Below are 115,343 nucleotides of genomic sequence, written 5' to 3'. Positions count from 1 at the left end.
ACATCCACCACGCCATGAATCGGCTGTTTCATCCCAGGCAAGGCATTATTGACAAAACTGTTAATAAAACCGAGTGCACCCTGCTTGGCAAAATAAGGCCCAGCTTTTTGAATATCCAGCACAAAGCTGCCAGGCTCCATCAGAAGTCCCTGTTCAATAATTTCAATACGATGGGTATTCTGCTCAGGGGTAACCGCATCTGCCCCTTCAATCATCAATGCAGCGGTATCAATACACCGCTGGATCGGACTTGAAATACAGTGATGAATCACACGATCAGTTTGATCAGCCAGATAAGCACCCCATTCCTGCGCCAGATCCCGCCCCTGATTGGTCAGTTGCAGATCATAGCCTGCCAAACCTTGACCCGGAACCTCTTCACGAATCGAATGCCGTGTAAATAAGGTGACAGGCGTCTGTACATCGGGCAATAAATCAATTGCACTCAACATACTCGGTGGAAGCAGTTTCAGGGACACGTTACAGCCAACTCTGGATTTGGTAATAGGTTAAGCACCACTATAACACGCTCAGAATTTTGCTCAATGCTCGGCCTGCATGTCAGAAACCGCCTGCAATGCAATAATTTTCATATCATTATTCTTATAAGCAATGAATCCGCCATTCAGCAAAGTATCCCGATGATTATAAATAAATGGGCGACCTTCTAAATCGACCAAGCCACCCCCAATCCGTTCGAGCATACATTGACCAGCGCTGGTATCCCATTCCGAGGTCGGATGAAAACGTGGATAGATATCCACCTGATCTTCCAGCATCATGCAAAATTTATAAGCGCTGCCCGCTTTAAATTCAGTGTAGTCCGTGAGCTTGGCCAAACTTTGTAAATATTCGAGATATTTCGGTTTCTGCTGGCTACTTTGGCTCAACCCTACAGCAATCATTTTAGATGTCGAAGACATTGCATAAGCAAACCATGTTCTAGTTTGAATATCATATTTATAAGGCAAGCCCTGCTCAGGACAGAAATAAATCAGTTGCTGCTCTGGAACCGCCAATATGGCAAAAGTGGTCAAACTGCCTCTGACCAGACTCAAATTAATGGTAAATTCGGGGCGCTGGTGCAAAAACTCTTTAGTGCCATCTAACGGATCCAGTAACCAGAATTCTGACCATGAGCGGCGTTCATGTTCCTGTCCTTCTTCAGACAGTAAAGGCAAGCTGGAAATCTCTGCCAAAGCTTGGGTCAGATAAGTATTAACCCGAAAATCTGCCTGAGTCACCGGAGAATTATCATTTTTTTTGATGACATCAAAAGCTGCACCAGAACAATAACGCTGATATTCTTCTCGCAAAATTTCACAGGCTTGTGTCAAAATGGGCACAAACTGCAAAATCATTGGATCTTGTGGTGCTGCTGTTGCTTTAAACATAGAAAACCTAAATATGTCAAAATGCTCTGAAAAACCTACCATAATTTTCGATATGGATGGCACTTTACTTGATCTTGCCTACGATGATTTCATCTGGAACGAGTTATTGCCTGTGCGTTATGCTGCCACACATGGCTGTAGCCTGGAACACAGCCAGGCGACACTCTATGCATTCTATCAGGAACATAATCATACCTTAAACTGGTACTCTTCACGCTTCTGGACGGCTAAAGTCGAAGTCGATGTTCTGGCGATGCAAATTGAACATAAAGATAAAGTGGCCTTACGCCCGCATTGTCTCGAATTGCTCGATTATCTTAAAAATAATGGCTATCCCATCTGGCTGGCCACCAATGCTGACTGTGCGGGTCTAGCATTTAAACTGGATCATTTGAATTTAAGAGATTATTTCGATGTGATTGTCAGTTCAGAAACGATCGGACATGCCAAAGAATTTATCGAGTTCTGGCAAGGCCTGAATGCGTTGCATCCATTTGACCCTGCACATGCTTATTTTATTGATGATACTGAAAAAGTCCTGAATGGGGCTCAAGCCTATGGCATTCAGAACCTGTTCAGCATCCAGCAGCCCTCTTCAGCCAAAGTAGCACGTCAGACTTGTAATTACCCGATGCTGCACCAATTAACAGATTTAATCACTCATTTAAATCAGGCTGAGGTAGAAAAAAAATATGCGTAAATCGTCTTTACCCGAAGATGCGGTAGGCATGCGTATAGACAAATGGCTGTGGGCAGCACGGTTTTTTAAAACCCGCTCGATTGCCAAACATGCGATTGAAGGTGGCAAAGTCCATCACAATGGTGAACGTGTCAAGGTATCGCGCGAAGTCCGTGTTGGTATGGAACTGACGATTCAGCAAGGCATCGACAAAAAAACCGTGCTGGTTAAGGAACTTTCTGATGTTCGTGGACCTGCACCCGTGGCACAAAAACTGTATGAAGAAACCGAAGTCAGTATTGCACGCCGGGAATTGATTACATCACAAAGAAAGTTGCATAATCTAGCTCGTCCCGACCATCGTCCAAGCAAGAAGGATCGTCGTGATATCAGTAGATTTAAAAATGAAAATAGTCAGAATTTCGATCAGTCATGGTCCTATAATGACGATTAAATTTAAGCGTCAGAATATGTCGTACATGCGCTGACTTTTATAGAACACTAGGGAAAATTCTGTCACTATACACCTGTGGAACAAAGCTCTAATTTAAGACATCCACTTGAGTACTAACTTAGTGACATCGTATTGAGGTTGTAAGATGGATGAGAATAAAAACAAGGCGCTCAACGCTGCCTTAAGCCAGATTGAAAAACAGTTTGGTAAAAATACAGTTATGCGTCTTGGTGACAATACCGTTCAGGCAGTTGAAGCTGTGTCTACAGGCTCTTTAACGCTGGATATTGCACTCGGTATTGGTGGTTTACCTAAAGGTCGTATCGTCGAGATCTATGGTCCTGAATCTTCAGGTAAAACCACAATGACCCTGCAAGCAATTGCAGAGTGTCAGAAAGCAGGCGGTACGTGTGCATTCATCGATGCGGAACATGCACTTGATCCTCAATATGCGCGCAAACTGGGCGTAGATATTGACAACCTGCTGGTATCGCAACCGGATCACGGTGAACAGGCACTTGAAATCGCAGACATGCTGGTACGCTCTGGCGCGATCGACATGATCGTTGTCGACTCTGTTGCTGCATTGACTCCGCGCGCTGAAATTGAAGGCGAAATGGGTGACTCGCATATGGGTCTGCAAGCCCGTTTAATGAGCCAGGCACTGCGTAAAATTACTGGTAATGCCAAGCGTTCCAACTGTATGGTGATCTTCATTAACCAGATTCGTATGAAGATTGGTGTCATGTTTGGTAGCCCTGAAACCACAACTGGTGGTAACGCACTGAAATTCTATGCCTCTGTTCGCTTGGACATCCGTCGTATCGGCCAAGTGAAAGAAGGTGACGAGATTGTTGGTTCTGAAACCAAAGTCAAAGTCGTGAAAAACAAAATGGCGCCTCCGTTTAAAGAAGCTTTATTCCAGATTCTTTATGGCAAAGGTGTTAACCATCTAGGTGAATTGATCGACCTTGCTGTACAGCAAGAAATCGTGCAGAAAGCTGGTGCGTGGTATTCTTATCAAGGCGACAAAATTGGCCAGGGTAAGAACAACACCATCCGTTATCTGGAAGAGCATAAAGAAATGGCTCAGACGATTGAAAAACTGATTCGTGACCAGCTTCTGACTAAAGCAGTGGTTGTTGAAGAAGACGATAGCAAGGAAGAACCTGACTTTTTAGATGCATGATCTTATTAGATGCATCATCTTTAAACGTCAATACACAGCGCCCTCCGGGGCGTTTTGTTATTATATAGGGAATCTAAAATCCGAGAGAATCATGTCAGACGCGAAATTCAGCAAACTGCTCGATTATGAAACTTTAAAACAGCAATTTGGTGATACTGAAGATCAAGCTCAACCTGCAAAAAGTGCGATCCAAGACGCTCCTGAATTTGATCCTGAAGAACGTTTGTTTTCCTCTACCCCAACTCAGGATGAGAAGAAACCGGGACTGACAGGCTCACGCTTACGTTCTTATGCCTTTGCCGTACTGACGCGCAAGGAATATTCCAAAGCCGAACTGATAGAGAAACTAGCCCTCTATGCAGAGCATCGTGATGAAGTTATTAACCTGGTTGAAGAACTGTCCCGTGAGAACTATCAAAGTGATCAGCGTGTGGCGGAAACCATGTTGTCGAGTCAAAAGCGTAAAGGCAAAGGTCCCAATCAAATTAAAATGAAACTCAAGAGCAAAAAGATTGATACTGCTCTGATTTCAGAAGAACTCAAAGAAACCGACTGGGTTCAACAAGCCTATGAACTAAAAGTCAAAAAATATGGCACCGAAGTTCCTAAAGACCCCAAGCTCAAAGCCAAACAGATCCGTTTTTTAATGTATCGTGGTTTTGAAATGGATGCGATTATCAAGGCCATTAACCGTAAAGCAGAAGACTAAGTCTTATATTCTTTGAAAGTCTTAATGAATTAAAAGGATTGGATATTTAATCTAATATTAGTTGGAAAATAAAATAAAGCACGGCAAAAGATAATGATGATTTAATCATTAAAACAATAAGATAATGCTGTTTGACGATATTGAAAAAAAATGATATTTGAGAATAGAAAACTGCGAATTCGCATTGTTATTATAATAAGAATATGGTGGCAACCCTACCAGCAAAGCTCCGGCACATCATAGTTCTATTACCGTTGCTACCTTCCGGTCCTGGCGGGGTTCATAGAGTACAATTGCGAAGTAACCAGCAGGGCTACCATTACAAAAACAGAGTATAGAGATTTTTAATCAAGTTGCAAGCCTTGTTCCGCAAAATAATCCCTTAAGCTATCCGTTTGATTATTTTAAAAACAATATTGATATTTCTGCTGATTTTTAAGGGATCTTCACAATCAATCCATCAACACTCAGATTCACATGATCTTTGTAAAACCTTGTTGCATTTTCTAAAAATGCCGTTTTTAATGTGTGCAATGTATATGAATGATCTACTTTGAAAAGATGAGCAGCGGATCCGCATCTCACAAAGAATTATGGAAATTTTATGATGTTTAAAAAGACCGTATTGTGTGCAGTGACAGCACTCTTTACCACGCCTCTATTTGCCAATATTCCGATTGAATCGCGCGGCTTGAGCCAAGCTACGAATCAAACCGCAGTAAATACCCCAGCGGCAATTGCGGCTGGTGCAACTCCAGCAGTTCAAACCAATACCAGCTGGCAAATCATGCAAAAGAACCAGCAGCTCGAAAATGACTTGCGGATTTTGCGCGGTAAAATGGAAGAACAGGAAAATGAGATTGAACGGCTCAAAAATGAACTGACCAATCGTTATGCCGATCTCGATCAGCGTCTCGAACTATTGCAGCAAAAAATTGAACCTGCTGAAGACAATCCAACGGAGGAAAACCCACAGGATACTGCACCCAGCCTAAACACAAATAAGGTCAATACAGCAAGCAGCGGAAAGCAACCTGCTGAGCTAGAAAAGGCAGCTTATACCGTGGCTTTAGATGCTTATAAAAATGGCGGTGCAGCCAAAGCCATTGCACCGATGCAAAACTTTATTAAAAACAATCCGAATAGCGTTTATATCAGCAATGCCTATTTCTGGTTAGCGGAATTCAATCTGGCGATTGACCCGCCAAAATTTACTGAAGCGAAACGTAATTATCTGATTGTCGTTGACCGTTACCCAAATTCTGCAAAAGCCTCCACTGCCCTGTATCAGCTTTATAACATCAGCAAAGATGTTGAAAAGAATACTACGCTTGCATCGCAATACAAAACAAAGCTATTGAAGAATTATCCGAAAGCTGAGGAAATTAAATTTCTTAAGTAAAATAGAAATTCCCAAAATAAAAAAGACACCTTCAGGTGTCTTTTTTATTACCTCAAACATTTAGCGCACAATGCCGCGCTTCGACTGTTCAAGAGAGTCAATTAGACGTTGTACTTCAGCCACTTCCGGCAAAATTCCTGTACGGATCTGCTCGATTGCTTCCTGAGTCGTTAAACCTGATTTATAAATCAGTTTAAAGGCATCACGTAAACCGCTGATTACGGTCTTCGACCAGCCTTTACGACGCATGCCTTCAATATTCATGGCAAATGCATGCGCAGGATTACCTGAAACCATCACATAAGCCGGCACATCTTTCAAAATCAGTGATGCACCACCAATCATGCTATAAGAATCAATCTTACAGAACTGATGAATGCCCGAGTTTCCGCCAATGACGACGTAGTCCCCGACATGGACATGTCCAGCCACACCGACGTTATTGGCAAAGATATTATAATCTCCAACCATACAGTCATGTGCAATATGAGTATTGACCATGAGCAGGTTATGACTACCGATCTTGGTCAGGCTCTGGTCCTGAACCGTACCACGATGCAGACTGCAATGCTCACGAATCTTGTTGTGATCGCCAATCTCAAGCCAGGTTTCTTCACCAGCATACTTAAGATCCTGACACACCTCGCCTACACTGGCGAACTGGAAAATTTCATTATATTCACCTATACGCGTATAGCCACCCACCACCACGTGTGAATGAAGTTTGCTACCCGCACCAATAGTGACATTTGGCCCGATAATACAATATGGGCCAATTTCTACATCAGCAGCAATGACTGCTGACGGGTCAATAATGGCAGTTGGATGAATAAGGGGATTATTGCTCATGCCTGCTCGACTTTTTGATGCGAAACCATAATTTCCGCGGTTGTTGCGACGACGCCATCTACAGTGGCAATACAATTATATTTGTAAATGCCCCGCTTTTGCATCACTAATTCAGATTTTAAAACCAATTGGTCACCTGCAACCACCTGTTTTTTAAATCTAACTTTTTCCGCACCGGCAAACAGGAACAAAGAACCTTCACTTGGTACTTCGTTATTCATCACAAAACCCAGAATTCCAGAGATTTGTGCCAGTGCCTCAACAATCAGTACACCTGGCATAATTGGATAATTCGGAAAATGGCCTTGTAAAAACTCTTCATTAATTGAGACGTTTTTATAACCAACAATGCCATTATCGGTAATTTCGACGACGCGATCAACCAATAAAAATGGATAGCGATGGGGCAAATATTCACGAATCTTTTGAATATTCATTGGCAATTCAGGCTTCGTGAATGTAGGCAAATTCGACTCTGTCATCATAATTATTTACGCAACTTAAATGTTGATTCAATGGACTCAATCTGAGATTGCATATGATCTAGTCGTTTGATCACCTGGGTCAATGGCACATCTGCTAATTGTCTGAGGCGAACCACGGTACGTTTCCATTTCTGATTTTCAAACAGACCAATCCCGGATGAATATTTTCCAGCTTCAGAAATATTATTTGTCACCATTGACATTCCGGTCAACGTCACATTATCAGCAATATTCAAGTGTCCAGAAATCGCAGAGGCACCACCAATGATACAGTTTTTGCCAATTGAAACACTTCCTGCAACGGCAGTTTTTGCAGCAATCGCGGTATGTGCACCAATTTTAACGTTATGTGCGATTTGCACAAGATTATCAATGATCACACCCTGTTGCAAAATCGTATCATCCAGTGCACCACGGTCTACGCTACAATTTGACCCAATACGCACATCATCCTCAATGCATACAGAACCTAATTGCGCAATACGGTGCCATTTACCCTGATAAGGTGCAAAACCAAACCCTTCGCTACCAATCACGCTATTGGCATGAATGCGCACCCGATTACCAATTTTTGCTGCGCCGGTGAGGGTCACATGTGAGTCAATAAAACAGTCCTGACCGATCTCGACATCATCATCGATCTGCACATGCGCCTGAACAATCGTATTCGCACCCACGACACAATGCTCACCAATCACCACGTAATGACCAATATAAGCATCGTCCGCAATCACTGCCGACGGGTGAATTTGAGCAGTACTCTCAATGCCACGCTGGCGATGTTTTTTCTCAAAGACATGCGTCAGAATCGCAAAAGCCAGATAGGGATTTGCCACAACAATAAAGTTTTGATGTGAAGTTATCTGTTGTTTTAGTTCAGCCGTGACAATTAAAGCACCTGCCTGACTTTGATTGGCCTGCTCTACATATTTATCGGCATTCACAAATGCCAGATCGTGTGAAGTTGCCTGTTCAAGACTGGCCAAAGCGCTCAAACGTAAATCTGTCTGACCTATGCACTCGCCCTGAACCAGGCGAGCGAGATCAGCTAACTGAAGCTGTTGATGATTCATTGATTATTTAATTGCATTAACCTTTTGAATCATTTTATCAGTTAAATCATATTTAGCATCATAAGCAAGCGCTGAATTTTTATTTAAAACCACATCCAGGTTGTTTTCTCTACGCAATTGTTCAGCAATTTGCTTTACCCGTGCATCAAATACAATTCGGATCTGCTGAATCGAGCTTTGGACATTCGTCTGTACAGATTGCTGTAACTGATTCAATTCTTGCAACTTAGCCTGATATTGCACAGACATTTTCTGTTTTTCAGTCTCACTGAGCTTGGTATTGGATTGAGCACGTTGCTGCAAAGTTTCCAGCTCTTTGCTGAGTTGCTCAATCTTAGTGGTTTGTGGCTGAATTTTTTGCTGGAATATCGTGTTTTGTTGTTTCAGATAAGTACTACCTTCAACCACACGCTCCAAGTCAATTACCCCCATACTAGCCGCTTGAGTCAAAGGAGCAACACTTGCCAAAGCCAGGCTCATTGCCATAATCATTTTTTTCATATTATTACTCATTCAAAAAAATTTGCTCACAAAACCTGCAGGCTTTATGAGCAAAATTTAGTTTCTAGGTCAAAACGATTTTAGAAAGTACGTCCAATTTCGAACTGGATGTTTTTAGTATCATCACCGTCTTTTTTATTCAACGGATAAGCATAGCTAAGTGATAATGGTCCAATCATAGTGATCCAGGTGAAACCTGCACCCACGCTATAGCGCATATTATCTGCATCGAAACCGAAGTTATCTTTACAGTACTGCTTTCCATTTACTGAAGTGCCATTAACGAAAATATTTTCATTTGATACATCACATTGGATATCAAACACTTGTGCACCTTCAGCAAAGATGACTGGACGAACCTGACGTGCCCAATCCCCTTTAAATGGTACTGGAAGCACTAATTCGGTACCAAATTGAATTAGTGCATTACCACCTACTTCCTCAGGAGAAGGATCCGTTTGACCTGTATCAGAGAAATATACACCTGGATATTTAGGACCTAATGTACTATTTTCATAACCACGAACCGAACCAAAACCACCTGCATAGAAATTCTTGTAGAATGGCAAGTCATTACCATAACCCAACTTACCATAACCGCGCAGGACAAAATCTTTGCCTAATGGGAAAAATGCCTGAGCGTCATAAGTGACTTTTTGATACTCGACATCACTACCTGGCAAGGCAATTTCAGCATTGACACGATGTGACATACCCGTTGTCGGGAACATCGGTCTATTTAAGGTATTATAAGACCAACCTAAATTAAGGTTATAAGTCAAAAAATCACCCTGGAATTCTTGACCATATGGAACTGGATTAGGGCAAGGCTGGTAACCAGTAACATTCCCAGCAGAATCTTTAATTGGAACTAATGCTTGAGGACAATACTCACCACTTTTTGTTTCTTTTCCGCCATTACGTTCCAAATAATCAGCAACATAAGTCGACACATATGGACCAGTGGTCACATCGGTCTGATCAATGTTCAGGCCTAGGCTAACACTCTGGTTTTCATCAATTGGATAACCAAAGTTAATCCCACCACCGAAACTGTCTGTCACATAGTTATTGACGTTATAATCATCATCCAGCTTGGTTTTACGGTAATACATGTTATAGCCGCGACGCACACCATCAATGGTGAAGTACGGGTCCATCACGCTCAAGTTATAATAATCTTGGGTTTCAGAACGCGACAAATCGATTGAAACACTATTACCTGTACCCAGGAAGTTGGTCTGACTTAAACCTGCCTGGAAAGTTACACCACCGCTTTGTGAGAAACCAACTGCAAGAGTACTGGTCCCTGAATGCTGCTCTTCAACGGCAACATTCAAGTCCACCTGATCTGGTGCACCCGGAATACGTGCAGGTTTGATATCGACAGTTTTAAAGAACCCGGTACGCTCCAGACGGACCTTAGACAGGTCAATCCTTTCATTACTAGCAAGTGCACCTTCCATTTGGCGCATTTCACGACGTAGTACTTCATCTGCAGTTTTCGTATTACCAGTGAAATTAATACGTCGCACCGTGACTTGCTGACCCGGATTAATATAATAATTTAGATCAACCAGTTTGGTTTCGTTGTTAATTTGAGGAACAATATTGACTTCTGCATAGTAATAACCTGCATTACCATACTTACGCTGCAATAACTGCTTAACCGCGTTGACTTTTTCCTGCGAATAAATTTCGCCTTCTTTGAAAATTTGTAAAGCCTGTAATTCTTCAGTCTTATAAAGTGCATCACCTAAATATTTGGTTTGACCAAATTTAAATTGTTCGCCTTCATCCACAGAAACTTCGATGAAAACATTCTTTTTATCTTCACTCAAGTTCAGACTGGAATTGGTAATATTAAAATTGATATAACCGCGATTCAGATACATGGCACGCAAAGCTTCTAGGCTCGCCGCCATCTTTTCACGTGCATAACGGTCATTACGCGAAATGACCGAACTCCAGCCACTTTCTTTTACGGCAAAGGCCTGCTTGATATCAGACTCTTTAAATACGGTATTCCCGATAATATTGATATCGAAAACTTTAGCCGCTTTACCTTCAATAAAATCAATCAGCAATTCAACACGGTTATTTGGTCGAGGCGTCGTGGTGACCGTAATATCGGCATCATAACGACCTTGCTGCATGTATTGCTGTTCAAGTTCAGTTTCAATGGTTTGCAGTGCTGATTTTTTCAGCACTTCGCCTTCAGCCAGACCCATTTTTTTCAGGCCTTCTTCAAGTGCTTCCTTAGGAATCAGCTTATTGCCTTTCAATTCGATTTTCGAAATGACCGGGCGTTCAACAACTTGGAAAACCAAGGTATTGCCCTGCTGAACGGCTTTAATGTCATCAAACAGGCCTGATGCATACATGCTACGAATTGCATTGGCAATGACTGGATCATTGACCCGATCACCACTGTTAATCGGCACTAGGCCATACACATTGTCAGGAGTTAAACGTACTAATCCATCAAATTTTATATCTTGTACAATGAATTCATCTGCTGCATATACTTGTTGTGCTACTGCCATTGCACTAACGAGTGCCAGAGGCATAAATAAATGTGTGTGCTGCATGCCAGTCTTTTCCGCTGTTAATTTATTCCATTTACGTTGTTATAAACGCATAAAATCATTAAATAATGCCAGAAGCATCATACTGCCGAGCAGTACCATACCAATTTTTAGTCCAACCAATTGTATTTGTTCGGAAACAGGTTTACCACGAATTAATTCAACAAAATAGTAAACCAGATGTCCGCCATCAAGCATTGGAATGGGTAGTAGATTTAATATTCCTAAACTTACACTCATTAGCGCCATAAAGGAAATAAAAGTTTCCCAGCCCATTTCTGCGCTTTGTCCTGCCACTTTGGCGATGGTAATTGGACCTGATAAATTATCCAGGCCAATCAGGCCACGTACCATTTTGACAATCGAGTTCAGAATCATCGAAGATAAATGTGCTGTTTTATCAAACGCCATTACCAGTGCTTCGCCTGGCGAGTAATGAATGGTCTGTTTATATTCTGCAGGAATATTCAGTTTACCCGGATCGCTTTGTACGCCCAGCATACCGGTCACATTGCCCATATTGTCACGTTTGCCTTGCGGCATGACTTCTAGCTGAACCACCTGATTTTCGCGTAGAACATCCATTTTGAGTAATTTTTCTGGAGATGCCTGTACCACCTGCACCACATCAAACCAGTCTTTCATCTGAACGCCGTCAATAGCCAGGATCTTGTCGCCTTCTTTCAAACCTTGACGGATGGCTGCACCATCTTCACTCAGCTTGCTGATCACTGCCGGAATTTCTGGCCGATAAGGCAAGAACCCCAGGCTTTCTTGCGGCGATTGACTTTGATCTTTTAAATAGTTTTGAATCGGCAACTGAAACAGTTTGTTTTCACCAGCGCGATCTGCCTGAATAGAAACTACGCCAGTTTCACCAACACGATCTACCAAGGCATAACTGAGTTTTTCCCAAGTTTCCACCTGAGTACCATCCACAGCTACAATTTTGTCGCCCGGCTGCATTTGTACGGTTGCAGCAGGCGTATTTGGTAAAATTTTGCCTACACGGGTATTGAGCTGTTCTTGTGCCGGTAAAAATAACACCCAGAATAGAAGAACTGCAAAAATCAGGTTGATTAATGGTCCCGCTGCCACGATGGCGATTCTTTTCCACGGATGCTGACGATTAAAAGCTTTGGGTAAGTCTTCTTCAGCGACATTACCTTCACGTTCATCCAGCATCTTGACATAGCCACCCAAAGGCAAGGCAGACAATTGATACTGAATTCCGGATTTTTTCGAGGTCCATTTTAATAATGTTGGCCCAAATCCAATCGAATAGACCAATACTTTAACGCCCAGTTTACGCGCCACAATATAGTGACCGAACTCGTGAATCGCAATTAAGGGACCGAGTAAGAGAATTGCTGCGGCAATCATAAACAAGGCATTCATATCTTAACTTCCTTTACTCACAACGTATTGCTGTGATACACCTCGTGCCATTTGATCTGCTTGCAAGATAGCGTCCAGATCATGTGCAGGTTGATTGTCCATCTGATTTAGGACATGCTCAACTACCTGAGGAATTTGGGTAAATCTGATCTGTTGATTTAAAAATGCAGCAACTGCAATTTCATTGGCCGCATTTAAAATCGTAGGTGCAATTCCGCCACTCTGCATGGCCTGACGGGCCAGTTTTAATGCAGGGAAACGGAGCATATCCGGTTCTTGAAAATTAAGTTGTGAATGCATAAACAGATCCAGTGGCGCCACATGCGTACTAATACGCTCAGGCCATGCCAAAGCATGTGCAATAGGCGTGCCCATATCTGGATTACCCATTTGTGCCAAAGTCGAACCATCAACGTATTGAACCATGGAGTGAATAATACTCTGTGGATGCACAACAACTGTAACAAATTGTTCTTGAACTGCAAACAAATGGCAGGCTTCGATCAATTCTAAACCTTTATTCATCAAGGTAGCAGAATCGACTGAAATTTTTTGACCCATGGACCAGTTAGGATGCTTGCAAGCTTGGGCAGGTGTGACCTCTTCAAGTTGCTGCATGCTATGGTTCAGAAACGGCCCACCCGACGCGGTCAGCAGAATCTGGGATACACCCAGTTTGGGCTTGCCATGACGCTCTGCCTCAAAATAATGCTGTGGCAGACATTGGAAAATCGCGTTATGTTCAGAGTCAACGGGAAGCAGTAATGCCCCATGATCGCGCGCTGCCTGCATCATGATGTCACCCGACATCACCAAAGCTTCTTTATTGGCCAACAGTACGCGTTTACCCGCTTTCACAGCAGCCAATGTCGGCAATAATCCTGCAGCCCCAACGATTGCTGCCATCACAATATCAACATCAGCGTGTTCAGCCACAGCAATTAAACCGGCTTCATCTTGCAGAATTTCAATATTAGCCAAATGATGTTGCTGGAGTCGTTTTGAGAGTTCATCTACTTTTTCAGCCGGCACCACCGCCACTTTAGGACGGTATTGCCGGCAAATTTCAACCAGCTCCTCGATACGACTTTGCGCGGTCACAGCAAAAACCGAGTATGCTTCAGGATGTCGCTGCAAGATTTTTAAAGTACTTTGACCAATGGAACCTGTAGCACCCAGTATACAAACTGCTTGTGACATTTATAAATCTACACCAATAAGTTTTAAAACAGCCATACCTGCTGCAAAGATTGGAGCTGCAGCAAGCAAAGAATCAATACGATCCAGTACTCCGCCATGTCCTGGCAAAATTCGACCTGAATCCTTAATACCGGCACGACGTTTGATCATGGATTCAAACAGGTCACCCAGTACCGAACTAAATACTGTAACCACAGAGAGAATCAGGAATAAAATCAGTTCTGGCCAGGTCATATCCAGATAAAGTAAGGCAACTGCCGTTACAATCAGCATTGAAGTAACAATACCACCATACAGCCCTTCCACAGATTTATTAGGACTAACATTCGGCGCCAACTTTTTCTTGCCAAATTTACGACCCACAAAATACGCACCACTATCTGCGCCCCATACCAGTAAAAACAGGTACATCAGCCACCACGGTGAACTTTGCCAGACAGAGAAAATTGCAGTAACCGCAGCAGAGATCAGAACTACGCCGATTCCGTGCAGGCTGGCGTTGTACCAGCCATCATATTCAGGATAGGTTTTAACCCAGTAAATGCTGAGCAACCAAGTAATTATAGAAGCCACCCATAACAATAAGGCAACTTCGGCAAAATACAATGCCAAAGCTGAAAGTGCTGCAGTGAGCACTCCATATCCCCAAGCAACAGGTTTGATGACATATTTAAATTTTCGCGGCATGAGTTTGAACCACTCATAACCGGCCACCCCAGCAGCAAGAACCATCAATACAAACATTGGATAATGTGATTCAGTAGCAAACATACAGCTCAGTACAACTGCTACCAACACCAATGCGGTTATAATCCGCTCAAACATGTATTAATTCTCAAGTTTTTCCTGATGAATCTGTTCTGATGTTTTACCAAAACGACGTTCACGCCCGCCAAATACGGCAAGTGCATCATCAAGTTCTTCAACGGTAAATTCTGGCCATAGCGTCTCAGTGAAATACAGCTCTGCATAGGCTGCCTGCCACAACAGGAAATTCGACAGACGGAAGTCCCCACCCGTACGAATCAGCAGATCAACTGCAGGTAAATCACCAAGGCTGACATATTGACCAAATACATCAGTATTAATTGCATCAAGATCTAATTTATTTGTTAAAACATCGCTGGCAATTCGCTGTGCAGCTTGTGCCATATCCCACATACCACCATAACTGATTGCAATAGTGAGTGTCATACTATTGAAATTAGCAGTCCTTTCTTCGGCATGCAACATAAGCCCCTGTAATTCTGGGGACAAACGGCTGCGATCACCGATAAAGCGTAAGGCAATATTGAATTTTTCCATGCGGGGTAATTGTTCATGAATGGTGTCAACCAGCAATTTCATGAGCAATTCAACTTCAAACTGTGGACGATTCCAGTTTTCACTGGAAAAGGCAAATACAGTTAAAGCCTGGATATTTCTTTTTTTACAGTGTTCAACAATCGGATCCAGAACCGTTTTTCCTTCACGGTGTCCATCACCTTTCTGCATCTGATTTTTTTTGGCAAAACGATTGTTGCCATCCATGATGATGGCAACATGTTTCGGAAGACGGGGATTTTCTTCAGCAACGGTCATCGATGAATTAGACCTTCATCAATTCAGCTTCTTTCGCAGCCAAGCGCTTGTCAACTTCAGCAACAAATTTGTCAGTAATTTTCTGGATTTCGTCAGCAGCACGACGCTCTTCGTCTTCAGAAATTTCTTTTTCTTTCAACAAAGCCTTGATATCGCCCAATACATCACGACGGATGTTACGGATCGCTACTTTGGCATTTTCTGCTTCATTACGCGCAACTTTTTGCATGTCACGACGCGTTTCTTCAGTCAACGCCGCCATCGGTACACGAATCGCATCTGCTGTAATTGGGTTCAGACCCAAGTCAGATTCACGAATCGCTTTATCAATTGCAGAAACCATTGAACGTTCGAAAGGCTGGATTAACAAAGTACGTGAATCTTCAACACCTACGTTTGCCACCTGGTTCAATGGAACGTCTGAACCATAGTAAGAAACCATCACGTTATTTAAAATTGATGGATGCGCACGACCGGTACGAACTTTTGCAAAACCATGCTCTAGAGATTCTAGAGTTTTGTTCATACGGTCTTCGCTGTCTTTTTTAAGATCGTTAATCATATGATCTTCCTTACTTAATTCTTGAAAAGAGGTTATTACTAAATTAGCGTGTAGTATAAAGTGCTTTGGTGCTCACGTCATTAATTGGTAACGTGAGTCCCTTCTTTTTCACCCATCACAACGGAAAGCAATGCGCCAGATTTATTCATATCGAATACTTGTAGCGGCACGTTGTGATCACGACATAAACAGATTGCAGTTAAGTCCATTACACCCAGCTTTTCGTCCAGAACCTGGTCAAAAGTCAATGTGTCATATTTAACCGCATCATCATATTTGCTTGGATCTTTGTTATATACGCCATCAACTTTGGTCGCTTTCAAAATCAAGTCTGATTCGATTTCGATACCACGTAAACAAGCAGCAGTATCTGTCGTAAAGAACGGATTACCTGTACCTGCCACGAATACACACACTTCACCCTGAGTCAGGTAACGGATCGCATCACGGCTTGAGTAAGACTCAACTACAGCACCAATCGGCAATGCAGACATTAAACGGGTTTTAATATTACGGCGCACCAAAGCGTCGCGAAGTGCCAAACCGTTCATGACTGTTGCCAGCATACCCATCTGGTCGCCAGTTACACGGCCAACCAGACCATCTTTTTGTAGCTGGCTACCGCGATACAGGTTACCACCACCCACAACAATACCTACTTGTACGCCTAAACCCACGAGGTGCGCAATAGAAAGTGACATCTGATCGAGCACTTGTGCATCGATCCCCATGTCTTTATTGCCTGCCAGCGCCTCACCAGAAAGCTTTAACAGGATGCGACCAAAGCGTGGCTTTTTAGAATCCAACATCATCAAACTCCAAAGTATTCAATTTAAATTTTTTTAATTCAAAATCTTAAGCAGACTTGACTGAAATGAGTTTTGCATACAGATCGTATTCATCTGCATCAGTAATTTCGACTTCAAGTAAATCCCCCGCCTTGATGACGCTTTTATCGATATCTTCAACAAAAACATTACCATCAATTTCAGGTGCATCTGCATAAGAACGCGCAACCGCTACCGGGAATTCATCTTCCAGGTCATCTACCAGCACAGTCATGGTCTGACCGATACGTTTTTGGAGTTTGGCTGCCGAGATTTCTTGCTGAACCTGCATGAAACGCTCATAACGCTCTTGTTTAATTTCTTCAGGAACGTGATCTGGCAAATCATTTGCTGTCGCACCTTCAACTGGCGAATAGGTAAAACATCCCACACGATCCAGCTGGGCTTCTTTCAGCCAGTCCAGTAACATCTGGAAGTCTTCTTCAGTTTCACCCGGGAAGCCCACCACAAATGTTGAACGCAACACCAGATCAGGACATTTCTCGCGCCAGATTTTCAAACGCTCCAGTGTATTTTCACTGTGCGCAGGGCGTTTCATCAGTTTGAGAATTTTTGGACTCGCGTGCTGGAATGGAATATCCAGATAAGGCAGGATTTTACCTTGTGCCATCAGGTCAATCACAGCATCCACATGCGGATACGGGTAAACATAGTGCAAACGCACCCAGATTCCCAACTGACCTAATGCTTCACACATGTCATAGAATTTGGTTTTAACCGGCTGGCCATTCCAGAAATCCAGCTTGTATTTCGTGTCCAGGCCATAAGCAGAAGTATCCTGGGAGATGACGAGTACTTCTTTTACACCGGCACGTTTCAGCGCTGCAGCTTCATCAAGCACAGAACCGACTGGACGTGAAACCAGATCGCCACGCATGCTTGGAATAATACAGAAGGTACAACGATGGTTGCAGCCTTCAGATATTTTCAGATAAGCATAGTGTTTTGGCGTCAGGCGGATGCCTTGCTCTGGAACCAGATCAATAAATGGATTGTGTTTTGGCGGCTCAGGTACGTATTGATGAACCGCATCCATAACTTCTTTATATGCCGCTGCACCTGTCACTTTCAGGACATTGGGATGCATTTGGCGAATCTTGTCTTCGTCTTTACCTAGACAACCTGTTACGATCACGCGACCATTCGCGCTCATCGCCTCACCAATCGCATCTAGCGATTCTTGCACTGCGGATTCAATGAAACCACAGGTATTTACTACAACTAAATCAGCACCGTCATAATCCGAAGCGACGTCATAACCTTCAGTCTTTAACTGGGTTAAAATACGTTCAGAATCTACCAATGCCTTAGGACAACCTAAAGATACAAAACCGACTTTGGGGGACTTCATGAATTTTCGCTCTACTAGAATGCGCGTATTGTATGTCTTTTCGCATCATAAAAATAGTTGAAAACCTGACTCTTTGCATCATGCACTAAAATATTGCCATAAAATATTCAACATACCCACTCATGCACCAAAATGAATCATTTTAGATTTACAGCTTCAATTTAATCCGCTATATCTAAGATGAATTGTGTTGCTCTGTCACATTTCTGCATTTCATCGCAATAAATAATCTCTCGTCATAAAAGTTGGCGTGCATCTTGCATCAAATCAGAACTTAAAATTGATTAAATTGCTTTATGAAGATGCCATTGCGCCATTTTAATACAGGAACAAACCCGCGAATGGATCAAATTATTCCGATCGACTATCGTGCTTTAGTGGACAATATGACCACGTGTATCTTATTGATAGACCGCGATCTTAATATTTATTATCTGAATTCTGCCTGTGAAGCCTTATTTGATGTGAGCTTATTCCGCGCGAGCGGCACATCTGTGCTCAATATTTTGCAAAACCCGACAGATGAGTTCAATACCGAAGAAGCCCTGAATAATACTTTAACTACGGGACAACCTTATACACGCCGCGAAGCCACTATTCTGGTCAACTTTAAAGACATTCATGTCGACTACACTGTTTCTCAGCTAAATCTGGGTAAACCTTATCATCCGCTACTGCTCATCGAACTCAATCCTCGCGATCGCATGTTAAAAATTTCACGCGAAGAAAATCTGCTGCAACAGCATCAGGTAGCGCGTCAGCTGATTCGCGGTGTCGCGCATGAAATCAAAAATCCACTCGGTGGCATTCGTGGCGCGACTCAATTACTGGCACGTAGTTTGAATGATCCACAATACAAAGAATTTACCGACATTATCATTAGCGAAGTGGATCGACTGAGAAATCTGGCCGATACCATGCTCGGCTCACGCCAGCTTCCGAGCTATGAACTGGTCAATGTCCATGAACCCTTGGAACGTGTACGTTCACTGATTGCCAACCAGACCAAAAAGAAAATCAAGATTATCCGGGATTACGACTTGTCCTTACCGGAAGTTCTGGCAGACCGTGACCAATTGATTCAGGTCATTTTGAATATTTGCGCCAATGCCGTACAGGCCATGACCGAAAACAAGGAATTCTTTGTCGAACATCAACCGGAACTGATTTTAAGAACCCGGATCCAGCGTCTTTTTACTATTAACGGGGTGATTCACCGCTCTGTGGTACGGATTGATATTGAAGACAATGGCCCAGGTGTGCCGGAAGAGATTATCGAATCGGTGTTTTATCCGCTGGTCACCAGCCGTGCCAAAGGGACCGGACTGGGCCTCAGTATTGCTCAAAATATTATTCATCAGCACAACGGCATGATCGAGTGTCAGTCGGTAGCTGGAAAAACCGTCTTTAGCTTATATTTACCTTGGGAGTCAAATCATGTCGCGAAATAAAATATGGGTGATTGATGACGATCGCGCCATGCGCTGGGTACTGGAAAAGACGTTTAAAGAGGAAGGTCTGGACGTTACCAGTTTTGAAGAAGCACAATCTGCACTGGATCAACTGAGTCTGGAAGCACCCGATGTGATTTTGACCGATATCCGTATGCCAGGAATTGATGGTCTTACCTTCCTGGGCAAGGTTAAACACAATTATCCTGACTTGCCTGTGATTATTATGACGGCGCATTCAGACTTAGAGTCGGCTGTATCCAGTTATCAAACCGGTGCTTTTGAATATTTACCTAAGCCTTTTGATATTGATGAAGCACTGGCGCTGGTAAATCGTGCGATTTTACATATCACCAAGCTACAGCAACAAGAATCAGCAAAAGCCGCCCCACCAATTCAATCTACCGAGATTATTGGTGAATCGCCTGCCATGCAGGAAGTGTTTCGTGCCATTGGCCGTTTATCACAATCGCATATTACCGTGTTGATTAATGGTGAGTCTGGTACAGGTAAAGAACTGGTAGCTCATGCCCTGCATCGTCATTCACCACGCAGTTCAAAACCTTTTATTGCCCTCAATATGGCGGCGATTCCAAAAGACCTGATCGAAACTGAACTGTTCGGCCATGAGAAAGGTGCATTTACCGGTGCTAACACCCAACGTCAGGGTCGTTTTGAACAGGCCAATGGCGGCACGCTGTTTTTAGATGAAATTGGCGATATGCCATTTGAGACCCAGACCCGTTTACTGCGTGTCCTAGCTGATGGAGAGTTTTATCGTGTTGGCGGTCATATTCCGGTTAAGGTCGATGTGCGTATCGTGGCAGCGACACATCAGGATCTGGAAAAACTGGTCCATGATGGTCGTTTCCGGGAAGACTTGTATCACCGCCTGAATGTAATTCGTATTCATATTCCAAAACTGGCACATCGCAGTGAAGATATTCCGATGTTGGCGCAGCATTTTCTGGCACGTGCCGGGAAGGAACTTGGGGTCAATCCAAAGATTCTGCGTCCTGAAACCCAGGAATATATGCAGAAATTGCCGTGGCAAGGTAACGTGCGTCAACTTGAGAACACCTGTCGCTGGCTGACTGTCATGATCACAGGTCGTGAAGTCTATCCTGAAGACTTGCCACCTGAGCTGAAACAGATTCCAATTCATCAGCAGGATCCGGGCGCGCCAATTCCAACGCTGAACCAGATCGCACCGCATCACTGGGATGAATTGCTGGGTCAATGGGCGATGCAGAAACTCAAAAACGGCGAGATGAAACTTCTGGATGTTGCAACGCCGATGTTTGAACGCACCTTGATTAATGCAGCCTTGCAACAAACCCGTGGCCGTAAACGTCATGCCGCAGAACTTTTAGGTTGGGGTCGCAATACTTTAACGCGCAAGCTTAAAGAACTGGGCATGGATACCACGGATGATGAAATCGAAGAAGAAATAGAAAGTTAATTTTTCCATATAAAAAAGCGCCGATTGGCGCTTTTTTATTAATGATAATTTATGCAGTAAAACCCACATAGCGGAAATACCCATCTATGCCCAGATCAGACTTATAGATCAGATAATCTGGATAAGTCGCCTGGGTGATTTCATCCAGCATATTCACCTGATCATCATTGGCATGCAGATCATCTACAGAACGCGGCATGCTGTGCTCGAATTCATCGGTCATATATTCAAAGCCGATATCCATGGCAATAAACAGGGTATGCTCACAAGGTTGCACATATTGCTCTTCTGCCCAATCAATCACGTTGTGCTGACAATGTGGACAGGCAATATTATCAGTGGCCTGAATCGAGAGTGGAATAAGTTGATAAGCCATATAAAAATCAATCTGTTTGCTATTCGTATATTTTAGCAAATTTTATGGACTGACTTTATTCAATTAAAAGTCTCGACGATAAAAAAGGGAATTTTCAGATTCCCTTTTTGTCTTGATAGATCTCAATGATTAATTACTTATGAGCAGCCTTATAACGTGATAGTGCAGTGACGGCTACTGCCGATACGACCACTGCTGGTAAACTTGCCACAAGAATACCTGTGGTGCCCAAACCTAATGCCAGAATTTTTCCAGTTAATAATGGTCCAGTCATCGCCCCTAAACGCCCTAAAGAGATCGCACTGCCCACGCCTGTCACTTTGCCTGCGCCTGAGTAAAAAATCGGTGAGATCCCATATAGAATAGATTGACCACCCGTAGAGAAAATGCCACCCATGACTCCCGCCAAAATTAATAACGGAATAGAAGTTGTGGTGAATAACAATACCAAGGCAACAAACAAGCCACTATAAATGATGGTCGCCATTTGCCAAAGCTTTAAACGATCCAGTAAATAACCTAGGCTCAGGGTTCCAATAACCGCGCCCACCTGGAACACCAACATCACCAGAAATGCCTGTTGTTTCTGCAAACCTTGTTCCATAAGCAAGTTAGGTAACCAGCTGATCAAAATATAATTGATCATCAAGGTAAAAAAGAAACCAACCCAAAGAGGCACTGTATTTTTATACTGTTGCTGCTTGAACAACACCTCAGCCATTCCCGGCACAGCTTCGCCAGAAACCGGTACTTCCCGCATTCACTTTAGGCTTATCTTTAAGAATAAATGCCATCAATGGAATCAGTGCTAAAGGCGTTAATCCCCCAATCAGGAACAAGGTTTGCCATTGAATCTCCGGAAGCAACATGGCCAGACCGGCAACAAAGATCGCCCCTACCGGCAAACCACAATACATCAGACTATTTAGCTTGCCACGGTTGGCTTCCGTTGCTTCATCACCGACGACTGAAATCATGGTTGGCATTGCCGCACCTAAACCCAAACCAGTAAAGAAACGCGCTGCATATAAAACTTCGATGCTTGGCGCAATTGCAGTCAACGACATGAACAGACCAAAAATAGTCACAGAAAGCATTAGGACTTTCTTTTGTCCTAGATAATCTGCAATACGTCCGCCAAAGAATGCGCCAAACAGCATTCCAAAGACACCCAGACTAAATACATAGCCCATTTGGATTTGATCTAAACCAAAGCTTGCTGCAATTCCTTTCGCCGCAATCCCGGGAGCTTGAAGGTCAAAACCTTCAAAAAATGCGACCCAGAAACATAAGAATATCGTTAATATTTTTTGGGCTTTTTCGCTGTATGACTGTGCCATGACTGATCTCCATCAATAATTCACAAACCGTTTGATAGTCTGACGATCCGTTGCATTATTCTTAACCTAATCTTGATAGAGAAATAGCACGACAATAGTCGGGTTTAAGCACATCAGCATGTGTAAATATCATCTAAATTAGACCTAAAAGATTGTATTTATAGACTTAATACATCTTAACAATATTTATTATATATATTTATCAATAACTTAATTTAATAGTAGTTATTTTTAATTCAACGATAGTCAAAACTTATACAAAACTACAAGCCGATAAAAAGCCCGCTTAATGCGGGCTTTTTTAGCGCAAAATCTTAAGCAGATTTCTTTGCTTGTGCATTCTTACGAATTGTAATCATCACCAGTTGAACTGCTGCAGGGGTTACACCTGGAATACGACTGGCTTGCGCCAATGTTTCAGGACGAACATCTTTCAGTTTCAGGGTAATTTCACGGGACAGACCTGACACGATGTCATAATCGAAATCCGCAGGAATACGGGTTTCTTCAAGACGTTTCATTTGTGCGACATCTTCATGCTGACGATTAATATAACCCGCATATTTCACTGCAATTTCAATTTGCTCACCGACAAATGGTGATACTTCAGAATTGGTTAACTCTGCAATTTGAGCAAATGAAATGTTTGGACGTTTCAACAAATCGATCGCCGAACATTCTTTAGACAGGTCTGCACCGGTCATCTCAACGAATTTCTTGCCCATTGGATTGTTTGGTGCAGCCCACAGGTGTTGTAAACGACCCGTTTCTTTTTCTACTGCTTCCATTTTCTCACAGTACACTGCCCAACGTGCATCATCCACTAGACCCATTTCACGACCAATTGCTGTTAAACGCTGATCTGCGTTATCTTCACGCAGCATCAAACGGTATTCGGCACGTGAGGTAAACATGCGGTACGGTTCTTTGGTACCGAGTGTGATCAGGTCATCAACCAGTACGCCCATGTACGCTTCATCACGTTTTGGCGTCCATTGCTCCTGATCCCAAGCACGGCGTGCAGCGTTCAAGCCTGCAAGCAAACCCTGCGCACCCGCTTCTTCATAACCGGTTGTGCCGTTGATTTGACCGGCGAAATACAAGTTATTAATTGCTTTGGTTTCAAGGGTAAATTTCAACGCTTGTGGGTTGAAATAATCGTATTCAATGGCATAGCCCGGACGGAGAATGTGCGCATTTTCCATACCACGGATCGAGCGAACCAGTTCAAACTGAACGTCGAACGGTAAAGAAGTCGAAATACCATTTGGATAAAGCTCATGTGTATCCAGGCCTTCAGGCTCCAGAAAGACTTGGTGAGAATCTTTATCGGCAAAACGGTGAATTTTATCTTCAATCGATGGGCAGTAACGTGGACCCACACCTTCGATCACACCAGTGTACATTGGTGAACGGTCTAAACCGCCACGAATGATTTCATGTGTGCGTTCATTAGTATGCGTGATATAGCAATTTACCTGCTCAGGATGCATTGATGCATCGCCCATGAATGACATGGTTGGAGACGGGAAATCACCCGGCTGTGGCGTCATCACAGAGAAATCGACTGAACGTGCATCAATACGCGGTGGTGTACCTGTTTTTAAACGACCCACTGGAAGTTGAAGTTCACGCAAACGATGTGCCAAGGAAATTGACGGCGGATCACCCGCACGACCACCGCTAGATTTCTCCAGACCGACGTGGATGACACCACCGAGGAAAGTACCTGCTGTCAGCACCACAGTTTTAGCATCAAAATGGATACCCATTTGGGTAACCACACCTTTTACAGTATCGCCTTCAACAATCAGGTCATCTGCGGCTTGCTGAAAAATATCAAGGTTTGCTTGGTTTTCTAATGTTTCGCGAATAGCCGCTTTATAACGTACACGGTCCGCCTGCGCACGTGTTGCACGTACTGCAGCACCTTTACGCGAGTTCAAAATACGGAATTGAATACCGCCTTTATCGGCAGCCAGTGCCATCGCACCGCCCAAGGCATCAATTTCACGCACCAAATGCGATTTACCAATACCACCGATGGCCGGGTTACAACTCATCTGCCCTAAAGTCTCAATGTTATGAGTTAAGAGTAAAGTCTGTCGACCCATACGCGCTGCAGCCAGAGCCGCTTCCGTACCGGCGTGACCGCCACCGATAACAATGACATCGTATACTTTAGGATAATGCATAGTGGTAATTGAGAGATAAAAAAGAATAGCTGAGCATTATAGCAAATTTCACTCTAAAGTAGACAAATTCAGTTGAATTTATCCTGAGATAAATCGCACTTAACTCGCATAACAATAAAGCACTGTAATTTAACTTTGCAGAGGAACTATATAAATTAAACATATAAGCTGAGAAATTTACTCGATTTGCATTGTTTAATCTCGCGCATTTTTTAATCTATATGTTGGTTACATTACAAACAAAGGTATAAAAGATGAATAAGAATATTTTCCTCTCAACCGTTCTATGTGGTTTATGTTTTGCGCCATTTGCTGCATCAGCGAATGATAAGGTCGAAACCATTTATAATGCACAAAAGTACCAACAGGTTTGTAAAGGCAAATCCCAAGGTGCACAAGTCAGTTTTGCCTATCGTGGCATTATCTGGAATGGTACCTGTGAGCCGCAGTTTTTCGCTTCATCCAAAAATGCTTCAATCAAAGGCGATGAAGCCGAACTCATGAGTACCTGTAGCGGCAACAGTGGTGCGACTACTGCCACCATCAATGGTGCCGAAGTCAAAGGTAAATGTGCATTAGGCTTTATGCCACCACGCCCTCAGGGACAATCTCAGATGCAAAGCCAACCGATGCAGCCACATATGCAAAACCAGCCTATGCAGCATCAGATGAACCAGCCAGCACAGCCTGATTCACCAATGCAAGGCCAGCCAGGTATGTAGCCGATATATATCTAAATAGTTTAGATTTCAAGTAAAAGCTTTGACGGGCAAAGTGATTGCATTTTGCCCGTTTTTTATTGCTTATTTATTCATCTAGGCTAAACTGGAAATATACCTATAAATGCATAATAAAAAGGCAAATTCATGGATTCGGGGTTTTTTAGCGTTTTTTTGCCAATTACATTGGCAATTATGATGATGGGGCTGGGGCTAGAACTCACTATCAAAGATTTCCTGCGCTTAAGTCGCTATCCTAAAGTCATTTTTATTACTTTATTTGCGCAGTTAGTCCTATTACCCAGCGTTGCTTTTTTTATTTGTCTGATTTTGGACTTGCCCGCTTTGCTTGCTGTAGGTCTGATGTTGCTAGCCGCCTCACCTGGTGGCCCAACCGCGAACCTATTTAGCTACATATATAAAGGTGATGTGGCACTGAATATTACTCTAACCGCCATTAATACCATCATCTCTATTTTTACCCTGCCCTTTATTATCAATCTGTCCTTACACTACTTTATGAGTCATGACTCAAACGTGACTTTTCCAGTTGAAAAGATTATGCAGGTCTTTTTAATTACCTTGATTCCCGTGATCATGGGTATGCTGCTTCGGGCCAAATTTCCAAACCTGTCAATTACTGTCAGCAGGCCCATGCGCTTACTCTCTATCGGTTTTCTAACCATCCTATTGATATTCGCCATTTTCAGAGAACGTTCGAATTTGGTCGAATACTTTGCCAATATTGGTGCAGCAACTGCGATTTTATGTTTTTCCAGCCTGTTTATTGGCTATTGCATTCCTTTACTCATGGGTATCCCAGAGAAAATGGCACGCGCCTGTACCTTTGAAATTGGCATTCATAACACTGCCATTGCGCTGACGATTGCGATATCGGTCTTAAATAATGTCACGATGGCTATTCCTGCAGGCATTTATACAATTTTCATGTACAGTTTCGCCACTATTTTCGGTGTGCTGATTAGTCGCCAGCAAGTGGTGTATAGCAATAAAAGTCGTTTATCAGATTTGTAATTTATTTGGCTGATTCTGCTATAAGGCTGTATGCTTTTCTAAAGAAAATCAGAAGTATTAAAACAATTTTCGACAAGGAGCATACAGATGGATTCTGGCCTTATAACGATATTACTGCCGCTGGCACTTGCAATCATCATGATGGGACTGGGCCTTGAACTGACGCCTCGGGACTTTAGCCGTGTCACTCGTCACCCCAAAGCCGTATTTATAGCATTGTTCTGCCAACTGGTTATTCTGGTTGGCATTGCCTTTTTACTCTGCAAGCTATTCGCTTTAACCCCATTACTCTCAGTCGGGTTGATGCTCTTGGCGGCTTCGCCCGGGGGTGCAACAGCCAACCTGTTTAGCTATCTGTTTAAAGGTGACTTAGCCCTCAATATCACTTTGACTGCTATCAACTCAGTCATCGCAGCGATTACCTTACCTTTAATTATTAATTTTTCGATCATGCATTTTATGCAGGATAGCCAGCAAGTTGGCCTGCAATTCGGCAAGATTCTGCAAGTCTTTGCGATCATCCTGATTCCGGTGGGAATTGGCATGTTGATTCGGCGCTATGCACCAGGCGTGACAGCAAAACTGAATCGGCCGCTGCGGATTTTTTCGATTGGCTTTTTGGTGCTGATTATTATTGCCACACTCATCAAAGAGCGCAGCAATATCGGTGAATACTTGACCCAGGTGGGTCTGGCGACTGCCTTGTTCTGCATCCTGAGCCTGAGTATTGGTTATCTGATTCCGCGACTACTGAATATTAATAGCGCTCAAGCCCGTGCCAGTGCATTTGAAATTGGCATTCATAACAGCACCCTCGCCATGACCATTGCCCTGACCGTGATTGGCAGTGCTGCTGTGGCGATCCCAGCCGCGGTTTATTCTATCTTTATGTATATCTTTGCTGCAATTTTTGGCAGTCTATTGAATCGGCTTGCACCACTCCCGGCGCAAACACCTTTAACGAATCTGGATTAGATAAGCTCTGGAACTGTTCAAAGGATGCCTCAGGCATCCTTTTTATTTTGGGAATGGATCAAGAAGATAGCAGCGTTGAGTCTGAACTTCCGTTACAATAGCTTTTTGAAAAATGTATAAAGGTTATTTCTGTGAAGTGGTTACAAATTCATATTACGGTTGAACAGGCTCAGGTTGATTTTACTGAGACATTACTCAGCTCGCTAGGCGCAGTGAGTGTGACTCTGGATGATGCTGAAAACCAGGATTTGCTGGAACCACTTCCAGGTGAAACACCACTCTGGAATAAAGTGATTGTGACCGGTATTTATGCGCAGGAAGAAGGCGAAGAAATCGATGTTGCCGCACTAGAAACCTTTATTCGTGCACAAATGCCAGATGCTCCGATCCGTCATGAACTGATTGAAGATCAGGCTTGGGAACGCACCTGGATGGATGCCTATGAGCCAATTCAGATTGCTGATAAATACTGGATCGTACCGGAGTGGATGGAAGCACCTGATGCCGATGCGGTAAATATCAAGCTTGATCCAGGTCTGGCTTTCGGAACAGGCAACCACGCTTCAACTTTCCTGTGCTTACAATGGCTGGGCAAGATTGATGTGAAAGATAAAATTGTTATCGATTATGGCTGTGGTTCAGGCATTCTCGCGGTAGCTGCACTGCTATTAGGTGCGAAAAAAGCATATGCCACTGATATCGATCCACAAGCTGTACTGGCGACTCAGCAAAATGCTGAACTGAATGGCGTACTGGACAAACTCTATGTCGGATTGCCAGAAGAATTTAGAGATGAGCTCGGTAATACCAAAGCTGACGTATTTGTTGCCAATATTCTGGCAGCACCACTGATGATGCTGGCTCCTGAGTTCGCAACTTTAATTAAATCTGAGGGACAGTTCGCACTTGCTGGAGTTATCGAAGAGCAAGTTGCTGATGTTACTAGCATTTACTCAAATTATTTTGATATATTAGAGGTAGAAAAACGAGATGAGCACTGGTGCCGTATCTCGGGTAAACGCCATAAGAACGAATGAGCCTATAAATAATCCATGAGTGACAAAAGAACCCATTGCCCTACCTGTTCCACCACCTATAAGGTCACAGTTGCTCAACTCACCGTTGCGCAGGGTATGGTTTGCTGTCCCAAATGTACCACCTCATTTAATGCCTTATCGCATTTGGTGACCGAAACCCGGAATTCGGTCACCGTCTCAATGTCTCAGGCTCAGTCGAACTCCAGCGAATTCATCAAAACTGATGCTCAAAATAACTCAGGTGTTTATCACACGGATCAGCAGCATCGTCATAGCCTGCTACAGATTTTTGACCAAAAAGTTGAACATTCCAATATTGATCTGGAAACCTATTTAAATAACCTGAATTATTTCAGTACCGAGCCGATTTCAGTTCTGCCGAGCATGAACTGGGAAGATCAGGCAGAAAAGCAGACTAAACGCGGGCCAATGTACTATCTAGGCTGGAGTTTACTCAATCTGTCACTATTCAGCCTGCTGCTATTTCAATTTTTCTGGTTCAATCCGCAATACATCAAAAACAGTCACGTCATGAGTCTGGCTTTTAACAGTGCCTGTGAAGTGTTTAATTGTTCCAATCTGGAAAAATACTACACACTAATTCAGGCCAATAAAGTCAAAATCAAGGCAACCGGTAATAATGAAGCTGAGTTTAGCGGTGAGCTGATCAATTTTCATGACCGTAGCCTGGCCTTACCGATTTTAAGAATCAATCTGGAACATCGCGGTGAAGTGATTGCAACTTATAACCTGTCCTCCGAAGAGTACCTGATTGAAAGTCTGGTCAATATTCAGCGCATCCCAAAAAACAGCCCGTTTAAATTCAAATTTAAGCTTCCAGTCGATCGTAAAAGCTTTGATCGCTATACTTTGGAAATAATTCGCCCCTAATCTGCTGAGAAAGCATTAAAAAATTAAAAAAAGTTAAAAAAAATGCAGTTTTCTTGCTCACTTTTGCTTAGACAATGGTATGATACGCGCCACGAAAGCTATGTGCTGCAACTCCTCGCGACTTTTTCACAACAAATACAGTCTTGCCTAATGCGCTATAAAATTTATTGCGTATCGTGCAGATTTTTTTGTTTTGATTTTGGTCAGTAACAAAACTTTAACTATTGTTACGCTTATTTTTCGACCAAATCGCAGAGATGTGTCAAGCTACAGGCTCAATGTAATGACTAAGTTTTAGAACTTCCGTTTTAGGATCTAAAATGGAGTTCATTTCAATTTCTAGACCACTTTTATATATCACTTTACCCAAGTGATATTTGTTTTTCGGATTAATTCGCATGAATAGCAAATCTCCTATTTTTACTGCACAATCTGATGTTGCTTTACGTATCCACGTAGATCGCGCAGTTCGCCACTATTTTGCACAACTGCAGGGCGAGCAACCATCTCAGGTATACGACATGGTGCTAGCAGAAATGGAGAAACCTCTTCTATCTGTAGTTCTAGAATATACACGTGGTAACCAAACACGTGCTGCCGAGATTCTCGGACTCAACCGTGGTACTTTACGTAAAAAGTTAAAAGCTCACGGTTTAATGAGTGAATAAATGATAAAATGCTTGCGGCTTCCGCAGGCATTTTTTTTAACCTGTAAATTGCTGATTTTGTTTTATTCTGTTCCTTGAAAACTGTGACGAAGATCATGACTATTAAACGCGCTTTAATCTCTGTGTCTGACAAGACTGGTATTGTTGAATTTGCACAAGAACTTGCTGCTCTAGGGGTAGAAATTTTATCTACAGGTGGTACCTACAAATTGTTGAAAGACAATAATGTGGCTGTAGTTGAAGTTTCGGAGCATACAGGTTTTCCAGAGATGATGGACGGCCGTGTAAAAACACTACATCCGAAAATTCATGGGGGTATCCTGGCTCGTCGTGGTCTAGACGAAGCTGTGATGGCTGAACACAACATTGATGCTATTGATTTAGTCGTTGTAAACCTTTATCCATTTGCTGCAACAGTAGCAAAACCAAACTGTTCACTTGCTGATGCCATCGAAAACATCGACATCGGTGGTCCTACCATGGTTCGTGCTGCGGCAAAAAACCATGCATCTGTAGGTATCATCGTAAATGCATCTGACTATGCAACCGTTGTAGCTGAGCTTAAAGCTGAGGGTGCTTTATCTCATGCAACTCGTTTTGACCTAGCGGTGAAAGCCTTTGAACATACTGCACAATATGACGGCATGATCGCATCTTACTTAGGCGCTCGCGTAGGTAAAGAAGAAGGTCAGGCAGACAAGTTTGCACGTACTTTCAATACTCAATTGAACAAAGTTCAAGACCTTCGTTACGGTGAAAACCCGCATCAAGCTGCTGCATTCTATGTAGAAGACACAGCGACTGAAGCTTCTGTTTCAACAGCGAAACAGCTTCAAGGTAAAGAACTCTCTTATAACAACATTGCGGACACTGATGCAGCACTTGAATGTGTGAAATCATTTACGAAGCCTGCTTGTGTGATCGTTAAACACGCCAACCCATGTGGCGTTGCAGTGTCTCTAGACGGTATTCAAGCAGCTTATGATCTTGCGTATGCAACAGATCCTGAATCTGCTTTCGGTGGCATCATTGCATTCAACCGTGAATTAGACGTTGCAACTGCACAAGCGATTGTCGACCGTCAATTTGTTGAAGTAATCATTGCACCGAGCATTGCTGAAGGTGTTCTTGAAGTAACAGGCGCGAAGAAAAACGTACGTGTACTTGTATGTGGCGAACTTCCAGCAATCGATGCGCGTCAATCGCAACTTGACTACAAACGCGTAAACGGTGGTTTACTGGTTCAAGACCAAGACTTGGGCATGATCACGAAAGATGATCTTAAAGTAGTCACCAAACGTGCGCCGACTGAACAAGAAATTGACGACATGATCTTCGCTTGGAAAGTGGCGAAATACGTGAAGTCTAACGCGATTGTTTATGCCAAAAACCGTCAAACCATTGGTGTAGGCGCTGGCCAAATGAGCCGTGTAAACTCAGCTCGTATTGCTGCAATCAAAGCTGAACATGCTGGTTTAGTAGTTGAAGGTGCGGTAATGGCATCTGACGCATTCTTCCCATTCCGTGATGGTATTGATAACGCTGCGAAAGCGGGTATCAAATGCATTATCCAACCGGGTGGTTCTATGCGTGATGAAGAAACGATTGCTGCGGCTGACGAAGCTGGTATTGCAATGGTGTTCACTGGTATGCGTCACTTCCGTCACTAATTAATTTTAAATCCTCCCTAGCCCTCCTTAATAAAGGAGGGTTTTCTATATCATAGTAGAGCGAAGGGAGTCCCCCTTTTATCAAAGGGGGATTTAGGGGGATTCTATTTCAGAAGGATTTTTTTTAATGAATATTTTAGTTTTGGGTAATGGTGGTCGTGAACATGCACTTGCATGGAAAATCGCGCAAGATGATAAAGTCGCAAAAGTATTTGTAGCACCGGGTAATGCAGGTACTGCAACAGAAAATAAATGCGAAAATGTTGCCTTAAATATTTTAGACAATGCTGCGATTATCGACTTTGCAAAAAGCAATGCAGTTGAACTTGTCATTGTCGGCCCTGAAGCACCACTTGTGAATGGTGTGGTTGATGCTTGCCGTGCAGCTGGTGTAAAAATTTGGGGTCCAACGCAGTTTGCTGCACAGCTTGAAGGCTCTAAAGCTTTTGCCAAGCACTTCTTAAAACGTCACAACATTCCAACTGCTTTCTATGACGTGTTTACTGAAGTAGATGCCGCTAAAGCATTTATAGAGAAAAATGGCGCGCCAATCGTGATCAAAGCCGATGGTCTTGCTGCAGGTAAAGGCGTAATCGTTGCCATGACCAATCAAGAAGCATTTGCAGCAATTGATGACATGCTTGCAGGTAACAAGTTTGGCGATGCAGGTTCTCGCGTTGTGATCGAAGAATTCCTTGCGGGTGAAGAAGCATCTTTCATTTGTATGATTGATGGCGACAACATCTTGCCGATGGCAACTTCTCAAGACCATAAACGTATTTTTGAAGGCGACCAAGGTCCGAACACTGGCGGTATGGGTGCTTACTCTCCTGCTCCTGTTGTGACGGCTGACGTATTTGAAAAAACCATGAAAGAAGTGATGCGTCCGACTGTTGACGGCATGAAAGCAGATGGTCATGTTTACACAGGTTTCTTATACGCAGGCTTGATGATTGATGAACAAGGTCAACCTAAAGTGATCGAGTTTAACTGCCGTTTTGGTGACCCTGAAACTCAACCAATCATGATGCGTTTAAAATCATCTTTAGTTGATTTGGTTGAAGCTGGTATTGCTGGTAACTTACCTGCGGAAGCTGAATGGGATGAGCGCAAGACTGTCGGTATCGTACTTGCGTCACGTGGCTATCCTGAAACGTCTAGCAATGGTGATGTGATTTCAGGTTTAGACACTGAAATGGCAGATGCGAAAGTGTTCCATGCAGGTACTAAAGCCAATGAAAATGGTGAGATCGTGACTGCTGGTGGTCGTGTACTTTGCGTGACTGCACTGGGTAATACCATTGGTGAAGCACAAGCAAAAGCTTTAGAACTTTGCAAAAAAGTGACATTCGACGGCGTTCAATACCGTAAAGACATTGGTTACCGTGCGATTGCGCGTGAAAATGCTTAATCTAAATTTTGGTTAAGTAAAAACCCCGCTAAGTGCGGGGTTTTTAATTAGTAATTTTTATTTCATTTGAGCTACTAATTCTTTCCATTCATCAAAATTAGTATCTTGTGGATTACTCCAGTTTAATTCTTTCCCGACTTTTATTTTTCTAAGACCTATATTTCTTCTACAAGTAGCTAGCTCAAGCAACTCGGATAATATTCCCCACAATTCAAAAATTACTTCATATTCTGGACGTCTTCCACTATGCACTAGTTTATTTCGAGATTTTCGAGCACTCTCTAATATCTTATAATTTTGTCTTGAGATAATTTTGGCTAACCTTAAAAGTTTATGCTTAGTTGCTATATTTTTTAAAAACTTAGCTTCTTCCCATGTTGTATGTAAACATCTTACTTGTCTTGGATAGCTATCCTTACATTTAATATAAATTTTCTTCCATAAAATTTCTGTAATTTGCTCAACTACAATCCACAAATTATTAAGCGCATCATTATTGTTTTGATTAATTAAAGATGTATAACCATTTAATAGAAAGAATGGTGTAAAAGATGGAATTGACTTAATTATTTCCTGCCCAGCATTATAAGCGAGTCTTAGATCATTAAAATGTAAAACTCTAGGATGCATCAACGGTAGATATCGTTCAGATATAGATGCCCAATTGCACCTTAATTGATTATGAAGCGATGGCAAATTAGAAAATAAACTTCGCTTTTCATATAATAGACCTCTTGCGAAAGTAAAAACCACCTCAATATAGATTTCATGAGATATCAGAAATTAAACCGTTTTTCAGATTCTGAATTTAAACGCCTGGTTGGCGTACCTCGACCAGTTTTTACCGAAATGGTAGATGTTTTAGAAAAAGCAGAATCACTCAAAAAGAAATCAGGTCGTCCTCATACTTTAGATTTAGAGGATCAGTTGTTATTAACGCTCAATTACTTACGGAACTACAGCACTCAACTGGAATTGGCGGCAAATTACCATATCGCTGAAAGCAATGTGAATCGAACCATTAAAAAAGTTGAAGATGCATTAATGAAATCAAGACGTTTTACTCTGCCAAAACGAAGCATTACCACAGCAGACGAACACTTTAACTGGGTCATTATTGATGCCACAGAATGTTCAATAGAACGCCCGAAAAAAAAATCAGAGTAAGTTCTACAGTGGTAAAAAGAAGAAACATACGCTAAAAGTACAAGTGATCTATCATCCGAAGAGCAAACAAATCATAGGGCTAGATATATCGAATGGCAGTCAGCATGACATTAAACTGGCAAGAAAAACGGTTAAGAAATTCAAACATTGTGAATATGTTATGACCGATTTAGGTTACTATGGATTAGAGAAAGATGGCTTTAAATTATTGATGCCAATAAAGAAAAAGAAGAATTTACCCTTATTTGATGTTGAGAAAAAGTACAATAAAATGATTGGAAAAATACGAGTTGTGATCGAACACATCAATAGTCAATTGAAAACATTTAGAATATTAAGTGAACGCTATCGAAATAGACGGAAAAGATTTGGTTTACGCGTCAACTTAATAGCTGCATTGGTAAACCGGATAAATTTTCAATAATGACTTTCGCAAGAGATCTAATGTACCTACATCTAACTCATGAGGATGCAAGACCTCTGCATGGATCCCACCTAATAACAGGCAACACAAAATCTCATTTAATTTAGTAATACCATCAATGCGTGTTGGAAAATTTTCGCTTTGAGGGATTGCAATTGCTCCGTTATAACTAATTAAAGCACCTAAACTATCATCACTTTCTAAAGAAAGAATTCCGATTACTTTTGATAGTTGCATTCCCTCATAATCATTGTTATTGATCTGATCTAATGAAAAATTAATCCTAGGTTGTTGTTCACTAATGATTGCTGAAAAAGGTTTTAGATGAACCATCCAAGCAGGATTACTACAAACTTGCGTTTCTTGATTCTGAATCTGTTGATCATCCAACATAATTTCATCCATGTTATATTAAATTTTGATGATTAATAGATAACATCTTATATCTTGGTCTAAGTATATGTCATCAGCTTCAATTACCACCCCTCGCCTGATCCTGCGCCAATGGCAAGAATCCGACACTACCCCATTTATCCAAATGTGTGCAGATGATGAGGTCATGCGCTACTTCCCTAAAAAACTCGATGCGACTGAGGCAACCGCTTTTCTTGAACGTATTCGTACTGCTATTAAAACGCGTGGATGGGGACTCTTTGCCGTAGAACTCAAAGCGACAGGCGAATTCATCGGATTTATTGGCTTACACGTACATCCACCTGAATTTGAAATTGCCGATGCACCTGAAATTGGCTGGCGCTTGCTACCGCAATACTGGAATCAAGGCTATGCCACTGAAGGAGCCAAAGCGGTACTGAAATATGCTTTTAGAACTCTACGACTCGAGAAAGTCATTTCTTTTACTGCATGCGTTAACACGCCATCAGAACGTGTCATGCAAAACATTGGCTTAGAAAAAGTGGGAGAGTTTGATCATCCGCTTGTACCTGCCGATCATATCTTGTGTAGACACGTACTCTATGAAAAACAGCGTTCGGATTATCTCTATATTCCCTTTTGTTAAAACAAGCTTGCAGTATCATGACCTGAGGAAACCAAGATCAGATACTGACTCGCTTAGTTAATATAAAGGAAAGATTTATCTCGTTAATGATCGAATTTTCTTCATTTCCCAAAAAATCAGATATTTTTTTATATTTATCTATATGCATTTTTTATATTTCTATCTTACAAAATCTTATAAAGATCACTATTTAAACACATCCATTAAAACTATATTTTCAATATAAATAATATATTGTTTTAATTAATATTTTCTTTAAAAGATCTTTTTTTTATATTCGACTAAAGAGATAAGCAAGGCTTTTTTATCCAGTATATCGAATATAGATTTATTGCTATGATATCCGCAACTTCAGAGCACATAAACCTTGGCATGTACTTATAAAATATCTATTTTCTCTCTCCAAAATAGATCAAGTACATCAGATTTGGGCTGCCTCTGACTTGATCAAGTTCACCAGAACTGTTGCTGCACGCTTGCATCTTCCGATCTCAAGCCCTCCTCAGCAATGATCAAGCCACCTACTTAGATCGTAATAAAACTCTTATTTAACACGATTTAAAAATGCTTATACTTTAGGCAAGAATAGAATTAGGACAATTTCATGAAAAAGTTACTTGGCGTTATCTTGAGTGCCTCTGTATTGACTTTAACTGGGTGTGGTAAACAAGAAGCGCCTGCCACTGATGCAGCGCAAAGCAAAGATGCTAATGGTCTTCAAACTGTAACTATGGCTTCGACCGGTTCAGATGCAGACGTATGGCGTTATATCGCGACCCTGCCTGAAACCAAAGCAGCCGGTATCAAACTTGATGTGAAAAATTTTACTGACTATGTGTCAATGAACACGGCAGTAGCCAACAAAGAAATTGATGTGAATGCATTCCAGTCTTATGCCTATATGGTGGCTTACAACGATGCCAACACAGCCAAAATTGTACCTCTATCTACCACTTATTTAGAGCCAATGGGTATTTACTCAAGCAAAGTGAAATCTTTAAACGAGTTTAAAACTGGTGCAACCATTGCTATTCCTAACGACGGCGCAAACGAATCACGTGCATTATTACTTTTACAATCAGCAGGCCTGGTTAAATTAAAAGCTGGTTTCGACAATGTCAAAGGCACAACGTCTGATGTGACCGAAAATGCAAAACAAATCGTGATTAAGCCCATTCAAATGGCGACTGCAGTACGCGTAAAAGACGAAGTTGATGCGATTGTGCTGGGCAATACCTTGGCAATGGAAGGTGGTTTAAACGTATTGAAAGATGCGATTTACTATGAGCCGATTGATCAAAGCACAAAAATGAACGTCAACGTATTAGCGGTTGCAGCAGATCGTCAAAATGATCCAGTCCTGCAAAAAGTGGGTGCGTTGTATCATACGCCAGCAGTAAAAGCATATGTTGATGAGCATTTTGGTGGTACTAAAGTTGCGGTAAACAAACCTGTGACGTATTTAACTGAATCAAAATAGTACTATAATAGACTTTTAGAACAGGCAAGGACGATTTCTTGCCTGTTTTTTTATCCGTGATGCAGTTTTTGACACTATGATTGAATTTAAAGATATTTCAAAACAGTATGAGCTTAAGGGTCAAACCTTGCATGCCTTGAATCAGATTAATCTTCAGATTCCAACCGGCAGTATTTTTGGCATCATCGGTTATAGTGGTGCCGGTAAAAGCACCCTCATCCGTCTGATCAACCTGCTTGAGCGCCCAAGCTCAGGCCGGATTATCATTAACGGAACAGATTTTACCGCACTGGATGCCAAAGCATTGCGTCAAGAACGTGCCAGCATCGGCATGATTTTCCAGCATTTCAATTTAATGCAAACCAAAACCGTGGCAGCCAATATCGAAATGCCCATGAAACTCCTCGGCTGGAGCAAGGCAGAACGGGAAAAGCGCCTCGAAGAATTATTAGACTTTATTGACCTGAAACATAAACGTCATGCTTTTCCAGATGAATTGTCTGGCGGTCAAAAGCAGCGTGTTGGTATTGCCCGTGCCCTTGCCAATCATCCAAAAATTTTACTCTGTGATGAAGCGACTTCTGCACTTGATCCACAAACCACCAAATCTGTTCTACAGCTACTTAAAAAAATTAATGAAGAACAAGGCATCACCATTGTTATGGTTACCCATGAAATGGATGTAATTGAAACCGTGTGTGATTATGTCGCCGTGATGGAAAAAGGTGATGTGATTGAAACCGGCAGTACCTTACAAATATTCAGTCAGCCCCAGCACCCGACGACCAAGAATTTTATTCAGACCGTATTACAGCAGCATTTACCAGTCAATATTCTGAATAATCTGGAAAACCAGAATCACAACAGTATTTATTGCCTGAAATTCCTTGGTAGCTCGGCACAGGAAACCGTGATTCAAGCGGTGATTAAACAGTTTGATATCAGTTTAAATATTCTGTTTGCCAATATGACCGAAATTAATGGCACGGTGATTGGCCAGATGTTTATTCAGCTACTGGGTGATGCACAAGAAATTCAAGCAGCAATAAAATTCCTTGAACAACACGGCGTACAAGTCGATCAGGCGGGAGTACAGGCATGAGAGATTTAATTGTACAGTGGCTGACAACGATCACTGCGCCGTTCTGGAAAAGCTCCCTGTCGATAGATCAGTTTGTGACAGCGCTGCAAGAAACCTTTCATATGGTGTTCTTCGCGATGCTGTTTGGCTGTATCTGGGGCTTCATTCAGGCGATTACTCTACTGGTGACCCGTCCGAATGGGATTCTGCCGAATCGTGTGATTTATCACGGTCTCAATCCGATTGTGAATGCGCTACGTTCATTGCCATTTATTATCTTGCTGATTGCGGTGATTCCACTGACCAAGTTAATTGTCGGCACATCGATTGGGACCTGGGCAGCGATTGTTCCATTGACCATTTATGTCGGCCCATACATTGGTCGCCTGATTGAAACCTCTTTACTCGAAGTGAATGAAGGTATTATCGAATCTGCCCAAGCGATGGGCGCGACGCCAATCCAAATTATCTTTAAGTTTATTCTGCCGGAAGCGCGTAGCTCACTGATTCTAAACTTGACTACTGCTACCATCAGTTTGATTGGTGCAACGGCAATGGCCGGTGCTGTCGGTGCGGGTGGTATTGGTGACTTAGCGATTTCTTATGGTTATCAGCGTTTTGATACCTCTGTAGTCATCATGACGGTGATTGTATTACTGATTCTAGTGCAGATTGTACAAAGCCTCGGTGACTGGTTATCCCGACTTCGTTAAGCTAGTTTTTATGTATAAATAAAGCCCTTTAAAAAGAGGGTTTTATTGTTTTTAATACTTACGAACCCTTTCTCATTATTTCAAAGTAAAGTCCTGCAACTATTTGATACGTGCCACCGCGACAGGAAGTCGCCCGTTGGTCTGTGGCACATGGAAGTGCCATCAGATCAACAAAGAGGTTTTGTTACTTTTGCCCCGTTAAAAGTAAAAGAAAATATCTTCTAACAACTAACTAAATAATCAGCTTAAAAAATCAAATTCAAACTTGACCTAAAAGTTAGCCATTTCCCCTCAATTTCAAACTGAAACAATAAATCCCATGTTAAACTATTCAATGGTTTTAGCAGGGACTCATCTATGCACTTTGTTCATCTTGGTATTCATACAGAATTTTCGATTACTGAATCCATCGTACGGATACCTGACTTGGTCAAAGCTGCCGAAGAAGAACAGATGCCTGCCCTTGCGCTCACGGATCTTTCTAACCTGCATGCTGCCGTCAAGTTCTATGGCAAATGTCTGAGCAAACGCATCAAGCCGATTCTGGGTTCTGAAATTCGCCTGAATGATGCCGAACATCGCATGACCTTATTGGCCATGACCAATACCGGCTGGCGTAATTTGACTGAATTAGTATCTGAAGGCTTTATCAGTGGCCAGCAACTGGATATTCCCTGCGTTCAAAAACAATGGATTTTAAATCAGCCTGAGGACATGATTGCCCTGCTCGGCATGCATTCCGATGTCGGCAAAATGCTGATGAGTTCAAATCCGCAAAAAGCGGAACCGCTGCTAGAAGAATGGGTCGAAAAATTTGGTAATCGTGTTTATCTTGCCCTGACCCGTACCAATCGTCCGGATGAAGATAACTTTATTCTGGAAGCCGTTAAGCTGGCAAAAAAATACAATATCGGTGTGGTCGCACATAATGATGTGCATTTCATGACCCGTGAAGATTATGAAGCGCATGAAGCACGGGTATGTATTGCAGATGGTTATGTGCTTGGTGACAACCGCCGCCCTAAAACCTATTCACCTGAACAATATTTCAAATCTGCTGAAGAAATGACAGCGCTGTTCTCGGATATTCCATCTGCGATTGAGAACACCTATCACATTGCCAAACGCTGTAATGTGACGCTGCAACTGGGCAAATACTTCCTGCCTGATTATCCGATTCCTGAAGGTCATACCATTGATACCTTCTTTGCACACTTGTCCAAAGAAGGTCTGGAAGAACGCCTGAATTTCCTGTATCCGCCTGAACAACGTGATGAAGACTGGCCAGAAATCCGCAAGCCTTATGATGAGCGTATCGAATACGAGATTAACATCATTAACTCGATGGGATTCCCGGGCTACTTCCTGATCGTGATGGACTTCATTCAGTGGTCGAAAAGTAACGGCGTTCCGGTCGGTCCGGGCCGTGGTTCGGGTGCAGGTTCACTGGTCGCCTATAGCTTAAAAATTACCGATCTTGACCCGCTGCGTTATGAACTGCTGTTCGAACGTTTCCTGAACCCGGAACGTGTTTCGATGCCCGACTTCGACGTCGATTTCTGTATCGCAGGCCGTGACCGCGTGATTGACTATGTAGCACGTACCTATGGCCGTGATGCGGTCTCCCAGATTGCAACATTCGGCACTATGGCGGCCAAAGGTGCGATTCGTGATGTTGCGCGCGTTTTGGGTAAATCTTATGGCTTGGCGGATCGTATCTCGAAAATGATTCCGACCAAGCCTTTAGGTCTAAGCCTGCTTGAGTCACTAGAAGCTGAACCCCAGCTTAAAGATATCGTCACCAATCCATCCAATCCAGACCATGACGATGCAGCCGAAATCTGGGAAATGGCACTGAAACTGGAAGGTATTACCCGAAACACCGGTAAACACGCCGGTGGTGTGGTGATCTCGCCAACCAAAATTACCGATTTCTCTGCGGTCATGTGTGATGCCGATGGTACCGGACGCGTGGCACAGTTCGATAAAGACGATGTCGAATCTGCAGGTCTGGTGAAGTTTGACTTCTTGGGTTTGCGTAACCTGACGGTGATTGAAGATGCGGTTAAAAATATCAATAAACGCATCAAAGCGGATAAACCTTTAGATATTGCTTATATCCCGCTTGAAGATAAAGACGCATATCTGGTCTTTGCCAATGCCAACACCACCGCGGTATTCCAGTTTGAATCCGTGGGCATGAAGAAGATGCTGAAAGAGGCACGCCCGAGCAAGTTTGAAGAAATTATTGCCTTCGTATCGCTGTACCGTCCAGGCCCGATGGATCTGATTCCTGACTTTATCCACCGGATGCATGGTGGCGATTTTGAATATCTGCATCCATTGCTTGAAGGCGTGCTAGAACCCACCTACGGGATTATGGTGTATCAGGAACAGGTAATGCAGGCTGCACAGTACTGTGCCGGCTATACCCTTGGTGGCGCGGACTTGTTACGTCGTGCCATGGGTAAGAAAAAACCGGAAGAAATGGTCAAACAGCGCCAGATCTTTATTGAAGGTGCATCGAAAAAAGACATTGATGAAGCCACGGCCAACCATATCTTCGACTATATGGAAAAGTTCGCCGGCTATGGTTTTAACAAATCGCATGCGGCTGCCTATGCCCTAGTTGCTTACCAAACTGCATGGCTAAAAGCGCATTATCCGGCGGAATTCCTGTCTGCGGTATTGACCTCGGAGATGCAGAACACCGACAACGTGGTATTTCTGATTGATGACTGTCGCAAGAATAATCTGGAAGTTTTGCCGCCGTCAGTGAATATGTCGCTGTATCAATTCCATGCCACTGATGAGCAAACTATTGTCTATGGTCTGGGGGCAATCAAAGGCGTCGGTGAAGCGGCGATGCAATCGGTGATTGACTCACGTGCGCAAGAAGGTCCATTCCGTGACTTATTTGATTTCTGTCATCGTATTGACCTGAAAAAAATCAATAAGCGCACCCTGGAAGCACTGATTCGCTCAGGTGCACTGGATTGCTTAGGCATTGATCGTGCCGACCTGATGGCGCAACTGCCTGAAGCGGTTCAAGCTGCGGAACAGGCACGTTCCAACCGTGAAACCGGCATCATGGACTTGTTTGGCGAAGTGGAAGAAGTTCAGCGCAAGCCATCTAAACCCGTCAAACCTTGGGCGGATGAAGTTCGCCTGAAAGGTGAGAAAGACACACTTGGTCTGTATCTGACCGGCCACCCGATTGATGTGTATCGCAATGAGCTGAAAGCCTTTGTGCCTAGTCAGATCAATGAGCTAACGCCGACCCGCCGTGGTGTAACCACCGTGTTTGCAGGACTGGTGGTAGATATTGCCAACTTCCCGAACCGGATGATGATGACCCTAGATGATGGTACGGCACGGATTGAGATTTCAGCCAATCACGAACGCTTCAACCGCTTTAAAGAGATTATCCAGCTCGATAAAGTGGTGGTGATTGAAGGCGAAATCTATGAGCGTGAAGGCTTTGACCGTCCGATGGGACGCCTCACCAAGGCATTTAGCCTGAATGAAATTCGCCAGAAACGTGCCAATAGCATCAAGATCACCCTCACAGCCGAGCATTTCAGTAAGAGCTTGAGCCGTGACCTGCAGCAAATTCTGACTCCTTATTGCAATGTCGATATGTCCGCACATATTCCGGTGATTCTATATCTGGACTATCCGTATGCCACGACTGAACTGCATCTGGGTCTCAACTGGAAAGTCGCCCCACTGGATGAGCTCCTAGCCAAATTGCGTGATTATTTTGGTAAAGAAGCCTTGCATATTGAATATCAGGTCAAGTCCAAAGCTGCCAAAGCCGTGTCCTATGAACAGGCCAAGCCAGTGGATGTTCCTCCGCCGCCTGTGGGCATGAGCATGGATGATGCACTGGAACTGTATCAGGCTGAATCCCAGCCGCAATATTCATAAATCCTGATCTTTAAAACACCTTAAAATTGGAATCCTCATGAGTCAAATTGACAATGCTGCTGTTTCAGCACATCTCTCCCATGTGCGTATTGTCATGGTCAATACCACTTTACCTGCCAATATCGGCAGTGCCTTACGTGCCATGAAAACCATGGGCTTGTCCAAGCTGGTTCTGGTGGCACCGAAAACCTATCCGCATCCGGATATTGACGCGCTGGCCGCGGGTGCAACTGACCTGATCGAGCAGATCGAGATTGTCGAAACCCTTGAAGATGCCATTAAAGACTGCCAGATTGTATTCGGCACCAGCGCACGCAGCCGTACTATTCCCTGGCCGCTGTTAGATGTGCGCCCTGCCGCTGAAAAAGCCATGACCGCCGTGGTACAAGATCAGCAGGAAGTCGCGATTCTATTTGGCCGCGAAGACCGTGGTCTGACCAATGAAGAACTGGCGATGGCCAATTATCATCTGACTATTCCTGTGAATACGGACTACGGCGTACTGAATGTAGCTCAGGCGATTCAGGTGATCTGCTATGAGATGCGGATGGCAACGATGAGTCAAATTGAACAACCACGTGATGCTAAAGCGACCATGCAAGTCATTGATGGCATTGAAATGGAATGGGATGAACCCTTGGTCAATCATGCGCAGATGGAACAGTTCTATCCACACTTGGAAAAAATGCTGGCAGAAATTGAGTTTATGGATCCAAAAAATCCAAGATTATTGCCTTTACGCTTGCGTCGTCTCTTCGGACGTATACAATTAGATCGTATGGAATATCACTTACTTCGTGGTATTTTCAGCCGTGTTCAGGCATTGAACAACGGTACCTGGAAAAAATCTTCACACACATCATCACAGGACGAGGATCAAATCTAATGCTAAAACAGCTCAAAGAAGATATAAAAGCTGTCTTTGCGCGCGATCCTGCAGCACGCAATACCTTAGAAGTCTTAACCACTTATCCTGGCATTCATGCGCTGATCATGCATCGCATGGCACATGAGCTATGGAATAAAGACTGTAAAGGAACTGCACGTGCGTTGTCTTCGTTTAGCCGCTTTGCCACGGGCATTGAAATCCATCCGGGTGCAAAAATTGGCCGCCGTTTCTTTATCGATCACGGTATGGGTGTCGTAATTGGTGAAACCGCTGAAATTGGCGATGACGTCACCCTTTATCACGGCGTGACTTTGGGTGGAACCACCTGGAATAAAGGCAAACGTCATCCGACCCTAGAAGATGGCGTGGTAGTCGGTGCTGGTGCCAAGATTCTTGGGCCATTCACCGTAGGTAAAAATGCCAAAGTCGGTTCTAATGCGGTCGTTACCAAAGCAGTTCCTGAGAACGCCACAGCTGTGGGTAACCCGGCACGTTTTATCACCAAAGACAAACCTAAAGATGATGCTGAAGCGCGTCGTCGTGACTATGCAGAAAGTATCGGTTTCCAGCCCTATGCCGCAACTGAAGACCAGTCTGATCCGATTCTTGAAGGCATGCGGATTTTGCTGGATCGCATTCAGCAAAATGAAAAACGCATGAACAACTTGTGCAATCGTCTTTCTTTGTTAGATCCGACCTTTAACAAGCAGCAACAGGATGGCCAGCCTTTGAGCAAAAAAGAGTTGGAGATTCTGGAAGAAGCGCGCCGTGAATGTGAAGCGCAAACCAGCCAATCCAAGGCCTGAATATCACACTTCACTCTGTAACACGGGTTTACTTGCATGATGGTTATAGTTTTCATAGACTGACGATCATGCAATTTTTGAATAGATGTTTTAAAAAATAACAGAATGGATGACTATTATGACCTTTAAGCCCTTGGCACTTGCTTGCTTAGCATTCACAATTACTGCGTGTTCGATCACTCCTCAGAAATCTGCTGAGAAACCTGTAGATCAAGTGGTTTTTGTAGAGCCTGAACTGTCCCCACCATTTTATGCTTTAAATCCATTCAATTATAATGAACCACCTGAATTTGAAGTGCATTTGAAAAAAGCTGCAGCGCAGCCTGTAACCAAGATGGTGGTGACGGATCCTAATGATCCATCCAAGCAATTGACCCTGGATGTGAATAAACTGATTATTCCAGTGGTAGATAGCAATACCCGTGCAATGCGTTATGCAGCACTTGCCAATTCAAATGAAATCGATATCACCGAAATTGACGATTTCCTGCAAATGGTCGAAGGTAAGGCACGTCATTATCCACCACGTTTCAGCGATCGTCAGGAACGCCGTGGCTTTGAAGCCAAACTACGTGAAGTCACCCGACAACTGGATACTTTAGCGGCCCGTTCAAATGCCTCTTTTGATGTGTTGATGCGTGCTTTTAAAGCCAGCGTGATGGCACGTAACCTGGATCTGGGTTCAGTTTATACCACCAATTCCCTGACCTATGCCCAGCGTATTCTCAAAATTAATCCAGATGATCCTGAGGTCAACTTCTGGTTTGGTTTTGGTCTGTCTGAAGGCGGTGGTCAACGTGAAGCCATCGCTTATCTGGACAAAGCCATGAAAGCCGGGGTTCAGGAGGCTTATCTTTCTGCAGCCAATAACTATATTGCGCTGGAACAGAAGAAAAATGCCACTCAAACCTTGGCGAACTATAAGGTGAAATATCCGCAAGAAGCTGAAGTGGCGGACCGCCTGATTCAGGAAATTGAGAAAAACGGCCGCTGGAATGTTTGGCAAATTCTGCAAAGCTCAACACTTGCTCCGGTTGCAGAGCCAGCAACAGCACCTGTAACGCCATAACAAGATTCGCTTCAATTTGATTACAAATAGACTGCTACGGCGGTCTATTTTTATGGAAAAAAATTAGTAAAATACAAAACATTATCCCGCTTTATAACTTGAATTCAGTGAAAAGTTTTATGCACGAAAAAATAAATAAAAGATTAATGCTGTGCACTTTACTCATCACCAGCGTACTCAGCGGCTGTCAGGTGGTCAGTGTTAAGGAACAGGCCATTAATGTCACGCTGAACAATGAGCGTGACAGTATCTTGACCCGCGACAAGCTCAGTGAAGCCAGTTTGAATGTGTTGTCCATGACAGGTCGTGAAGCCCAGATCTGTATTGATCAGCCCGAAGAATGTGTGGAAGATCTGAAAAGTATTCCCCAGATTTTAGATGAACAATTGCTTTCTACAGCAAGTGAATTATATCTAGCCAACTCCTTACAAAATGCCAAGTCTGCTGAATGTAACACCGGAATTTTAAACAAAACCCGATCACCGGAAAAACAGCAACAACACAAGCAGAACATCCAGAAATGTCTGGATCAGCAGCTCACTATGCTGGATAAAAGCATTCGTTATAGCTATGCCTATCTATTTAAAACCGAGCGTGCGCCGCAAGAGCGTATTTTTGATAACCGCCAGGTCCAGATTCGTGACTTTTATAACCTGGCGATTGCTCATCTGATTCAACGCTATGCTGAACGTTATGAAGCCAAACAGTCCGGCCAGCGCATTCAGGTCGGTGACAGTGTATACACCATTGATCTGGAAAATTTTCCGCAGCTGAAAAACCAGACCATTGAACAGCTGATGTCCACCTATAACATGAACTTTTCCGGCCTGCGTTCTATCACCCGCCGTGATGGTTTTGGTTCAGAATTTTTAGTGGTCTTACCTGAAGCACAGCAAACCGAGCAAGATAAAAAATATATTGTCGATCCGCTCAAGCACAATTATCCAAATGGTATCAATCCAAATATTCATTCAGCCCGCTATCTGGCGACCACCATTACCGCTGTACCCAAATCCGCGAATTCGACCGAACAGATTCTCTCTAGCTCTGAGTTTCACCTGAAACTCTATGATCCTTATAAACATGAAAAGATCAAAGTGGCTTCGAAAGAATATGCGCTGGCCGCCAACTTTTCCGCACCTTACGGCTTATGGCTGGCCGAGAACAATCTGGGGCGTTTAGCCTATCTAACCCTGATTAATCGCGAAGACAGTCTGAGCATGCCGCATCTGTACATGCTGGAACCTTATAATCCGGACAAGAAAGTGCTGGTATTGATTCATGGCTTGGCCAGTAGTCCTGAAGCCTGGATTCGTCTGACCAACGACATTATGGGTGATCCGGTATTAAGAAAAAATTTCCAGGTCTGGCAGGTATTTTATTCTACTAATATGCCGATTCTGGAAAGCCGTTTTCAAATTAATGCAGTGGTTCAGCAAGGCTTTGCCCAGGTCGCGAACAATGCGCCAGCCAAAAAAGATGCGGTACTGGTCGGACACAGTATGGGAGGAGTGATTGCCCGTTTAATGGTCAGTCAGGCCGATATTACCCAAGATGCATTTAAGCTGGTACAAAATACCCGCATTGCCCAGTTTAAAGATAATCCGTTATTTAAAGCACGCCTGCAAATGCGGCCTATTCCAAATTTCACTCGGGCCATTTTCTTAGCGACACCACATCGTGGGACAGAATATGCCGACCGCTGGCATACCAAACTGGCCCGTAAAATTATCCGTATACCGGGTGCATTTTTGGGTGCCTTTGCCGATACCCTGCAAGGCCAGATCGGGTTAAACGAGTTTGTCAAAGAACTGGGGCATGACCTGATTCAAAATGGCCCAAGCGATCTGAGTGAAAATTCAAAATTCACGGCGTTGACCCAGGATATTCAGCCTTCTAAAAATATCAAATTTCATTCTATTATCGGCAATACCGTAGATACGCAAGATACCAAGCTCATGAGCGATGATATTGTTTCATATGAAAGTGCTTACCTAAGTGGTGCTGTATCTAGCAAAGTCATTAAGGGTGGCCACTCGATTCAGGAAACGCCTGAAGCCGTACTAGAATTGCGCCGGATTCTCAGATTACATCTCTCAGACCTCGGTCTTTATGATCCAGAATAAATTATCCTTTTGACTTATCTTAACCACCGTATGTTCGCATCCGGTGGTTTGTTTTTTTTTAAAATTGCAAATAGTGCTGAATAAGAAGCCATAGCGGCAGATCTGAGCGTTGACTTAAAGATTCATCTAGAATTTCATTTCTTTCTAAAAATTAAATTTGATAGACTTGCTGCAATACAGCTTTAAAGCTGAATTGAATCAGCAGATTCATTTCACATTTTCGGTCTCCTGTGCTCAATCATGTAGGGTTCGCCAGATTGAAAATGTGCTTTAAATTTTCCTGCATAGCCTATTGAGCAGTATTTGCATTTATCTCTTGTTGAAAGGATTTATTTTTAATGACCAGTTCAGAAATTATGGCTGATCTTTCTACCTTAACACCTATGATGCAGCAATACATGTCAGTGAAAATGCAGCATCCGCATTCATTGATGTTTTATCGTATGGGTGATTTTTATGAACTGTTCTTTGAAGATGCACACAAGGCAGCCAAGATTTTAGGCATTACCCTGACCCATCGCGGTAAAGCCAATGGTCAGCCGATTCCTATGGCGGGCGTGCCTTATCATGCAGCCGAAGGTTATCTGGCACGTCTGGTCAAAAAAGGCGAAACCGTGGTGATCTGCGAGCAGATCGGCGAAGTTACTGGGAAAGGACCGGTTGAGCGTGGTGTAGTTCGGATTATTACGCCGGGCACCCTGACCGATGATGCCATGCTCGGTGCACATCAAAGCTCGAATCTGGTGGCTTTATGTATTCAGCAGAGTCAGATTGGCATTGCACTTCTCGATCTCAGCGCTGGCTTATTTAAAGTACAGCAGCAGGATTATGATCTTAACCAGCTCATGATTGAACTGGCACGTTTGATGCCAAGCGAAATTCTGCTGGATGAAAATATCGCTGATCCGACATTGACCGAACAACTCAAACAGCAACTGGATATCTCGGTCACCAAACGTCCAAATGTTGATTTCAACCTGAATAATGCACAAAAAACCTTATGTGACCAGTTTGCCGTCAGCACGCTTTCAGGTTTCGGAATTGATCATTTACCTTTGGCTAAAGCAGCCGCAGCGGCACTGATTCACTACGCCAAAGAAACCCAGAAAACTGCGTTACCGCATATCCGCACGATTCAGCTAGAACAGAGTTCAGATTTTATTGCTTTGGATCCGGTGACACGCCGTAATCTTGAACTGATTGAGCCTTTATTTGAACATGGGACATCCTTATTTCAGCTGATCAATGATTGCCAGACTGCCATGGGGGGGCGCTTGCTCAGTCGCACCCTGATGCAACCTTTACGCGATACCGCCTTGCTGGATGAGCGCCTGGATGCCATTCAAGCCCTGCTGCAAGGTTTCCACGAAGTACCTGTACGTTTGGTACTAAAAGAAATTAGCGATATTGAACGCGTGCTGAGCCGTATTGCGCTTGGCAGTGCCCGTCCACGTGATCTGGTGCAATTGCGACAGGCCTGCGCGCAAATTCCATTTTTACGCCATGCCCTGCAACCGATTGTCAGTCAGCAACAGTCCAAACTTTTAGTACAACTCAATGAAGAACTCGGCGACTTCCATGATCTACATCAACGTCTGATGTCCGCCATTGTGGAAAATCCACCCGTCCTGCTTCGTGATGGTAATGTCATTGCAGAAGGTTTTGACAGTGAACTCGATGAACTACGTCAGATTCGTGATCATGCCAGCCAGTTCCTGATTGATCTGGAAATTAAAGAGCGTGAACAAAGCGGCATTCCGGGACTGAAAATTGGCTACAACCGCGTCAGTGGCTATTATATTGAACTGACCCGCGCACAGGCTGAACAGGCACCCGAGCACTATATTCGTAGGCAAACCCTGAAAAATGCCGAACGCTACATCACACCTGAACTGAAAGCATTTGAAGACAAAGTCTTATCAAGCGAATCGCGTGCCTTGGCCCGTGAAAAAATGCTGTTTGAAATGCTGCTGGATGAACTGCGTCAGGATATCGGCAGTTTACAGATGATGAGCAGCGCCATTGCCCAGATTGATCTGATTGCTAATTTTGCCCATCAGGCGCGTTTACGCAACTGGTCGCGTCCAAAATTTAGCCCTGAAATCGGTGTAAGTATCACTGCTGGACGACATCCAGTGGTAGAAGCCCTCAGTAAATCGGCCTTTACTCCGAACGATACGCGACTGGATTTTTCCCATCGCATGGCCATCATTACCGGCCCCAACATGGGTGGTAAATCCACCTTTATGCGCCAGACTGCATTGATCGTGTTGCTGGCTTATTGTGGTGCCTATGTTCCAGCGCAAGCTGCAACTTTAGGTCCGGTTGACCGTGTCTTTACCCGTATTGGTTCTGCCGATGATTTATCGACCGGCAAATCAACCTTTATGGTGGAAATGACCGAAACCTCGCAAATCCTGCATCATGCCACCAGCCAGTCTTTGGTACTCATGGATGAAGTTGGCCGTGGAACCAGTACCTATGATGGCTTGTCTTTGGCTTGGGCCTGTGTGCTGGATCTGACCAAACGCATTCAATGTTTATGTCTATTTGCTACCCATTATTTCGAACTGACTGAACTGGATAAGGAAAGTGGCATTAATAACTACCATGTCACGGCCAAAGAGCTGAATGGTAATCTGATTTTATTGCATAAGGTGCAACATGGCCCGGCCAGTCAAAGTCATGGCTTGCAAGTCGCGAAATTGGCAGGCATTCCGGCTGCGGTGATTAAAGAAGCGCAAAACCGCTTAAAGATTCTGGAAAAACAGCATCAGGCCAAGCCACTGAGCCCGCAGCATGATCTGTTTGCAATGCCTGAATTTTTAGAGCCTGTAGAACGTATCATCGAAATTGAGAAAGAATCGCCTGCACTGGACTTACTCGAAGATATTGATGTAGATAGTTTAACTCCGCGTGAAGCCTTGCAGCAGTTATATGCGCTCAAAGACCTGATCAAACAGCCAAGTTAATTCTCGGTCCTAGACCTCATCTGGCATAGGGTCGATGTCCTGAACATACCGATGAATGCTGTAATTCATCGGTATGCGACCTTTTTTCAAATTTAACAGCCCTATATATAACAAATATCAATAAAAGGAATTGTTAGTTCCCCCTGTTTTTGCCTAAAATACAGCATTCGTAATTAGAACCATATTTTTTAGGTAGCTGTCGCCATGACCTTCGTTGTCACTGAAAATTGTATTAAATGTAAATATCAAGACTGTGTTGAAGTTTGCCCTGTAGACTGTTTCTATGAAGGTCCTAACTTCCTTGTGATTAACCCGGACGAATGTATCGACTGTGCGTTATGCGAACCTGAATGCCCGGCAAATGCAATTTTCTCTGAAGACGAATTACCAGAAGGTCAGGAAGTCTTTATTGAACTGAATGCTGACCTGTCACAAAAATGGCCAAATATCACACAAATTGGTGACCAGCCAGCAGACCGTGAAGAATGGAATGGCAAAGCAGACAAATTACAATACCTTGAAAAGTAATTAGTTTAAACTTTAAAAGATCAGCAAATGCTGATCTTTTTTATACTCAACGCACACATTTCATTGCAATATTCTCCAAATTTCTCCCTATATTTAGTCTAAAATAGCGCTATTTTGTAAATATCTGATTTCTATAAATGAAGAACTTGTTAAAGGGATTATTGAGTCTTTGTATAATTCCTCTTGTTTTTGTGGGCTGTACCACGACCACAAAACAACCTGGACAGGCCACCACACCTGCTGGAAAACGGATTTACATTCCACAAGAACGTGTTCAATACGATCGTAAAGCCCACCCAAAAACTGTGCCTTATGTGTATACCCACTGGGTATCGGCACTGGATAATTTGTCACGCGTGCGTGAATATGAGGTTTTTCTGGAACGTCATGGGGTTGGCAATATCATTCCGAGTTTCGAATTGATGCGTACTGCACGTGATTGGGCCAAGTGTGGCCGTTCCCAATACATGATTCCAAGCCGTGAATTATGGGCCAATCAGATCCCAACTTTAAAAGTCTTTAAATATCTGGTTGCAGCCAATGTACTGACTGATTTTGAAGTCACGTCAGTCTATCGTGACCTGCCTTTAAACCAGTGTGCCGGTGGTGCCAACTCTTCACGCCATCTGTACAACTCTGCCATCGATTTCCGGATTGGGCCTGAATATCCCCAAGCACAAGATTATAGTTATATTGAAAATACCAAGTTTAAATTGTGCCAGTTCTGGGTGCAGCATGGTCAAAGCCTGAATATGGGACTCGGCATGTATGCTTCTGGCCAGATCCACATCGATACCCAAGGTTATCGTACTTGGGGACCGAGTTTAGGCCGTAATTCCTCAATGTGTAATTACTAAGTCATGACAAATGTTCTACAAAGTTCATGCAGGACTTTGTAGCGCCTAAAAAATCAGCACCTATAGAACAATAAATTGCGCTCTGCCGCGAAAAGTTTAAAATGCACGCATCGCAATCGAGGTGCTAAGACTATGCAACAAATGTGGACAGACATTGATCACTATATTGATTCACATTTAATTCCTGAAGACCCTATTCTGAATCAAACTCTTGAGAATACCGCAGCGCACGGTTTTCCTGATCACCTGGCTGTAGCACCGAACCAAGGCATGTTGTTGCAGATGCTGATCCAGATGAACCAATGTAAACGTGTACTGGAACTCGGCACATTTGCAGCATATAGCACCATGTGGCTGGCGCGTGCCTTGCCGGATGATGGCTATATCCTGACGATTGAAGGACGCGATACCCATGCGGCAATGGGACAGGAAAATATTGATCGCGCGCAGCTTAAACAGACCGTTGAGCTGAAATGCGGCCGTGCAGCAGATGTGCTTAAAGCCCTGCCTGAAGATACTGAAGCTTTCGATTTCATCTTTATTGATGCAGATAAACAGAGTTATCCGGAATATCTGGAACTCAGTTTAAACCTGTCGCACTCAGGTACGCTTATTTTTCTGGACAATGTGATTCGTGCGGGTGAAATCATTAATCCGGACAATAATAAACCAAGCATTGAAGGCATTCGTGACATGTTTAAAGCCCTACAAAATCATCCACGTATCTTGTCATGCACTGCTTTACAAACAATTGGCAGCAAAGGACATGATGGTTTTGCACTCGCGATTGTGAAATAAAACAAGAAGAACAAAAATCACCCAATGACATATTTATTATAAATAACATTAACTTATAAATATTAACCACAGAGTTATCCACAATATATGAGGATAACTCTGGTCATTTTTAAATCAAGCTGTAACAATTTACGATTAGACTTCGCGCTTGGCTATTTTATGCAATCCTTACTTCGCAACCAGTAAAGGCACTTTGGAATTCCGGAAAATCGTGGTCGCAATGCTGCCTAAAAAGAACTGGTGAATTTTACTGTGACTAAATGCACCCAACACGATCAGCTGAATCCCCAGTTCCTGCTGATAGCTCAAAATATTTTCTGCGACATCGCCATAGCGGTATTGTGGCACCACATCTAAACCAGCCTGATTTAAATATTGCAAAGGCTCATTCAGAATTTCAGCATGATCCCCAATATATAGCAGATGACATTGCAATAAGCGCAGCAGATCACTTTCCGCAATCCGTTTCATCATCTTGATACAGGTCGGTGAATACTCATAGGCGAAAATAAATCGTGTCGGCGGCTTAAACTGTTCTCCGACTGTCATCACGGTACAGTTTGCCCCACGAATAAAATTTTCCACATTGGTGCCGATCGGTTTGTTTTTTTCAGCGGAGCGTTCACCGAGCAAGCCAATCACTGCGATATCATCAGGCTGCAGGATCTGGAAACTTTGTTCCAGAAAATCACCCTTTTCCTGAATATGTGTGGTTTGAATGCCATGTTCTGCCAGAATCCGCTCGGAAATATGTTGCAGCAGGTTATTGCTATAATCCAGCGCAATTTCACTTTGTTTTTGTTCAAGCTCGGCCAGTTCTTTGAGTAACATGGCATTACTTTCAAAGCCAATAACCCCGCTGATTTCTCCCAGATGATAACTGGCTGGGTAATAATCCAAAACCTGTAACAGAACCAGTTCACGGCCAGTCTGTTTGGCAATCCATGCCGCCGCGTCTGCCAGCGCGTTTATACAGGGTGATGAGTCGATGCAGGCGATGACACGTTTCATGTTTAGCCTCTCTTCTATTTATGATAAAAATTTCTTAGTTATTTTTAACTTAGCATAAGCATTCAAAAATGTGCAGCGAAATCTGTAAGGCTTGACTTGAAATATGTTAACTTTTATGTGAACAAATATAGATCAATATATCGAACTCTCTGCTGAGTCAGTCGGTTGTATCAAGCAATTGACTTCCAAAAGCTTATTCACGATAGCGAATGAATTGAGCCGGATTACCGGCGACAATCGTGCGTTCCTCAACATTCTTGGTCACCATACTGTTCATTCCCACCACGGCCTGATCTGCGATTTTAATTCCGTCCTTGATACCGACGTGCGCACCCAGCCACACATCCCGCCCGATCTCAATGCCTTGTGAACGTACCGGCTGCTGATAAATCGGCTGCTCCAGATCCATGCCGTGATCAAAGGCATAAAGATGACAATAAGCGGCGATACGTACCTGATCATGCAGTTTAATCCCCACCCGACCGCCATCCAGAATACAGTGATGATTAATCGCCACTTCATTCCCAATGTCGAGTGGACCATGCAAGGTGCAATCTGCAGCGATAAAGGTATTATCACCAATAATGATTTTACGTCCCGGCTCCGCAAAAATATGTGCCAGTGGTGAAATAAAACAGTTTTCACCAATCTCAATGGTTTCCATTTCCATCAAGTAAGCCTGATAGTCCTTTTGCCACGCTTCTGCCCAGCTACGATTTTTAGGCTTTAAAGACCAGTACAGCCAAGGCATATAATTCAGGCGATGTTTGTGCTGTTCACGATATTTCAGTAATGGATCTACGTCAGTCATCTGTCGCTTCTTCTATGATTTTGAGCTGTTCGCGGCCGCGGGTCACATCTTGAATTTTTAAGGCAAAAGATTGAATTTGATGTAACTGAAATAAGGCACTGACCTGCACCCCTTCGGCTGTATATTCTTCCTGATAATCGATTTGTTGCTGATTCAATTCATATTGAAAGATGGCCCATTCATTGAATTGACAGGAAAATTGCACCTTTTTCTTTTCAATCAGTTCAATTTTTTCTGCCAACAACAAACATTGCCCAGCACAACCGCCATAGGCACGCACCAAGCCCCCTGTTCCCAGCTTGATCCCGCCATACCAGCGATTGACCAATACCAGCACATTGGTCAGCTCATTGCCTTCAATAGTCGCCAGAATCGGGCGTCCCGCTGTTCCTGAAGGTTCACCATCATCATTAAAGCGTACCTGATGGCCAATTTTCCAGGCCCAGCATTGATGGGTGGTGCTTGGATCGCGATAAGCTTCTAGAAAATCTTTCACGTCCTGCTCATTTTCAACAGGGGTGGCAAAGGCCTGAAAGCGGCTTTTTTTAATGTCTTCCTCGAAACTGACCAGGCTGGCAATGGTAAATGGCATAACTTCAGACTTTAAACTCTCACTGCTGCAGTATACCTGCTTTGCACAGACAAATAAAAAGCCTCTCCACGGAGAGGCCTGATTTTAATCGATTGTTTTACTTATTTGCTTGGCAAATATTATCGTTCACGCAAGGCTTCTTTGGCTTTGTTAAACGGCTTAATCAGATAATCCATCACGGTTTTTGAACCTGTACGAATATCTGCGGTAGCCACCATCCCTGGAGTAATATTGAACTCCTGCCCGGCATTATTGCTGAGCTTGTCGCTGTCGGTACGAATATACACCCGATAATAAAATTGATCCTGCTTGACTTCATCGCGCAAGGTATCCGGTGAAATCATGGTCACTTTACCCTTTAGCCCGCCATAAATTGAATAATCATAGGCGCTAATTTTGACCAGCGCTTCCTGATCAGGACGAATAAAGGCAATATCACGTGGCGAAATTCGTGCTTCAACCAGTAATTTTTCATCCAGTGGCACGATGGTCATCAACTTGCCATTTTGTGGAATCACGCCGCCCAGCGTCATCACATCAATCTCTTTGACGACACCGCGAACCGGTGATTTAAAAACAGTTCGGCTCAAAGTATCCGACTTGCCACGTACCACCTGTTGCTGGGTTTCTACATCAGTATTGGCTTTGGACAATTCTTCCCGCGCATTCACATAATATTGATTACGGATATCATTCATCTGATTACGCAGGTCATTGGCTTCACGTTTTAGACGCAACACTTCAACTTCACTGGCTGCCCCTTTGGCGACCAAGGGAGCGGTCATTTCCAGTTCTTGCTGCACCAGTAACAAAGCCTGTTCCAGGCCTGCAACAGATTCTTGCAAATTGGCTCGACGCGACTGATACAGGGCCGTTTCTTCTTTAACCAATTTGGGGTATTTCAACACTTCTTCAGGAAAGACCAACGGTGCGCCGGTGACTTCCGCACGTAAACGGGCTGAAGTGGCACGTGATGACACCAGCAAGGATTCTGATTCACCGACGTTGGATTCAAAGCGGGTCGGATCAAGCTGGGCCAATACTTGCCCACGCTCGACAATCTCACCTTCTTTGACATTAAGTTTAGTCAAAATACCGCCATCCAGAGACTGAATCACCTGCTCTTTGGATGATGGAATTATTTTTCCAGTACCAGTAGATACTTCTTCCAATTTGAATAACCAGGCCCAGGTCAGTAATACCAGTAGGCCAATGCCGATAATCCAGATGATGACACTTGATTTGGGTAATGGCGGTTCCTGAAAGCTGACCTTGCTGGAACGTTTTAGTTGCTGTAGTTCACTCATGCACTTGCTCCCACAACCCGCTTATTACCACCCTGCGACTGATTCAGGATCTGATCCCGTGGTCCATCCATCACAATCTTGCCATCATTGACCACCAGAATACGATCCACCAGTTCCAATACCGCACGGCGATGAGTGGCGACGATCATCGTACGATGGGTTAAATACCCTTTAAGATGATCAATCAACTGTTTTTCTGACACATCATCAATGGCAGCGGTCGGTTCATCCAGTAGCAAAATCTTTGGTTGACGAATCAACAACCGCGCCAATAACAAGGCTTGGCGCTGTCCACCAGAAAAGCCGACACCACCCTCTAAAATGATATGATCCAGCCCTTCTTTTTTCTCCTGTACAAATCCCAGTGCACCGATAATTTGTAAGGCTTCCAGAATTTGCTGATCGGTGGCCAAAGGTGCACCCAAAGTCAGGTTTTCACGAATTGAACCATAAAATAACTGCGAGTTCTGATTTAGCAAACTCATATCACGCCGCACATCTGACGGATCAATCAGGGTCAGATCAATCCCATCCAGCTTGACCTTGCCCTGTAACGGCGTCTGCATACCAGACAAGAGCTGCAACAAGGTTGATTTCCCGGCACCGTTACGGCCCAGAATCGCAATCTTTTCACCCGGTTTGATCTCAAGCTTTGGAATCATCAGGCTTGGTTTTGGATCATCTTCGCCATATTTGAATACCACACCACTGAGTTCATAATGGCCATCCAGAGCTGGGCGATGAATCAGGTGCGAATAATCCGGCTGATCCACTGGTTTTTTCATGAGTTCATCTAGACCGGATTTCGCGACTTTAGCCTGTTGCAAGCGCCCCAGTACACCCGTAATTTGTGAAATTGGTGCCAGCATGCGTGAAGAGAGAATCGAACAGGCCACCAATGCACCCGTAGTCATATCACCCTCCATGACCGCAAAAGCCCCGACTAAAACCACAATCGCGAAGGTCAGTCCCTGAATTTTTTGGGTCCAGGCAGTCATCAAGCCGACAATTTTACGTTGCTGCATGCTGACATCGGCTGACACTTCATTCATATGATTCCACTGATTCTGGAAACGCGTTTCAGCTCTTAACAGCTTGATGTCTTCAATTCCTTGTACAGCTTCTACCAGCAAAGCATTGCGGATGGCAGATTCGCGCATCCCCAACTGGGCCAGTTGTGCCAGTTTTTTCTGCGCCAGAATTCCCGGGAGAATCATTAAAGGAACAACGAGTAACATGACCCAGAACAGATTTCCCCCAATGACCCAGAATATCCCTAAGAACAGGAAGAAAAATGGCAGATCGGCAATGGCCGTAACTGTGGTTGAAGTCACCAGTTCGCGAACGCCTTCCAGCTCGCGAATTTGTGAAATGAAAGTTCCTGTCGATTTGGAATGTTCACTGTTTTTGATACGTAATGAATGACCAAAAACCCGGTCAGAAATTTTTAAATCCGCGCGTTTACCAATGATGTCTGACAGATAGATCCGCGAGACACGTAATACAAATTCAAAAATCGCAGCGATCAGCACGCCACCGGCCAACACCCATAACGTCGGAATAGATTGCGATGGAATGACACGGTCATAGACATTCATCGAGAAAACTATCGTGGCCAGTGCCAGAATATTGGCAATTAAAGACGCAAACATCACATCGATATAGCGCTTCCAGTCCTTCAGGACAATCGACCAGAACCAGTTTTTCTCAAAGGGTTTGATATATTCATCCACCCGCGCATCTGGAACTGAAGATTCAGGACGCAGCACATAAAGATGCTTTATGCCAACCTCTAACTGTTCAATCGTGAAACTTTGAGATAAACCTTCATCACCACTGAGCTGGATGCTGACATTGCCCTGTGTGTCGATGCGTTCAATCACCCCCACATCACCACTATCGAATTCAACCAGTAAAGGTAAACACCATGGATTCAGCAGGCTGCGCTCAAATTTATTTTTACGGACATTTAAACCCATCTGACGACTGACTATCTTGAGCATGTCATCGATGTCATGATGCTGGTTCCAGTCCAGTTGCAGGCGTATCCGCTCCTCAGAAGGCTCGATCCGGTAATGCCGGGCAATATTTAAAACTGCCTGAAGCCAAGGTTGATAATTTATTATTGTAGTACTCATGGCTGAACTTCAAACCCCTGAATAGAAATGCTGTTAAGCGCGTAAATATCCCGTGTACGGCCCGTGACCTGAATGTACTGTACGATCGCCGAGTAAATGTCATAGCGTGCCGATTCAATTTCCTGCGCGGTACTATGAATGACTTGCTCTGCATTCAGCAAATCCACTACGGTTCGGGTACCCAATTTATATTGTTCTTGATACAGCTCTTTGGTGCGTACCGTGGTTGCGCGGCGCTGGGATAAACCCCCCATTTGTTTTTGTTTATTTTCAATCTGCTCGCGGATCAAGCGCACCTGATCCAGCACATCCAGATAGACCGTATTGACCTGTGCGCGTGCAGCTTCTTCGGCATAACTGGCGGCACGGGTCTGTGAACGTATTGCACCACCCTGATACAAATTACTGCTGGCTTCAATCATGACTGAATTATAAAAGCCATCATCTTCATTATTATTTGGATTCCGCCCATTCATCGCCTGACTTAGACTGCCTTTAATACTAATAGTCGGATAAGGACTTAATCGCGCCTGATCTTTTTGCAAACGGGCAACATTGACCCCGGCATGGGCCAGAATCATGTTCGGAATCTGGGTAAATTCCGGATCCTGATAAAGATCGGCCTGTGCCACAATACGCTCAGGAATCTCCCATTCAATTGCAGATACATCAAATCCTAGCAAGGTACGCAAGCGTTGTTGATATTGTCTGAGCTGGGTCTGCTGAACAATCAGATTCGATTGTGCTGCTTCCAGATTGGACTGGGCCTGAATCGGGTCAGCCTGACTGCTGATCCCGGCGCGGGCACGCAAATTGGCAATTTCTGCAATCCGTCCAATGCCCTGAATCTGCTGCTGGGCAATCTGGGTAATTTGCTGATAGCGTTTGATATTCACTATTGCATCTGCTACTTCAAATGCGATCTGATCCAGACTAACCAGCACCCTTGCCTGTTCTTCTGCCAAGCGGGCTTCTTCCACACTGATATTGGTTTTAATTTTGCCAAAGTCATACAGCATCTGGGTGGCATTCAAAGAAACGATTTGTCGTCCACGTTCACCGGAAGTGAGGTCACCTGTCCCGATACCCCCGGATAACTGCGGATAATAACCCGCTCTCGCCACATCAATATTCGCGGCCTGCGCAGATAATGTCGAAATACTCTGGGTGATTTCAGGACGTCGTTGCACTGCCCGGTGTACGGCTTCCACCAGATTCATTTTTTGTGGAATGCCACCTGTGATCGTAGGACTTAAAGCTGACTGTCCTGACTGTGGTCGGGTAATTTACGGCAGCTCAGCTACTTTTGATGTATCTAATGAATAATGACCAAGCGACGTGATATCAATGCTATGCCCTGACCGTGTCGGTTTGGGTGCAATCAGCTGGCCCAAGCCATTCTTGAGATTGGAAAAATAATGGGGTGAGTTTTCTGCATGCGCCAAAGACACAGATAAAGGCAAAAGAAGAAGTATCAATCTCTTTCTTTTTTGATCTGTTTTCCCCTGATTTTTTTTAAAGTGTTCTGCCCTAAATCGCATAATTATGTAATGTTTCTTGTTCTAGCCTAACAATATATCAAATCCTTTTAAAAGAAATCTTTTTCACTTTGATTTGAGCAAAAAAAACCCTGCATCCGACAACTGGCGTCTGATGCAGGGTTTTTATATAAAGCAGGATTATTTAAACAGTGAAATCATCACCCAGATAAACTTTTCTCACAGTCTCATTTGCCAGAATTTCTTCTGGTGTGCCTTCAGCAAGCAATGCGCCTTCACTGACAATATAGGCATGCTCACAAATCGCCAGCGTTTCACGCACGTTATGATCGGTAATCAGTACCCCAATTCCGCGATCTTTCAAGGTCGTAATAATATCCTTAATATCTCCGACCGAAATTGGATCGACACCGGCAAAAGGTTCATCGAGTAGCATAAATTTTGGATCAGCCGCGAGTGCACGCGCAATCTCGGCACGACGTCGCTCCCCACCGGATACACTCATACCCAAGGAATCTTTGATATGGGTGATTTTAAAGTCTGCCAGTAGCTCCGCCAGACGTTGCTGACGTTGTGCCTTGGTCATATCTTTACGGGTTTCCAGAATCGCCATAATATTTTCGGAAATTGTCAGTTTTCGGAAAATCGAAGCTTCCTGCGGCAAATAACCAATTCCCTTACGTGCCCGTTCATGCATTGCAAGGTCGGAAAGATCTAGATCATCAAGATAGATTTCCCCCTTATCCATCCGCACCAGACCGACCACCATATAGAAACTGGTGGTTTTTCCGGCACCATTTGGTCCGAGCAACCCAACAATCTGGCCACTTTCCATACTGAACGACACATCTTTCACTACCCAGCGTTTATTATAGTTTTTCGCCAGATGCTTAATGGTTAAGGTTTGAACCTGCTGCGATTGCTCCATTAATCACGCGCTCCCGGGAAGGATGTTGAACTAGATGGTGGAATCACGATTTGTACGCGGCCAGACGATGAACCAGTTTTGTTTGGCGTTCCGGTGGCTTCGATATCGCCTTTGTTCATGCTGTATTTTAAAGTCGCACCACGAATACTGGCACCGTCCTGTTGCAGGAAGGCATTACCTGACAAGGTAATAATCCCGGTTTCAGCATTGTAGACAATTTTCTGCGCCTGACCTTTGGCAAGACCTTTGGCCGGATCCACTTTTTGCTGGAACTGTGCCGGGCTGCCTGTCGCCGTAATCAGGCTGATCTGGCGCTTATTGTTCAGATTGGCCACAATCGAATTGGCTTGCAGCTTCATGGTACCCTGTTCAATGATGACATTGCCAGAATACGTCGTCACACCCGTCCGCTCATTGAAAGTCGCCCGGTCAGCCAGCAAGGTGATTGGCTGGTTACGGTCAGATGGCAGCGCAAAAGCAGTGATTGAACCGAGTCCAACCACAGTCGCCAGCGTCATACGCTTCAGGAAAGTGTGCATCATTTTGGCTTTAGGAGTTTGGTTCATACTTTCCTCGAATATTAAAGAATTCGTATTGACCATCATTAAGATTGGCTTTAAGACCCTGGCTGACAAATTCAGCCTGTGGAGATTCCACAATCACTGTCTTGTCTGTTTCAATTTCACGTGTTTTCGGAAAAGCGGTCAGTTCTTCAGTACGGAACTGCATTTTCCCATTTTGCATGATTTTGGTGGCGAGCACTTCTTGAGAGAGTACAACTTTTGTATTGTCATCATAACCATGCGCCATTTTGGCAAAGAAAGTCGCATCGACTTTACCGTTGTCATAGGTCGATGCTCGCAGATTTTCCAGCTTTGAGGTTTCTAGCTGCAGGTTCTGCTCAAGTCGGTCCACTTGGGCACGAACCGATACCTGGCCTGATTCATCCGTCTGGGTTAAGTTAATATTTTGAGCGGAATAGGTCATGCTGCGCGCAGAGTCTGCCTGCAGCTTGTTACCCTTGCCGCTGTAATAGTAATAACCACCACTTATTGCGGCAATAATCACGGCCGTAATATATAAAACTTTAGTATCCATAAGCGGTGTACTTAATCCAAAAGATATGACTTATTAATAAGGCGCACGAGTATATTTTTCAAGTAACTCTTGGTACATGCCTTTGGACATTAACAGCATATCGCAGATTTCACGCACCGCACCACGTCCACCCTGCGCCTGAGTCACCAGATCGGCACGGCGGCGAACTTCGACATGACCATTCGGCACGGTCACTTTCATGCCGGCAATGGCAAAAGCAGACAGATCAGGCCAGTCATCGCCCATGTACAGGCAATCTTCAGGATCTATATTGAGCTGCGCACAGGCTTCACGAAGTGCTGTACCTTTATCTTCACGCCCCTGATAGACCAAATCAACACCCAGATCCGACATACGCTTTTCTACGATATTGCTTTTACGTCCGGTGATAATAATCACCTTGATTCCCGCCTGCTGAACCAGTTTCATGCCCAGACCATCACGAATGTCAAAGGATTTGATCTCATCGCCAGTATTGGTCAGCGTTACAAAGCCATCACTTAAAATACCATCTACATCAAGCACCAGTGCTGCAATATGACGTGCCTGTTCTAATAATACATAAGATGCCATTTATTAATTTACCCCAGCCTGAATCAGGTCATGCATACTAATCACGCCAATGACTTTATTGGCATCATCAACAACTACAAATTGATTAATTTTATGTTCATTCATACGTTCCAGTGCGACCACTGCACGTGCTTCCTGAGAAATGGTCAACGGATTTTTGGTCATCACGTCCTGAATAGCCAGATTGACATCAAAACCTTGCTGCTTATCAATCAAGCGACGCAAGTCACCATCGGTAAAAATCCCCAGCAACACATCATTTTCATCGACGACTGTGGTTAAGCCCAAGCGCTTGTTGGAAATTTCGTACAATACTTTATTCATGGCGGTATCTGGCGAGACTTTAGGTAAATCTGCGCCAGTACGCATCAGATGCTTCACGTGCAATAACAGACGCTTACCCAGCGCACCTGCAGGATGTGAGCGTGCAAAATCATCTGAGGTAAAGCCGCGAGCGTCCAGTAAAGCCACCGCCAAAGCATCACCCAAAGCCAATGTTGCCGTCGTTGACGATGTCGGCGCTAAACCCAGTGGACAGGCTTCTTGGATATTACCCAACGTCAAAGCTACATCAGCATTTTGTGGCATTGGACCACGATCATCACCACTGATGGTAATCAGCGGAATTTCCAGATGTTTGATGAGTGGCATCAACATCATGATTTCATCACTCTTGCCCGAGTTTGAAATCGCAATCAGCACATCACCAGCCACCAGCATACCCAAGTCGCCATGACCGGCTTCACCCGGATGCATAAAGAACGACGGTGTTCCGGTCGAAGCAAAGGTCGCCGCCATTTTACGGCCAATATGACCTGACTTGCCCATTCCGGTAATCACCAGACGGCCAGTACACTGTAGAATAATTTCACATGCCCGGCTAAAACGGTCATCAATCTGTGTTGCTAAAATCTGTAGTGCATTTTCTTCGATGCGCAGTGTTTCAAGTGCGACTTTCTGGAAATCTAGTTGATTCGCTGTTTTTTGTGGATTCAAAGCCTGTTTACCTACGCTAAGGACAGAGAAAAACTCTGGTTTGATGGGCATAATTTTCGCAATTTTAGCATAGCTATGCAATTGTAAGCTTTCTAAATGTAGAAGATTCGACGGATTTTTAATATATTCAGATTGTATTCAACTTGCGCAATCTGGTATCTCCGCCTCTACATTCACTCCATTTTTAAAACTGTAGAATGTGCTTATTTTTATTTTTTATTAGAATATCCTCACTCTCGTCTCAATGAATGGGATTCATACTAAATCATCCTCATTTCAATTTAACTCAATTACCCTGACGGATACTGTCTCTGAAAATGTAAGCTCAATATCGCCATTTCACTTCCTGAACCTCTTCTTTATAAATCGCTCTCGTCGCCTAACTCCCCTAAATAACTGAGGCTTTTTACGCTTTTATCTTTATGAATAATTATGCTTAGGTTAAGATGATTCATCCTTTTATTTGAAGTCTTTTGAACAGCTATGCAACCATTTGTTCTATATAACTCAGAGCAACGCAAAAAAGTAGAATTCGTACCTCGTGTTGAAGGTCAAATTGATCTGTATGTCTGTGGTATGACGGTTTATGACTACTGTCATATTGGACATGCACGTACAGTGGTTGCATTTGACTATATTATCCGTTTCCTGCGTAGCCAAGGCTGGAAGGTCAAATATGTGCGCAATATTACGGATATTGACGACAAAATTATTAAACGTGCCAATGAAAATGGCGAAAGTATCTCAGAATTAACAGGTCGCTTTATTGATGCGATGAATGAAGACTTTGCCAAACTGGGCTGCCTTGCACCTGATGTTGCACCTAAAGCGACAGATTACATCGATCAAATGCAAGATATGATCGGCAACCTGGTCAACAAAGGTACGGCTTATCCTTCCAATAATGGTGATGTCTACTTTGAGGTCGAAAAATTCGCCAAATACGGTCGTCTTTCTGGCCGTAAACTGGAAGATATGCAAGCCGGTGCGTCTGAACGTGTCGACGTCGAAGTTGAAAAGAAACACCCGTTTGACTTTGTCCTCTGGAAACATGCCAAGGAAAATGAACCGTCATGGGCATCACCTTGGGGCAATGGCCGTCCAGGCTGGCATATTGAATGTTCAGCAATGTCGACCTGCTGCCTAGGCAATCATTTCGATATTCATGGCGGCGGTGCTGATCTGACCTTCCCGCACCATGAAAATGAAATTGCACAATCTGAAGCATCTACTGGCGAACAGTATGTCAATTACTGGATGCATGCCGGATTTATTAATGTCGATGGCGAGAAAATGTCGAAGTCTTTAGGCAATTTCTTCACCATTCGCGACGTGATTGAAAAATTCCATCCGGAAGTGGTACGTTATTTTATTGTGTCTTCACACTATCGTAGCCCGGTGAATTACTCGGATGTTGCCTTAAAAGAAGCAAAAAATACCTTGTCTCGTTTCTATCACTCATTTAAAACCTATCAGGCGGTTTATGGTGATCATCTGATTGAAACTCTGGATGAGGCTTTAGTTGAACGCTTTAATACCGCTATGCGTGATGATTTCAATACGCCTGAAGCGATTGCGGTATTGTTCGAAATCAATAAAGAGCTGAATCGTGCGGTGAAAGAAGAAAATGCAGAACAGGCAGCGATTTATTATGCAACTTTGCGTTACCTGACCAATATTCTCGGTCTGGTACGGCAAGACGTAGAAGAGTTCCTCAAGTCTGACATTGGTCAGGAAGCATTGGTACTATCACCTGAACAAATTGAAGATTTGATTCAACAGCGTCAGGATGCCAAGAAAGCCAAAGAGTTCGCACGTGCGGATGAGATTCGTCAATCTTTACTTGATCAAGGCGTGGTACTTGAGGATACCCGTCAAGGTACAGTTTGGCGTCGTGCTGATTAATTAATCAAACAGATTTATAGGGAGTTGACACTGCTGTGGAATTCTCTATAATCCACCTCATTGCGGGAATAGCTCAGTTGGTAGAGCATAACCTTGCCAAGGTTGGGGTCGGGAGTTCGAGTCTCCTTTCCCGCTCCAGAATACGAAAAACCCTTATCGAAAGATAAGGGTTTTTTTATTGTGTTTGAAAAAAATTTATTAATAAAATGTATATCTCAAATCACTTATTCATCCTCTTTTACCCTGACAATTTTTTTGGGTTATTCATGACAAAGTGCTATTGTGGATAAACTTTAAAACTTTCAATCCCTTTCATAACGATATCGTTTCATGACTTATAAATTGAATGCTCGTCATCTTGTTTTAGACTTACTCTACGCTTCTAAGAACTCAACCTTGACTATTAAGCGGATATTAACAGCTGCTGAATTATTGGGGATTTCTGACAATGGTATCCGTGTAGCTGTGGCTCGATTAAATCAGGAAAATTTCATTCAAGCTGTGGAACGCGGCGTGTATCAATTGCTAGAGAAAAAATTCGATACTTCTCTTATCAGCTTAAACAAACACCCTGATATGCAAACGGCGACCACATGGAACGGAAAATATGTATTGGTCTATACCGGCACTTTGGGACGTGTAGACCGTACCGCCTTATATAAAAGAGAAAAAGCGCTGCGTTATTATGGTTTTCAGGAACTAGAGCAAAATGTTTTTATTCGTCCCGATAATTTAACGCTAAATCTAAGTCCATTAAAAACAGCTGTAATCCAGTTTGGATTAGATCCTGACGCACGTTTTTTCCAAGTCAGTCAACTGGAAAGTGAAACCGAAATTCGTGATTTATGGGATATCGAAGAGCTACATCAGACCTATCATGCAGTACAGCATGATATTAACGACTGGTTTGAAAATTACCAAAATCTGACTTTAGCAGAGGCTGCAAAAAGTGCCTTTTATCTAGGTAAATCTGCCCTGTTTAGTTTACGTGCTGATCCTTTGCTTCCTGCAGAATGGATAGACACCGATGCCCGACAACAATTTGAGCTCGCAGTCCGCAAAATAGAAAAACAGGGTCAACTTTTATGGCAACACTATTTTAAAGACCAAGGGGTCTAATTTATTTCTTTTTTATACACAAAAATAAATTGACTGTAATATTTCATCCAAATATATTGAATAAAGCAATAAGAACTAAATATAGGCAGAAGAATGAACAGCAAGGTCAGTGTCACAGAACTTTTTAGTCGTGATGAAATTAAAGAACTCACCACGACCTCAGACTTGCACGGTGCCTGGGCAGTAGGTTCAACCTGGACCGTAATTGTCATGACCTTTGGCACGGTAGCCTATAGCTGGGAATATTTACCTACGTGGGGAAAAGTCCTGATGTCCGCGCTGGCATTGGCCATTTTGGCTGGCCGACAACTTGCGCTGGCCATACTGATGCATGATGCTTCGCACCATAGTCTATTTAAAACCAAATGGTTGAACACTCATTTGACTGACTGGCTCTGTGCACGCCCGATCTGGAATGATGTCAGCAAGTATCGTCCTTATCATCTAAAACATCATGCTAAAACCTCGCAGCCAGATGATCCTGACCTGGGGTTGGTAAAAAATTTCCCCATTACTCAAAGCTCACTATTCAGGAAATTCTTCCGTGACCTGAATGGGCAATCTGGACTTAAGTTCCTTGCAGGTCGAGTATTAATGGATCTTGAATTACTGGAATGGAGCGTTTCCAATGACCCCAAGCCAATTCCGCGTGGTGATCGCAGCAATTTAGAGTTAGCAAAAAATCTGTTTAAGAATAGTTCCGGTATGCTCATCTCAAATGCAGCAATTTTTTCTGCACTGTGGGCCAGCGGACATCCTAAACTGTATTTATTATGGCCTCTCGCCTATATCACTCCATTTCCTTTGTTCATCCGCATCCGCGCCATGGCTGAGCATGCGGGCCTAGAAACCAGTCATTCTGCCCTTAGCAATACCCGAACTACTCGTGCAGGTTGGTTGGCACGTGCTTTGGTTGCCCCGATTCATGTGAACTATCATATTGAACATCATTTGATGGCCTCTGTTCCGCATCAAAAGCTGGCGAGAATGCACCAGATATTAAGGGAGCGTCAGTATGTCGATGCTCCGCCAAGTTATCTGGATGTGATTCGCTCACTTTTAAAAAAATAAAAAATATTTCTGCTGCTGAGACTAGGGTGTGTTGACACTTTTAGCTTAAAAAAATAGCGAAGTAGTAAAATCAAATCGCCAAACCCAATTTTACTATTCGCTATGCCTCGTACCATGCTGACAGATCAACACTGGCAAAAGTTGAAAGTTATTCTGCGTAATTTATCCATTCACCACAACTCAAATTTACGCAATTTTATTGAAGCTATTCTCTATAGAATTAGAACAGGCTGTCCGTGGCGAGATATTCCTTCTTGTTTTGGTCATTCAAACTCTATTTTCAAACGTTTTAATCGTTGGTCAAGCAGCGGTAAGTTACTTAGATTATTCAAATTACTAGCCTCATGCCCCGATATGGAGTGGATTTTTATTGATGGCTCTCATGTACGTGCTCATCAACATTCTGCCGGCATAGCGAATCAATCTATTTCTAAAAGTGTAGGAGGAAACTCCTCAAAAATACATTTGATTGTTGATGCACATGGCAATCCTATTGATTTCGTGATTACCGATGGAACCACACATGATGTTAAAGTTGCACCTGATTTAATATCAACATTAGATTTAAAAGAGACAAAAGTGGTATGTGCAGATAAAGGCTATGATTCAGAACCACTGCGTGAACAGATCAGGAAAACAGGGACTAAAGCGAATATACCAAAGAAAACAAATAGCCAATCGAACAATGACCATATGGACTGGTATTCATATAAAATCAGGCATTTAGTTGAAAATATGTTTTGTAGATTAAAGCAATTTAGAGGAATAGCTACTCGATATGACAAGCTCAAAAGAAATTATCAAAGTTCTGTTGCTTTAGCCTGTATATTTTTATGGCTACCTTTATAGGGTTAATTATGAACAGTAAATGTCAACAGACCCTATTCAATTTCAATGCTGATGGCTTTCGGCATGTGAATGCGGATGTGAGGATTGTCCCCGATGTTCCGGCGGACAATCTTCCGCTTCGATCTGCAAGGTCATCTCGGTAATATGATGCTCATGGTGGAGCATCTCGAAAGCTTGATGACGCAGTTTCCGATAATCCACATTCGGCGCAACCAGATGCACTGTCAGCATGACTTTTTTGGAAGTAATCGCCCAGACCTTGAGCTGATGAATATCCTGGACCCCGTCAAGCGCCAAGAGATCGTGACGTAATTTTTCAATATCAATTTCCTCCGGCACACCTTCAAGCAGAATATTGATGCTCTGTTTCAGCAAAACCCAGGTTCTTGGCAATACCCAAAATCCGATTAATACTGCAATGAGTGTATCTATCCACATCCAGCCGGTGAAATAAATCACTAGCGCTCCAATAATCACGCCTACAGATCCCAACGCATCACTCAGCACTTCCAGATAAGCGCCTTTGACATTGAGGCTTTCCTGACTGCTGGATACCAGAATTTTCATGGAAATCAGATTAATGATTAGCCCCAAGGTGGCCACGCTCATCATGCCCAAGCTCTGGATTTCCGGCGGATGACTCAAACGCTGATAAGCTTCAAACAAAATATAAATCGCAACCACAAATAGCATCACGGCATTAAACAGGGCAGCCAGAATTTCAAAACGCTGATAACCAAATGTCCGTTTATTGTCTGCCGGTTTTTGTCCAATTTTGATAGCGACTAAAGCAATAGCCAATGCAGCAGCATCGGTAAACATATGCGCAGCATCAGAAAGTAAGGCCAAACTTTGAGTTAGAAAACCAGCAATCACTTCCACAATTAAAAAAGTCGTGGTTAATGCCAACGCTATTGATAATTTTTTGGCATTTTTTGCAGTCACGGCGACATGACTATGTTCATGATGATGTGAATTCCCCACCGGCCACTCCTTCCTTCTTATTCAATGAGGACTATATCCTCAGCATCTTTTCAAGTTTTCTTCTGATTCATATTACGCTTGAATTTTATATATTTAAGTAGGTTTTTTATGAACTGTTTTATCAGTCGGCATTAAATTAAAGTTTTAGCTTTTTCATGCTCTGCCAGCCACGCCTGTACCGAAGCACGCTTAAAATTACGCTCGACATATTCTATTATTTTCACAGGAAGTTTCACCTGATGACTCAGCAGACGATGCAAAATAAAGGCCAAATCAAAGTCTGCAATGGACCAGTGTTCAGTCAACCATATGTCCTCCAGCATATGTTCTGCCACATTCACCAAGCGCTGAATTTCTTCAGTGATCGGAGCTGTAAGAGGTGTAGATATTTTTGCTGGATGAAATACCGAATCAGAAGGCATTTGCTGGCGGATTTGCATAAAATCGGTTTTGACCAAGGCTTGTAGGGCGCGACATTTGGCTCTGGCCTGAATTTCCTTTGGATATAATGCCGGATAATTAGGTGCTGGAAAGACATCCTCCAAGTATTCAGTGATTGCCCATGATTCAAACAGACTAAAATGATCTAGCGTTAAACACGGAACTTTAGCACTTGGGCAAATGGCTTGATAAGCCTCAGATTTCTGTTGCTGCTGATCTAAATCGACCACTATTTCCTGAAAATCTAAACCCTTTTCTTTTAAGGCAACATAGACCGACATGGCATAAGGGCTGATTCTGTTTTTATCGACATATAAACTTATATTTTGCATATCCTTGATCCTGATAGGCTTGTTGTTTTTATTCAGTACGGCAGCCTTACTCTACTCTCTTTCCTATATAAAAGGAAAATGACCCGCTTCATGTAGCAATCACACAAAAATGTTTATACAGTTGCCGATAGCGAAGCGATATTCATTATTTTCTATTTTGCACAGGATCGGTAGATAAAGCCTTTTATTTTGCTTTTGATTCACGTTAAATTAAATCATTCTCTTGATATCAAAAAACTATGCTGAACTTAGCCCACCTCCCCGATACCGTTTATGCCATTCAACATCTCGCTTTTGAAGACTTAGGCGCTTGGGAAGATATTTTTTATCAGCTCGGCTTACGTGTGCGTTATTTCGAAGCCGGTATCGATGATCTCACTAAGGCTTTTGAACATCCCGGATTAACAGTCATTCTCGGTGGCCCGATTGCAGTCTATGAAACTGAGGATTATCCTTTTTTACAACAGGAAATAGACTTACTTAAAGTTCGCCTGCAAAAGAATTTACCGACATTAGGCATCTGTTTAGGTGCGCAATTAATTGCTGCTGCATTGGATGCTGAAGTCTATCCAGGAGATGTAAAGGAAATTGACTGGTCTAAACTCAGTCTTGCTTCTATTGAAAATAATCCACTAAAAGCTCTGGATGATATTGACGTCCTGCATTGGCATGGTGATACCTTTGACCTACCTGAACAGGCTGAATTGCTGGCCAGCTCTGATCTTTATCCAAATCAGGCCTTTCGGGTAGGACAGAACATTCTAGCACTACAATTCCATGCTGAAGTGGCCAGTGAAAGTTTAGAGAAATGGCTGATTGGACATACCTGTGAGTTACGCAAAGCCCAGATCAATATCCCTGCCTTGCGGGCGGATCATCAAAGCTATGCACCCGCGCTTGAACAGGCAGCCAGTTCGGTATTGATGCATTATTTAGAAAACCTGCAACTTAAATAACCGTAATAAAAAAGCACCCAACTGGGTGCTTTTTTATTTGTCATTTTTACTTTTTCGGAGCAGGTACAGAAGCCTCGGTAGTAATGTTTACTGTAATTTTATCGCCCACATTTGGAACATAACCGCCTACCCCAAAGGCTGAACGGTTAAATGAAGTGGTTGCATTGAAACCAATCGTTTGTAATTTAGTCATTGGATGTACGCCTTGTTTATTTAAAACTGCATCCAGTACCACAGGTTTAGTGACATCTTTCACGGTTAAGTTGCCGGTGATTTTATATTTGTTTTTGCCTAAAGCCTGAACTTTAGTACTTTTAAAAGTAATATTCGGATATTTGGCAACATCAAAAAATTCTGCTGTCTTAATATGGTCATCCAGTGCTTTCACATTCGTATTAATGCTTGCAACCGGGATGTTCACATTGACCGAAGAATTCGCAGGTTTTTCATTATCAACATTAATGGTGCCTTGGATGTCACTGAAGTTTGCAGATGGCGTAGAGAAACCAAAGTGGCTCCAAGAGAAAACAGTTGCTGAATGAGTCGGGTCAATCGTATAGGCCACTGGTTTTGCCATAGAAACTGTTGCTACAGATGCGACCGCCAAGCCTAATGCTAATGTTTTGAAATTCATGTTTTTATCTCACGTTTTGGATGTAATTAAGTGTATAGAATCTGGAACCGTTTACAGCCCTAAAGATAAAACGTTTTGTTGCAGCGATGAAACGATAAAATTGTAAGTTATTTTTTTAATTTTTGAGCTTTAATCCATACGGTACTGAATGAATCCTGTTTTCTTGGCGACTTTGTTATACAACGCTTGTGCCTGATGGTTTGATTCCTGAGTCAGCCAGTAAACCCGGTCGCAATTACGCTGCTGCGCGACCTGATAGACATGTTGAATCAGCTTGCGCGCCACGCCTTGTCCGCGATAGTCCGGATGGGTAAATAGATCCTGCAAATAGGTATAAGGTCTTACTGTCCAGCTACTGTTATGTTCGATGACATGCACAATCCCAACGACCTTTCCATCTATCAGCGCCGCAAAACCGTACATTGAATCTAGCTCATAATTGGTTAATTTATCCCAGGTATTTTTACTTACCTCATCCGAAATTTGGGTATGATAAAAGCGTTGATAGTCTTGCCATAAAAATAGCCATTCTGGCTGTGATATTTGCTCTAAAGATTTGATCTGGGATGATATTTCCATATTGAGTAACTTCTTTGGTTTATGTATTTAATTATCTTTAAGTCAATTACTTACGATATAAGTCATTAAGTTTTTATGATGACATAAACTTAGATTTATCTTATCTAATGTTCATAAGCAACTGCCAGATGAAAATCATCCGATATAAAAAAAGCCCCGCTCAGGGACTTTTAGTATTTTCTATTAAAGTTTTTCAACCAGAATACGATCAACCTGTTTTAGGCTAGTCGTCTTTTCATGATTTTTACGACGCACTTTAATGACCTTTTCTTCGGCTAATTCTTGCAGCATTAAATCAACTGCAACCATCGCTTCAAGAGCTAACTCCTGTCCGATCCACTTGAGTTCGCCTGCATCCATTAAAGTAATTTCATCGTTAATTTGTTCATACAAGCTCATGTTCTTCTCACTCTTTCATTTCGACTATGGGAGAACCTTCTAACAGTTGCCACATGAAAACAACGCTAAAAAGCGAAAAAATAAAAGACGCCCCAAAACTGGAGCGCCTTTTAATAAACCGCCTAATCAGTTGATTATGCAGTAATCTCTTTTACAGCTGCTACCACTGCTTCAGTGGTAATCCCGAAGAACTGGAACAGATCTTTTGCAGGTGCAGATTCACCATAAGTGGTCATACCGATGACGCGACCATCAAGACCCACAAATTTCCACCAGTAATCTACATGCGCAGCTTCAACAGCAACACGTGCGCGGATGTTTGATGGAAGAACCGCTTCACGATAAGCTGCATCTTGCTTCATGAATTCTTCAGCACATGGCATAGATACTACACGCACGCCTTCAAGCTGTGCATAAGCTTCCATAGCCAGAGATACTTCAGAACCAGTTGCAATAATGATGGCTTTCAATTCACCTTTTTCTTCAGCCAATACATAGCCACCTTTCGCAGCATTCTCAATTTGAGCTTGAGTACGGGTTTGGAATGGCAAGTTCTGACGAGAGAAGATCAATGCGGTCGGACCTTCAGCACGCGTTAATGCAGATTTCCAAGAAATTGCTGCTTCAACGGTGTCACATGGACGCCATGTGTTTAGATTTGGCGTACCACGAAGGGATGCGATCTGCTCAACAGGTTGATGCGTTGGACCATCTTCACCTAGACCAATTGAGTCATGCGTATACACATGGATCACGCGCTGTTTCATCAATGCAGACATACGTACGGCATTACGTGCATATTCCATAAACATGAGGAATGTTGCTACGTAAGGAATGAAACCACCATGCAGTGCAACACCATTCGCGATTGCAGTCATACCGAATTCACGTACGCCATAGTGTACGTAGTTACCTGCCGGATTGTCCTGTACGCCTTGCGCGCCTTTCCAAAGGGTCAGGTTAGAACCTGCAAGATCCGCAGAACCACCTAGAACTTCTGGCAATAATGGAACAAGTGCTTGCAATGCATTTTGGCTTGCTTTACGCGTCGCAATCGTTTCAGCTTTGGCATTCACTTCTGCAATATACGCATCCGCTTTTGCAACGAAGTCAGCCGGTAATTCACCAGATAAACGACGTTTAAGCTCAGCGGCTTCAGTTGGATATTTTGCAGCATAAGCAGCAAATGTTTCGTTCCAAGCTGCTTCTGATTCAGCACCTTTAGCTTTCGCATCCCAAGCTGCGTAAACATCTTCAGGAATTACAAATGCTTCATCAGTCCAGCCTAGTGCTTCACGAGTCAAGACGATTTCGTCATGACCGAGTGGTGCACCATGACTGTCTTCTTTACCTTGCTTGTTTGGTGAACCCAGACCAATCACAGTTTTACAAATAATGATGGTTGGTTTAGCAGTTTCAGCTTTAGCTTCTAAAGTTGCCTGACGGATTGCATCTGCATCGTGGCCATCAACTTTAATCACTTGCCAGCCGTACGCCAGGAAGCGTTGTTCTGTATTGTCAGAGAACCAGCCTTCCACTTCGCCATCAATCGAGATGCCATTGTCGTCATAGTAAGCAATCAATTTGCCCAGACCCAATGTTCCTGCCAAAGAACATGCTTCGTGAGAAACACCTTCCATCAAACAGCCATCGCCAAGGAAGCAGTAAGTGAAGTGATCTACAACTTGGATATCGTCTTTGTTAAATTGTGCAGCTAGGGTTTTTTCAGCCAGTGCAAAACCAACAGCATTCGCGATGCCTTGACCTAAAGGACCAGTCGTCGTTTCAATTCCTGGCGCATAGCCCAATTCCGGGTGACCAGGTGTTTTAGAATGAAGTTGACGGAATGCTTTTAGATCTTCAATCGAAAGATCGTAGCCCGTTAAATGAAGAAGCGCATATTGAAGCATAGAGCCATGGCCATTTGACAATACAAAACGGTCACGGTTTGCCCAATTCGGGTTGGTCGGGTTGTGGTTCATGAATTCACGCCAAACCACATCAGCGATATCTGCCATCCCCATTGGAGCACCTGGATGTCCTGAGTTTGCTTTTTGCACAGCATCCATTGCCAATACACGAATTGCGTTTGCAATACGACGTTCATTAAGCGGGGTTGTCATAAATCAGAGTCCAAAATATTCAGAAATAGGAAATGATGAAAAGACTTTCAAAACTGCTGTCTATTGTCTTAAAAAAACAGCGAGGGGTAAAGACTAACCAACAATATTTATCAGTTTATTGAGTGTCTCTTGCCTTATCGTACAATTATTCCACATTTCTTCTTCGGCTTTGATTCGCTCTACTGGTTTACAGATTGAATTATCCTGCATTTCAAAAGCGACTTTAATTTCTGTATCTGGATTTCAAGCTGATAAACAGGATTGAATTTATGCTGATTTTATTTCTATTTTATATGTCTCACATCATTATTTTTAAAGAAAATCTATACAATTCACTGATCTATTCATAATGTAATTTATACTAAATTTTATAAAATATTGGCAGGATTGTTTGATATACAGGTGAAAATCTAATTTGCTTAGGCTAATTTTATACTTCGGCAGACTTATTGAACCTGACAGTCTTTAGGCAAATAACGCTGCTGAATATCAGTGGAATAACATTTACCACTATGAACATCAAAAGCGACTGATTTCCCGCGAATCGCAGTATCTACACCCTGCTCTCCTATCTTGAACTCTATCCGGCACGCGGCATTAATAATCACTTTTTCGATATATTGGCTAGGACCACCAATCTCGCGACCAGCATCACAGTGTTGATCCGAAGCAATGAACTGGGTTCGATATGCTCCAGCCTGCTCAAACACTTCTGCTAATTGATTCCGCACGACATAAGCTTGATGACTCATAAAAGCCATCGTCACTAAAATCGCGATGATGATGAGCACGATCAGCACTTCAATCAGGGTAAATGCCTTTTGATACATGATTTCTGATCTCCGTACAGTCTTGCTCCAACAAGAAGTCCATAGCAAAAGATATCGCCATTCCTAAACAGCTAATGTGGAAGACTTAGCGCTAATATGAAGACACGCTTAAACATCGACAAGACAGTTGGTCGCAAGGCGCACAGTCTGAATCTGCTTTATTGGTGTAATGATCACTTGCTTAAGTAAATTTTAAATTTTGAGCTTTGTATTTTTTCTATCATCTATTTTTTAAGATTTAATCGGAAATCTAAGCATTTAATTTTATGACAGTCTGATGGATTAAAATATTGTTGCTTCATATTCCTCAATCAATAATGCTGTCTAAATAGATATATCAATTTTTTTAATTCTATTAATCAATTAAAAACACAATAATTTGAAACAATTTCGACCAATTTTATCGTGTTAAGCTAGTCCTAGAGCGCAACTCGATGTAACATATCGGGTCTTTAAAATTAACTGTGATAGGACTATGCGCGAGTACGCTGTATTTACTTCGGAATCTGTAAGCGAAGGCCATCCAGATAAAATGGCTGACCAAATCAGTGACGCTATTTTGGATGCAATCTTAAAAGAAGACCCATATGCACGGGTTGCTTGTGAAACGCTTGTAAAAACAGGTGCGGTTGTACTTGCCGGTGAAATCACAACGACAGCAAATGTTGATTTTGAGGCAATTGTACGTCATACCGTAAACGGAATTGGTTATCACCATTCTGATCTTGGTTTTGATGGTTCAACCTGTGCCGTGATCAACATGATTGGTAAACAGTCACCTGAAATTGCTCAGGGTGTAGACCGCCAGAAACCTGAAGATCAGGGTGCCGGCGACCAAGGTTTAATGTTCGGTTATGCAAGCCGCGAAACTGATGTATTAATGCCTGCACCGATTTCATATGCGCATCGCTTAATGGAAAAGCAGGCTGAATTACGCCGTAATGGCACCTTGCCATGGTTACGCCCAGATGCAAAAAGTCAGGTAACTTTTGCTTATGAAAATGGCGTACCAGTTCGTTTAGATGCTGTCGTTCTTTCGACTCAACATGATCCTGAAATCACTCAAGCGAACCTGAAAGAAGCTGTGATTGAAGAAATCGTGAAAAAAATCATTCCTGCTGACATGTTCCATGCAGACACCAAATTCCACATCAACCCAACGGGTATGTTTGTGATCGGTGGTCCTGTAGGTGACTGTGGTTTAACTGGCCGTAAAATTATCGTAGATACCTACGGCGGTATGGCACGTCACGGCGGTGGTGCTTTCTCTGGTAAAGATCCCTCTAAAGTTGACCGTTCTGCTGCGTACGCAGGTCGTTATGTGGCGAAAAATATCGTTGCTGCTGGCTTGGCTGACAAGTGTGAAATTCAGGTGTCTTATGCAATTGGTGTTGCTGAGCCAACTTCAATTTCAATCAATACCTTCAATACTGCAAAAGTCTCTGAAGAATTGATTATTGCACTGGTTCGTGAACATTTCGACTTACGTCCATATGGCATTACCCGTATGCTTGACCTGATCCAGCCGATGTATAAGCAAACTGCTGCTTATGGTCACTTCGGTCGTGAAGGTTCTGATACTGCATTTACTTGGGAAAAAACTGACAAAGTGGAAGCGCTTAAAGCCTCTGCTGGTCTATAAGTTTTTCTTTAAAAAAGCCTGCATCATGCGGGCTTTTTTGATGTCTTTTATTTTTTCATTCTTAAAATTTTTTCTGGCTCATGATAACAAATATCTAAATACCAAGCTTCATACTATAACCTGCCTATCGAATGATACTTTTGAAGCTCCCCTCTCTGTGAATATCACTATTCCATGAAACTTAAAACAACTTCCGACTGAGCCATTACAGTATAAGTATCGAAAAAAGTTACAGTTAATCAACAAATGTTGATCTATTTGCTAGCATAAATCTAAATAAATGGCTGCTAAATTAGATTGCAGCTCTACAACAACAAAAGGATATTACTCGATGAATAAATTACTGATTGCTTTAGGTTTGGCGACCACTGTTGCCTTAGTCGGCTGTAGTAAAGAAGAAGCGCCTGAAACCGGCGCAACCACAGGTGAGCATTTAGAAAATGCAGCCAATCAAGCCGGCCATGATATGGAAGATGCCAGCCGTGAGGCTGCGGTAGAAACCGAACGAGCAATGGATAATGCCGCAGAAAATACTGCTCAGGCAGCGGACGAAGCAGCTGCTGCAACGTCTAGAGCAGCAGATGCCACTGCGGAAGCAGCACGTAAAGCAACTGCAGCAACTGCTGCGGCAGTTGAAGAAGGTGCGGGAGACGTTCGGGAAAAAGCTGAAAACTGATTTTAGCATTCAGTTTGATGTTTAAAAGCCTGCGATTGCAGGCTTTTTTATTAGAGATGATTTTAAATAGCGAATGATCTAAATTGAAATTGCATTAATTCTTGATGGGATCATTTTTTATCTAAATGAGTCGACAAAATCAGATAAACTGATAAAACTTATCAAGTATTAGAATGACTTAATTGTGATTCACTCGGCAAAACGGGCTGCATTTAAACTGAAATTCAGTAGAATACCAGCCTTTATTTTTAATAATTTAATCTCCCATGTCAGTCATTGTTGCTGCTTCCCAACGGTCGAATATTTCGGTCTGGGCAGCTTTTATCTTGCTTATCATAGGTACAATCGGTGCCTATCAAATCGTAGGCTTAAATCAGGCTCTATTATTCTTGATTGGTGGTGCACTGGGCATGACCCTGTACCATGCTTCATTTGGTTTTACTTCGAGCTGGCGTGTCTTTATCAAGGAACGTCGCGGCCGTGGTTTACGTGCACAAATGATTATGCTCGCTCTGGCGGTCCTGCTGTTTTTCCCGGCTTTAGGTGCAGGTGAATTATTCGACAACCCAGTTAAAGGTAACGTTAATCCTGTTTCCATGTCAGTCATGATTGGTGCCTTTATTTTCGGTATCGGCATGCAACTTGGTGGCGGCTGTGCATCAGGTACGTTGTATACTGTAGGTGGCGGTAGCGCACGTATGCTGGTGACGCTCTTGTTCTTCTGTATCGGGTCTGTGATTGCGACCTCGCACCTTGACTGGTGGTTTGCCCTTCCGCATCTTAAACCCATTTCTCTAGTAGAAAGTTTAGGCGTCCTCCCTGGATTGCTGTTGAGCTTTATCGTTTTTGCCATCATTGCTGCGGCGACTGTTTATTTCGAAAAGAAACGTCATGGCAGCCTGGAAATTGAGCCACGCAGTGAATATCAGGGCTGGAAGCGCTTTATTCGTGGTCCATGGCCTTTGATTTGGGGCGGTATTATCCTGACCTTACTCAACTTTGCTACTTTGGCACTGGCAGGTCGTCCTTGGGGCGTGACCTCTGCACTCGCTGTTTGGGGTGCCAAAGGTGCTACGCTTGTGGGTGTTGATGTAGCTTCTTGGGATTATTGGCAAAAAGCAGGCAATGCTAAAGCACTGGCAGAATCATTATGGTTTGATATTACCTCAATGATGAACTTCGGTATCATGCTGGGTGCTTTGTTGGCAGCAAGTTTGGCAGGTAAATTTGCGCCGAATTTCAATATTCCAAAACGTTCACTGATTGCTGCTGTTGTAGGTGGCATAATGCTGGGCTACGGCGCACGCTTAGCTTATGGGTGTAATATCGGCGCATATTTCAGTGGGATTGCCTCTGGTAGTCTGCATGGCTGGTTGTGGCTGGTGTTTGCCTTTATCGGCAATGGCATTGGGGTAAAACTTCGTCCAATCTTCTTCCCGGATGAGAAACTGCAGCCTGAAAAACTAACCGGTTGCTAATGATTAAAATCAAAAAAAGCCCATCAATTTGATGGGCTTTTTTTGATTCAGATTTTACAGTGCGGCTTTTAAATTACAGCCATAACCCATGGTCTGCTGGACCTGACGATAAGTCGTATAACGATCCAGAATAAAGGTATAAAAATGATCAGCGTCAGAGAAATTGGTTTTTAAATTTTCATTCTTGGCATTAGGCAGTTTAATGTCATCGACCAGTTCCAGATTGTAATGTCCCAAACGGTACATATCGGAAAAATAACTATTCATCATATTGCAATAGGCGATTTTACTGGGTTTTAATGCAGTACTGCTGACAAGATGCTGGTTCAAGCTTTGCAGATTATTGACATCTAAAGGAAACTGGTGCGCGAAAGCAATGCTTTCGACTTTCTTAAATTTCTGAAAGTCTTGGGCTAACTGGACATTGAGTGCATCAAAACGTTGCTGCAGTTCCTCTGCAGTCTGAACCTGATATTTGACTGGATCTACGACCGGTTTTTGTGGTTGTTCCGAACATGCAGTTAATCCAGTGAGCAGCGCTAATGACGTTAGCCATACCTTCATGTTTATACACTCAATTTAAATATACCGACACTTATTATGCCTGAAAGCAGTTTGATGTACTGTTTAAAGTATTTTCTCATTCATATAACGCCAGTAGCGCTTTGGCACATATTGAATATGCAATTTCATGTTCTTGCGCGCCTGAATATTCACACTGTTGAAATAATCTTTCCAGAGCTGATCATATAGCAGCTCTTGATCATCCAGTTCAATACTGAATGACTGACTATGACCAATCCGGATTTGTGGATCGATTATTTCCACGTTCATCTCGACCTGATGCATCTGCCTTAAATCATAATAAATACCGTAATTACGCTGCTCGTCATAAATCAGCCAGCTTTGATCCTGATAACGCTCCTGAAAATGTCGGGAAATAATCGGCAAGACATTAAAATCCGGTCTGACCAGACTCAGAAACAAACCATCTTTGGCTTTTTTAAAGCGTACAAAAGCCTCCATACGATGCTTTTCCCGCCCCACTTGCTTGGCCCATTGCGACATGCCGATCACCGCAGTATGACCATAATCTTTATCGACTGGACGCTGGTTTTGAAAGACATAGACTGCAAAATCAAAAAGAGTCTGGAACGCTGCTTCCTGCTCTGACAAAAACGTATAGTAAAAAGCACGCAAACTGCTGGAAGATACTTTTTGCTTTAATCCCTGCCACACCCGCTGCCCATGCTGATCATTAGAGGCCACATGGATAAATTCATCAAATAAACCTGTTTGTGCTTGAGGATTGGCCGTCACTATCACGTTAAATTCTTTAAACTCGAAAGCACGAAATACACAACTGAGCAGACCAGTCATGCTGCCATCAAAACAGTAACTTGCCACTAGAAACCCAATCCTAATTGAGGTGAAAGTTGCTGCTGATATTTGGATTGTCCTGACATCAAAATTTGCTGGCGAATCTGATGGGACTGCTGATCTTTCTTAAATTTCGGTGTATCTGCACAGCGGATAAAATGCTGCGCCCGGTTATAAGCCACGCCCATGCGTTTTAGCTGGTCAATATGAATCTGTCCAAAACGGCGGGCCTGTACAATTTTCTGGGCAGAACGTACACCTATACCGGGTACCCGTAGAATCATTTTATAGTCGGCACGGTTAATATCGACTGGAAAGGCTTCAGGATGACGCAAGGCCCAACTGAGTTTGGGATCAATATCCAGCTCCAGATTCGGATGCTGCTCATCGACAATTTCATCAGCAGCAAAGCCATAAAAACGCATCAGCCAGTCAGATTGATACAGACGATTTTCTCTTAATAATGGCGGTGCTGAACCGATGGCGGGTAAGGCTTTATCTTCAGGATTAATCGGGATATAACCAGAGAAATACACCCTTTTCAGCTTGAATTCCTTGTAATGCCGATCAGCCATCAAAATAATATCCTGATCGGTTTCACTATGCGCGCCCACCACCATCTGTGTGGTTTGTCCGGCAGGTACAAACTTGGGGACTGACTTGATCAGCTTGCGTTCATCTTTGAGCTGGATCAACCGGTCGCGTACAATGCCCAAGTCTTTTTGTACTTCGGCATGGGTTTTCTCAGGCGCAAATTTTTGCAGTCCCGCTTCCGTCGGCATTTCAAGATTAATACTCATACGGTCGACATACAGTCCGGCTTCGGTAATGATCTCCTGTGATGCACCCGGAATAGTTTTCAGATGGATATAGCCATTAAAGTTTTCTTCGAGTCTAAGTTTTTTGACCACCTGTAGCATCCGTTCCATGGTGTGATCGGCCGATTTAAAAATTCCCGAACTGAGAAACAGCCCCTCAATATAATTACGCCGATAAAAATTCATGGTCAGATCGACGACTTCCTGCACGGTAAATGCTGCACGCTGGACGTCATTGGAACGGCGCGAAACACAATAGGAACAGTCAAAAATACAGACATTAGAGAACAGAATTTTCAATAAGGACACACAGCGGCCATCTTCGGTATAACTATGACAGATACCATTCCCGGTATTGCCCACACCCTTGTCTTTATTTTTACGGTTGCTACCACTAGATGAACAAGACACATCATACTTGGCAGCATCGGCTAAAATTTGCAGTTTTTCACGGATACGATCAGACATGAGCTCAGAGAATATGTGACCAAAAAGCTATTATAAAGTGTTCAATTCTAGGCTAATAAAAGTTCTATCTTCTTGGCGACGTAGCGTGTCGCAAGAAATGTAAATAACACGTAACCCATGCTGCAGTATTTCAAAATAAAATAACCAATATGATTTGCTTAATTTTGTGCTCAAAGGCAAAGTAAAAGCATAACAAGGAGCAAATCTATGTCTTTATTAGAAAATCTCGGAATTAAACATCCTATTTTCTTGGCACCGATGGCAGGTGTCTCTACGCCCGAGCTTGCTGCCGAAGTGTCCAATCAGGGCGGCTTGGGTTCACTGGGTCTGGGGGCCAGCAGTATTGATGCAGCTCGGCAACAGATTTTAAAGACTCAAGAACTGACAGATTGCCCTTTTCAGGTTAATTTTTTCTGTCATGACACTGTTCCTGTAGATGAGGCTGTAGCGCAGGCATGGATTGCACAGTTTAAAGATAAATTTGCCGAATATGGCGCTCAGGCACCAGATCATTTGGAGTGTATTTATCCGAGTTTTAAAGACAATGATGACTTTCTGAATCTGGTATTAGAAATCAAACCGCGAGCAGTCAGCTTTCATTTTGGGATTCCACATCCGCATCAGATTCAAGCCCTAAAACAGGCCGGGATTCTGACCATGGTATCTGCCACCAATTATGCCGAAGCTAAAGCCATTGAAGCAGCCGGAATTGATATCATTATTGCGCAGGGTATTGAGGCTGGTGGCCATCGCGGGATTTTCTCGACCAAGTTTGATGCTTCAGTCAAAACCTCCAATCTGGTGAAGCTGATCAAACAGCATTCTTCCTTGCCGATTGTAGCGGCAGGCGGGATTATGACGGGTGAGCAAGCGCGTCAAATGATGGATTTCGGTGCAGATGCCGTGCAACTTGGGACTGCATTTGTGCAGTGTAAATCTTCTAATGCCAATGATGCCTATCGTAAAGCCTTATTTTCCAAGCCACTCACTCAGGTGAGTGCCAGTATTTCCGGTCGTCCTGCACGTGGCATTATTAACCACTGGCATATTGAGGTGGATACACCCGATCGGCTGGATGTTCCCGCTTATCCATATACTTATGATCTGGCCAAGCAATTACATGCTGCTGCTGCCAAACATGGGGATCAAGGTTATGGTGCATTCTGGGCAGGTTCGAACGTGGCACAGATTCGTGAAATGGAAGCTTCCGATCTGATTAACCAGCTCATACTGGAAATGAAGCATCTTTAATACTTGAATCATAAAAAAACCTCTCCACATGGAGAGGTTTTTAATTTATCTAGAATTAGCGTGTGACACGATGCCAGGCATCTTTAACTGCAAATTTCGCTTCTTCCCAGTTGAGGCGGGACTCACCTTTTAACTGTTCCCACTTGGTACGCAGTTCAGGTTCGGCACGGTCAAAATCCGTATCATGCTCATACATCGGACGATTTTCATAACCGACCCGGTAAGCACCGCGATAATCACGATCATAATCTAGATCGCCATATGTGCTACGCGTTTCATTGAAATACGGGCGATTATGATACTCATCTCTCCAGTAATTATCTTCTGCTCTCAAATGATCTGGATGTCGATAGTTATCTGCCTCAGGAAAGTTCTCTGGGTGCTGGTAATTATCTGCCTGTTTCTCATGATCAGGTGTCGCAATGTCATTACCTGCAATACCGCCAACAACACCACCGATAATACCACCCACCACTGCACCTGGAGGGCCACCTACCAGACCTGCAACTGCGCCTACAGCCGCTCCGCCCAAAGTACCGGCACTGGTCGCAGCCAGATTATCTTCACCTTCATTCATGTCTGGAACACGAGGATTATCTTTCACGGGTGTATTCAAATCTGGACGTGCATTAGTATCAGTCGGATTGATATTCAGGCCTTCACTGCGTTCTTGTGGCAATTCCGTTGACGTTTTATGGCTAAACTCTGTGACTGGACGATTGGTATTTGTCATTACAGATCTCCCTCAATGATGACGATAAACAAGATGGATCACATCTGGTTTATATCTGGATAGGTTCATCATAGAGGAAGCTTGAGTAAGCAATGTCCAAGTCCTGTCCAGTTTAAGTGAACAAACTGTGCTGCTATGTATTAGACAGGCTGAAGTGTAAACAAAATGCAAAAATCAGCCTGCTCAAGATAAAAAAGGTAGGGATTTCATGCAAAAAATATTACATGATTCAATGAATTTTCCCCGTCATTACTTGGTTTCCAGTAAATTCACCTGCTCGACCTGTACATCAGTCATGGTTAAACCATGTTCTAGCAGTGCATTAAAATAATCTTCTACCACACGATACTGGTCAGCGGTATTTTCTACCTGATACATGCTTTGACGAAACTCGTTACTGGAACGCAAACCTTTGGTGTACCAGGCAATATGTTTACGGGAAATCCGGCAGCCGGAATATTCGCCGTAAAATTCGTATAATTCTGTCAAGTGTCCCAGTAGCACATCTTTCACTTCTGTAATACTTGGTGCATCAAGATGTTGACCGGTTTTTAAATAATGGGCAATTTCACGAAAAATCCAGGGGCGACCTTGTGCTGCACGACCAATCATAATTGCGTCTGCACCGGTATAATCCAGCACGTATTTGGCTTTTTCAGGACTGTCGATATCACCGTTAGCAATCACGGGAATATTCAACATTTCCTTTACGTCTTTGATTAAAGAATAACGTGCGGTATTCAGGTACATGTCTTCACGGGTACGGCCATGTAAAGCCAGTGCCGCAATCCCGGCTTGTTCAGCACGTTTGGCGACCCGTATAATATTTTCCTGGCCGTTCAAATAACCAAGACGGGTTTTTAAGGTCACTGGCACATTAACTGCAGCAACGACAGCATCCAGAATGCGTGCTACTAGATCTTCGTCCTGCAATAAAGCAGAACCGGCGAGTCGGTTACAGACCTTTTTGGCTGGGCAACCCATATTAATATCAACAATTTGCGCACCATTGGCCACTTGATAACGTGCCGCTTCAGCCAGATCATGGGGATCTGAACCAGCAATCTGCGCTGAAATCGGGGCCAACTCTCCATCAAAATTGGCACGATATAAGCTTTTTTTACTCATGCGCAAAGTTTTGTCAGACGTCATCATTTCACTGACCGCATGGCCTGCACCAAAGTATTTGCACAAGGTTCTAAACGGACGGTCGGTCACACCTGCCATGGGAGCGACAATCAAATTGTTTGACAGTTGATATGGACCAATATACATATAAATTCATCACTTTTTTGATGGGCATAGTATACTGCATCTGCCTTATTCGCTCATCTTTTCAATTAATTTACGACACCATGAATAAAACTTTCGCTTCTTGTTTTTCTTTTAAGTCATTGTCTGTACTTGTACTTTCTCTGGGTCTTGCCGGTTGTGGCAATGGTTCATGGTGGTCAAAAGATGATGAACCGACACTTGAAGTTGAACATATTCGCAAAGCTATTCCAAACCGTGTCAACCAACGTGAGTCTTGGGCACAAGATATTTATGACATTACCGAACAGCTCGGCATTCCTCAGACCAAGGAAAATGTTTGTACGATTGTGGCAGTGGTTGATCAGGAATCTAACTTTGTTGCAGATCCTACTGTTCCGGGTTTGGGTGAAAAGGCGGTTAAGGAAGTCCAAGGTCGCCTTGATGAAAAATTCAAAGATAAGCTTGGTCAAGCAATTGGTGGCACAGTTGCAGGATATTTCCAGGAAGTTCTCAAGAACCATCCGAGTCCTGAAGACAACTACTTAAGCCAGATGCGCCGGGTCAAAACCGAACGTGAACTCGACGAATTATATCGTGAAATATTTGATTATATGTCAAAGCATTATCATGTTAGCGCCCTGACTGGTGCTGCCAAACTGGTCGGCCAGAATATTGGCGAGAAAATGAATCCAATTACCACCTTGGGTTCAATGCAGGTACATATCAGCTATGCGAAAGAACATAAACGCCAAGGCGGCAATATCGCAGAGTTACGTACCGATCTCTACAGTCAATATGGCGGTCTGTATTATGGGATTCATCGCCTGATGATGTATCCGGCGGATTATGACAAGCCAATTTATCGTTTTGCGGACTATAACTCGGGCATGTATTCCAGTCGAAATGCCGCTTTTCAGAGCATGTTAAATGATTTAACTGAAGCCGAACTTGATCTGGATGGCGACTTATTGCTCTATACTAAAGATGGCGCGATCCGTTCGCAGAAGAGTCAATCTGAGCGTGAGTTAATCAGTGTTTTTGCCAAAAATAATTTTATTATCACTGAACGTCAAATCCGAGCTGATTTAAAGAAAGAAAAAGATAAAGACTTTGAAGATACGATGACTTATCGTGGTGTCAGCAAGCTTTATCAGGAAAAAACGGGTAAAGATCCTATCTATGCCATTATGCCTGAAGTGGTCATTTCCGGACCAAAATTAAGTCGTGATTATAATACTAACTGGTTTGCTACCCGCGTCGATGGTCGATATCAAACATGCATGCGCAAAATCAAAAATCTAAAACTCTAGCCTTATTTGATTTTGATGGAACCCTGTATCTACATGATAGCTTTACCGGGTTCATTTTCCATGCCTTAAGAAAACGGCATATTGTGAAACGCGGCATGCAAATTTTGCCATGGATACAGGCCTATTATTTAAATTTCTATCCGGCACACCGCATGCGACCCAAATTGTATGCCAGCATGTTTAAAAACAGTGATGCAGAGGAAATTCTGCAATTAGCTCAGGATTATGCACAACAACTAATATTCAAGTTGAATCCGAAATTATTAGAACAACTTAAACAGCATCAACAATTAGGACATGAAGTCGTGCTGGTATCAGCCTCATTGGATTTGTATCTTAAACCGGTGTGCAGTTATTTAAATATCGATTTAATCTGTAGCGAAGTTGAAATCAAAGCTGGGAAATTGACAGGGTTTTATCAAACTCCTGACTGTAGTAACACACAAAAGAAAATTAGAATTCTAGAAAAATATAATCTGGATAATTATGCTGAAATTTATGCTTATGGGAATAGCAAGGAAGATATAGAAATGCTCAGTCTGGCGCAGCAAAGCTATTTTGAGGGTCAAGATCAACAGCTTCCAAAAATTAATATTTCAGCTCATTCGATGCCATATTAGTCCTTTCCATTCTATCGGGTTAACCTACTAAACACCTTTAGACAACGCTATAAATGGCAGATTAACTTTTTACTTTATGCCTTGAAATCATCTTAAATAGCTTCGTAATCAGGGCTTTTACTTCCTGAAGTATTCGCCTCCTAGCTAAAAAAACCACTTCATTTGAAGTGGTTTTTTTAGCTTTAAGAAAAATTATTTCTTAAACGGAAATGCATATTTCACAATACGTTTGATCACACTACCGTACTGTTTTACCAAGCTGGCATTGTTATAGTTCAAACCATATTTTTCACAAACAGCCTGAACTTTCGGTGCCATTTGACGATAGCGACGTGCAGGTACATCAGGATACAAATGATGTTCAATCTGATGACTTAAATGACCCGTCAAGATATGAAACGCTTCAGAACCGGTCAGGTTGGATGAACCACGGATCTGACGCATATACCAGTGACCACGACTTTCATTTTGCAGTACCGATTTCGGGAATACTTCGACATCTTTGGTAAAGTGACCGCAGAAAATAATACTAAAGGTCCAGATATTACGCAGACCGTTGGCCACCATATTACCGGTCAAAACCGGTAAAGCCGCAGGACCTGCTATCAATGGAAAGAATACATAATCCTTAAACAACTGTTTACCAATTTTGCTCTGCATTGGACGCCATTCTTCTTTGGTCTGCTCTTTGCTTTTGCGACCTTTGAAGTATTTACCCAATTCAAGATTCTGAATCGCAACGCCCCACTGGAACAATAAACAGAATGGCACTGCATAAATCGGTTGCAATAAATAACCCGGTTTCCAGCGCTGTTCCGGGAACAAGCGTAATAGACCATAACCGATATCATCATCCATACCCTTAATATTGGTATAAGTATGATGCTTAAAGTTATGGGTTTGACGCCAGTTGTCTGAAGTCCCTACAATATCCCATTCATAGGTCTGACCATTGAGTTTAGGATCATTCATCCAGTCATACTGACCATGCATGACATTATGACCCAGTTCCATATTTTCCATAATTTTGGCAAAGCCTAATAAGCCTGTACCCAATAACCATGCTGGCGGGAACCAGCCTGCAAACAGCAAAGCACGACCGGCAATCGACGAATAACGAATAGTTGAATAGACACGGCGGATATATTTGGCGTCTTTTTCACCCAGATCATCTAGCACTTCTTGTTTAATTGCATCAAGTTCACGTGCAAGTTCATCAAGTTCAAACTGGGTTAATTCACGGTTTTTAGGATTTTTAAAATACTGTAATTTTACTGGCATATTCATAGGATAAAACTCGCTTATAAGTCGATGACAAGGTCAGTCTGCGCTGAGTTAATACAAATTTTGAGCAGGTTACCGGGTTCGGTATTTTGTGCACCGTTGACCAAATTCTTGGTCGAACCTTCTACTTTATTGCAGGCACATTTATTACAAATGCCCATACGGCAACCATGGGTCGGTTTAATATTTTGCTGTTCCAGGCTCACTAGAATGGATTGGCCTTTTGGAATGCTGACAATTTTTTTCGACTGGGTCAGGGTGACATTAATAAAGCCGGTATCCGATAGATCTGCTAAACTCATGCTAAAGGCTTCACCTTTAAACTGTTTTGCCTGAGCAAAAAGCTGTTCTGCTTTGGATACAAAACCTGAAGGACCACAGCAATATACGATGCTATTTTCCAGATTTTTCAGATCGGTCAGATAGGTTTCATCCAGACGCGCAGCAGCTGGCTGTTCTTGAGTGGCATACACATGAAATGAGAAATTTGCATGTTTCTGAGCAAGCTCTTCAAACCGTGCTTTAAATGCGGCATCCTGATCTTTCTTCACCCAGTACCAGAGAGTGACTGGTGCAGATAGTTCACCTTTTTTGCTCAAGCTTTCCAGCATACTGAGCATTGGGGTAATACCACTCCCTGCTGCAAGCAAAATCAATGGACTCGTCTGCGCAGGCAAGGTCATATCACCATAAGGGTGACCAAATTCGATGACATCACCCACTTGTGCCTGTTCTGCCAACCAGGTACTGACTTTACCGGCATTGACTTTTTTCACGGTCAATAAAACATGTTGCGCATCTACACGGGTCAAACTATAGCTACGTTCATAACGGATGCCGTTTACCACCACATAGACCGGATGATGCTGCCCTGCTTCACCAAACTTAAATAAGCGATTCACTTGAATTTTCAGACTCAGCATATCCTGTGCTGCATTTTCTATATGCACGATCTTGCCTAATGGCTGATTCAACGACCATACAGGATTGAGTTTCTGAATCCAGAAATTAATCGCATGCTGATCGATTACACTGTCAGACAGTGCATTCAACGGCGTTTTAAGTTTTTGCAGTACATGCATCGTTTGTGACATCACCTTGGGTTTTTAATTATTATACACATGTATATATATTTGTATATACAACTGTATTGTTTCTAATCATTTCACAAGCTTGACTGGCTCGGTTATAATAAAATGATTCATGCATGAACCTATCGATGAACGAGCCTTCAATGAAAATAAGCAGTGACGCATCTTTATTACAATCGAAAAGCATTGATGAGCCGATTATCGTACGGAGTGTCGGTCGCAAGGCCACCATTACCAAGGAAGAACTGTTTCAGGCTGCGTTGAATCTGATTGGGCCACAAAAAAGTATTTCCTCTTTAAGTCTACGTGAAGTCGCGCGTGAAGCTGGTATTGCACCGAACAGCTTCTATCGTCATTTTAAAGATATTGATGAACTGGCCATTGAGCTGATTGATCGTGCCGGAATTGTATTGCGTCAGATTTTGCATGAAGCACGTCTGCAAGCTTCTCGCCAGAACAGCATCATCCGCAGTTCTGTGGAAGTTTTTATTGCCCAGCTGGATGCCGATGAAGGCAATCTGAGCCTGTTATTACGTGAAGGCTATACTGGCTCCAAGTCTTATAAACAGGCGGTAGAACGCCAGTTAAATTATTTTCAGCAAGAACTTCAGGATGATTTGATTCGTCTAGAACGCCTAAACAACAAGAAGTTATTTCATCCGGATATTGCCGCCAAAGCCATTACCCAACTGGTCTTCAACATGGGCGCCAATGTGATTGATATGCCTGCCGAAGACCGTAAAGAAATTGCCGAACAGACCATGATCATGATTCGGATGATTCTGGAAGGTGCGCGTCATCTGGAAGATTCCCAGCTGCGCTAATTTTCCGATTTGCATGAAGTAATATAAAAAGAGACGTAATCAACGTCTCTTTTTTATGATGATTACAAAAGTACAAGTTGAGCTTTAACCGCCTTTGCACTGGCCTCCGGATACTCAAGCGGGAACATATGCCCGCCCTCAACCACAGAATAATTAATCTGATAAATCTTGTGCATCCCTTGTGGCAAACCCTGCTGATAAAACTGGCTTTGCTCTGCAGTCATCAGATGCATCGGCACTTCAGGCGGTCGGCGTGGTGTTCTCCACCACCAGGCTGGCACAGTCCGGAAGATTTCCGCTTCTATCTGTTTTGGAATAGTTAACGTCACCCCACCACGTTCAGGTTCTGGCTGAATGCCGCTCTCGATATAATCAGCAAAACACTGCTCATCGAAATTTTTAAATAAGCGGTTAAACCGGAGTGCTTCAATTGCGACCTGTTTCGATGGCCAATAATCTTTGCGTTTTAGCGTAATTCCTGCGGGTGTATAACGATCGACACTTTTTAGATTCAGCTTTTTGATCAGTTCAAACATGGCGCTGTTTTTTCCAATCACAAATGGTGGATCCATAATGATCAGCTTGGAAAACAGTTCGGGACGTCGATACGCCGCCATAAGGGTCACCAGACCACCAAAGGAATGTCCTAAGCCAATCACTTGCTGCTGAGGAAACTGCTGCTCGATATCTGCAATGACTTCATCGACCAGATAACGCCAGTCTCGCGTAATTGGATATTGTGGGTTCATGCCGATAAAGGGAATCGCTTTGACCTCATAGTCTTGCTGAAAACAGTCCAGAAACTTCCGATAAGTTGCCGAAGGGATACCATTGGCATGGGTAAAATGTAAGGCTTGCTTCATTATTTTTTAAACGCAGTGCGTATTCATCCTGAAATCGTAAGATGAGCTTACCGCTTTAAAGATTTATTCGGCAGCGCAAAAATGCTCAAAGCATGACCTCAAAGTCATTTCTCTGTATTCCTTCAGAATTTAAAGTCTATTTCTGCGATACAGTCAAATGTTGCATCGGTAGAAAAGTCGCGCCGCAACTGGCCTTATCCCCCGCGATGACCACTGCCCGTCCTTTGACAGTAATAGACAAATTGCTGGAAATTGCGGTGACCATAGTCTGACATTTGGGACAATAATGCTTCATACCATTTAAATGCACGGCAATACCATTGATCAAAAAAGAGAGTTCGCATTCAGTCACCATGCCGCCATGACTGGTCTTTGTGCCAAGGGTAATCAGTGCTTTTGACATACTTTGTCATTCTTATTATTCAGTAGCCTAATTTTAAACAGGAGGAAAATAACAGACCAGCATTCTCCGACCAAAAAAATAATAAACCCGGATTTTGCCCATAAAAAAAGCAGCCCGAAAGCTGCATTTTTTAATGATTTAAAGCTTAAGGCTTGACCACGACCATCACCTGAATTGCTTCCGGTGTTACCGATAGACCATCCAGCAGGCTTAAACCTTCTTTCTGCAACTTTTGTAAACGTGCAATTTCATCTTCACGGATACTTGGATTGAACTGTTTCAGATAGGTCAGGCGATCAATTTCATATTGCCATTTATTGCCATACACTTCTTTGGCTTGCTGCTTGAAGCCAGGCAATGCACTGCGTGCCAGTTCAAGCGCTTGCTGATAACGTGCTTCAATCACATCACGACGTGCTTTCACCACCTGACGGCAACTATTGCCATCTAAATGATGCAAGTACGGTTTCAGGATTTCTGGTGCAATCTTTTGTGATAGATCCTGACCTTTTTCACTGAGCAAGACACGAATCAACTGTTGCGGCAAGCTAGACGGCAAGTTCAATGCTTTCGGAGCCACCACATCGACCTTGAACCATACTTCAAGTAATACCGAACCCTGTGGCAGTGCTGCAGATTTTAGTACCGCAACGTTAGTGCTACCAAAGCCTTGCGTATTGATCATTTCCATCACACTTTCAGTGAATGGATGTTCCAGTGTCAGGTATTGCGCATCTTCGCGGATTTGTGCCTGATCACGATAGAAAGTCGCTGTAATCCCTTCTTCATCCAACGTCAAACCTTGAACCTGCATTTGATCGGTTGGCTTGATGATCACTGTACCGTTACTTTGCTCGTCAAAGTCGATATTCGTAGACGCCATAAAGCGCTTCATGAAAATCGGCAAAGTGGTATTGTCATCATAGTCTTCAAGCGCGTTGACAATTTCCTGTGCCACCACCGGACGGCAAGAGTTGTACTCAAGCAAACGGTCTCGACCTTCCTGCAATTCAGCTTCCAGCGCTTCACGTTGCACGCTAACTTCTTCCAGCAGGTCTTCAAACTCTTGACCTTTGTCTGCCAATAGACAGTCTTTCAAGCGAACAATAAAATTTTCTTGCAAGGTTTGTGCAGCTGGAGAAATATTGCTGAAGATATTCAGCGCTTCGTTATACCAGCGGAACATACGTTCTTGTGCAGTTCCCACCAGATAAGGCACATGAATCTGAATGCGGTTTTCCTGACCGATACGATCCAGACGACCAATACGCTGTTCCAACACGTCCGGGTTCGCAGGTAGGTCAAACAGAATCAGATCAGAGGCAAACTGGAAGTTACGTCCTTCTGAACCGATTTCCGAACAAAGAAGAATCTGCGCGCCATACGAATCTTCAGCAAAATAAGCTGCGGCCTGGTCACGTTCTAACAAGCTCATGCCTTCATGGAACATCGCCGTACGAATACCGGCATGTAAACGCAGTACATTTTCCAACGCCTCAACCACTGGCCCGCTACGCGCAATCAGTAAGACTTTCTTGTGTTTTAAATCGGTACGCAAACGCTCCATCAGCCACATCACGCGTGGATCGGCTTCCATCCACGAGCCATCTAGCTGAGCTTCTTCAGGCCACATTTGCTCACGTAATTTACCATCTTTAGACCAGTGTTCTGGTGCTGGCAATGGCGCTGGCTGACAGTCACGACCCGGGAAACCTTGAATCGCTTCACGCGTATTACGGAACAGGATACGGCCTGTACCATGACGGTCTAAAAGTTCATGAATGGCACGGAAACGCTGTTCAGGATGATCTTCAATCGGATGACCTAACAAGGCCTCAATCGCAGTAAGATGCTCAGCTTCTAGCGGCATGTCTGACATCAACACTTCTGCAATTTTAGCCGTATGCTGATATTGCGCTTCTTCATCGAGGAAACGATCCAGCGAGTTAAAACGCTGCGGATCAAGCAAACGTAGGCGTGCAAAGTGACTTTCTACACCGAGCTGTTCAGGTGTCGCTGTCAATAACAACACGCCCGGCGTATGTTCAGCAAGCTCTTCGACCAGATCATAACGGTCATTACCGCCATCTTCTTCGCTCCACATCAAATGATGTGCTTCATCGACCACCAGCAGGTCGAAACCGGCTTCAAGTGCCTGTTCACGCAGATCTTCATGGTCGACCATCAAATCGACAGAGGCAATAATTTTTTGTTCGGTCAAGAACGGGTTTTGTTCAGGATCATGTTCTTTGATCGATGCAGTACGGGTCAAGTCAAACAGCGAGAACTCAAGATTGAAACGACGGCGCATTTCGATCATCCACTGATATTGCAGCGAATCTGGAACCAAAATCAGGATACGTTCAGAACGGCCGGTTTTCAGCTGTTGATGGATGATCAGACCCGCTTCAATGGTTTTACCCAGACCCACTTCATCGGCCAGTAATACACGCGGTGCAAAACGCTGACCGACTTCATGGGCAATATACAATTGATGCGAAATCAGGCCGACACGTGAACCTACCAGACCACGCAGTGGACTGCTTTGCATATTGGCCTGCATTAGCAGCGCTTCAATACGCAGGTCATACCATTCTTTATAATCGACCTGACTGGCCAATAAACGGTCTAGAGGCTTAGACAGCTGGATGGTGGCACCAATACGGGTTTCATTCAGCGATTTACGTTCTTCAGTTCCATCTTCCAGAGTACGAACAACATGATAACGCACCACGCCATTCCGGTCTTCAACGGATTCTACAATCCACTTGGTCCCTTCCTGATCCTGTAATTCATCTTTCACATTAAATACGATACGAGATAAGGGTGCATTGCTGCGTGCATAGACGCGGGTTTCATCGCTTTTCGGGAATAAAATGCTGACCGACCGCTCATCAACATCAATAAGAACGCCTAAACCGAGTTCTGTTTCAGTATCTGATAACCAACGTTGACCAATAGCAAATTGCTGCAATTTTTCCACCTTTATCTTAAGTACAAGATTATGAATATTAGGCTCAATCACGAAACGTGATTGGAGCAAAATTTCACACCTTCAAGCAATGTATTTTGACATAAAGCCCACTAAAAAGTGAGCATAATTCACGCCGATTAAAGAAGTATTTCCTAGAATGGCGCCGGACAATAAAATTCGACCAGCTGCTCTGTTTGAGGATGATAGAAACTCAAACGTTCCGCATGTAAACATAGACGCGAGCTGAGCTGTTGCTGTTCGGCTGATGCATATAAGGTATCACCGATAATCGGATGCCCGAGATATTGCATATGCACCCGTAGCTGATGAGAACGGCCGGTAATTGGGATCAGTTTCACCCGGGTCACAGGCTGTCCCTGAATATTAAAATGCTCAATCGCCTGCCAATGCGTGATGGCTGGCTTATTATGTGCGGGATCTGCGATATGTAAGGGCGGACGGCTTGGATCATATACCACCGGCACTTCAATAGTGCCTTCACCTTCTAGTTTACCGGCAACCACAGCCTTATAGGTTTTATCGGTCTGGCGTTCCTGAAACTGGCGGGAAATGGTTTTTTGTCCCCATTTAGTCAGACCAAAGGCCAAAATGCCGGATGTATCGCGATCCAGTCGATGAATCAGTAAAGTTTTGGGTTCTAGTTTGACCAGACGGTTGATCAGGCAATCTTGTAAGTCTTCTGTTTTACCGGGAACTGTGAGTAAACCTGCAGGTTTGTGGATGACCATGAAATCGTCATCACGATGTATCAGATGTTCGGTTAGAAAATTACTCAAAGTTCAATCCCAGGCTGATCGCGAAAAACAAGGCGGCAATGATAGAAAGCTTAGCCAATAATTACAATGCGCATTTATGTAAATGACGATGAAATTTCCGATTTAGCGCATAAAAATGCTTAATCGCAGCACATCAACCTGAGGATTTTAAAATGAAGCTTGCCAATTCATGCAAAGACGGATGCTTTAGCACATCTTCATAACGGATATTGGCACCATGCGCACGCCATATACCAACGAGACTGACCATCGCTACTGAATCCAGACCATAATTTTTTAAGTCGACATAGGGATCAATTTCCAAAGCATCCATATCCAGCTGTTCTGCGACAGCCAACATAATGCCTTTGGTCGACAATACATATTCTGACGGCGCGCTTAAATCCCATAATCGAGTCAGGCTATAGGTATTTAAGTGATGTATCCCCTGTGCCGAAATATTTTCAATCCACTGAATATGCTGATCTTGATTTGACAATAAAATCGCATCATCAACTACACAGATTTGCTCGGTGACACTTTGCAGATGCGGTAAAATCTGTTTCAGCATCGGTGTAACCTGCCCGGCAAAAATCAGTTGCGGATGCATTGAGGCATATTCTCCCAATTGCTGCATGCCTTGCATCAGGTCATCACCATATAAGTCAACAATCGGAATATCGAGTGCTTTGGCTTTATTGCTGATCTGGATCAGATGACTCATTAGGTCGCTTTCTTGTATGCTTACCATCATCCTTAAATTTTGTAATCCCACTAAAACCAAAACAGATTCATTTGATGCAAGCTGCCATTTGGCTTGGGATGGAGCAAGTTGGATTTTTTTAGGGATGGGGTACAGCATGGGAGGCTCTTATAAATACAAAATAGCATGATGATTCATGCTATTTTAGTTTAGCATCGATTTGGAAAACACTTTGATTTCACAGAGGTTTATTGTTCTAATTTCGTATCATCGCCATTATGTTAAATGGCTTTAATTTTGCTTAGCCCTATATTCATTAAATGCTAGAAGCATTCCCTCTTTTTGTTCTGCGGAGGCATCTGGAAATGAATAAAATCTTTCATAATCTTTTCTAAATTGGCTGCTTTCAATTCTTTTAGCTAAGTCATCAATAAAACCTTTTCCTTGAGTCTGATATTGCTGAATCGTTTGTTTATCTAGGCAGATAGTTTTCGCCCAAGAAACTGCACTCATATTTATACAAACATTGAGGTATATATTTTCGCTATCCTCATATAGTTCCCAAAAATAAGGCTCTATTTCTATAAGTTGCATTTCACTAGTATTTCCAAACTTTTAATTATTTCTAAAATTAACATAATACACGTTATACGAAATTCTTTTGATTTCCTTTTTAAATTATAACTTTAATTGTATATAGACAAGCCCACTCATTAGCGATTGGGCTTTTTAGTTGATATTTCACGTTCCACGCTTCATTTTGGTACAACTTTGAATGATTTTATTAAATTAAGCTGATCAATTTCTATTTTGGATTAGCTTTGCTTAGCCAAAAATTTCTCAATGGCTACCTGTGCAATCTCCGCATCTTCAAACGACTTCACACCCGACACACCCATCGCACCGACGAGCTGGCCTTGATACAGAATCGGTTCACCACCTTCCAACATTCCTGAGAAAGTTTCCATGGTCAGAAAACCCATCTGTCCGCCTTTGATAATATCCTCAAACAGTTTGGAGGGATGGCGACTCATAGCTGAACATTTAGCCTTTTCGACGGCCAGATTTGCAGTCATCGGTGCTGCACCATCCATACGCTTCATCGCAAGCAAATTACCCGTTTCATCTACGACTGCAATACTGACATTAAAACTGTTCTGAATGGCATATTGATGGGCTTGATCTAATAAAAATTCCGCATCGCTTAAAGTCAAATAATGTTTGGTTTGCATGAAAATGATCTCTAATTTTAAATGTAATTCCCCCTAAGCCTGAGCCATATATAGCGCAAGAATACTGGAGGAAGTCTTTAAATTTTCATTTCTATTCAATAGATGAAAGCCCTCTCCTTTAAGGAGAGGGTTTGGGAGAGGTATTACGCTTTCATCTCAGCAAAAGTTTCTTTAGCCGCTTGAATCGTGTAAGCAATATCTTCATCACTATGCGCAGCAGAAATAAATCCTGCTTCAAAAGCAGATGGTGCAAGGTTTACGCCACGACTTAACATGCCATGGAAGAATTTACGGAAGGCATCGACATCGCATTTCAGCATAGAGTCGAAGCTAGTAATATCTTCCTGATCGGTAAAGTAAAGACCAAACATACCGCCCACTTGTTGGGTCTTGAATGGAATGCCTGCTTCATCAGCAGCAGTTTGTAAACCGGCGAGCAATTTTTCGAGTTGTGCGGTTAATTTTTCATAAAAACCTTCGGTACGTAAATGCTTGAACATCTCGATACCTGCACGCATTGCCAATGGGTTACCTGATAGCGTACCTGCTTGATAGACCTTACCCAATGGTGCGATACATTCCATCACTTCACGTTTACCACCGAATGCACCGACTGGTAAGCCTGCACCGATGATTTTACCTAAAGTGGTTAAATCCGGAGTAACGCCATAATGTGCTTGCGCACCACCCAAACCGACACGGAAACCGGTCATTACTTCATCAATGATAAACACTGAACCATGTTCATCACAAACATCACGAATCGCTTGCAGGAAACCGTCAATTGGTTTCACCAAGTTCATGTTGCCTGCGACTGGCTCAACAATCACGCCGGCAATTTCTGAACCGAATTTGGCAAAGCATTCTTTTAAAGTCGCGATGTCGTTATATGGAAGTGTCAGCGTATGTTTAGCAAAATCTGCTGGCACGCCTGCAGACGTCGCTTCCCCTTCTCCACTGGTCAATAAACCTGAACCGGCTTTTACCAATAATGAATCTGAGTGACCATGATAACAGCCTTCAAATTTTACAATCTTGTCACGGCCAGTATAACCACGTGCTAAACGAATCGCGGTCATGGTCGCTTCTGTACCCGAGTTGGTCATACGCACTAGTTCAATCGATGGCATGATCTCGCAAATAATATCTGCAAGCGTGGTTTCATGAACTGTGGGCGCACCAAAACTCAAACCATCGACCGCAGCATCCTGAACGGCTTTAATAATCGCCGGATGTGCATGGCCCAGAATCATCGGCCCCCATGAACCTACATAGTCCACATAACGCTTACCATCGACATCATACAGATACGCACCTTGGGCTTTTTCGATAAAGACCGGCGTCCCACCGACACCATTAAATGCGCGTACAGGTGAATTAACGCCACCCGGAATATGTTTATTAGCTTGTTTGAACAATTGTTCTTGCTTTGGAGATAAGCTCATGAAGGCACTCGACTCAAAATTAAATCAATCAAAAAATTTTATGCTGTAGCTTGAAAAAGCGCAGACCATTCATCTAAACGTTCAGGAATGGCATTCATAGGGAGTCCCAATATATCACTAATCACCGCGCAATAATCCGCACCTGACTCAATGACATCCTTGGAATTTTCAACCGTTAAACCACCAATGGCACATAAAGGTACATTCAATTTCTCTTTGGCCAGTTTTAAGGTTTCAAGACCAATATTACCCGCTTCAGGTTTACTATCAGTAGCATAAATTGCTCCAAATGCCACATAATTCGCACCATCGGCAATGGCCTGTTCAGCCAGCTCAAGTGAGTTATTACAGCTACGGCCAATCAACACGCCTTTAGGCAAACGCGCAACAGCGTCGACAATCGAACCATCATCCTGGCCTAAATGCACACCCACGCTGTATTTAACCGCCATTTCCAGATCATCATTAATCACGAAAGGTACAGCATATTCAGCACACATGGCTTTCATATACTCGATTTCGTAAATTTGATCTTCTTTCGCCACTTTTTTACGGCGATATTGCAAGACCGCAACACCACCATTGGCCATTGCACCTTCCAACTTCGCCAATAAAAGCTCTAATGGATCATCATTGGTAATTAAATATAAACCGCGCATCTTGCTCGCCACTTGCTAGGATGGCTCTATTATAGGCATAACTCGGTTTAATTGCCGCAGTCCTGCTGTTTCTGAGACCAAGCAGCAACAGATTTGCAGGTTTTTAGCGCAATTTATCAATTAAATCTTAAATATCACCATTTTCAGGGATATACGGGCTTTCAAATCTGCGTTTTAATTGCCTTATAACAATAATTATAACGTGTTAATGCTTACGCCCTCCGACAAACGCTTTTAGGATTTTGCAGATAACTTGGTGGAGAAGTTGCAAAATTCTAAGAGCGATTTTTTTTGTCTTTTTTTCGCCTGGCTCAAGCGTACTCAAATTAATTAATATTAAAAATACCCATTTTCAGGGATAGCCCAATCGGCACGAAGCGTCTTAAATAGCCTTAGACACAGAAAATAAACAGAAAAATAAATACCTGTGTTTGTAATACCCGATCCTTTCTGGTTTTGAGTCATTCGTTTGTGGGGAAACGTTTCAAAGCCAGAAAGGATCTTTTACTTTCAGCACAAATCCACATGAATTCTTCTATGAATATTTACACAATAGCATGAGCAAAATCTTGAACATTTATTGGTAGCAAACAGGCATAAAAAAAGCCCGGAGAAGGTCGCTCCAGGCTTGGAAAACTGATGTATTAATTAAAATATAATGGTTGATCAAAAAACCTAATCTGCAATACCATAATTATTAGAATAATAATTCTAGACTTGCAAGGCTTTTATCGAAATTTCATGCTTTAAGTGGGCACATTCCGATAAAAGTCATTCTGGCTTAACGGGAAATTTTATCGTATTTAAGGTCGATCAGACTGATATTACCACGCAGGACATCGGCAAACATGCGCCAGTCCGAGATAAAGCTATATACAGGCTGTTTGAAGCTGGCTGGTTTATTGCGCTCAAAGATAAAATGACCGACCCAGGCACAGGCATAGCCCGAGAGTAAACCATAGGCAAAATATCGCGGCTTGCCTTGACGAATGGCTTTGGCAAAACAGTATAAACCGATGCTACTGCCGGCCACGTGCAGACGGCGGCTAATAATATGCCGATGCTCAGTCAAATAGAAGCGATAAAATTCATGATAGTTCTTAATCGGCATCTGGGGCTGAACCATCACCTCATTCTTACTTTCTGGTTGTACTTGTACATTCATCTGTCATCATCCTGACGTTTTTTGTTTTACCTTAGCGTATATTTTAGCCAAATAACAGCCTTTTGATGCGCGCTTCAATGCATCTTGCACATCCTCGTGAAGGCCTGAATCCGATTGTTTTAGCCTAAAATGAACCGATGAAATCTAAGTTTCAAACTTCTGTTTAAGCTTTTTATGTTCCGTCAAGTCTTACATGCATTTTGATTTTGGTTACAATCTGCTGCGCACAAATCTAAAAATATAATTGCGGCTGCTGTCCGCCTTATTTCATAACCTTATTCAAGTGAAGATTCAGCGCTTAATTGCACTGAACAGATAGGATGATCATCATGGTTGAAGTTGAACTCAAGTTCCAGATTCCTGCGGCACGACGCACTGCACTGCTCAAGGCACTTGATCCGAAAAAGTCTCAACAGATCCAGCTTCAAGCCAAATATTATGATACTGCCGACCGCCAACTGGCCCGGCATGGGGTGGCACTGCGTCAGCGTCTGGAAGGTACACGTTGGGTGCAAACGCTAAAAGCGGCCGGAAAAAGCCATATCGAACGCTTTGAACATAATCATGATCTAGGGAAATTAACCGCATCTCCTGAACTGGATTTAGATATTTATAAAAAATTTCCAGAAGCCGGGGCAATTCTCAGCAATGCGCTCGGCAATCAGTTCGATCAGCTACAACTCCAGTTTGAAACCGATATTGCCCGTACGTTAAGAGTGATTGACTATGAAGATACCCAGATCGAAGTCAGCCTGGATATTGGACAGATCCGCACACAGGATGCTGAGCAAGAAGTACATGAAGTCGAGTTCGAACTAAAAAATGGTTCAATTCAACATCTGCTGGCCTTCAGTTTTGAATGGGTCAAGAAATACCAGCTCTGGCTCGATGTACGTAGTAAGGCCGAAATAGGCAATTTATTGGCCACTTCACAGCGCGTCAGTCCTGCGACCCTTAGCAAAGAATTTCAGATCAGCAAAAAAGACAGCGCCAGTGAAACCATCTGCAGTCTGATTGCACAGCAGATGCAGCATTTATTGCCGAATATCGCGGCGATTGCAGCTCAGGTTGCAGAGCAGGAACATATTGATCAGGCACGACTGGCACTGGATCACTTATATCTGACCTTGCTGCTCTTCAAAGACTGGCATCCACAGCTTTCGGACAAATGGGCACATCAACTGGCGGCCTTTAAGCAGCAATTTGAACATTTGCAACATTTACAACATATGCAAAACAGCTTGGCCGGCTTCCTGCAAAATCCCACCACGGCAGAAAACCTGAGCAAAGATATTCTGTATGCGCAGGAGAAACTCGGTAATCTGGTCAAATCTACCCAGAATGTGCATCATTATCTGGAATTACTGATGTTCAGTTTAAATGAAAATGAGCATGCCTCGCTGGACTTGAAAACTGCTGCTCAAACTACCTTGCAACAGCAATATAAAGCTTTGCAGGAACAAATGAACCAGACCGATATCACTGATTTTGAAAGTCTGGATCAATTGTCGGGCCGGATTCAGGAGCTCAAATTCAGCTTTCCGATTTTAACCACGATCTATGATGTCAAAAATTTGCAGAAATACAGCAAAGCGCTGAACGATGCTCAACTGGCAGCCAGTGAATATCAAACTTTGGCCTCTTCTGCAGTTTATATTCAGCAGACCGAGCTGGAAGCAAGTGACTGGTTTGTGCTGGGCTGGCTGACCGCCAAGCAGGAAGTCTATGCGCAGAAACTGCTTGAAGCGACCGAACAGTTCTTGGTCAGTCGTAAATTCCTGAAATAAACATATTGAAATAAATATCACAAGAAAAACTCAAAGCACGCCTTCTCTGGCGTGCTTTTTTGTTGCAGAAGCACATCACACCCCTGCCGATCTTTGGGCTATATTAATCTATAAAACCAACATCGCGGAGGAATGACCCGATGGCAGAAATAGAACTCAAATTCCAGATTCCGCCACAGTCTCGTGTGCAATTTGAACAGGACATTCAGAAACTTCAGCCGACTCGGCATCGTCTGTGTGCACGCTACTTTGATACTGAAGCGCAACACTTACAACAACATCAGATTGCCCTGCGGCAACGTCTGGAAGACCAGCAATGGATTCAAACCCTGAAAGCAGCGACTGAACAACAATTTGAACGTTTTGAACTTGAGCATGAATTAAAAAGTCCTCCGGAACATTGTGATTTTCAGTTATATCGCAAACATAAACCGGCCAAAAAAATCCTGAAACAGGCGCTCGGTGATCTGGAGACACCACTCATCCTGCAATTTGAAACAGATGTCGTACGGTATGTCCTCACAGAAAGTCATCTGGACAGCCAGATTGAAATTGCCTTTGATGTCGGAGAAATTCGACACAATGATCAAGCCATCGATATTTATGAAGTCGAATTTGAGCTTAAATCCGGCCAGCTGAGTGAATTGATTGATTTCATTCAGCCCTGGGTTCAGCGTTATGCTTTGTGGCTGGATACACGGAGCAAATCGGAACGCGGTTATGCCTTATTACATGATGAAGAGAGTCTGCCAGTTCAGCATCAGCTTCCCTTAGTGCTTGAACAGAAAGATCAGATCAGTACGATTTTACAAAAAATTGTCGCCAACTGTCTCGCTCATCTTTTCCCAAATGCGACGGCGATTGCTGCCGAAAATTATAATAGTGATCATGTGCATCAGGCACGTGTTGCGATTCGACGTTTGCGCAGTGCTTTTAAAATTTTCCAGTCCGTGACTGAACATGTACAGCCAGAATGGCCGGAACAGCTGCGGGATATTTTTCAGCAACTGGGTTCCACCCGAGATCGCGATGCCCTGGCAGAAAGCCTGATTCCACAACTGGAAAAAGCAGGTTCACCCTTACTGAAATTACCACCACACCGACAAAAACAACCAGATATCAGTGCGCTGTTTAGAAGTCCTGCTACCGTAGAATTAATGCTGCAACTGTTCAGCTTTAGCCAAGAAAAAACGGATAACAAAGTCAAGTCTTCGCATAAAATTTTGTGTAAAGGCCTGAGCAAGCTGCACCAGCAAATCTGTCAGGATGCCGAGAACTATCAAGAACTGGATATTGAATCCCGACATCGCACACGCAAACGGGTTAAACGCTTACGCTATAATGTAGAATTCTTGCAAAGCTTATTTCCTGAAAAAGAGGTTAAAGCCTATCTAAAAGCCTTAAAACCCTTGCAGGAAAGTCTCGGGCATTATAACGACCTATTTGTAGCAGACGAATTATTTAGACCTTATGTCAAACAACAGGCCAAGGCCTGGTTTGTACTGGGCTGGATAAGCGCAGAACAGCAGCGTTTGTCGAGTGAAGCAGCCGAGCGTTTACAACAGTTTGCTGAAACTACCAAGCCCTTCTGGTAAGACCGGGCTTGGTCAAATTGTGCTAGCGATATTTGCCGAATACTTTCCAGGTATTATTGTCTGCCAGAGGATCGTTATAACTGTCGCTGCGTTGCTTGCGTGGCTTATCACGTGCATCGACCAGTTCAAAATGTGGCTCAACACTCAGCACGATTCCATTGACGTAAAAACGGGTGCGCGTATATTCGCTCTGGCCATGCTGAAATACATAAGTGCGTAAATCCACAAACTCACGGTGTGCCACCAATGCTGCGGTGTCGTCACTGTCTAGCCATTGCCGCATGGCTGTGACCTGCTCGGGTTCGAACTGGCCACATTTTTCGATCAGGCTGGCGACCCCACGAAAAGTTTTGGATTCCTTGGCGCGGGTTTTATTAATGCGAATCCGGTCAACATGAAAATAAAACAGCGGCAAGTTTAAATGACTCGGCAGATGGATCGCATCCAAGATTTCATCTTCCATAAAAGGCTGAAACAGATCCTGTGCCCTTTCAATCAGCCCGAGCCACTGGCTATAGTATTCATCTACCTGTGACTGGCTGCCATAATAAATCGGCAAGCCTTCAACATTGGCTAGATTTGCCGGTGGCCAAATATTCTGGCGCAATAAGGCAATATCACTTTTTAGGCTTTGTACTGCAATCGCATCCTGCATGGCATTCACTTTTATATGCTTAGGCTATTTTTTAGATTAAGGCAAAGGTTTAGTTTCTGCAAGGCTTTGCCTATAATTAACGATTGAGATTTTAGTGTTAGGAACAAATTCATGGTTCAAAAGATTGAAGCAACCGATGTAACCGAAGAAGAAGCGTTAAATGCGGCATTCTTTGAACGTGCTGATGAATTTATTCAACAAGCCAACGAGTTTTGTCGCGTAGAAAAAGGCTCACAGGAAAAACCGAGCGATAAGCGCGGTCAAGTCAGTGCGGCGATGTTATTTGGTACTGCCCGTTTCAATACCTGGGTGGCAGCGAATAACTTTAAAGATGGGAATGAAATGCGCGATGCCAAAGATCAGGTCATGTCTTATATCTTGCAGCAATTTCAAATGATGCTGGAAGATAACTATGATGAATACTGTGAACAGTTCGAAAACTATTTACGTTTCCGTCACAATGAAGAGTTTCATGCCAACAAGCATAACCATGATCACAAGCATGATCATTGATTAAAATACGAAAAGCCCCGCGGGGCTTTTTTTATTTGCTGTCATTTATCATATTGACTTTAAAGTGATTTAAGCACTATATAAATTGAATAATAAATAAACGAAAACAAGGCATAGCATGCAGCAACTTCCCTTCCCGATCATTGACCCTCATATCCACCAATGGGATCCGTACAATACCCCACATGCGGCAGCGCTAGCGGTAAAGCTGTTCGGCAATCATCCCAAATTACTAGACAGAATGGTTCGACTGTTGAAACCCAGAGACGTCATTGAGACCATTGGCCTGACACAGCACCTGACTGCACCTTATCTGCCTGCAAATTACAAGAAAGATGCAGGACATTATGAAATAGAGCAGATTGTGCATGTTGAAGCCAGCTGGCATGACCATAAAGGTACGGGTGTGGTAAATGAAACCCGTTTTATCGCTGGGCTTCCTTTTGATCAGCACACTATCCAATTGGGTGGAATTGTCGCCACGGCGGATCCGCGGCAGAAAAATTTTAAACAGTTGATTCAATTGCATCGCGAAGCTTCTCCCAAGTTTCGGGGCATCCGTAAAATGGCTGCAGTACATCCAGATAAAGGGTTTCATGCCTGGACCGATGAACCGCATCTCTATCGCAACACAGATTTCCTGAAGGGCTTTGAAGAACTGGCCAGGCAAGATTTAAGCTTTGATGCCTGGGTGTACTCTACCCAGATTGCGGATGTTACTGCGCTGGCCAAAGCCTTTCCAAACACCCCTATTGTGCTGGATCATCTGGGTACGCCCGCAGGTTTATTTGGCAAAGTGAGCAAAGCTACAGGCAAGACCGAACAAGATCGCACCCAGATATTTGCAGACTGGAAAGATCAGTTGGCAGAACTGGCCGAATGCAAAAATGTATCGACCAAAATGTCTGGTCTGTTTATGCCAGTCTTGGGACATGATTTTCACACGCAGAAACGGCTGGCAAGTAAACAGGAATTAGTGGAACGTGCCGCACCCGTGATCCAGCATACTTTAGACTGTTTTGGTTCTGGGCGCGTGATGTTTGCATCCAACTTTCCAATGGACAGTGTCAGTAGCTCACTCACCAACATTATTGATGCTTTTAGCGATATTGTGCAGGACTACAATGAAAATGCGTTAAAGCCGATTTTTTATGAAAATGCTAAACGTTTTTATCGACTTTGAGTAGATGAGGACATGCTAAGTTGGATAACAGATTCCAGTCTAAATACGCCTTCAGGCAAAGGACTTTGTATTTTACTCACTATTATTTCAAGCTGGATAACGTCTTATTATTATCAAGTGGCGATCCATCATCCTTTTGATCGAGATATTGCCTTCTATTCAGCTTTGAGTGGCTGTGGAATATTGATTTTTCTTCTTATTGCATCTGATTGGAGTCTGCCCCTATCTATCCTTGCAGGCATAATCGGAGGGATTGTTTTTAGCTATAGAGCAACCTAGAACATAAAGCTCAAGTAAATAAAAAAAATCCCCTCACTTGAGGGGATTTTTTATCAACACTATGATGTTTTCACTTGCTTACCATACTGATCGGCCATCACTTCAACCAGCTGATCCGGCTTGATGTATTTTTTGATCATGGCATCAATATCGGCTTTGCTCAGTTGAGCAATCGCCTGATCACGTTTTTCCCGGTAAACCAGATTACGGTCTTTTTCCAGCTGTGGAATCAACATAGTGTGAATACGGCGATCATCTTCGAGTGCAGTTAAACGCTGTTTCAAGATACTGGCTTTTGCCGCTTCGACTTCCTGTTCAGTCACGCCACGTGTCAGCAGTTCATTCAGTACCTTATGCACTGCCTGAGAAACCTGTGCGGATTTTCCAGCCGTATAATTGGCACTAATCATCATGGCGCCCACATCTGCCCATTCATCGAGTTGCACATCTGCACTAAAACCATAGACTAGTGCATTTTTCTCGCGTAGCTCTTGTGCCAGTCGTGACGATAACTGTGAATCACCCAGAATATATCGAAATACCTGTAATGCAGGTGCATCGGCATGATCTGCGCCGACCGGCATGCTCATGAATGCCTCATAACTCCCGAATTCACGCTGCTCAGACAACGCATGAATTTTCTGGGCTGGATAGCTTCGATATTCCGATTTCAGACGCTCATAAGGCTGTGTAGCTTTCCAGTCTGAGAAACTGTTTTTCAGCGTTTTTTGCATCGATTTTGGATTAAACTCACCTGTGACCGCGATTTGTGCATGCTGGGTTTTTAAAAACTGCTGATACAGTGCCATAACCTGTTCGCGAGTCGCTTTCTGATACTGTTTTTTGGCCAGTTCAGGCTCGAAATGGAAACGCAGATCGCCAGGCTGATAGATCTCGATCGTTCGGGCCATCGTCAAGCTCGACACCGTATCTGGTTCAGTATAAGGACGATCCAGACTGGATAAAGTCTGTCCCTTGATTAAATCAAACTGACTTTGTTCAAATGCCGGCGTTTTCAGCACATCAACCACATACTGAAAAAACTCTTCAAACTTTTCTTTTTTGGCGCTGATCTGCAAGGTCAGGCCATTGCCGGATGCACCGGCAGTTGCCGAACCGCCTACTTCAATAATTTTATCGGCAATCTGCTGCAAGCTTTGAGTTTCCGAAGAGCGCAACATTAAATAAGCCGTCAGGTCCAGAATCTCGCCTTTATTCATCAGGCTTTGAGCGGTACCAAAATCCAATGAAATTGTGGCATAGACCTTGTCATCGCGGGTAGTCGTCGGAAACAGCGCGTATTTAATGCCATTTTTCAACTTGCCACGCTGAATCTGTTTGTCTTTACTGTACAAATACTGTTTGGATTCCTGGACATATTGCTTTACTTCAGCCTGATAGACACTGACATCTTTCATTGGCTCTTCTGCTTCAGCCTGCTGATCCAGAGTTTTTGCCGGTGCTTCTGTCTGTGCCAGTTCCTGCGCTTTCTTCTGATCTTCCGGGGTAGGTAAAATATTGCCAGAAATACGGTATTCAGGTTTTAAAAAACTCTTATAGACCTGATTGACCTGATTCACACTCAGGCTTTGAATTGCATTCAGATCTTTAAAATACTGGCTCCAGTCACCTGAATACGCCACTGCATAATCGCTTAAACGTGAACCCAAAGCAGTCGCACTGTTTTTAATATTGTCGGCCTGATTTCGGGTCAGATTTTTAGCCCGGTTTAATTCTGCTTCGGTAAATGGCTGACTCTGTTCTACGCCTTGAATCAGTCCCTGCTCTATCGCTTGTGCCTGATGATTCGGAGCATAGATTGCTCCCATAAACACCAGATTAAAGTCTTTATCCAGCCAGGTACTGGATTGCACCGCTGTTGACTTCCCAGTTTCCACCATATTCTGATAGAGATGTCCACTTGGCTGCAAAGTATAGAGCGTTGGCGAAACAGCCAAAGCCGTTTTAATGCTTTCTTCGGATTGATTCAAATAAAGATTAAACTTGGCCAGATCACTGCCTTTCTTTACTGTAAATTCACGCTGTTTGATTTGCTCTGGTTTAAGCGCTGGGACTTTCACTTGCGCTGGTACATTTCGGGATTGAATCGGACTGAAATGCGTATCCAGCTGTTTTAAGACTTCGGCCTTATCAAATTTGCCCGAAATGACCACAAAGGCATTATTCGGTGCATACCATTGACGGTAAAAATGGTTTAGTTCCTGCATATTGATTGATTGCAGCTCATTTAGGTCACCAATCGGCAAACGGCCTAAATACTGATTGCCATAAGCAGATTTAAACACCTGATCGATCAATACTGAAAATGGCTGATCCAGACGAATTTCACGCTCGCGTTTTACAATATCAATTTCAGTCGGTACATATTTTTCCTGAAGCACCAGCTTGTCCATGCGTTCGGCTTCGAGAAAAATGACTTCACTCAGCGCAGTTTTTTCAGGACGGATCACATTAGTATATTTGGTTGAGTAATAGTCGGTACTGGCATTGGTCATCAAGGTATATTGATCCAGTCGACGCTGGAATTCATCCCCTTTGACATTTTCTGTGCCTTTAAAGGCCAAATGTTCCAGCAGATGCGCCAGACCGCCCTTGCCTTGAGGATCATTCAGGGAGCCGGTCAGATAGACCGTATTCATAAAAACTTTATTTTCTTTATCATTCGGTGCCAGGATAATGCGCAGTCCATTATCCAGTCGGTATTCTTCAACATTTTGTTCCGTTTTCACCAAAACAGGTTGTGCAAAACTCAGTGCACTACAGCCAGACAATACAATCGCCAGACTTAAATTTTTATAACGTAGCAACATTCTTCATCCAAATTATAAATATAAATTTTTATTCGCGCCCTTCTTAGAGAATGATTCTTTTTCTGAATAATCTATTCCAAGCCGGACCATCAAAATAACATGCCGCCTCACCTGACGACATGTAGTTCTATGTAATTAAAAAATTAAAGATAAATTTCGGCTTGCATATATAATTTTCCATAACCGGAAATTTCAATTCGATCCTGATCTTGCAAGGCACAATATAGCACCCCACCACGCGCTGATGCCTGATAGGCGACCAGTTCATTTTTACCCAGTTTTTCGGCCCACAGCGGTGCAATTCCGGTGTGAATTGAACCTGTTACCGGATCTTCATTGATTCCATTACTCGGTGCAAAATAACGTGAAATACAATCGTATTGGGTATCTTGTGAAGTGATCGCAACGTCTAAATAGGTATTCTGAGCAGTAATGGCTGTACGCTTGCCATTCAACTGTTTTAACAGTTCAAAATCAGGCATTTCATCCAGCACATCCTGTACCGATTCATATTCAACAATATAGCCCTGCGCGTTCAGATAAACCTGTTTAAACGGTTTGCTCAAGGCCTGTCTTAAAGCTTCAGGATATTCAGCAACTGGCTCTGCACGACGAACTGGAAAGTTCATTCTGATCTTGCCATCTGCATCCTGATTGACTACAAAAATGCCTAAGTCTTTTACATGAAAATGAATCGTTTTCCCCGTATCAAATTGATTGAATAGTACAAAGCTGCTGGCCAATGTCGCATGACCACAAAAATCCACTTCCTTGGTTGGCGTAAACCAGCGGATGGCATAATTATCGCTATCGATGACTTTAACAAAAGCCGTTTCGGACAGATTATTTTCCAAGGCGATATTTTGCATCAGACCATCTTCGAGCCATTCATCCAGCACAATCACGGCTGCAGGATTGCCTTTAAACAGTTCCGTGGTAAACGCATCGACCTGGTACATTTTCATTTTTTGAATTCCTGAATATAACGATCTCTAGTTTAAAAGCTTTTTTGCAAGAATGAACTTGAATATGTTAATGATCTCATTAATCTGGCCTAGTAAATAAATAGAGCAAATGGTGCTGCATGACAAACTCCCATATTCAAAGCGTTCCCTTAGAAAAAGCTTATCGTCTGATTACCCATGGCCCTACTGTACTGGTATCTGCTCAAGATCAGCAGGATACAGATGTTATGGCAGCAGCCTGGGCATGCGCATTGGAATTCAGCCCCGCAAAAGTGACTGTGGTTCTGGATAAAAGCACCAAAACCCGAAATATTATTGAAAATTCAGGTTATTTCGCGCTGCAAATTCCAACATTGAAACAACTGAATATGGTCTATCGTCTGGGTACGCAGAGCCTGCATGATGTGCCGGACAAACTGGCACAATCCGGAGTAGAACTATTTCATTTTCCTGATGCTGATATTCCTGTAGTACAAGGCTGTGCGGCCTGGATACTCTGCGAGCTGATTCCTGAGCCGCATAACCAGCAAATGCATGACCTGTTTATAGGCAAGGTGATTGCAGCCTATGCCGATGATCGGGTCTTCCGCGACGGCCACTGGCATTATCATGAGGTGGATGAAGAATGGAAAAGTATTCATCATATAGCCGGTGGTCATTTTTATACCATTGGTAATGCTGTGAGCATTGATGATCCAGAATCATAAATTTTTCAAATTTGGAATAAATGAAAATAATTGCGGATGAATAGATGATATCTGCAAGCCCCAGAGCATCCGAAATTATGCTACTTTATCCTTAATCTTCATTTGGTCTGATGCGCTATGATGCCTTTTAAAATTCACTGTATTGATGTCCAGAATTCACTGCAAAATTATATCTGGTTGCTTGAACATACCGCGTCGCATCAGGTGGCTGTGATTGATCCAACCGAAGCAGAATTGGTACAAGACTATTGTGCCGAACACGGTTTAACTGTAAGTCAAATCTGGCTGACTCACTGGCATAAAGATCATATTGGCGGTGTGCCGGAACTGATCCAAGGACAAAATCTGCCTGTGTATGGCCCACGGGCAGAACTAAGCAAAATTCCGTTTATCACCCATCCGCTTGAGCATGAAGAACAGTTTAATTTTCATGGAATAGATATCCAGGTGATTGCTGTACCCGGGCATACACTCGGCCATATTGTTTATTTTATTGATGCGATTGATGTGCTGTTCTGCGGCGATACCTTATTTGCCATGGGTTGTGGCCGGGTTTTTGAAGGCACCTATTCACAGATGTATCATTCACTGTCCCGTCTGGCTGCCTTGCCACCGCGCACCCAAGTCTATTGCACCCATGAATACACATTATCGAATGCACAGTTTGCCAAACACGTTGAACCGGACAATTCGGCAATTCTGGAACGCTTCGAACATATTGAGCGTTTGCGTATACTAGGCCAGTGCACGCTGCCAAGTAGTATTGAAGATGAATTGCAAACCAATCCTTTTCTGCGCGCAGAAAGCGTGGAAGAATTCCAGCGTTTAAGAACCCTGAAAGATCAGTTTTAAACCGGATTCAAAGCTGAAGATCAATGCTTCAGCCGACTTACTTATTTGTCATTTGCGATGCATAGAATGTTATTGAAAGGCACGTACAAATTTTGCACAAATTGGAATAAGTTGAATCTCCATCTAAAAAATGTCTTTCTGTGCCATTTTTGCTTTCTTATAATTAATCAAGTCCTCTATTTTTTTAGAAACCAATTTCAGTTCCAACACATGAAATAATGACTTATAAATAACAGGATGATATTGATTTAAATTAGAGAAATTCGTGGAACATTGCTTAAATAATCAGCATGGAACCTAACAAGTGAATAAAAAAGCCCAATTTACTTGAATTGGGCTTTCACTTATACGCTAAACATATAATTTGTATAAAATAAAAAATAGCTGTTAGTTCGTATAACGCGTATTATGTTAATTTTAGAAAATCGTAATAGGATAATAAAAATCTATATTGTTTTAAGAAAACTCTCTTATGATTAAATCTCTATAGTTCTTTTAATATTTGCTATGTATCAAAGAATCAAGCAATGGGCTAAATCAATTAAAAAAGACATCTTGGTTGTTTGGCTTATTGCAAAAGACAAGCGAACGCCCAATTCTATAAAGTTTTTAGCTTTAATTATTGCTGCCTATGCCTTCTCACCAATTGATTTAATTCCAGATTTTATTCCCGTACTTGGGTATTTAGACGATATTATTGTTGTACCTTTAGGTATTTTATTAGTTATCAAGCTTACCCCACAAAACATTATAGATGATTGTAGAATTCTTGGAGAAACCTTAGTTGAAAGGCCTATAAACCGTTGGGCAGCAGGAATTATTATCCTGGTATGGCTTGTAATATTGGGATATTTAACCATGTACTTCATGAACGATTCACTGTCTATACTGTCTATTTTTAACAAGTGAGATTTAGATACCCTCTCTCATTTGCACCCATTTAATATAATGGGCATTATTCAAAATTAAACTGTAAACCAAAATAGAAATAAAATGTCTGCTTTCAGAGCATGACATTAGTTCTGTCGTTCAACTTTAAAAGTGACATTGGCCATGTCGATCCCGAATGATGATATGTAGGATAGCAGTAACTAGTTTCTTGGATTCTATTCACTAAAACTGGCAACGTATGTATCGCATGAAGCAATGTTAAAGAATCTGGTTACTTTGTGCATAAGTATCCAGTTCACCTTGAGTCACGACACGCACCGCCTGCATTTCATCAATACGTACCAGTAGCAAGCCACCTAAAGCAGGCTGATAACGACGGGCACTGCCGAAAGGCGTATAGGCCACTTTCGACTGAATACTAAAGCTCAACCAGTCTTCATGTCCCAACATCACAGCAACCGGATCAAGTCCCTGCTGCTGCATTAATTCAATTTGCTGATTCACATAGTCTTCAATGGTTAATTCAGTCATGGTGCGGGTATTCAGTTTGAGAATTACATTTCAGACAGTATAAAGCATGCAAATCGAGCTGAAGATCAGAAAACCAGCAGCCGGTATTCTTTTAATAAATAAGTCGATTGGATTTTAATTTTCTCATTCTAGATCTGAAATTTTCTATTTCATACGATTGATAAAATTAGGAAATAACCTGTTTCCCTAATAAGCTATTGAATTAGAAAATTAATTATCCAAATTTATAGCTTATAAAAGCTTAATATTTAGTTACAACCTATTCAATATGATAAAAATCATTTACTTAACGTTTAAATTGATTTTTTCTTAATCAACCGATGTTCACTATATACACAAATTCATTTAAATTAATTTAAATAAAGGCATTTGCCCTTTAAAAGATAATTTTTCACCCTTATTTAAGATTTAACAATGATGAAGGAGTGATCTCGTGAAAAAAGTGGTTAAAGCGAAAAATTTGATTGCATTTCGACTATGGTTAGAAAAATTAGGATATTCGGTACGCACCCTGGCGGATGATCGTGGTTTCAGTTTCAGTTTCAAGAAAGAATATGGCCTGGTAACCTGTGATCTGGCAGGTAATGCCTTGGCACTACAACTAGGCGAGGAATTTGAAGATCATTTAAAAGCCTGATTGCTTCTTTAAGAACAGAAAAATAAATTAATCTTTCCACTGATTTAACAGCGCTATTCTCCAGTTATTCAGCCCATTTCGATGGGCTTTTCTTTGTTCAGTAAATTTTAGGCAATAAAAAAGCAAGGCATCTGCCTTGCTTTAATATGATGGTGGGGACGGAGAGACTCGAACTCTCACACCTCGCGGCGCTGGAACCTAAATCCAGTGCGTCTACCAATTTCGCCACGTCCCCATCAGGGTACCAACTTAACGTTGGATTTCTTTCAAACTTTGGCAGAGGATCAAGGATTCGAACCTTGACGAACGGTTTTGGAGACCGTCATGCTACCATTACAC

At 43.0% G+C, this 115,343-nt stretch carries 104 protein-coding genes, 2 tRNA genes, 1 other RNA gene and 3 pseudogenes (1 of these 110 running past the window's edge); 50 read left to right on the top strand and 60 right to left on the bottom strand.

All coding sequences use genetic code 11. The features are described 5' to 3' along the window. Both ACNPNW_RS10525 and ACNPNW_RS10520 read right to left on the bottom strand, forming a co-directional pair. Positions 1-479: the 5' portion of a histidine phosphatase family protein gene (locus tag ACNPNW_RS10525; RefSeq protein ID WP_004646730.1), read on the bottom strand. 262 nt of this gene lie to the left of the window's left edge; the window shows 479 of its 741 coding nt (coding positions 1-479); it begins with the start codon at positions 477-479; its stop codon lies beyond the left edge, outside the window. 63 nt (positions 480-542) lie between these two features. Beyond that, positions 543-1,394 carry a 3'(2'),5'-bisphosphate nucleotidase CysQ family protein gene (locus ACNPNW_RS10520; protein WP_004646729.1) on the bottom strand — a complete coding sequence of 284 codons (852 nt, stop codon included), beginning with the start codon at positions 1,392-1,394 and terminating at the stop codon, positions 543-545. A 13-nt stretch (positions 1,395-1,407) separates the two neighbouring features. Here ACNPNW_RS10520 and ACNPNW_RS10515 point away from each other — a divergent pair, with 13 nt between their 5' ends. The 4 genes from ACNPNW_RS10515 (at position 1,408) to ACNPNW_RS10500 (ending at position 4,425) form a co-directional block, all read left to right on the top strand. Beyond that, positions 1,408-2,094 carry an HAD-IA family hydrolase gene (locus tag ACNPNW_RS10515; protein WP_016806963.1) on the top strand — a complete coding sequence of 229 codons (687 nt, stop codon included), beginning with the start codon at positions 1,408-1,410 and terminating at the stop codon, positions 2,092-2,094. Continuing rightward, positions 2,087-2,527, top strand: coding sequence for an Hsp15 family ribosome-associated heat shock protein (gene hslR / locus ACNPNW_RS10510; RefSeq protein WP_004646726.1), 441 nt, complete (start codon positions 2,087-2,089; stop codon positions 2,525-2,527). The genes ACNPNW_RS10515 and hslR overlap by 8 nt, the downstream gene beginning before the upstream one ends. Before the next feature lie 145 nt (positions 2,528-2,672). Then, positions 2,673-3,716 (top strand): recombinase RecA, encoded by a 1,044-nt coding sequence (gene recA / locus ACNPNW_RS10505; RefSeq protein ID WP_004279873.1) that lies wholly within the window; start codon positions 2,673-2,675, stop codon positions 3,714-3,716. A 91-nt stretch (positions 3,717-3,807) separates the two neighbouring features. Next, complete coding sequence (locus tag ACNPNW_RS10500; RefSeq protein ID WP_004646725.1) at positions 3,808-4,425, top strand: regulatory protein RecX; 618 nt, start codon at positions 3,808-3,810, stop codon at positions 4,423-4,425. A gap of 213 nt (positions 4,426-4,638) precedes the next feature. Here the strand turns inward: ACNPNW_RS10500 and ffs are convergent. Continuing rightward, positions 4,639-4,735, bottom strand: an RNA gene (gene ffs, locus ACNPNW_RS10495) — signal recognition particle sRNA small type. A 294-nt stretch (positions 4,736-5,029) separates the two neighbouring features. Here ffs and ACNPNW_RS10490 point away from each other — a divergent pair. After that, the gene (locus ACNPNW_RS10490; RefSeq protein WP_004646724.1) at positions 5,030-5,827 is read left to right on the top strand and encodes a tol-pal system YbgF family protein; all 798 of its coding nucleotides are present in this window, start codon (positions 5,030-5,032) and stop codon (positions 5,825-5,827) included. A gap of 60 nt (positions 5,828-5,887) precedes the next feature. On the opposite strand, the gene lpxA is transcribed toward ACNPNW_RS10490, so the two are convergent. The 12 genes from lpxA to rimO form a co-directional block, all read right to left on the bottom strand. After that, positions 5,888-6,676: an acyl-ACP--UDP-N-acetylglucosamine O-acyltransferase gene (gene lpxA / locus ACNPNW_RS10485; protein WP_004279876.1), complete on the bottom strand. Its 789-nt coding sequence runs from the start codon at positions 6,674-6,676 to the stop codon at positions 5,888-5,890. Continuing rightward, positions 6,673-7,158 carry a 3-hydroxyacyl-ACP dehydratase FabZ gene (fabZ, locus tag ACNPNW_RS10480; RefSeq protein ID WP_026055766.1) on the bottom strand — a complete coding sequence of 162 codons (486 nt, stop codon included), beginning with the start codon at positions 7,156-7,158 and terminating at the stop codon, positions 6,673-6,675. Before fabZ ends, lpxA begins: the two co-directional genes overlap by 4 nt. 5 nt (positions 7,159-7,163) lie before the next feature. Then, complete coding sequence (gene lpxD, locus ACNPNW_RS10475) at positions 7,164-8,234, bottom strand: UDP-3-O-(3-hydroxymyristoyl)glucosamine N-acyltransferase (protein WP_004646721.1); 1,071 nt, start codon at positions 8,232-8,234, stop codon at positions 7,164-7,166. Positions 8,235-8,237: 3 nt separating this feature from the next. After that, positions 8,238-8,735, bottom strand: a complete 498-nt coding sequence (locus tag ACNPNW_RS10470; protein WP_004646720.1) for an OmpH/Skp family outer membrane protein — start codon at positions 8,733-8,735, stop codon at positions 8,238-8,240. A gap of 80 nt (positions 8,736-8,815) precedes the next feature. After that, the gene (gene bamA, locus ACNPNW_RS10465) at positions 8,816-11,326 is read right to left on the bottom strand and encodes an outer membrane protein assembly factor BamA (protein WP_448766966.1); all 2,511 of its coding nucleotides are present in this window, start codon (positions 11,324-11,326) and stop codon (positions 8,816-8,818) included. Positions 11,327-11,365: 39 nt separating this feature from the next. Next, positions 11,366-12,721 carry an RIP metalloprotease RseP gene (gene rseP / locus ACNPNW_RS10460; RefSeq protein WP_420937257.1) on the bottom strand — a complete coding sequence of 452 codons (1,356 nt, stop codon included), beginning with the start codon at positions 12,719-12,721 and terminating at the stop codon, positions 11,366-11,368. A gap of 3 nt (positions 12,722-12,724) precedes the next feature. After that, positions 12,725-13,921, bottom strand: coding sequence for a 1-deoxy-D-xylulose-5-phosphate reductoisomerase (ispC, locus tag ACNPNW_RS10455; RefSeq protein WP_004646717.1), 1,197 nt, complete (start codon positions 13,919-13,921; stop codon positions 12,725-12,727). After that, entirely contained in the window at positions 13,922-14,746 is an 825-nt protein-coding gene (locus tag ACNPNW_RS10450) for a phosphatidate cytidylyltransferase (RefSeq protein WP_004646715.1), read from the bottom strand. Positions 14,747-14,749: 3 nt separating this feature from the next. Beyond that, on the bottom strand, positions 14,750-15,502 hold the full coding sequence (gene uppS, locus ACNPNW_RS10445) for a polyprenyl diphosphate synthase (RefSeq protein WP_004646714.1): 753 nt from the start codon (positions 15,500-15,502) through the stop codon (positions 14,750-14,752). A gap of 7 nt (positions 15,503-15,509) precedes the next feature. Then, positions 15,510-16,064, bottom strand: coding sequence for a ribosome recycling factor (frr, locus tag ACNPNW_RS10440; RefSeq protein WP_004279885.1), 555 nt, complete (start codon positions 16,062-16,064; stop codon positions 15,510-15,512). 80 nt (positions 16,065-16,144) lie between these two features. After that, entirely contained in the window at positions 16,145-16,873 is a 729-nt protein-coding gene (gene pyrH / locus ACNPNW_RS10435; RefSeq protein WP_004646713.1) for a UMP kinase, read from the bottom strand. Positions 16,874-16,919: 46 nt separating this feature from the next. Further along, positions 16,920-18,263: a 30S ribosomal protein S12 methylthiotransferase RimO gene (gene rimO / locus ACNPNW_RS10430; RefSeq protein WP_004646712.1), complete on the bottom strand. Its 1,344-nt coding sequence runs from the start codon at positions 18,261-18,263 to the stop codon at positions 16,920-16,922. Between the two features lie 341 nt (positions 18,264-18,604). Between rimO and glnL the strand changes: the two genes are divergently transcribed. Next, entirely contained in the window at positions 18,605-19,714 is a 1,110-nt protein-coding gene (glnL, locus tag ACNPNW_RS10425) for a nitrogen regulation protein NR(II) (RefSeq protein WP_004646711.1), read from the top strand. Further along, on the top strand, positions 19,701-21,176 hold the full coding sequence (glnG, locus tag ACNPNW_RS10420) for a nitrogen regulation protein NR(I) (protein ID WP_004646710.1): 1,476 nt from the start codon (positions 19,701-19,703) through the stop codon (positions 21,174-21,176). Before glnL ends, glnG begins: the two co-directional genes overlap by 14 nt. Before the next feature lie 49 nt (positions 21,177-21,225). Here glnG and ACNPNW_RS10415 read toward each other — a convergent pair whose 3' ends face one another. The 3 genes and pseudogenes from ACNPNW_RS10415 to mnmG form a co-directional block, all read right to left on the bottom strand. After that, entirely contained in the window at positions 21,226-21,552 is a 327-nt protein-coding gene (locus tag ACNPNW_RS10415) for a hypothetical protein (protein ID WP_005100855.1), read from the bottom strand. Positions 21,553-21,685: 133 nt separating this feature from the next. After that, positions 21,686-22,892, bottom strand: a pseudogene (mhpT, locus tag ACNPNW_RS10410) (3-(3-hydroxy-phenyl)propionate transporter MhpT). 314 nt (positions 22,893-23,206) lie between these two features. Then, a complete protein-coding gene (gene mnmG, locus ACNPNW_RS10405; RefSeq protein ID WP_420937256.1) occupies positions 23,207-25,087 on the bottom strand; it encodes a tRNA uridine-5-carboxymethylaminomethyl(34) synthesis enzyme MnmG in 1,881 nt (626 codons plus the stop codon). A gap of 254 nt (positions 25,088-25,341) precedes the next feature. Here mnmG and ACNPNW_RS10400 point away from each other — a divergent pair, with 254 nt between their 5' ends. From ACNPNW_RS10400 to purD, 8 genes are all read left to right on the top strand, one after another. Further along, entirely contained in the window at positions 25,342-25,809 is a 468-nt protein-coding gene (locus tag ACNPNW_RS10400; RefSeq protein WP_004279893.1) for a hypothetical protein, read from the top strand. A 144-nt stretch (positions 25,810-25,953) separates the two neighbouring features. Beyond that, positions 25,954-26,841 carry a bile acid:sodium symporter family protein gene (locus ACNPNW_RS10395; protein WP_224215723.1) on the top strand — a complete coding sequence of 296 codons (888 nt, stop codon included), beginning with the start codon at positions 25,954-25,956 and terminating at the stop codon, positions 26,839-26,841. A gap of 87 nt (positions 26,842-26,928) precedes the next feature. Continuing rightward, the gene (locus tag ACNPNW_RS10390) at positions 26,929-27,816 is read left to right on the top strand and encodes a bile acid:sodium symporter family protein (RefSeq protein WP_420937255.1); all 888 of its coding nucleotides are present in this window, start codon (positions 26,929-26,931) and stop codon (positions 27,814-27,816) included. A gap of 131 nt (positions 27,817-27,947) precedes the next feature. After that, the gene (gene prmA, locus ACNPNW_RS10385; RefSeq protein WP_005100866.1) at positions 27,948-28,853 is read left to right on the top strand and encodes a 50S ribosomal protein L11 methyltransferase; all 906 of its coding nucleotides are present in this window, start codon (positions 27,948-27,950) and stop codon (positions 28,851-28,853) included. Between the two features lie 15 nt (positions 28,854-28,868). Beyond that, a complete protein-coding gene (locus ACNPNW_RS10380; RefSeq protein ID WP_420937254.1) occupies positions 28,869-29,744 on the top strand; it encodes an MJ0042-type zinc finger domain-containing protein in 876 nt (291 codons plus the stop codon). A 398-nt stretch (positions 29,745-30,142) separates the two neighbouring features. Next, entirely contained in the window at positions 30,143-30,412 is a 270-nt protein-coding gene (gene fis, locus ACNPNW_RS10375; RefSeq protein ID WP_001086304.1) for a DNA-binding transcriptional regulator Fis, read from the top strand. Positions 30,413-30,507: 95 nt separating this feature from the next. Then, positions 30,508-32,082, top strand: coding sequence for a bifunctional phosphoribosylaminoimidazolecarboxamide formyltransferase/IMP cyclohydrolase (gene purH / locus ACNPNW_RS10370; RefSeq protein WP_191112734.1), 1,575 nt, complete (start codon positions 30,508-30,510; stop codon positions 32,080-32,082). 127 nt (positions 32,083-32,209) lie between these two features. Further along, positions 32,210-33,493: a phosphoribosylamine--glycine ligase gene (gene purD / locus ACNPNW_RS10365; RefSeq protein ID WP_420937253.1), complete on the top strand. Its 1,284-nt coding sequence runs from the start codon at positions 32,210-32,212 to the stop codon at positions 33,491-33,493. 57 nt (positions 33,494-33,550) lie between these two features. On the opposite strand, the gene ACNPNW_RS10360 is transcribed toward purD, so the two are convergent. Further along, positions 33,551-34,123, bottom strand: coding sequence for a hypothetical protein (locus ACNPNW_RS10360; RefSeq protein WP_420937252.1), 573 nt, complete (start codon positions 34,121-34,123; stop codon positions 33,551-33,553). A 138-nt stretch (positions 34,124-34,261) separates the two neighbouring features. On the opposite strand from ACNPNW_RS10360, the gene ACNPNW_RS10355 reads away from it, so the two are divergent. Then, positions 34,262-35,084 (top strand): IS5 family transposase gene (locus ACNPNW_RS10355; RefSeq protein WP_325756114.1). Its coding sequence is split into 2 segments (ribosomal slippage): positions 34,262-34,642 and positions 34,644-35,084, totalling 822 coding nucleotides; the frame shifts between segments, so codons are not numbered across the junction. Here ACNPNW_RS10355 and ACNPNW_RS10350 read toward each other — a convergent pair. Then, positions 35,046-35,477, bottom strand: coding sequence for a hypothetical protein (locus ACNPNW_RS10350; RefSeq protein ID WP_420937251.1), 432 nt, complete (start codon positions 35,475-35,477; stop codon positions 35,046-35,048). The genes ACNPNW_RS10355 and ACNPNW_RS10350 overlap by 39 nt on opposite strands. Before the next feature lie 67 nt (positions 35,478-35,544). Here ACNPNW_RS10350 and ACNPNW_RS10345 point away from each other — a divergent pair, with 67 nt between their 5' ends. From ACNPNW_RS10345 to ACNPNW_RS10285, 13 genes are all read left to right on the top strand, one after another. Beyond that, positions 35,545-36,105, top strand: a complete 561-nt coding sequence (locus ACNPNW_RS10345; protein ID WP_420937250.1) for a GNAT family N-acetyltransferase — start codon at positions 35,545-35,547, stop codon at positions 36,103-36,105. 604 nt (positions 36,106-36,709) lie between these two features. After that, on the top strand, positions 36,710-37,585 hold the full coding sequence (locus ACNPNW_RS10340; protein WP_005263086.1) for a MetQ/NlpA family ABC transporter substrate-binding protein: 876 nt from the start codon (positions 36,710-36,712) through the stop codon (positions 37,583-37,585). A gap of 76 nt (positions 37,586-37,661) precedes the next feature. Then, positions 37,662-38,687 (top strand): methionine ABC transporter ATP-binding protein, encoded by a 1,026-nt coding sequence (locus tag ACNPNW_RS10335; protein ID WP_005100878.1) that lies wholly within the window; start codon positions 37,662-37,664, stop codon positions 38,685-38,687. Continuing rightward, the gene (locus ACNPNW_RS10330; protein ID WP_312327358.1) at positions 38,684-39,379 is read left to right on the top strand and encodes a methionine ABC transporter permease; all 696 of its coding nucleotides are present in this window, start codon (positions 38,684-38,686) and stop codon (positions 39,377-39,379) included. Before ACNPNW_RS10335 ends, ACNPNW_RS10330 begins: the two co-directional genes overlap by 4 nt. 357 nt (positions 39,380-39,736) lie before the next feature. After that, the gene (gene dnaE / locus ACNPNW_RS10325; protein ID WP_420937249.1) at positions 39,737-43,309 is read left to right on the top strand and encodes a DNA polymerase III subunit alpha; all 3,573 of its coding nucleotides are present in this window, start codon (positions 39,737-39,739) and stop codon (positions 43,307-43,309) included. Between the two features lie 37 nt (positions 43,310-43,346). Beyond that, the gene (locus ACNPNW_RS10320) at positions 43,347-44,195 is read left to right on the top strand and encodes an RNA methyltransferase (protein WP_004279927.1); all 849 of its coding nucleotides are present in this window, start codon (positions 43,347-43,349) and stop codon (positions 44,193-44,195) included. Next, positions 44,171-45,004 carry a serine O-acetyltransferase gene (gene cysE, locus ACNPNW_RS10315; protein WP_253147061.1) on the top strand — a complete coding sequence of 278 codons (834 nt, stop codon included), beginning with the start codon at positions 44,171-44,173 and terminating at the stop codon, positions 45,002-45,004. The genes ACNPNW_RS10320 and cysE overlap by 25 nt, the downstream gene beginning before the upstream one ends. A gap of 118 nt (positions 45,005-45,122) precedes the next feature. Next, complete coding sequence (locus ACNPNW_RS10310; protein WP_420937248.1) at positions 45,123-46,073, top strand: ABUW_2363 family tetratricopeptide repeat lipoprotein; 951 nt, start codon at positions 45,123-45,125, stop codon at positions 46,071-46,073. A gap of 119 nt (positions 46,074-46,192) precedes the next feature. After that, positions 46,193-48,199: an esterase/lipase family protein gene (locus ACNPNW_RS10305; RefSeq protein ID WP_420937247.1), complete on the top strand. Its 2,007-nt coding sequence runs from the start codon at positions 46,193-46,195 to the stop codon at positions 48,197-48,199. A gap of 338 nt (positions 48,200-48,537) precedes the next feature. Then, entirely contained in the window at positions 48,538-51,171 is a 2,634-nt protein-coding gene (gene mutS / locus ACNPNW_RS10300) for a DNA mismatch repair protein MutS (protein WP_420937246.1), read from the top strand. A gap of 204 nt (positions 51,172-51,375) precedes the next feature. After that, a complete protein-coding gene (fdxA, locus tag ACNPNW_RS10295) occupies positions 51,376-51,699 on the top strand; it encodes a ferredoxin FdxA (protein ID WP_004279936.1) in 324 nt (107 codons plus the stop codon). 137 nt (positions 51,700-51,836) lie between these two features. After that, positions 51,837-52,556, top strand: a complete 720-nt coding sequence (locus tag ACNPNW_RS10290) for a D-Ala-D-Ala carboxypeptidase family metallohydrolase (RefSeq protein ID WP_004279938.1) — start codon at positions 51,837-51,839, stop codon at positions 52,554-52,556. Between the two features lie 132 nt (positions 52,557-52,688). After that, positions 52,689-53,354, top strand: a complete 666-nt coding sequence (locus ACNPNW_RS10285) for an O-methyltransferase (protein WP_420937244.1) — start codon at positions 52,689-52,691, stop codon at positions 53,352-53,354. A gap of 168 nt (positions 53,355-53,522) precedes the next feature. Here ACNPNW_RS10285 and ACNPNW_RS10280 read toward each other — a convergent pair whose 3' ends face one another. The 11 genes and pseudogenes from ACNPNW_RS10280 to ACNPNW_RS10230 form a co-directional block, all read right to left on the bottom strand. Beyond that, a complete protein-coding gene (locus ACNPNW_RS10280; RefSeq protein ID WP_420937243.1) occupies positions 53,523-54,365 on the bottom strand; it encodes a universal stress protein in 843 nt (280 codons plus the stop codon). A gap of 193 nt (positions 54,366-54,558) precedes the next feature. After that, positions 54,559-55,176 carry a DapH/DapD/GlmU-related protein gene (locus tag ACNPNW_RS10275; protein ID WP_420937242.1) on the bottom strand — a complete coding sequence of 206 codons (618 nt, stop codon included), beginning with the start codon at positions 55,174-55,176 and terminating at the stop codon, positions 54,559-54,561. Continuing rightward, positions 55,169-55,768, bottom strand: coding sequence for an IMPACT family protein (locus ACNPNW_RS10270; RefSeq protein WP_195724837.1), 600 nt, complete (start codon positions 55,766-55,768; stop codon positions 55,169-55,171). The genes ACNPNW_RS10275 and ACNPNW_RS10270 overlap by 8 nt, the downstream gene beginning before the upstream one ends. Before the next feature lie 119 nt (positions 55,769-55,887). Beyond that, the gene (locus ACNPNW_RS10265) at positions 55,888-57,075 is read right to left on the bottom strand and encodes a beta-barrel domain-containing protein (RefSeq protein ID WP_420937241.1); all 1,188 of its coding nucleotides are present in this window, start codon (positions 57,073-57,075) and stop codon (positions 55,888-55,890) included. Continuing rightward, positions 57,072-59,213 carry a type I secretion system permease/ATPase gene (locus ACNPNW_RS10260; protein WP_420937240.1) on the bottom strand — a complete coding sequence of 714 codons (2,142 nt, stop codon included), beginning with the start codon at positions 59,211-59,213 and terminating at the stop codon, positions 57,072-57,074. Before ACNPNW_RS10260 ends, ACNPNW_RS10265 begins: the two co-directional genes overlap by 4 nt. Then, a pseudogene (locus ACNPNW_RS10255) lies at positions 59,210-60,676 on the bottom strand (TolC family outer membrane protein). Before ACNPNW_RS10255 ends, ACNPNW_RS10260 begins: the two are co-directional and overlap by 4 nt. A gap of 220 nt (positions 60,677-60,896) precedes the next feature. Beyond that, a complete protein-coding gene (lptB, locus tag ACNPNW_RS10250; protein ID WP_005104345.1) occupies positions 60,897-61,640 on the bottom strand; it encodes an LPS export ABC transporter ATP-binding protein in 744 nt (247 codons plus the stop codon). Beyond that, a complete protein-coding gene (lptA, locus tag ACNPNW_RS10245; RefSeq protein ID WP_420937239.1) occupies positions 61,640-62,206 on the bottom strand; it encodes a lipopolysaccharide transport periplasmic protein LptA in 567 nt (188 codons plus the stop codon). Before lptA ends, lptB begins: the two co-directional genes overlap by 1 nt. After that, positions 62,190-62,738, bottom strand: a complete 549-nt coding sequence (gene lptC / locus ACNPNW_RS10240) for an LPS export ABC transporter periplasmic protein LptC (RefSeq protein WP_004279957.1) — start codon at positions 62,736-62,738, stop codon at positions 62,190-62,192. The genes lptA and lptC overlap by 17 nt, the downstream gene beginning before the upstream one ends. 33 nt (positions 62,739-62,771) lie before the next feature. After that, positions 62,772-63,311 (bottom strand): KdsC family phosphatase, encoded by a 540-nt coding sequence (locus ACNPNW_RS10235; protein ID WP_004279958.1) that lies wholly within the window; start codon positions 63,309-63,311, stop codon positions 62,772-62,774. A gap of 3 nt (positions 63,312-63,314) precedes the next feature. Beyond that, the gene (locus ACNPNW_RS10230; RefSeq protein WP_004279959.1) at positions 63,315-64,358 is read right to left on the bottom strand and encodes a KpsF/GutQ family sugar-phosphate isomerase; all 1,044 of its coding nucleotides are present in this window, start codon (positions 64,356-64,358) and stop codon (positions 63,315-63,317) included. A gap of 432 nt (positions 64,359-64,790) precedes the next feature. On the opposite strand from ACNPNW_RS10230, the gene cysS reads away from it, so the two are divergent. The 5 genes and pseudogenes from cysS (at position 64,791) to ACNPNW_RS10205 (ending at position 69,270) form a co-directional block, all read left to right on the top strand. Next, positions 64,791-66,212: a cysteine--tRNA ligase gene (gene cysS, locus ACNPNW_RS10225; RefSeq protein WP_247144201.1), complete on the top strand. Its 1,422-nt coding sequence runs from the start codon at positions 64,791-64,793 to the stop codon at positions 66,210-66,212. 62 nt (positions 66,213-66,274) lie between these two features. Continuing rightward, positions 66,275-66,350: transfer RNA gene (locus tag ACNPNW_RS10220), tRNA-Gly, on the top strand. A gap of 192 nt (positions 66,351-66,542) precedes the next feature. Next, a complete protein-coding gene (locus ACNPNW_RS10215; RefSeq protein ID WP_448766965.1) occupies positions 66,543-67,331 on the top strand; it encodes a hypothetical protein in 789 nt (262 codons plus the stop codon). 93 nt (positions 67,332-67,424) lie between these two features. Continuing rightward, entirely contained in the window at positions 67,425-68,402 is a 978-nt protein-coding gene (locus ACNPNW_RS10210) for a fatty acid desaturase family protein (RefSeq protein ID WP_420937237.1), read from the top strand. Between the two features lie 102 nt (positions 68,403-68,504). Beyond that, positions 68,505-69,270, top strand: a pseudogene (locus ACNPNW_RS10205) (IS5-like element ISAba31 family transposase). Positions 69,271-69,293: 23 nt separating this feature from the next. Here ACNPNW_RS10205 and ACNPNW_RS10200 read toward each other — a convergent pair. Then, the gene (locus tag ACNPNW_RS10200) at positions 69,294-70,235 is read right to left on the bottom strand and encodes a cation diffusion facilitator family transporter (RefSeq protein ID WP_420938082.1); all 942 of its coding nucleotides are present in this window, start codon (positions 70,233-70,235) and stop codon (positions 69,294-69,296) included. A gap of 131 nt (positions 70,236-70,366) precedes the next feature. Then, positions 70,367-71,008, bottom strand: a complete 642-nt coding sequence (yfcF, locus tag ACNPNW_RS10195; RefSeq protein ID WP_253158934.1) for a glutathione transferase — start codon at positions 71,006-71,008, stop codon at positions 70,367-70,369. Positions 71,009-71,247: 239 nt separating this feature from the next. Between yfcF and ACNPNW_RS10190 the strand changes: the two genes are divergently transcribed. Next, positions 71,248-71,964: a glutamine amidotransferase gene (locus ACNPNW_RS10190; protein WP_219309591.1), complete on the top strand. Its 717-nt coding sequence runs from the start codon at positions 71,248-71,250 to the stop codon at positions 71,962-71,964. Positions 71,965-72,010: 46 nt separating this feature from the next. Here the strand turns inward: ACNPNW_RS10190 and ACNPNW_RS10185 are convergent, their stop codons facing one another. From ACNPNW_RS10185 to ACNPNW_RS10165, 5 genes are all read right to left on the bottom strand, one after another. Further along, positions 72,011-72,598: a YceI family protein gene (locus ACNPNW_RS10185; RefSeq protein WP_034702946.1), complete on the bottom strand. Its 588-nt coding sequence runs from the start codon at positions 72,596-72,598 to the stop codon at positions 72,011-72,013. Between the two features lie 129 nt (positions 72,599-72,727). Then, positions 72,728-73,177 carry a GNAT family N-acetyltransferase gene (locus tag ACNPNW_RS10180; RefSeq protein ID WP_420938083.1) on the bottom strand — a complete coding sequence of 150 codons (450 nt, stop codon included), beginning with the start codon at positions 73,175-73,177 and terminating at the stop codon, positions 72,728-72,730. Between the two features lie 183 nt (positions 73,178-73,360). Continuing rightward, positions 73,361-73,576 (bottom strand): hypothetical protein, encoded by a 216-nt coding sequence (locus ACNPNW_RS10175; RefSeq protein WP_311203498.1) that lies wholly within the window; start codon positions 73,574-73,576, stop codon positions 73,361-73,363. Positions 73,577-73,710: 134 nt separating this feature from the next. Next, a complete protein-coding gene (gene tkt / locus ACNPNW_RS10170) occupies positions 73,711-75,699 on the bottom strand; it encodes a transketolase (protein ID WP_420938084.1) in 1,989 nt (662 codons plus the stop codon). Between the two features lie 446 nt (positions 75,700-76,145). Beyond that, entirely contained in the window at positions 76,146-76,529 is a 384-nt protein-coding gene (locus tag ACNPNW_RS10165; RefSeq protein ID WP_253144731.1) for a pilin, read from the bottom strand. Positions 76,530-77,004: 475 nt separating this feature from the next. Here ACNPNW_RS10165 and metK point away from each other — a divergent pair, with 475 nt between their 5' ends. From metK to ACNPNW_RS10150, 3 genes are all read left to right on the top strand, one after another. Then, the gene (metK, locus tag ACNPNW_RS10160; RefSeq protein WP_004646663.1) at positions 77,005-78,171 is read left to right on the top strand and encodes a methionine adenosyltransferase; all 1,167 of its coding nucleotides are present in this window, start codon (positions 77,005-77,007) and stop codon (positions 78,169-78,171) included. Positions 78,172-78,502: 331 nt separating this feature from the next. Next, positions 78,503-78,847, top strand: a complete 345-nt coding sequence (locus ACNPNW_RS10155) for a hypothetical protein (protein WP_004646662.1) — start codon at positions 78,503-78,505, stop codon at positions 78,845-78,847. A 266-nt stretch (positions 78,848-79,113) separates the two neighbouring features. Next, positions 79,114-80,325 (top strand): YeeE/YedE family protein, encoded by a 1,212-nt coding sequence (locus ACNPNW_RS10150; protein ID WP_420938085.1) that lies wholly within the window; start codon positions 79,114-79,116, stop codon positions 80,323-80,325. Between the two features lie 54 nt (positions 80,326-80,379). On the opposite strand, the gene ACNPNW_RS10145 is transcribed toward ACNPNW_RS10150, so the two are convergent. The 3 genes from ACNPNW_RS10145 to ACNPNW_RS10135 form a co-directional block, all read right to left on the bottom strand. After that, the gene (locus tag ACNPNW_RS10145) at positions 80,380-80,889 is read right to left on the bottom strand and encodes a hypothetical protein (protein WP_420938086.1); all 510 of its coding nucleotides are present in this window, start codon (positions 80,887-80,889) and stop codon (positions 80,380-80,382) included. A gap of 63 nt (positions 80,890-80,952) precedes the next feature. Continuing rightward, positions 80,953-81,732: a TIGR03915 family putative DNA repair protein gene (locus tag ACNPNW_RS10140; RefSeq protein WP_420938087.1), complete on the bottom strand. Its 780-nt coding sequence runs from the start codon at positions 81,730-81,732 to the stop codon at positions 80,953-80,955. Next, the gene (locus tag ACNPNW_RS10135; protein ID WP_005104366.1) at positions 81,732-82,991 is read right to left on the bottom strand and encodes a putative DNA modification/repair radical SAM protein; all 1,260 of its coding nucleotides are present in this window, start codon (positions 82,989-82,991) and stop codon (positions 81,732-81,734) included. The genes ACNPNW_RS10140 and ACNPNW_RS10135 overlap by 1 nt, the downstream gene beginning before the upstream one ends. Positions 82,992-83,198: 207 nt before the next feature. On the opposite strand from ACNPNW_RS10135, the gene ACNPNW_RS10130 reads away from it, so the two are divergent. Next, entirely contained in the window at positions 83,199-84,242 is a 1,044-nt protein-coding gene (locus tag ACNPNW_RS10130) for an NAD(P)H-dependent flavin oxidoreductase (RefSeq protein WP_253137752.1), read from the top strand. Positions 84,243-84,297: 55 nt separating this feature from the next. Here ACNPNW_RS10130 and ACNPNW_RS10125 read toward each other — a convergent pair whose 3' ends face one another. Further along, positions 84,298-84,975 carry a hypothetical protein gene (locus ACNPNW_RS10125; RefSeq protein WP_004729893.1) on the bottom strand — a complete coding sequence of 226 codons (678 nt, stop codon included), beginning with the start codon at positions 84,973-84,975 and terminating at the stop codon, positions 84,298-84,300. Positions 84,976-85,224: 249 nt separating this feature from the next. Next, positions 85,225-86,250 carry a tRNA dihydrouridine synthase DusB gene (gene dusB / locus ACNPNW_RS10120; RefSeq protein WP_420938088.1) on the bottom strand — a complete coding sequence of 342 codons (1,026 nt, stop codon included), beginning with the start codon at positions 86,248-86,250 and terminating at the stop codon, positions 85,225-85,227. A gap of 80 nt (positions 86,251-86,330) precedes the next feature. On the opposite strand from dusB, the gene ACNPNW_RS10115 reads away from it, so the two are divergent. Both ACNPNW_RS10115 and ACNPNW_RS10110 read left to right on the top strand, forming a co-directional pair. Next, complete coding sequence (locus ACNPNW_RS10115; protein WP_004646653.1) at positions 86,331-87,539, top strand: DUF1615 family protein; 1,209 nt, start codon at positions 86,331-86,333, stop codon at positions 87,537-87,539. After that, a complete protein-coding gene (locus tag ACNPNW_RS10110) occupies positions 87,506-88,159 on the top strand; it encodes an HAD-IB family hydrolase (protein ID WP_004729896.1) in 654 nt (217 codons plus the stop codon). The genes ACNPNW_RS10115 and ACNPNW_RS10110 overlap by 34 nt, the downstream gene beginning before the upstream one ends. Before the next feature lie 192 nt (positions 88,160-88,351). Here the strand turns inward: ACNPNW_RS10110 and ACNPNW_RS10105 are convergent, their stop codons facing one another. Further along, entirely contained in the window at positions 88,352-89,446 is a 1,095-nt protein-coding gene (locus ACNPNW_RS10105; protein ID WP_004646650.1) for a fatty acid desaturase family protein, read from the bottom strand. Positions 89,447-89,460: 14 nt separating this feature from the next. Then, positions 89,461-90,525, bottom strand: coding sequence for a flavin reductase family protein (locus ACNPNW_RS10100; protein WP_420938089.1), 1,065 nt, complete (start codon positions 90,523-90,525; stop codon positions 89,461-89,463). A gap of 152 nt (positions 90,526-90,677) precedes the next feature. Here ACNPNW_RS10100 and fabR point away from each other — a divergent pair, with 152 nt between their 5' ends. Then, entirely contained in the window at positions 90,678-91,358 is a 681-nt protein-coding gene (gene fabR, locus ACNPNW_RS10095; protein ID WP_004729898.1) for an HTH-type transcriptional repressor FabR, read from the top strand. A 62-nt stretch (positions 91,359-91,420) separates the two neighbouring features. Here the strand turns inward: fabR and ACNPNW_RS10090 are convergent, their stop codons facing one another. The 10 genes from ACNPNW_RS10090 to ACNPNW_RS10045 form a co-directional block, all read right to left on the bottom strand. Continuing rightward, the gene (locus ACNPNW_RS10090) at positions 91,421-92,221 is read right to left on the bottom strand and encodes an alpha/beta fold hydrolase (protein ID WP_005107259.1); all 801 of its coding nucleotides are present in this window, start codon (positions 92,219-92,221) and stop codon (positions 91,421-91,423) included. A gap of 136 nt (positions 92,222-92,357) precedes the next feature. Further along, entirely contained in the window at positions 92,358-92,624 is a 267-nt protein-coding gene (locus ACNPNW_RS10085; protein WP_004646645.1) for a PAAR domain-containing protein, read from the bottom strand. Between the two features lie 145 nt (positions 92,625-92,769). Beyond that, positions 92,770-95,607: an RNA polymerase-associated protein RapA gene (gene rapA / locus ACNPNW_RS10080; RefSeq protein WP_420938091.1), complete on the bottom strand. Its 2,838-nt coding sequence runs from the start codon at positions 95,605-95,607 to the stop codon at positions 92,770-92,772. Positions 95,608-95,750: 143 nt separating this feature from the next. Next, on the bottom strand, positions 95,751-96,395 hold the full coding sequence (locus ACNPNW_RS10075) for an RluA family pseudouridine synthase (protein ID WP_420938090.1): 645 nt from the start codon (positions 96,393-96,395) through the stop codon (positions 95,751-95,753). A gap of 133 nt (positions 96,396-96,528) precedes the next feature. Then, complete coding sequence (locus ACNPNW_RS10070; RefSeq protein WP_247144213.1) at positions 96,529-97,236, bottom strand: phosphopantetheine-binding protein; 708 nt, start codon at positions 97,234-97,236, stop codon at positions 96,529-96,531. Between the two features lie 132 nt (positions 97,237-97,368). Continuing rightward, the gene (locus tag ACNPNW_RS10065) at positions 97,369-97,671 is read right to left on the bottom strand and encodes a hypothetical protein (RefSeq protein WP_004280001.1); all 303 of its coding nucleotides are present in this window, start codon (positions 97,669-97,671) and stop codon (positions 97,369-97,371) included. A gap of 221 nt (positions 97,672-97,892) precedes the next feature. Then, the gene (locus tag ACNPNW_RS10060; RefSeq protein WP_004280003.1) at positions 97,893-98,309 is read right to left on the bottom strand and encodes a GlcG/HbpS family heme-binding protein; all 417 of its coding nucleotides are present in this window, start codon (positions 98,307-98,309) and stop codon (positions 97,893-97,895) included. A 143-nt stretch (positions 98,310-98,452) separates the two neighbouring features. Continuing rightward, positions 98,453-99,754, bottom strand: coding sequence for a glutamate-1-semialdehyde 2,1-aminomutase (gene hemL, locus ACNPNW_RS10055; RefSeq protein ID WP_420938170.1), 1,302 nt, complete (start codon positions 99,752-99,754; stop codon positions 98,453-98,455). Between the two features lie 38 nt (positions 99,755-99,792). Beyond that, positions 99,793-100,413 carry a thiamine phosphate synthase gene (gene thiE / locus ACNPNW_RS10050; protein WP_005246719.1) on the bottom strand — a complete coding sequence of 207 codons (621 nt, stop codon included), beginning with the start codon at positions 100,411-100,413 and terminating at the stop codon, positions 99,793-99,795. Between the two features lie 781 nt (positions 100,414-101,194). Beyond that, positions 101,195-101,578 (bottom strand): Mpo1-like protein, encoded by a 384-nt coding sequence (locus ACNPNW_RS10045; RefSeq protein WP_044109647.1) that lies wholly within the window; start codon positions 101,576-101,578, stop codon positions 101,195-101,197. Between the two features lie 329 nt (positions 101,579-101,907). On the opposite strand from ACNPNW_RS10045, the gene ACNPNW_RS10040 reads away from it, so the two are divergent. Together ACNPNW_RS10040 and ACNPNW_RS10035 are read left to right on the top strand one after the other, a co-directional pair. Continuing rightward, positions 101,908-103,365 (top strand): CYTH domain-containing protein, encoded by a 1,458-nt coding sequence (locus ACNPNW_RS10040; protein WP_420938171.1) that lies wholly within the window; start codon positions 101,908-101,910, stop codon positions 103,363-103,365. Positions 103,366-103,505: 140 nt separating this feature from the next. Beyond that, positions 103,506-104,960, top strand: a complete 1,455-nt coding sequence (locus tag ACNPNW_RS10035; protein ID WP_420938172.1) for a CYTH and CHAD domain-containing protein — start codon at positions 103,506-103,508, stop codon at positions 104,958-104,960. A gap of 22 nt (positions 104,961-104,982) precedes the next feature. Here ACNPNW_RS10035 and ACNPNW_RS10030 read toward each other — a convergent pair whose 3' ends face one another. After that, positions 104,983-105,615: a hypothetical protein gene (locus ACNPNW_RS10030; RefSeq protein WP_180180423.1), complete on the bottom strand. Its 633-nt coding sequence runs from the start codon at positions 105,613-105,615 to the stop codon at positions 104,983-104,985. 111 nt (positions 105,616-105,726) lie between these two features. Here ACNPNW_RS10030 and ACNPNW_RS10025 point away from each other — a divergent pair, with 111 nt between their 5' ends. Then, entirely contained in the window at positions 105,727-106,128 is a 402-nt protein-coding gene (locus ACNPNW_RS10025; RefSeq protein ID WP_004280011.1) for a DUF3144 domain-containing protein, read from the top strand. A gap of 118 nt (positions 106,129-106,246) precedes the next feature. Next, positions 106,247-107,311: an amidohydrolase family protein gene (locus ACNPNW_RS10020; protein WP_420938173.1), complete on the top strand. Its 1,065-nt coding sequence runs from the start codon at positions 106,247-106,249 to the stop codon at positions 107,309-107,311. Between the two features lie 338 nt (positions 107,312-107,649). Here the strand turns inward: ACNPNW_RS10020 and ACNPNW_RS10015 are convergent, their stop codons facing one another. Then, positions 107,650-110,421, bottom strand: a complete 2,772-nt coding sequence (locus ACNPNW_RS10015) for a M16 family metallopeptidase (RefSeq protein WP_243474945.1) — start codon at positions 110,419-110,421, stop codon at positions 107,650-107,652. A gap of 143 nt (positions 110,422-110,564) precedes the next feature. Further along, positions 110,565-111,386, bottom strand: coding sequence for a PhzF family protein (locus ACNPNW_RS10010; protein WP_253173060.1), 822 nt, complete (start codon positions 111,384-111,386; stop codon positions 110,565-110,567). Between the two features lie 119 nt (positions 111,387-111,505). On the opposite strand from ACNPNW_RS10010, the gene ACNPNW_RS10005 reads away from it, so the two are divergent. The 3 genes from ACNPNW_RS10005 (at position 111,506) to ACNPNW_RS09995 (ending at position 113,854) form a co-directional block, all read left to right on the top strand. Next, positions 111,506-112,093, top strand: a complete 588-nt coding sequence (locus tag ACNPNW_RS10005) for a flavin reductase family protein (RefSeq protein ID WP_224215693.1) — start codon at positions 111,506-111,508, stop codon at positions 112,091-112,093. Positions 112,094-112,210: 117 nt separating this feature from the next. Continuing rightward, positions 112,211-112,945, top strand: a complete 735-nt coding sequence (gene gloB, locus ACNPNW_RS10000; RefSeq protein ID WP_247144365.1) for a hydroxyacylglutathione hydrolase — start codon at positions 112,211-112,213, stop codon at positions 112,943-112,945. Between the two features lie 507 nt (positions 112,946-113,452). Then, positions 113,453-113,854, top strand: coding sequence for a YkvA family protein (locus ACNPNW_RS09995; protein WP_253112913.1), 402 nt, complete (start codon positions 113,453-113,455; stop codon positions 113,852-113,854). A 240-nt stretch (positions 113,855-114,094) separates the two neighbouring features. On the opposite strand, the gene ACNPNW_RS09990 is transcribed toward ACNPNW_RS09995, so the two are convergent. Next, entirely contained in the window at positions 114,095-114,367 is a 273-nt protein-coding gene (locus ACNPNW_RS09990; protein WP_005107282.1) for a hypothetical protein, read from the bottom strand. 433 nt (positions 114,368-114,800) lie between these two features. Here ACNPNW_RS09990 and ACNPNW_RS09985 point away from each other — a divergent pair, with 433 nt between their 5' ends. Further along, on the top strand, positions 114,801-115,004 hold the full coding sequence (locus tag ACNPNW_RS09985; protein ID WP_004280022.1) for a hypothetical protein: 204 nt from the start codon (positions 114,801-114,803) through the stop codon (positions 115,002-115,004). A 150-nt stretch (positions 115,005-115,154) separates the two neighbouring features. Here the strand turns inward: ACNPNW_RS09985 and ACNPNW_RS09980 are convergent. After that, positions 115,155-115,239, bottom strand: a tRNA-Leu gene (locus tag ACNPNW_RS09980). Positions 115,240-115,343 lie beyond the last annotated feature (104 nt).

It is taken from the genome of Acinetobacter endophylla, from assembly GCF_053543775.1.
This window is presented reverse-complemented; position numbering and strand designations above follow the sequence as displayed.

Bases quoted from the DNA above. Each gene is read 5' to 3' on its own strand.
- ACNPNW_RS10090 (WP_005107259.1), bottom strand. From the start codon at position 92,221: ATGAAGCAAGCCTTACATTTTACCCATGCCAATGGTATCCCTTCGGCA.
- ACNPNW_RS10260 (WP_420937240.1), bottom strand. From the start codon at position 59,213: ATGAGTACTACAATAATAAATTATCAACCTTGGCTTCAGGCAGTTTTA.
- ACNPNW_RS10470 (WP_004646720.1), bottom strand. From the start codon at position 8,735: ATGAAAAAAATGATTATGGCAATGAGCCTGGCTTTGGCAAGTGTTGCT.
- gloB (WP_247144365.1), top strand. From the start codon at position 112,211: ATGATGCCTTTTAAAATTCACTGTATTGATGTCCAGAATTCACTGCAA.
- fis (WP_001086304.1), top strand. From the start codon at position 30,143: ATGAATAGCAAATCTCCTATTTTTACTGCACAATCTGATGTTGCTTTA.
- ACNPNW_RS10280 (WP_420937243.1), bottom strand. From the start codon at position 54,365: ATGAAACGTGTCATCGCCTGCATCGACTCATCACCCTGTATAAACGCG.
- ACNPNW_RS10270 (WP_195724837.1), bottom strand. From the start codon at position 55,768: ATGCCATTTACCATTGCCAGCCTGGTCAGTTTCGAGGAAGACATTAAA.
- ACNPNW_RS10135 (WP_005104366.1), bottom strand. From the start codon at position 82,991: ATGTCTGATCGTATCCGTGAAAAACTGCAAATTTTAGCCGATGCTGCC.
- lpxA (WP_004279876.1), bottom strand. From the start codon at position 6,676: ATGAGCAATAATCCCCTTATTCATCCAACTGCCATTATTGACCCGTCA.
- ACNPNW_RS10125 (WP_004729893.1), bottom strand. From the start codon at position 84,975: ATGACAAATACCAATCGTCCAGTCACAGAGTTTAGCCATAAAACGTCA.
- ACNPNW_RS10395 (WP_224215723.1), top strand. From the start codon at position 25,954: ATGGATTCGGGGTTTTTTAGCGTTTTTTTGCCAATTACATTGGCAATT.
- purD (WP_420937253.1), top strand. From the start codon at position 32,210: ATGAATATTTTAGTTTTGGGTAATGGTGGTCGTGAACATGCACTTGCA.
- ACNPNW_RS10265 (WP_420937241.1), bottom strand. From the start codon at position 57,075: ATGAGTGAACTACAGCAACTAAAACGTTCCAGCAAGGTCAGCTTTCAG.
- ACNPNW_RS10110 (WP_004729896.1), top strand. From the start codon at position 87,506: ATGCATGCGCAAAATCAAAAATCTAAAACTCTAGCCTTATTTGATTTT.
- ACNPNW_RS10285 (WP_420937244.1), top strand. From the start codon at position 52,689: ATGCAACAAATGTGGACAGACATTGATCACTATATTGATTCACATTTA.
- ACNPNW_RS10230 (WP_004279959.1), bottom strand. From the start codon at position 64,358: ATGCCCATCAAACCAGAGTTTTTCTCTGTCCTTAGCGTAGGTAAACAG.
- ACNPNW_RS10320 (WP_004279927.1), top strand. From the start codon at position 43,347: ATGAGTCAAATTGACAATGCTGCTGTTTCAGCACATCTCTCCCATGTG.
- ACNPNW_RS10520 (WP_004646729.1), bottom strand. From the start codon at position 1,394: ATGTTTAAAGCAACAGCAGCACCACAAGATCCAATGATTTTGCAGTTT.
- cysS (WP_247144201.1), top strand. From the start codon at position 64,791: ATGCAACCATTTGTTCTATATAACTCAGAGCAACGCAAAAAAGTAGAA.
- ACNPNW_RS10130 (WP_253137752.1), top strand. From the start codon at position 83,199: ATGTCTTTATTAGAAAATCTCGGAATTAAACATCCTATTTTCTTGGCA.
- ACNPNW_RS10310 (WP_420937248.1), top strand. From the start codon at position 45,123: ATGACCTTTAAGCCCTTGGCACTTGCTTGCTTAGCATTCACAATTACT.
- mutS (WP_420937246.1), top strand. From the start codon at position 48,538: ATGACCAGTTCAGAAATTATGGCTGATCTTTCTACCTTAACACCTATG.
- hemL (WP_420938170.1), bottom strand. From the start codon at position 99,754: ATGAGCTTATCTCCAAAGCAAGAACAATTGTTCAAACAAGCTAATAAA.
- ispC (WP_004646717.1), bottom strand. From the start codon at position 13,921: ATGTCACAAGCAGTTTGTATACTGGGTGCTACAGGTTCCATTGGTCAA.
- pyrH (WP_004646713.1), bottom strand. From the start codon at position 16,873: ATGTTGGATTCTAAAAAGCCACGCTTTGGTCGCATCCTGTTAAAGCTT.
- ACNPNW_RS10290 (WP_004279938.1), top strand. From the start codon at position 51,837: ATGAAGAACTTGTTAAAGGGATTATTGAGTCTTTGTATAATTCCTCTT.
- ACNPNW_RS10305 (WP_420937247.1), top strand. From the start codon at position 46,193: ATGCACGAAAAAATAAATAAAAGATTAATGCTGTGCACTTTACTCATC.
- rseP (WP_420937257.1), bottom strand. From the start codon at position 12,721: ATGAATGCCTTGTTTATGATTGCCGCAGCAATTCTCTTACTCGGTCCC.
- ACNPNW_RS10345 (WP_420937250.1), top strand. From the start codon at position 35,545: ATGTCATCAGCTTCAATTACCACCCCTCGCCTGATCCTGCGCCAATGG.
- ACNPNW_RS10335 (WP_005100878.1), top strand. From the start codon at position 37,662: ATGATTGAATTTAAAGATATTTCAAAACAGTATGAGCTTAAGGGTCAA.
- ACNPNW_RS10400 (WP_004279893.1), top strand. From the start codon at position 25,342: ATGAATAAGAATATTTTCCTCTCAACCGTTCTATGTGGTTTATGTTTT.
- ACNPNW_RS10450 (WP_004646715.1), bottom strand. From the start codon at position 14,746: ATGTTTGAGCGGATTATAACCGCATTGGTGTTGGTAGCAGTTGTACTG.
- lptC (WP_004279957.1), bottom strand. From the start codon at position 62,738: ATGGATACTAAAGTTTTATATATTACGGCCGTGATTATTGCCGCAATA.
- ACNPNW_RS10500 (WP_004646725.1), top strand. From the start codon at position 3,808: ATGTCAGACGCGAAATTCAGCAAACTGCTCGATTATGAAACTTTAAAA.
- bamA (WP_448766966.1), bottom strand. From the start codon at position 11,326: ATGCAGCACACACATTTATTTATGCCTCTGGCACTCGTTAGTGCAATG.
- ACNPNW_RS10005 (WP_224215693.1), top strand. From the start codon at position 111,506: ATGACAAACTCCCATATTCAAAGCGTTCCCTTAGAAAAAGCTTATCGT.
- ACNPNW_RS10155 (WP_004646662.1), top strand. From the start codon at position 78,503: ATGAATAAATTACTGATTGCTTTAGGTTTGGCGACCACTGTTGCCTTA.
- ACNPNW_RS10340 (WP_005263086.1), top strand. From the start codon at position 36,710: ATGAAAAAGTTACTTGGCGTTATCTTGAGTGCCTCTGTATTGACTTTA.
- ACNPNW_RS10040 (WP_420938171.1), top strand. From the start codon at position 101,908: ATGGTTGAAGTTGAACTCAAGTTCCAGATTCCTGCGGCACGACGCACT.
- purH (WP_191112734.1), top strand. From the start codon at position 30,508: ATGACTATTAAACGCGCTTTAATCTCTGTGTCTGACAAGACTGGTATT.
- ACNPNW_RS10145 (WP_420938086.1), bottom strand. From the start codon at position 80,889: ATGAAGGTATGGCTAACGTCATTAGCGCTGCTCACTGGATTAACTGCA.
- ACNPNW_RS10045 (WP_044109647.1), bottom strand. From the start codon at position 101,578: ATGAATGTACAAGTACAACCAGAAAGTAAGAATGAGGTGATGGTTCAG.
- ACNPNW_RS10215 (WP_448766965.1), top strand. From the start codon at position 66,543: ATGACTTATAAATTGAATGCTCGTCATCTTGTTTTAGACTTACTCTAC.
- ACNPNW_RS10085 (WP_004646645.1), bottom strand. From the start codon at position 92,624: ATGTCAAAAGCACTGATTACCCTTGGCACAAAGACCAGTCATGGCGGC.
- ACNPNW_RS10235 (WP_004279958.1), bottom strand. From the start codon at position 63,311: ATGGCATCTTATGTATTATTAGAACAGGCACGTCATATTGCAGCACTG.
- ACNPNW_RS10030 (WP_180180423.1), bottom strand. From the start codon at position 105,615: ATGCAGGATGCGATTGCAGTACAAAGCCTAAAAAGTGATATTGCCTTA.
- glnL (WP_004646711.1), top strand. From the start codon at position 18,605: ATGGATCAAATTATTCCGATCGACTATCGTGCTTTAGTGGACAATATG.
- ACNPNW_RS10025 (WP_004280011.1), top strand. From the start codon at position 105,727: ATGGTTCAAAAGATTGAAGCAACCGATGTAACCGAAGAAGAAGCGTTA.
- ACNPNW_RS10150 (WP_420938085.1), top strand. From the start codon at position 79,114: ATGTCAGTCATTGTTGCTGCTTCCCAACGGTCGAATATTTCGGTCTGG.
- dnaE (WP_420937249.1), top strand. From the start codon at position 39,737: ATGCACTTTGTTCATCTTGGTATTCATACAGAATTTTCGATTACTGAA.
- mnmG (WP_420937256.1), bottom strand. From the start codon at position 25,087: ATGCATTATCCTAAAGTATACGATGTCATTGTTATCGGTGGCGGTCAC.
- ACNPNW_RS10415 (WP_005100855.1), bottom strand. From the start codon at position 21,552: ATGGCTTATCAACTTATTCCACTCTCGATTCAGGCCACTGATAATATT.
- ACNPNW_RS10010 (WP_253173060.1), bottom strand. From the start codon at position 111,386: ATGAAAATGTACCAGGTCGATGCGTTTACCACGGAACTGTTTAAAGGC.
- ACNPNW_RS09995 (WP_253112913.1), top strand. From the start codon at position 113,453: ATGTATCAAAGAATCAAGCAATGGGCTAAATCAATTAAAAAAGACATC.
- ACNPNW_RS10175 (WP_311203498.1), bottom strand. From the start codon at position 73,576: ATGAGCTTGTATGAACAAATTAACGATGAAATTACTTTAATGGATGCA.
- ACNPNW_RS10380 (WP_420937254.1), top strand. From the start codon at position 28,869: ATGAGTGACAAAAGAACCCATTGCCCTACCTGTTCCACCACCTATAAG.
- thiE (WP_005246719.1), bottom strand. From the start codon at position 100,413: ATGCGCGGTTTATATTTAATTACCAATGATGATCCATTAGAGCTTTTA.
- metK (WP_004646663.1), top strand. From the start codon at position 77,005: ATGCGCGAGTACGCTGTATTTACTTCGGAATCTGTAAGCGAAGGCCAT.
- ACNPNW_RS10185 (WP_034702946.1), bottom strand. From the start codon at position 72,598: ATGAATTTCAAAACATTAGCATTAGGCTTGGCGGTCGCATCTGTAGCA.
- ACNPNW_RS10100 (WP_420938089.1), bottom strand. From the start codon at position 90,525: ATGCATGTACTGCAAAAACTTAAAACGCCGTTGAATGCACTGTCTGAC.
- dusB (WP_420938088.1), bottom strand. From the start codon at position 86,250: ATGTATATTGGTCCATATCAACTGTCAAACAATTTGATTGTCGCTCCC.
- ACNPNW_RS10330 (WP_312327358.1), top strand. From the start codon at position 38,684: ATGAGAGATTTAATTGTACAGTGGCTGACAACGATCACTGCGCCGTTC.
- frr (WP_004279885.1), bottom strand. From the start codon at position 16,064: ATGATTAACGATCTTAAAAAAGACAGCGAAGACCGTATGAACAAAACT.
- ACNPNW_RS10020 (WP_420938173.1), top strand. From the start codon at position 106,247: ATGCAGCAACTTCCCTTCCCGATCATTGACCCTCATATCCACCAATGG.
- hslR (WP_004646726.1), top strand. From the start codon at position 2,087: ATGCGTAAATCGTCTTTACCCGAAGATGCGGTAGGCATGCGTATAGAC.
- yfcF (WP_253158934.1), bottom strand. From the start codon at position 71,008: ATGCAAAATATAAGTTTATATGTCGATAAAAACAGAATCAGCCCTTAT.
- ACNPNW_RS10490 (WP_004646724.1), top strand. From the start codon at position 5,030: ATGATGTTTAAAAAGACCGTATTGTGTGCAGTGACAGCACTCTTTACC.
- ACNPNW_RS10065 (WP_004280001.1), bottom strand. From the start codon at position 97,671: ATGCAACTTATAGAAATAGAGCCTTATTTTTGGGAACTATATGAGGAT.
- lptA (WP_420937239.1), bottom strand. From the start codon at position 62,206: ATGAACCAAACTCCTAAAGCCAAAATGATGCACACTTTCCTGAAGCGT.
- ACNPNW_RS10070 (WP_247144213.1), bottom strand. From the start codon at position 97,236: ATGCTGTACCCCATCCCTAAAAAAATCCAACTTGCTCCATCCCAAGCC.
- ACNPNW_RS10180 (WP_420938083.1), bottom strand. From the start codon at position 73,177: ATGGAAATATCATCCCAGATCAAATCTTTAGAGCAAATATCACAGCCA.
- fabR (WP_004729898.1), top strand. From the start codon at position 90,678: ATGAAAATAAGCAGTGACGCATCTTTATTACAATCGAAAAGCATTGAT.
- tkt (WP_420938084.1), bottom strand. From the start codon at position 75,699: ATGACAACCCCGCTTAATGAACGTCGTATTGCAAACGCAATTCGTGTA.
- ACNPNW_RS10115 (WP_004646653.1), top strand. From the start codon at position 86,331: ATGAATAAAACTTTCGCTTCTTGTTTTTCTTTTAAGTCATTGTCTGTA.
- uppS (WP_004646714.1), bottom strand. From the start codon at position 15,502: ATGACCGTTGCTGAAGAAAATCCCCGTCTTCCGAAACATGTTGCCATC.
- fdxA (WP_004279936.1), top strand. From the start codon at position 51,376: ATGACCTTCGTTGTCACTGAAAATTGTATTAAATGTAAATATCAAGAC.
- ACNPNW_RS10390 (WP_420937255.1), top strand. From the start codon at position 26,929: ATGGATTCTGGCCTTATAACGATATTACTGCCGCTGGCACTTGCAATC.
- fabZ (WP_026055766.1), bottom strand. From the start codon at position 7,158: ATGACAGAGTCGAATTTGCCTACATTCACGAAGCCTGAATTGCCAATG.
- ACNPNW_RS10210 (WP_420937237.1), top strand. From the start codon at position 67,425: ATGAACAGCAAGGTCAGTGTCACAGAACTTTTTAGTCGTGATGAAATT.
- recA (WP_004279873.1), top strand. From the start codon at position 2,673: ATGGATGAGAATAAAAACAAGGCGCTCAACGCTGCCTTAAGCCAGATT.
- glnG (WP_004646710.1), top strand. From the start codon at position 19,701: ATGTCGCGAAATAAAATATGGGTGATTGATGACGATCGCGCCATGCGC.
- ACNPNW_RS10035 (WP_420938172.1), top strand. From the start codon at position 103,506: ATGGCAGAAATAGAACTCAAATTCCAGATTCCGCCACAGTCTCGTGTG.
- lpxD (WP_004646721.1), bottom strand. From the start codon at position 8,234: ATGAATCATCAACAGCTTCAGTTAGCTGATCTCGCTCGCCTGGTTCAG.
- ACNPNW_RS10190 (WP_219309591.1), top strand. From the start codon at position 71,248: ATGCTGAACTTAGCCCACCTCCCCGATACCGTTTATGCCATTCAACAT.
- ACNPNW_RS10360 (WP_420937252.1), bottom strand. From the start codon at position 34,123: ATGCATCCTAGAGTTTTACATTTTAATGATCTAAGACTCGCTTATAAT.
- ACNPNW_RS10060 (WP_004280003.1), bottom strand. From the start codon at position 98,309: ATGCAAACCAAACATTATTTGACTTTAAGCGATGCGGAATTTTTATTA.
- rimO (WP_004646712.1), bottom strand. From the start codon at position 18,263: ATGAAGTCCCCCAAAGTCGGTTTTGTATCTTTAGGTTGTCCTAAGGCA.
- lptB (WP_005104345.1), bottom strand. From the start codon at position 61,640: ATGGAGCAATCGCAGCAGGTTCAAACCTTAACCATTAAGCATCTGGCG.
- ACNPNW_RS10515 (WP_016806963.1), top strand. From the start codon at position 1,408: ATGTCAAAATGCTCTGAAAAACCTACCATAATTTTCGATATGGATGGC.
- ACNPNW_RS09990 (WP_005107282.1), bottom strand. From the start codon at position 114,367: ATGACTGAATTAACCATTGAAGACTATGTGAATCAGCAAATTGAATTA.
- ACNPNW_RS10350 (WP_420937251.1), bottom strand. From the start codon at position 35,477: ATGTTGGATGATCAACAGATTCAGAATCAAGAAACGCAAGTTTGTAGT.
- ACNPNW_RS10275 (WP_420937242.1), bottom strand. From the start codon at position 55,176: ATGACTGACGTAGATCCATTACTGAAATATCGTGAACAGCACAAACAT.
- ACNPNW_RS10165 (WP_253144731.1), bottom strand. From the start codon at position 76,529: ATGTATCAAAAGGCATTTACCCTGATTGAAGTGCTGATCGTGCTCATC.
- ACNPNW_RS10015 (WP_243474945.1), bottom strand. From the start codon at position 110,421: ATGTTGCTACGTTATAAAAATTTAAGTCTGGCGATTGTATTGTCTGGC.
- ACNPNW_RS10105 (WP_004646650.1), bottom strand. From the start codon at position 89,446: ATGAATATGCCAGTAAAATTACAGTATTTTAAAAATCCTAAAAACCGT.